This is a genomic window from Erwinia endophytica, assembly GCF_009295515.1.
Classification (GTDB): Bacteria; Pseudomonadota; Gammaproteobacteria; order Enterobacterales; family Enterobacteriaceae; genus Erwinia; species Erwinia endophytica.
Map to the genome: position 1 here is coordinate 230,230 of NZ_RQVV01000011.1, position 115,343 is coordinate 345,572.

Genomic DNA, 115,343 nt, shown 5'->3' on the forward strand with positions numbered 1-115,343 from the left:
ATTATGCGCGTGAAAAGCTGTCCTTGCTGCCGTAGTAACTGATTTTTAACCCTCTGATATGGATGTCATGGGGTATGTGAAACAACCCCACCCGCCAGGATGTCAGGTGGACGTTAAAATTGAAGAATCATAAGATTATCAATATGACTGAATCTTTTGCTCAACTCTTTGAAGAGTCCCTGAAAGAAATCGAAACCCGTCCGGGTTCCATTGTTCGTGGTGTTGTTGTCGCTATCGACAAAGATGTTGTTCTGGTTGATGCGGGTCTGAAGTCTGAGTCAGCTATCCCTGCAGAGCAATTCAAGAACGCGGCTGGCGAACTGGAAATCCAGGTTGGGGACGAAGTTGATGTCGCGCTGGACGCAGTTGAAGACGGCTTCGGTGAAACTCAGCTGTCCCGTGAGAAAGCTAAACGCCATGAAGCTTGGATCACGCTGGAAAAAGCTTACGAAGAGGCTGAAACTGTTACCGGTGTTATCAACGGCAAAGTCAAGGGCGGCTTCACAGTTGAGCTGAACGGCATTCGTGCGTTCCTGCCAGGTTCCCTGGTTGATGTCCGTCCAGTGCGTGATACTCTGCATCTGGAAGGCAAAGAGCTTGAATTTAAAGTAATCAAGCTGGATCAGAAACGTAACAACGTGGTGGTTTCACGTCGTGCGGTTATTGAGTCCGAAAATAGTGCTGAGCGCGATCAACTGCTGGAAAACCTGCAGGAAGGCATGGAAGTTAAAGGTATCGTTAAGAACCTTACCGACTACGGCGCATTTGTTGATCTGGGCGGCGTTGATGGCCTGCTGCATATTACTGACATGGCATGGAAACGCGTTAAGCATCCAAGCGAGATTGTCAATGTTGGTGATGAAATCACGGTTAAAGTGCTGAAATTTGACCGCGAGCGTACCCGTGTGTCTCTGGGTCTGAAACAGCTGGGCGAAGATCCATGGGTGGCTATCGCTAAGCGTTACCCAGAAGGTACCAAACTGACCGGTCGAGTGACCAACCTGACTGATTACGGCTGCTTCGTTGAAATCGAAGAAGGTGTTGAAGGTCTGGTGCACGTTTCCGAAATGGATTGGACCAACAAAAACATTCATCCATCTAAAGTGGTTAATGTTGGCGATGTTGTTGAAGTTATGGTTCTGGATATCGACGAAGAGCGTCGTCGTATCTCCCTGGGTCTGAAGCAGTGTAAATCTAACCCATGGCAGCAGTTCGCGGAAACTCACAACAAGGGTGATCGTGTTGAAGGTAAAATCAAGTCAATCACTGACTTCGGTATCTTCATCGGCCTGGACGGCGGTATCGACGGCCTGGTTCATCTGTCTGACATCTCCTGGAACGCAACCGGAGAAGAAGCAGTACGTGAATACAAGAAAGGCGACGAAATCGCGGCGGTGGTTCTGCAGGTTGACGCAGAACGCGAGCGTATCTCCCTGGGCGTTAAGCAACTGGCGGAAGATCCGTTCAACAACTACATCTCTCTGAACAAGAAAGGTGCTATTGTTAACGGTAAAGTAACGGCTGTTGACGCGAAAGGTGCAACAGTTGAGCTGGCTGATGGCGTTGAGGGTTACCTGCGCGCGTCTGAAGCTTCGCTGGATCGCGTTGAAGACGCCACGCTGGTACTGAATGTTGGTGACGATGTTGAAGCCAAATTCACTGGCGTTGACCGTAAAAATCGTGTTGTTAGCCTGTCTGTACGTGCGAAAGACCAGGCTGACGAGAAAGAAGCCATCAATACTGTTAACACCAAACAGGAAGAAGGCAATTTCTCTAACGCGATGGCTGAAGCATTCAAAGCAGCTAAAGGCGAGTAATTACGTTTGCATCAGGACGGCGTAAGCTGTCCTGATGAAATACCGTATTACTGTCAGGGCTTTTTCCTATAGGGATTAACCGGAGGATTTATGACCAAGTCAGAACTGATTGAAAGACTTGCTGGCCAGCACTCTCATATTCCGGCGAAAGTCGTTGAGGATGCGGTAAAAGAAATGCTGGAGCACATGGCGAGCACTTTGGCGCAAGGCGAACGTATTGAAATCCGGGGCTTTGGCAGCTTTTCTTTGCATTATCGAGCACCTCGCATTGGTCGTAACCCGAAAACGGGTGACAAGGTGGAGTTGGAAGGAAAGTACGTTCCACACTTCAAGCCAGGCAAAGAGTTACGTGATCGTGCAAATATCTACGGCTAAGGCTGACGTATTACAGTAAAAAACGACACAGTAGTGTCGTTTTTTTTTGTCTTGGGCATGGCAGGTGGTTGTCAGTTACTGACGAACGTACAGAAAAATAATTACTGGAATATTGCCCACATAACACTGTCCTGCCTGGTTAAGTATAATAAATACTTTGCGATCCTTCTCTGTCTTAACTGAACGTCCAGCTGTATTAAATCAAAGCATGTAGCACACTCCGATGGGTGGAAAAACAGGAGTGCTAACCATGCCTTACAGCCTGAGTCGGTTGGCGATGTGGACGATCGTCGCGACGCTGCCTCTCAACTTCCTTCCTCGCCTGCCAGATGCCAAATATGATCTACTGTGGGTGTTGATTGCCGCGCTCCTGGGCGGTGTTCGTTATCGGTTGCTGAATGAACTGGCGATTGTGCTGCTGCTCTTTCTCTGGGCTGTATCGCCAGCCCGCACGTTGCTGCAGCAAATTGACTTTCTGACGGCAAGGCCGCAGGAGGCAATAGTCAGAATTGAACAGTTACGGTCAGAGCGAATAAAACTCAGGATCCTGAGTGTCGCGGGAAGGGTCCTCTTTCCACCGATCTACGCCACGGTCAGCATGCCGGAACATCAGCAACCTTTTTGCGCCGGTCAGCGTTGGCGGATGAAACTCCGGCTAAGGGCCGTACACGCCCAGCTTAATGAAGGAAGTTTTGACTCTCAGAGATATGTGTTAGCCAACAGCATGCCACTGACGGGCAGGGTTTTGTCCCTACACCCCACTAAAGCCAGCTGTAACTGGCGCCAGCAGGTTATCAGCAGCAGTCAGAAAAATTATGGCGATTTGCCACGGCAGGCGATAATTACAGCACTGGCATTCGGAGATCGCGGGAATGTCAGTCGTGAAATGAATCAACTGCTGAGGGAAACCGGTACGGCCCACCTGATGGCTATTTCCGGGATGCATATCAGTCTGGCCGCCAGCCTGGGCTGGCTGGCGGCACGTTTACTGCAACTGTTCTTTCCCGCCGCCTGGATAGGGTATCGTTTTCCGTTATTGTTCAGTTTACTGTCGGCGATGGCTTACACCTGGCTTTCGGGGGGAAACCCGCCAGCTGTACGAGCGATACTGGCACTCAGCATGTGGAGTACGCTTCGGCTAAGCGGTAAATGTTGTAGCAACTGGCAGGTATGGGGATTCTGTATTGGCAGCATCCTTTTCTTCGATCCGTTGAGCATGCTGTCAGACAGCTTGTGGCTGTCGGCCATGGCAGTCGCTGGTTTGTTGTTTTGGTTTCACTGGTTTCCTCTGCCGAGGCGTTTTATGGGTAAGAAACGCTGGTTGATTTTACGGTTATTGCACTTGCAATTGGGGATGTTCCTGCTATTGATGCCATTGCAGATACTGATATTTCATGCCATCAGCGTCAGTGCTTTAGTGGCGAATCTTTGGGCGGTGCCGGTCGTGACTTTGCTGACTGTACCACTGATCCTCTGTGCCGTGGTATGCAATGCCCTGACGCCCGTCAGCGTGCTGCTCTGGTGGGCCGCTGATCGCTCCCTTGAGCTGGTGTTTATTCCTCTAAGGGCGTTACCTGCGGGCTGGGTTCACGTTAGTCAATCGGCGTTGTGGCTGAGTTTGCTGGCCTGGCTGATGGTCGTGGTCTGGCGGTTCTGTTGGTGGCGAAGTTCACCAATAACGGTGCTCAGCTTGTGTCTGGTGGTTGCATTATGGCGCATGAACGTCAGGACACCCGATTGGCGAGTGGATATGCTGGACGTCGGGCATGGTCTGGCTGTGGTGATATCTCGTCAGCAAAACGCCGTTATTTATGATACCGGGAATCGTTGGGAGGGTGGAGATGCGGCAACAAGTCAGATTCTGCCGTGGTTGAATTGGCAAGGGCTGAGTGTGCAGCAAATTATTCTCAGTCATGACCATCTTGACCATACAGGTGGGCTTGAAAGTCTGCATAAGGCATTTCCCCTGGCAACAATGCGCAGTGAGATGGGCCGGGAAGAGCATTTACCCTGCCATCGGGGGGTAAGTTGGCAGTGGCAGTCGTTAACGTTTCAGGTACTCTGGCCTGAGGTGGGGGCAAAACAGTCCGTCAATAACCAGTCTTGTGTGATTGTCGTTAGTGATGGTAAATGGCGGGTTCTGTTGACGGGGGATATTGAAGCCCGTGCAGAGCTTAAGATGGTGAGTCATTACCGTGACCAACTTGCAGCGGATGTGTTGCAGGTGCCCCATCATGGTAGCGGGACCTCGTCTTCGCCACCATTGCTCAGAGCCGTTACCGCTAAGGTGGCAATTGCGTCGGCAGCACGTTACAGCGCCTGGAAACTGCCAGCAGAACGCATTATCCGTCGCTATGCTGACAATCATTACCGCTGGTATGACACGGCGGCAGATGGGCAAATCAGCATAGCCTTTTTCCGCGATGGCTGGCAGGTTTATGGTTTAAGAGCGAAAATTTTGCCTCGTTGGTATCATCAGTGGTTTGGCGTCCCACGCTATTCCAGGTAGAATGAGCGGCTATTTCAATTGAACTGGTTAAATAATGCATCAGGATAAAGATCTCTCCACCTGGCAGACATTTCGTCGTCTTTGGCCGATGATCAAGCCCTTCAAGGCAGGACTGATTGTGGCTGCGGTCGCGCTGATACTCAATGCAGCGGGCGATACACTAATGCTGTCACTGCTGAAACCGTTACTGGATGATGGATTCGGCAAGGCGAACTCTTCGGTTCTGATTTGGATGCCGTTGGCCGTCATCGGCTTGATGTTAATACGCGGTGTCACCAGCTATATATCAAGTTACTGTATTTCTTGGGTTTCAGGAAATGTGGTGATGTCAATGCGTCGCCGATTGTTTAGCCATATGATGGGCATGCCCGTCGCCTTTTTCGATCAACAATCAACCGGGACCTTGTTGTCTCGTATCACTTATGATTCTGAACAGGTTGCTTCATCTTCTTCCAGTGCGTTGGTGACGGTGGTACGTGAAGGTGCCTCCATCATCGGCCTGTTCATTATGATGTTTTACTATAGCTGGCAGTTGTCGTTAATCTTGATTTTACTGGCGCCGATTGTGTCCTTCGCGATCCGCACGGTTTCCAGACGTTTTCGTAATATCAGTAAAAGCATGCAGAACACCATGGGGCAGGTGACCACCAGTGCGGAGCAAATGCTGAAAGGGCATAAAGAAGTATTGATTTTTGGCGGTCAGGAAATCGAGAGCCAGCGTTTTAATCGCGTCAGTAATCGCATGCGCCAGCAAGGAATGAAGCTGGTTTCCGCTTCTTCAATCTCTGATCCGATTATTCAGTTGATCGCTTCCCTGGCGCTGGCGTTTGTGCTTTATGCGGCGAGTTTCCCAAGTGTGATGGATACGCTGACAGCCGGGACGATTACTGTGGTCTTTTCCTCTATGATTGCGTTGATGCGTCCGTTGAAATCGTTGACTAACGTCAATGCTCAATTCCAGCGCGGAATGGCAGCCTGCCAGACTCTTTTCTCTATTCTTGACAGTGAGCAGGAAACCGATACCGGTACTCGCGTTATTGAGCGAGCTGAGGGTGATGTGGAATTCCGCAACGTGACCTTTACCTATCCAGGGCGTGAAGCACCAGCATTACATAATATCAACTTGTTGATACCCAAGGGTAAAACAGTGGCTCTGGTTGGTCGCTCCGGCTCTGGTAAATCGACTATCGCTAGTCTGATGACGCGTTTTTATGATATCCAGCAGGGTGAAATTCTGATAGATGGCCATGATCTGCGGGAGTACACCCTCAGTTCGCTGCGTAACCAGGTTGCTCTGGTATCGCAGAATGTCCACTTGTTCAATGATACGATTGCCAACAATATCGCCTATGCCCGCGGTGAACAGTACACCCGGAAAGATATTGAGAAAGCGGCGACCATGGCCCACGCGATGGACTTCATCAATAAGATGGAGAACGGTTTGGATACGGTGATTGGTGAGAACGGTGTGCTGCTTTCCGGTGGTCAGCGTCAGCGTATTGCTATTGCTCGTGCGTTGCTGCGTGATAGCCCGATTCTGATTCTGGATGAGGCGACGTCTGCACTGGATACTGAGTCAGAGCGCGCTATTCAGGCCGCATTGGATGAGTTGCAAAAAAATCGTACTTCACTGGTTATTGCTCACCGCCTTTCCACCATTGAGAAAGCCAATGAGATAGTGGTTGTTGAAGATGGCCATATTGTTGAGCGTGGCAGCCACGCTGACCTGTTGGAGCATAACGGTGTCTATGCTCAGCTACACAAAATGCAGTTCGGTCAATGATTGAGACGCTGTGGAGTGGGCGTTCGGTACTGTATGTGCTGCTGTTGCCGCTCAGCTGGTTATATGGTTTGGTCACTAATCTTATCCGCCTCAGTTACGTTCGTGGGTGGCGTAAGGCCTGGCGAGCACCAGTGCCGGTGGTTATTGTGGGTAACCTGACTGTCGGGGGCAACGGTAAAACACCGGTGGTCGTCTGGCTGGTTCAGGCACTGCAACAACGAGGTCTGCGTCCAGGGGTTGTTTCACGTGGCTATGGCGGGAAAGCTGATCATTATCCGTTGCTGCTTAACGACCAGACGTCCTCTCAGCAGGCTGGTGATGAGCCGGTATTGATTTATCAGCGTACTGGTGCGCCAGTGGCGGTTTCTCCTGTCAGAAAAGAGGCTGTTCAGGCATTGCTGTCAGGTGGTGATATAGATATTGTCATCACCGATGATGGGTTGCAGCATTATGCACTGGCGCGGGATTTCGAAATTGTGGTAGTGGATGGTCAGCGGCGTTTTGGCAATGGTTGGTGGTTGCCAGCTGGACCGATGCGTGAACGTGTATCGCGCCTGAAAAGTGTGGATGCGGTGATTACTAATGGCGGTAATGCGCGATCAGGCGAACTGCCAATGCAACTGCAACCGGGGCAGGCTGTAAATCTCAAAACACACGAAATGCGTCCGGTGAACACACTGGAAAATGTAGTGGCAATGGCGGGGATTGGTCACCCTCCGCGCTTCTTTGCTACGCTGCGTCAGCAGGGGATCGAGCCGGTCAGAGAAGTATCATTTGCCGATCATCAGGAGTACACCCAGCCACTGTTGGCTGCATTGGCGACTGAAGGGCACGTGTTGCTGATGACGGAAAAGGACGCGGTGAAAGCTCGCCATTTCGCAGCTGATAACTGGTGGTATCTACCGGTTGACGCACAGTTTCCCATGGCGGAAAGTGCCGCCTTGCTGGACCGCATTGTTGCCCTGCGGGCTAATTAGGCGCTAATCCATGGCATAAACGCGTTTTTGGCGTATTAAGGGGCGTGTATTCAATCCGTGAACATCATATAAACGCCCCGTTTTTATCAAAGGGATTCTGATGGCTAAGGTTGAGGTAAAATGTCCGTTTTGTAAGCAAACAGACCCAGTGAAAAAGCATGGACAGGGGAGTGCCGGGCATCAACGTTATCGCTGTCAGGCATGCAGCCGAAGCGTTCAACTTGAATATAAATACTGTTGCCTGCCAGCAGGGCATGAAGGATCAGACCCTTGATCTTGCCATGAATAATGCTGGCATCCGCGACACCGCACGAGCATTGTTAATGCCGTTGCGCGCACGCTAAAAAACTCTCGCCGAAAACCGTCACCTCTCTTCCACTGGATAATCTGCGCATTCAGCTCATTCAGCGCATTGGCGAAGTGGATGAAATGTGGTCATTTGTCGGCAATAAAAAGCTGTGGTAGGCATGGGAGCCTCGTCTAAAACGTATTGTTGTCCATGCTTTTGGTCACCGGAGCAAGAAAACACTCCGCACGTTACAGGGGGACTCAACATCAGCTGAAATGCATGACAGGATCATTGGTACGTTTATCGCGCGTGAGCATTATGTATCGTAATACTCATCACCATCTTGAATACATAACCAACTTGCGCAACCTGGAAGTTGTAACCGTCGCTAAGAACGGTGCCAACACGGTAGCGCTGACCACACTCAATGCCGGTAAGGAAAAAGAGGAAGGTATCACAGTCAGGCAGTGCAATGTTTGCTGGCCTGAACCGCTAATGCGATAAAACCAAAAACTGACTGGCTTGACGTCTTTATCGCGGTGGGTTTCCGGTATCGAGCTATGGTATTCTGATGGCCTGTTTGATCAGGCCCACAAGGGAGATATTATGGATCACCGTTTACTCGAAATCGTTGCTTGTCCTGTCTGCCACGGCAAGCTGTATTACATCAAAGACCAGCAGGAACTGATTTGTAAACCGGATGGTCTGGCTTATCCGGTACGCGACGGTATTCCTGTTCTGTTGGAGACGGAAGCGCGTTCATTGACGATGGAAGAGATCCATCCATGAGTTTTGTCGCAATCATTCCTGCCCGTTTTGCTTCCACGCGACTGCCAGGGAAGCCGCTGCTAGATATCCACGGCAAGCCGATGGTGGTTCATGTGATGGAGCGTGCACTGGAATCGGGGGCCGAAAGAGTGATCGTGGCGACTGATAATGAACAGGTGGCGCGTGCAGTACACGCTGCGGGCGGAGAAGTCTGCATGACCCGCGCTGACCATCATTCTGGTACGGAACGACTGGCTGAGGTTATTGAACGCTATCAGTTCCCGGATGATACGGTGATTGTTAATGTGCAGGGCGATGAGCCACTGATCCCGCCAGTGATTATTCGTCAGGTGGCTGATAATCTGGCAAAAAGCACGGCGGGGATGGCGACACTGGCGGTGCCGATAGTGTCGGCAGGAGAAGCTTTCAATCCGAATGCGGTGAAGGTGGTGAGGGATGCGCAGGGTTATGCTTTGTATTTTTCTCGCGCGACGATCCCATGGGATCGTGAACGCTTTGCCGCTTCGCGTGAGACGATTGGCGATCACTTCCTGCGCCACATTGGGATCTACGGCTATCGTGCGGGCTTTATTCGCCGTTACGTCAGTTGGGAACCCAGCCCGCTTGAGCAGATTGAGCTGTTGGAACAATTGCGCGTACTGTGGTACGGCGAGAAAATTCACGTGGATGTGGCAAAAGCGATCCCGAGCGTAGGTGTTGATACGCCAGAAGATTTGGCACGAGTACGAGACGCAATGCGGTAATTTTTCTGCCGGGCCACCCCACCTGTGGGTTCTGGTCTCAATGAGGTGAAGCTGGCAGGCCGAATGACACCACAAGAAAAGGGATCCCGATTAGCCTACATAGGTAAGTGATTCAGGTAACTGAATGCGTCAATGCGCCAGCGGCTTGAAGTATGATGAGTGTTACTTTGTGTGACTAAGGAACAGCAGATGGAACAACTTCGTTCAGAACTTTCGCTGGTGCTGGGCGAGACACTCAGTCGTCTTGATTGTATCAGTGAACAGCCTGATGCCAGCCTTTATTCACTTTATGATCAGCAAGGTCGCTCTTTGCCGTTGGTGGCAAAATACTATAACGCTAAAGGTATTGCCTCCCAGGAAGCCTACAAGTTGTCAATGCTGGCCCGCGACAGCACCATTCGCATACCGGCGGTCTATGGTCTGATCGTCAGTCAGCAGCAGCCAATGCATGAAGTTTTGCTGATTGAGCGGATGGGGGGGATGTCTGTGGAGGCGCCAACCCGTACGCCGCAGCGCTGGCTACAACTGCAGGAGCAGGTTGTCGGGGCGCTGCTGGCCTGGCACCGCATCGACAGCCATGGACTGGTCGGCAATGTCGACAGCACCCAGGAAAATCACTGGGTAGCCTGGTTTATGCAGCGTGTCGAAGTGTTATGGTCGACGCTGGGTTTTTTGCGGCCAGAGACGTTGAGCATGGAGGTGCGGCAGGTGCTGTTTCGCAGTCGTCAGAATCTGGCGCACTTGTTCGATGATTTTGACGATCCCTGTGTGTTGGTACATGGCAATCTTTCATTACGTAACATGTTAAAACAGACCCGCAGCGATGAATTGTTCGCCATGATCAATCCTGGCACCGTTTTGTGGGCTCCCCGTGAATACGAGCTTTTCCGTTTGTCTGAGGAAGGTCCAGCGGAAACATTGTTGTTTCACTATTTGCAGCAGGCTCCGGTTGCCGAAGGGTTTATCGCCCGTCGCTGGCTTTATATGTTGTGGGATGAAATAAGCCGACTGATCCAGACGGGGCAGTTTGATCGCTCCCGCGTTGATCGTGCTGCGGCATTACTGCTTCCCTGGCTCAACTGAAGGCAGGGTGATAGCCTGCCACCATCGGCCAAGCGCCTCGTAAATCGCCCGATCGCTGTGACTCAGCCACAAGGAGGATGGAATGGCTTTTTCCCACAGATTCAGCGGAGAGGTGATCGCCAGTTGATTCGCGGGAGCAGGCAATGGGTGCAGTCCTTGTTGTTGGAAGAAAATCATCGCCCGTGGCAGATGCGAAGCTGAGGTCACCAGCAGGAAAGGACGATTGCCGACGACCTGTGCCACGTAGTGGGCTTCCTGGCGGGTGTCGCGCGGCTGGCTGAGTGTGATGATGTCGTCTGCCGGCACCCCCAGCGATTGCGCCACACGGGAAGTGACCTCTGCTGAACTTAGCGGATTATTCTGGGTCGCCGCACCCGTAAAGACCATCTTAGCGCCAGGATTTTCCCGCCACAGGCGGATACCTTCAGCCAGTCTTGGCAGGCTGTTGTTGAGCATATTTGAGCTGGGCGCCCACTGTGGGTTCCACGTATAGCCGCCGCCGAGTACCACCACATAATCTACTTTCTGACTTCCCTGCCAGGTAGTATAGCGATTTTCTATTGGCTTCAGCAGGCCATCAGCGACAGGTTGCAGGCTAATCAGCATCAGGATAAGCCAGGCGCAGGAGAGGATGATTTTGCCGGTTTTCTGCCAGCGGCTGAACCAGAGGAATAAAAGTCCGCCTGCCATCATCAACAGCAGGAGAGGCAAGGGCAGTAACAGGCTACCGATCACTTTTTTAAGTACAAAAAGCATGAAAATGGACTCCTTTTGTTCGAAAAAACACCACCCGAAAGCGAAGCAGTGACTGAAAGGTTCATTCTCTGCCAGTGTATGCCAAAATAGACTGTAGATTCATCCATTGACCCGTCCGGAGCCTGACTATGCAGGATCGCAACTTTGATGATATCGCGGAAAAATTTTCGCAGAATATCTACGGTACCAGCAAAGGCCGCATTCGCCAGGCTATTGTTTGGCAAGAGCTGGACGCTATTTTAACGACATTGCCAGACCGTCCGTTACAGGTACTGGATGCGGGCGGCGGAGAAGGGCAAATCGCTTGTGGGCTTGCTGCCAGAGGGCATCAGATTTTTCTCTGTGATTTGTCCTTAGAGATGTTGCAGCGTGCGCGGCTTCATGCTGAAGAAAAAGGCGTGAGTGATCATATGCAATTTAAACAAATTAGCGCGCAACAGGTCGGTCAACATTTGGATAAGCGCGTCGATCTGGTATTGTTTCATGCTGTGCTTGAGTGGGTGGCTGAGCCTGAAGCGGTTTTGGCCGCGTTGTATGAGGTGCTGGCGCCAGGCGGCGTGCTTTCATTGATGTTTTACAACCTCAACGGCTTGATGATGCAAACCCTGATATTGGGCAACTTTGGCTATATGCAGGCTGACTTGCGTAAACGGAAGCGGAAGACACTGTCGCCGGACTACCCTCGTGAGCCGGAGCAGGTTTATCGCTGGTTGGAAGAGGTTGGGTTTACGCTGGAAGGTAAAGCCGGCATCCGTGTCTTTCATGATTATATGCGCGACAAGCACAAACAGACTGAACGCTTTGAGGAAGTTCTGGCGCTGGAAAAACGCTTCTGCCGCCAGGAGCCATTTTTAAGTTTAGGCCGTTATATCCACGTTACAGCACGGAAACCCATCGACAGGAAGAACTATGAGTGAATTTTCCCAGACGGTACCGGAACTGGTTGCCTGGGCGCGAAAAAATGACTTTTCCGTCACATTGCCTACCGAACGTCTGGCATTTTTGCTGGCAATTGCCACCCTAAACGGGGAACGCATGGATGGTGAGATGAGCGAAGGCGAACTGACCGATGCGTTCCGTCACGTGAGTGAAGGATTTGAGCAGACCAGCGAAACGGTCGTAGCTCGCGCCAACAACGCGATTAATGATATGGTGCGGCAGCGGTTGCTCAACCGCTTTACCAGTGAGCATGCGCAAGGCAATGCCATTTATCGTCTGACGCCGTTGGCTATCGGCATCACCGACTATTACATCCGTCAGCGTGAATTCTCTACGCTGCGACTTTCCATGCAGTTGTCTATCGTGGCTGGTGAGCTGAAGCGCGCGGCTGATGCGGCCGATGAAGATGGTGATGATTTCCATTGGCACCGTAATGTCTTCGCGCCGTTGAAATATTCCGTGGCGGAGATATTTGACAGCATCGATATCACCCAGCGCATCATGGATGAGCAGCAGCAGGCGGTGAAAGACGATATTGCGCAGTTGCTGAATAAAGACTGGCGTGCAGCGATTTCCAGCTGTGAGTTGTTGCTGAATGAAACCTCCGGCACGTTGCGTGAGCTGCAGGATACGCTGGAGGCTGCGGGCGATAAGTTACAGGCTAACTTGCTGCGTATCCAGGAGGCGACGATGAGCAGCCCGGATCTTGGCTTTATCGATAAGCTGGTGTTTGATTTGCAGAACAAACTGGATCGTATCATCAGTTGGGGCCAACAGGCGATTGATCTGTGGATCGGTTACGATCGCCACGTGCATAAATTTATCCGTACCGCTATCGATATGGATAAAAATCGGGTCTTTGCTCAGCGCTTGCGTCAGTCGGTACAAAACTACTTTGACAGTCCGTGGGCTTTAACTTATGCCAATGCGGATCGTCTGTTCGACCTCCGCGATGAAGAGTTGACGCTGCGCAATGAAGAAGTCACCGGAGAGCTGCCTTCCGAACTGGAATATGAAGAATTTAATGAAATTCGTGAACAGTTGGCGGCAATGATTGAAGAAGCGCTGGCAATCTATCAAGTGCAGAAAAAACCACTCAATCTGGCCGAGGTGATGCGTGAGTACCTGACACAGTATCCTCGCGCCCGTCATTTTGACGTGGCCAGAATTGTCGTCGATCAGGCTGTGCGTTTAGGCGTGGCCGAAGCAGATTTTTCCGGCCTGCCTGCAGAATGGCAGGTCATTAATGATTACGGAGCCAAGGTACAGGCGCATGTCATCGATAAATATTGAACAAATGATGCCAGTCAAACTGGCGCAAGCGCTGGCTAACTCCCTTTTCCCAGCCCTGGACAGTCAACTGCGTGCTGGTCGCCATGTGGGTATCGAAGAGCTGGATAATCATGCCTTCCTGATGGATTATCAGGAATATCTGGAAGAGTTCTATGCGCGATACAATGTTGAGTTGATCCGCGCACCGGAAGGTTTTTTCTATTTGCGTCCTCGCTCCACCACCTTGATCCCTCGTTCGGTGCTTTCTGAACTGGATATGATGGTTGGAAAAATCCTCTGTTATCTCTACCTTAGCCCGGAACGTCTGGCCAACGAGGGGATCTTCACCCAGCAGGAATTGTATGACGAACTGTTATCGCTGGCTGATGAAAGCAAATTGCTGAAGTTGGTTAACCAGCGTTCAACCGGTTCTGACCTTGACCGCCAGAAATTACAGGAAAAAATGCGCGCATCGTTAAACCGCCTGCGTCGTCTGGGGATGGTGTGGTTTATGGGAAACGACAACAGCAAGTTCCGTATTATGGAGTCAGTTTTTCGTTTTGGCGCGGATGTTCGTAGCGGTGATGATGCCCGTGAAGCCCAACTGAGAATGATCAGGGATGGTGAAGCCATGTCGATTGAAAGCGGGTTGGTTTTGTCCGACGACAGCGATGAGGACAGTAACGCGTCCGATAACGATAACGCGGAGAATGACAATGATTGAACGCGGAAAGTTTCGTTCCCTGACGCTGATTAACTGGAACGGTTTTTTTGCCCGGACCTTCGATCTTGATGAGTTGGTCACTACGCTATCAGGAGGAAACGGAGCGGGAAAATCCACCACCATGGCGGCCTTTATCACCGCGTTGATCCCCGATCTGACGTTGCTGCACTTTCGTAACACCACCGAAGCGGGCGCAACTTCCGGCTCACGGGATAAAGGATTGCACGGTAAGCTGCGTCCGGGAGTCTGTTATGCGGTGTTGGATGTGGTTAACTCACTGCATCAGCGAGTGATCGTGGGTGTTCGTTTGCAACAGGTTGCCGGCCGTGATCGTAAGGTGGACATCAAGCCGTTTAGTATTCACGGTTTACCGATGGCAATAAACCCGACCGAAGTGCTTACCGAGACGGTTAATGCCCGTCAGGCGCGCGTACTGCCTCTTAGCGAGCTTAAAGATAAGTTCGAGGCGATGGAGAGCGTACAGTTTAAGCAATTTAACTCGATCATCGATTATCACTCACTGATGTTCGATCAGGGGATTGTGGCGCGTCGTTTACGCTCAGCGGCTGATCGTAGCAAATATTACCGTCTGATTGAGGCCTCGTTGTATGGCGGGATCTCCAGTGCTATTACCCGTTCGCTGCGTGATTATCTGTTGCCGGAAAATAGCGGGGTGCGTAAGGCTTTCCAGGATATGGAAGCTGCGCTGCGTGAAAACCGCATGACGCTGGAGGCGATCCGCGTTACGCAGTCTGACCGCGATCTGTTCAAGCACTTGATTTCCGAAGCGACCAACTATGTGGCTGCCGATTATATGCGTCATGCCAATGAGCGGCGGATCCATCTCGATAGCGCCATGTTGCAGCGTAGCGAACTGTTTGGTAGCCGCCAGCAATTGGCGGCAGAGCAGTATCGCCATATTGAAATGGCACGTGAGCTTAGTGAGCTGAATGCTGCGGAAAGTTCTCTGGAAATTGATTATCAGAGCGCCAGCGACCACCTGAATCTGGTGCAAACGGCGGTACGTCAGCAGGAAAAAATCGAGCGCTACGAAGGTGATATCGATGAGCTGACCTACCGTCTGGAAGAGCAAAATGAGGTCGTGGCAGAAGCGCGGGCAGTACAGGATGAAAACGAAGCGCGTGCTGAAGCGGCTGAGTTGGAAGTCGATGAGCTGAAAAGCCAACTGGCGGATTACCAACAGGCTCTGGACGTACAGCAGACCCGGGCCATCCAGTATCAGCAGGCGCTTGCCGCTTTGCAACGGGCGCAACAAATTTGTCAGATCCATGATCTGAACGTGGAAAATGCTGAAAGCTGGCAGGAAACATTCCAGGCGAAAGAGCAGGAAGCCACCAACAATCTGCTGATGCTTGAGCAGAAAATGAGCGTCGCGGAGGCGGCTCATAGTCAGTTTGAGCAGGCTTTTGAACTGGTTACCCGCATCGCCGGGCCAGTCAGCCGTAGCGAAGCGTACCCGACCGGGCGAGCGTTGTTGCGTGATGCCAGCAACCAGCGCTATCACGCCGAACAGTTGCAATCGCTGCGCGGGCGTTTGTCTGAGATGGAGCAGCGTCTGCGCGAGCAGCAGGAGGCCGAACGCCTGCTGAATGAGTTCTGTAAACGCCATGGTCGGCAGTTTGATCCGCAAGAGCTGGAAGCGCTGCAACACGAACTGGAAGCGCGTATTGAACAGCTTTCTGAGAGCGTATCGGAAGCCGGTGAACGGCGGATGGAGATGCGCCAGGAACTGGAGCTGGTGCGTGAACGTATTGCCCGGCTGACCAAACAGGCTCCGCAGTGGCTGGCAGCACAGGAAATCCTCACCCAACTTGCTGAACAGACCGGGCAGTCGCTGGAAAACAGCCAGCAGGTTACGGCGTTCATGCAGCAGTTGCTGGAGCGCGAGCGCGAAACGACGGTTGAGCGCGACGACGTCGCCGCCCGTAAACGTGAGGTCGAAAAGCAAATTGAGCGTCTCAGTCAGCCTGGTGGAGCAGAAGATGCACGCCTGAATAACCTGGCTGAGCGTTTTGGCGGCGTGCTGCTGTCCGAAATTTATGATGATGTGACTATTGAAGATGCACCGTATTTCTCGGCGCTTTATGGGCCTGCACGGCATGGCATCGTGGTGCCGGATCTGTCACGGGTACGCGATCTACTGGATGGTCTGGAAGATTGTCCGGAAGATCTTTACCTGATTGAGGGGGACCCGCAATCTTTCGATGACAGCGTATTCAATGTAGAAGAACTGCAAAAAGCGGTGGTGGTGACAGGCGATCGTCAGTGGCGTTATTCCCGTTTCCCGAAAGTCCCTCTCTTTGGCCGCGCGGCCCGGGAAAACCAGCTTGAACGCCTGCATGCTGAAAGGGAAACGCTGGCTGAACGTTATGCCACATTGTCATTCGATGTACAGAAAACGCAACGTTTGCATCAGTCTTTCAGTCGCTTTATCGGTAGTCATCTGGGCGTGGCGTTTGAGCCAGACCCGGAAGCGCAAATCCGCACACTCAGTAGCCGTCGCAGCGAGCTGGAGCGTGCGTTAGCCGCGCATGAAAGCGAAAACCAGCAGCAGCGTCAGCAGTTTGAGCAGGCGAAAGAGGGGATCGCGCAACTGAACCGCCTGCTGCCTCGCATCAACTTGCTGATGGATGAAACCTTACAGGATCGCTATGACGAGATTCTGGAACGACTGGATGAAGCACAGGAGGCCTCACGTTTCCTGCAACAGCATGGCAACCAGTTGGAGAAACTGGAGCCATTAATTTCCGTGTTGCAGAGCGATCCGGAACAGTACGAACAACTCAAACTGGATTATCAGCAGGCGCAGCAAATTCAGCGCGATGCACGTCAGCAGGCTTTTGCGATTACAGAGGTGGTCCAGCGTCGTGCGCATTTCAGCTATGTTGATTCCGCCGGGATGCTGGATGGCAATAGCGATCTGAATGAAAAACTGCGTCAGCGTCTGGAGCAGGCTGAAGCCGAGCGAGCCCGTGCGCGTGAGCATCTTCGCGCACATCAGGCGCAACTGACTCAGTATTCTCAGGTTCTGGCCTCGCTGAAAAGTTCTTACGATGCCAAGCGAGATATGCTGAAAGAACTGCAGCAGGAAATGCAGGATATTGGCGTACAGGCCGATGCCAGTGCGGAAGAGCGTGCACGTCTGCGTCGTGATGAACTGTATTCCGCCTTAAGTAACAACCGCGCCCGCCGTAATCAACTGGAGAAACAGTTGACCTTCTGTGAGGCGGAAATGGATGCGCTGCAGAAAAAACTGAAGCGTGTGGAGCGTGATTATCATCAAAGCCGTGAACAGGTTGTCAGTGCCAAAGCGGGTTGGGTCGCGGTATTACGCATGGTGAAAGACAACGGCGTGGAGCGTCGATTACACCGCCGTGAGCTGGCTTATCTGGGCGGTGACGAACTGCGTTCGATGTCGGATAAGGCGCTGGGAGCTTTACGCCTGGCGGTAGCCGATAACGAACATCTGCGCGATGTGTTGCGTCTTTCCGAGGATCCTAAACGTCCTGAGCGCAAAATTCAGTTTTTTATCGCGGTGTATCAGCATCTGCGTGAGCGTATTCGTCAGGATATTATTCGTACTGATGATCCGGTCGACGCCATCGAACAGATGGAAATCGAGCTGGGCCGTCTGACAGAAGAACTGACAGCGCGTGAGCAGATGCTGGCGATCAGCGCGCGCAGCGTATCGAATATTATTCGCAAGACGATCCAGCGAGAGCAGAACCGTATCCGCCAGTTGAACCAGGGCTTGCAGAGCGTCAGCTTTGGTCAGGTGCATAGCGTTCGCCTGAATGTTAACGTGCGTGAGTCGCATGCGACACTGCTGGATGTCCTGTCTGAGCAGCACGAGCAGCATCAGGACCTGTTCAACAGTAATCGCCTGACCTTCTCTGAAGCGCTGGCGAAGTTGTATCAGCGTCTGAATCCGCAGGTCGATATGGGCCAGCGTACGCCGCAGACCATCGGTGAGGAGTTACTGGATTACCGTAACTACCTTGAAATGGAAGTGGAAGTTAATCGTGGTTCTGATGGTTGGTTGCGTGCGGAAAGCGGCGCGTTGTCAACAGGGGAAGCGATTGGTACCGGGATGTCGATTCTGGTGATGGTGGTACAGAGCTGGGAAGAAGAATCACGTCGCCTGCGCGGCAAAGATATCTCCCCTTGTCGTCTGCTGTTCCTTGATGAGGCGGCCCGTCTGGATGCAAAATCCATCGCGACATTGTTTGAACTTTGCGATCGTCTGGAAATGCAGTTGATTATTGCTGCGCCGGAAAATATCAGTCCGGAAAAAGGCACTACCTACAAGTTGGTTCGTAAGGTCATTAACAATACTGAGCACGTCCATGTCGTTGGGTTGCGCGGTTTTACCGCTGAGCCGTCAGCGGCTCATTCCGTCGTGCATGCAGAGAGCCCACAGGCTTCTTCCTGAGGATGACCATTGAAATAATGCGCTGCCAGATATAGAAAAAAACCTGCCAGCGCATTACTCTACTCTATGGTATTTGCAGCAGTTAGGACAAATGCCGTTTTCTTTTTCTATAATTATAAATAACAATGACTAATCCACCGATGGTCATCGTCTCTTTCGTCAGTTACAGGAGACACAGGATGTTGCTGACAAAATCATTTTTTGCAAGGTTAACACTGTCGGGTGCTTGCCTGACGCTGGCTTTTGGGGTGGTTTTTCCTGCCACGGTAAGTATTGCTCCAGTATCTGCAGCCGTGGCTTCCTCATTCACTGTGGCTCAGGCGAAGTCACGGCTGTTATCTGCCGTTCACACTGGTTATCGTCCTTTTTTCCTGAATGCGTTAGCGCCGTTGTATGCTTCGTCCGGGATGCAGCCGATGTGGCAGGATCGTCAGGCAGTACAACAATTTCAGCAGCAACTGGCCGAAGTGGCCATTTCTGGCGTGCAGCCGCAGTTTACCCAATGGGTTAAAATGCTCACCGATCCGTCGATAACCGGAATGGCCCGCGATGTGGTGCTGTCCGATGCCATGCTCGGTTACCTGCAATTTGTCTCGTCTGTCCCTGTGAAAGGTGAAACCTGGCTGTACAGTAGCGCGCCTTACAAACTTGAGGCACCGGCAATGTCAGTTATCGAACAGTGGCAACGCGCGGTACGGCAGGGCAACAGTAGCGTGTTCGTCGCATCGCTTGCGCCACAGCATCCACAATATTCCCTGATGCATCAGGCGTTGAAGACCTTGCTGGCAGACAATCGTCCCTGGCCGCAACTGATGGATAAACAATCGTTGCGTCCTGGTCAACTGAGTGAGGATATTCCAGCCCTGAGGGAAATATTACAGCGTACCGGGATGATGACGCCGGGTAATGATTCTCCCAGGCCCAATGATGATGCGGTCCCAACGGCCAGTGTGGCGGCTTCAGTTGTTGATAAGAATGTGGTGGTCAGTCCGTCAGCGACAACACTACCTGAAAACGGGCTGGTGACGACGCCACTGGCTGTTGGTCAGGTGCAGGGAACGGCAATGCCTGTCGCCTCACCTCACGTTTATGCAGAGGATTTAGTCGATGGTGTGAAGCGTTTTCAGCGCTGGCAAGGGTTGGAAGCGGATGGCGTGATTGGTCCGCGGACCCGTGAATGGTTGAATGCTTCACCACAGTTACGGGCTGCGTTGCTGGCGCTGAATATTCAGCGTCTGCGTTTATTGCCGGATGACATGCACAACGGCATTATGGTCAATATTCCTAACTATTCGCTGATCTATTACCTCAATGGTAATCAGATACTTAAGTCACGGGTGATTGTTGGTCGTCCTGATCGTAAAACGCCATTGATGCGTAGTGCGTTGAATAATGTGGTGCTCAATCCACCGTGGAATGTGCCAACCACACTGGTACGCCAGGATATTATTCCGAAAGTGAAACAGGATCCGAGCTATTTATATAAGCACAACTATACGTTGCTATCAGGCTGGAGCAGTGATGCGCAAGTGATTGACCCGTCGATGATCGACTGGCGGATGATCTCTGCTGCATCGTTTCCTTACCGTATCCGTCAGGCGCCAGGGGCGACGAACTCGCTGGGGCGCTATAAATTTAATATGCCCAGTTCGGATGCGATTTATCTGCACGATACGCCAAATCACAATCTGTTCCAGAAGGATATTCGTGCTCTGAGTTCGGGCTGCGTACGCGTTAACAAAGCGTCTGAGTTGGCCAACCTGCTGTTGCAGGATGCTGGCTGGAATAATACGCGGATTTCCAGCACGCTGAAGGAAGGGAATACCCGCTATGTGCCGATTCGGCATCGTATTCCCGTTAATCTCTACTATTTGACGGCATGGGTATCTGACGATGGGAAGGCGCAATATCGCACAGATATCTACAATTATGACATGACTGCCCGTTCCGGTGCGCAGCTGATGTCCGTCGCGGGCCAATTATTACTTTAGTCGCGTAATCGGGCAGGATTTGACTTCATCGTCATTGAAGTCTGTATGGTGGGCACGACAGGAGATTTGCTATTTGTCGTGCTCCATCACATTTCTTGAGTTGACTCCGCATTTTTCCCCAGGTATGGTCTCTGACGGTAACTTTTTTTCGCACCATTTTCAGACAATGCAACTGGGTAATACAGCTTAATGGATAAATTCGATTCCCACCGCCGTAAATGGCTGATTATGGGAGGCGCTGCATTGGGTTTAGCGCTACTTCCCGGACAGGCCTTTGCCTCATTTTCCACTTCCCGTCCTCGTGTGCTGACACTGAATAACCTGAATACCGGCGAAAGCTTGAAAACGGAATTTTTCAACGGTAAAAGTTATGATAAGGGTGAGTTGACACGTCTTAACCATTTTTTCCGTGATTACCGGGTGAACAAAATTAAGAGTATCGATCCTCACCTTTTCGATCAGCTTTACTGTTTGCAGACCCTGCTGGATAGCCGCAAACCGGTACAGCTGATTTCCGGTTACCGCTCGGTGGCAACCAATAATTCAATGCGCCAGAACAGAAGAGGGGTGGCGAAACACAGTTATCATACCCTGGGGCAGGCGATGGATTTCCATATTGAAGGCATTTCATTGAGTAACGTTCGCAAAGCCGCACTTGCCATGAAGGCGGGGGGAGTAGGATACTACCCGAGCAGCAACTTTGTGCATATTGATACCGGGCCCGCGCGGCACTGGCAATAAAATGAAACCCGTTCAGCAGTGTGCTGGTGGTAATGGAGCGTTATGGACTATCAAATTATTCCGGTAACCTCGTTCGCACAGAACTGCTCGTTAATTTGGTGTCCGGTAACTTTACAAGCTGCGGTGGTCGATCCGGGTGGGGATGCGGAAAAAATTCGGGCGGCTGTGGCAGAAAGCGGTGTTAACGTCACACAAATTTTGCTAACGCATGGTCATTTGGATCATGTGGGGGCAGCGACCGACCTGGCGACGTTTTATGGTGTTCCGGTGGTGGGGCCTCATCGGGCTGATGCTTTCTGGCTGGACAGCTTATCCGTGCAGAGTCAACTGTTCGGTCTGTCGGACTGTACGCCAGTGCAACCGGATCGTTGGCTGGAAGAGGGGGATACTGTTCAGCTAGGGGAAACCACGCTGGAGATCCTGCATTGTCCAGGTCATACGCCAGGGCATATCGTGTTCTTTGACCGGACGGATCGTTTGCTGGTATCGGGGGACGTGATTTTCAATGGGGGGGTAGGGCGTACTGACTTTCCGCAAGGCAGCCATACGGATTTGATCGCGGCCATCAAGCACAAGCTGTTGCCACTGGGAGATAACGTCACCTTTTTGCCGGGCCATGGTCCGATGTCAACGCTGGGACGTGAACGAATCTCTAATCCCTTTTTACAGTAATTGTCTGAAGTAAAAAAACAGCTTCCAGGTATGCCAATCGTTTAAGCGTACCTGAACTCTTCTGTCTGTAAGAGAGAGCCTGGGATCAGTTTCCTGCTTGCGGATTTTTGTTGCCAGCTAAAAACCACGTCTTGTGGACGTGGTTATCAATAGATTTTTGACCCTGCTTTTTAATACACGCCAGTGTGCTTTTACCACCCACCATCAGGAGGAATTACAGCACTGCGACGATGGCTTCGCACAGCGCCGACATATTGTCCGGCGTCATCCCCGCCACATTGACGCGACCAGAATTAACCGCATAGATGGCGAACTCCTCACGTAAGCGGATAACTTGCTCTTTGGTCAGGCCACTGAACGAGAACATGCCGTTCTGGCTGATAATAAAACGGAAGTCATCTTTCGCGCCTTTCTCCTGCAGAGTATTCACGAACAACTGACGCATACGATGAATACGCTGACGCATATCACTCAGTTCCTGTTCCCAGAGCGCCCGCAGCGCATCGTTACCCAGGATCGTCGCCACTATGGCAGCGCCGTGAGCCGGTGGGTTGGAATAGTTGGCGCGGATGGTGGCTTTGACCTGGCTGAAGGCAGTATCAGCAATACCTGACTCACTGGAGACCAGGGTGAATGCACCGACGCGTTCGTTATAGAGGCCAAAGTTCTTGGAATAAGAGCTGGCGACGAGCAGTTCCTGATGGTCGGCAGCAAAAATACGCAGGCCTTCAGCATCTTCTTCCAGACCCCGGGCAAATCCCTGATAGGCAAAATCGAACAGTGGCAACCAGCCGCTGTTTTTCGACAATTCGGCCAACTGCGACCATTGTTCCACGGAAGGATCGACACCGGTCGGGTTGTGGCAGCAGCCGTGGAACAACACAATATCGCCAGCTTTGGCTTCACGCAGTGCGTTCAGCATTCCATCGAAATCCAGCGAGTGATTGACCGCATCGTAATAACGGTATTCACAAACCTCCAGTCCGGCGGACTCAAAGACATTTTTATGATTTGGCCAACTTGGCTGACTGACCCAAATACGTTTGGCGTGGGTCTGAGTGGCGATGAAATCGGCAGCGACACGCAGGGCACCGGTGCCACCTGGCGTCTGCGCAGTCCGGGCACGTTTTGTGCTGATGATGGCATTCTCTTTACCAAACAGCAGTTCCTGGGTACAGGCGGCGAAGTCGGGCAGGCCATCAATGCTCAGGTAGTTTTTAGTGGTTTCATTTTCCAGCAGATATTGCTCAGCTTTTTTTACGCTGGTCAGCACCGGCGTTTTGCCGGTTTCATCTTTATACACGCCGATGCCGAGGTTGATTTTATTTGGGCGGTCATCAGCACGAAAAAGATCGGCTAAACCAAGAATGGGGTCTGCAGGGGCAGCGGCAATGCGTTCAAACATAGTCAAAGTCCGTTAGCGTATGAAGCGAAATGAGGACTCAGGGTACCGCCATGGCGCACAAATTGCCAACCGTTTGCACGAAAAAGAAGGCGCAAAATCGGGCATAAATCAAAGAAAATGAAAACGGGGCGTAAAGCCCCGATAACATGGTCAACAAAAACAATAAGTTATAATACAATCAATGGCTTATATGGTCAATAAACCCAGGGGAAACCGCCAAAAACAAGGTGATTTGGGCAAAAAGTGGACACTATAGCCAGTTAAATCCACGGGCCATTATCATTATCCCCGCGATACGCAAAAATACTTATGTGGAGTCTGGGCGCGTACCCGTGCAGCCTGGCGGCGCAGGAGGATCCGCGTTTTTGGGTTTCGTGTTGTTGAACCACATCATGATGGAACGCCGCACTGGCATTTACTCCTGTTTATGGCGCCGGAACATGTAGACGAGGCCAGCGATATTTTTTGCGCATATGCGCGACGTGATGACGCCGAAGAGCTGCTGACGGATGACGCGCGGGTAGCCCGTTTTCATGCCAAACCGATTGATAAATCACGCGGCAGTGCCACGAGATATATAGCGAAATATATCTCAAAAAATATTGATGGTTACGCGCTGGATGGCGAGATCGACGATGAGAGCGGTCAGCCGCTGAAAGAGACCGCCCGGCGAGTCAGCGCGTGGGCATCACGCTGGCGTATTCGCCAGTTCCAACAGATAGGCGGCGCGCCGGTCACCGTTTATCGCGAGTTACGCCGGTTACTCTTACACTGCACCCGGAAATTTCCCCGGCCCATATGGCCGCAGATGAGGGGGACTGGGCCGGATACACCAACGCACAGGGCGGACCACTGGTCACGCGCGACGCTATCCCGGTTCGCCTTAATTACGAAATAACCAAAAACGGCAACGCTTACGGCGATGATGTTACGCGGGTGGCGGGTATCTACGCACCGGCAGCGAGGCCGAATTCTCTTATTTATACCCGCGCCACCACTTACAAAATTGTTCCCGCTCTAAAAGCGATGGGGGTGATGTTGACCTTCAGGGCGCAGCCGCGCCCCCTTGGAGTTCTGTCAATAACTGTACGCCGACCGATCGCAGCGATCCGGCGGCGTCGCCATCAGACCCGGTCATAAACGACTGTGTCGGCTGTGATTTCGACAAGATGACGCGGCAGGAACGCCGTGAACTGGCGGACAGACTGAGGAAAACCATCAAAAAACGGTATAAAACGCGAGGACTGGAAACGCGATATCCGCCTGACAGCAGCCCTGTTGCCGTGAAACTGGCTGAGCAACTGACCCGGATTGGGATAGCGCCGGAACCGTGGGAGCTGGGTGCGCTGATTTCTGGTTCTGTGGTAGATTTTGGCGCGGGTCATACGTTCAAGATTACCGCCGGGCGACTGATTTATTTGGGATAACGAGTATCGATGGTGGTCATAAACTTAGAACGCAATAATGCAGCAGGTTCAGATCAGTTTATACATAATTTAATGGCTGATACATCATAAAGATAAAAAAGTATTGAATTATAAATATATAGGTATTAACTTCATACGAGTAAAAAAATCCAGCCAAATAGCTGTTCCATATAGTAGATTACTTAGTAATTAATAGTGATTATTTCATTATTAATCACTACGGCTTTGGAACCTTGATATCAGAGACTTTCGGAATGGAAAACGGATCCTCCTTATACTACAAAGGCTATGTAGGTATAGCAGTATTAGGAGAAGCTATTTAGAGCAAGTTAGTCATAACTAGGTGATGAATATCATGATATTAATTTTCATTCCTATTGACATATTCTTCTGGGTTTTATATTTAAATCCATAGAATGATGGATGGAAATTTACTGACGAAAATTTCTATCCATTTTCATGATGTTAAGTTCAATTAATTATCAATAAGGATGTTCCTATGAAATTGTCTGCATTACTGATCTCAAACTTTAAAGGCATAAAGGATGAAGTAAAAATACTCATCGACAACATTGTTGTGCTGGTGGGGCCTAATAACAGTTGTAAGTCCACTATTCTGGATGCATACGAAGCCTATGTTTCGATGGGGAAGTCATTAACACTTGACCACTATCATGGTCGAGAGGCTAATAAGCCGGTGGTAATTACTGGAATTTTTAATGATATAACTAAGGAGGATATTGACACTTTAGGGCAAGAATGGCACTTGCAGAACGATCCTGAGTTTGGTGACTGTGCAAAATTTCAAATCCGTTGGGAAACTCCAGATGAAGATGGTTTCAAGTATAGCTTTAGCAACAAAATAAATGATTGGAAGAAAGGCGGAGCTGGTGGATGGGACACATTACTGCAAAGTAGATTGCCAATTCCAGTACGATTAAATCCCAATGATAATTATGATGAACTAGAGAAGGTAGTAAAAGATTTAGCATCAAAAAATGCTGCTAAAAAGTTAAAAGATGATAAAAGTAAAATATCTGGAATTGTTGCGGAAATAGAAAAGCTTGCTAAAGAGGTCGATGAAGAATTATCTGGAGATATTGGGAAGTTAAGTGATAAAATAGAGTTGGAATTAAAAAAGTTATTTCTAGATGCTACTGTTAGCTTTGAAACTGGTGTTGGGAGATTTAAAGCAGAGGATGCGATTAGAGATGGTAGTAAGTTTATTGTTAAAACGAGTGATCATCCGTCACCCTTAGAGCATCAGGGGACAGGCATAAAAAGAGCTTTTTTATGGTCTGCAGTGAATGCGCTATGTAGCGAGGGAATGTATAAAAAAGGTAAAAAAATAATTGGAAATGAAGCTCCTAAAGTATTATTGATTGATGAGCCGGAAATAAATTTGCATCCATCCATAATTAGAGCTGCTAGAAAAGCTATTTATGCTTTAGCGGATCTGGATGGATGGCAAGTTATATGTACTACACACTCTCCAGTATTTATTGACCTTACGCAAGACCACACTACACTAATAAAAGTATCTAATAACCAGAAAGGAACTTTTTACTTCCAGACGGATAAAACACGTTTTAGTCCTGATGAGAAAGATAACTTAAAGATACTAAATCGATGCTGTCCTACAGTTAATGAATTCTTCTTTTACCCTAATTCAATATTAGTTGAGGGTGATACAGAATATCTGGCCTATCAGTATCTTATTGAAAGAAGTGGTCTTGAGGGAAGCTATTGTGTTATTAATTGTAGAGGAAAGGCAAATATTCCAACATTTATAAAAATATTTGATCAATTCAATGCGAATGCCATAGCGATTCATGATCTAGATACAAAACTTAGAAAGGATGGAGCACCGAATGGTATGTGGAAAATTAACTTAAATATAAGAGAACTGGCAGATGCAACAGGCGGGAGAGTTAGAACAGTTGTTCATAATCCTGACTTTGAAGGTTTTTATCTTCATAAATCACCATCAAAAGACAAGCCTTATAACTTATTTACTCATTTAATGTTAGCTGACTTTGAAACAAATGAAAAATATAGGGAATTAAGGGAATCTCTAAATGAAATTATTAATGGAACTCATAAAGGTTTATATACTACAAAAGCGGAGCTTGATGCAATGGCTTAACGATATGCGATATACAATATGTAGATAAATCATTCGCAGCGCTTTCAGGTAAGCGCTGTGGTGTATGTTAGATTTTCTCTCTTAGCTGATAGCCATACTTATCAGTTTTCTTACTACTGAATACGCCGCATTGGACGCTGAAAGCAGCACTGTCGCTTGACATTATTTGTTGGTATGTATAAAATTTTATACATAATTTAAAGGGAGAGGAAGATAAACGGATGGCAGATAAAGAACTCAGATGGCGTGGCTCTGCTTTATCTGACTTGCTGACTTTTCCCGTTGATGTCAGAAAACAGGCCGGTTTTGAGTTAAACAAGGTACAAAAAGGTAAGACCCCCGGTGATTTTAAGGTTATTAGTGACTGGGGCGCGGGAGTGACTGAAATCAGGCTCCGGGGAGAAGATGGTATCTTTCGCATGGTATATGTTGCGAAGTTTGAAGAGGCTGTTTATGTACTCCACAGCTTCCAGAAAAAGACCCAAAAAACCAGCCCTGGCGATGTGGTGATTATTAAGCAGCGTTATAAAGATCTGGAGCAGGAGCGGAGGAAAAAAAGTGACTGATAAAATTGAAACAGGAACCACCCACGTGACCAAAGCTGACGGGAATGTTTTTGCTGATCTCGGATTTGAACCGGAAGAAGCGACCCGGCTTCTTGCTCAGTCAAACGCCGAGATTGCAAGGGCTGATGAACTCAAAAAACAGCTTATGCAGGCGATCTCTGAATGGATACAGGAAAGCGGCTACAGGCAGCTGGATGCTGCAAACATCCTGCATGTTTCCCGCCCCCGGATTTCTGATCTGGTGAACCAGAAAACGGATAAATTTACACTGGATTCACTGGTTGGAATGCTGGGCAGTGCCGGTAAAACGGTGCGCCTGCAGGTAGAGTGATCTGTACTGCCAGTACGGAAAAACCCCGCTTTCGCGGGGTCTCTGTTATCGGGCCTGTAGCAAATCAAGGGCGATTTGTCGTTCTTCCGGCCGCAGCCGTTCAATCAGCGCCTTGATCAGTTTGTTACCATTCAGCCCGCTGAGGCCCCTCAGAATCGGCGATGTTGGCCAGAATGGCAGTCTGGCGGTCGGCGGTAATCTGACGGAGACAATCAGCGACATCCGTTCAAGTGTCGCACCGGTTCAGGAGCTGCTGGCGCCCTCTGTGCGCATCGGCAGCGCGGAAACCAATATCCTGGCCCTGATGGCTGACATCCTCGGTGTTATATTCAGCAACTGGCGGAGCAGACCGCCAGTCATACGTACAGTAATACCGGCGCACCGCAGAACAGCAGCGCCATTGCGGCGACCGTCAGTCTTAACGAAAAATATTCTCCTTCCATTGCCTGATTTCAATCACTATCCATCCTGACACCCTGTAATTTCCTCAGGGGGGTTTTATGTGCAAGTCATCTCTCTTTCTGCCTGAGATCACAATCTCCTGACAGAACCCCGCATGTGGAGTAAAAACCGGCATACGGAAACCCATCCCGGACGTAAACGGCGCTACACCGCACCCGCCTGCACTATTTGGATCTTAATTTTTTTGCAAAAGAAAAATGTGGCAAATGAATCCGCCAGACCGCGCCAGTGCGGGGCTTCCGTGCTATATGCGGTTTTGCAATCAGCGCAACGTTCTGCAAAACATTGCACAAAAGATCGTATTTTTTTGTTGAGCATAATTGCTGGATCTTCTGGTGCCTGAGGTAATGAAATGATTTTTAATAACGTTATATATTTCAATACGCTTTTTCTTATGAACTGATTTTTTACTGAAAAAAACAACCCATGGAAATGCCATTTAAAATTAGATATTCTTAATGTTAAATATTAGCTCCCTGCAAGGAAAAGGTATGGACGTAAAGCAAATTGCCCACGGGAAAATCATTGGGTAACAGGGAAGAACCTGTGCGTCGTTTGATTACTGTGGTTATAACTGACTTTTACCAAAAGCTGGACGATAACGGAAAAGAGGGCATAAATAATAAAATCGGATATGGGGCAGGTAGATTGGGTGGGAAAACGGGTGCGCAATTTATGCTTGCACATACAGCAGCAAGTTTGATGTTACGTAAATCAGTTTCGACCTATGCATGGCGTAAGTTTATCCGTTACGTGTAACTTTCTCCTTAAACATGCTTATGACGCAAGGGCTGATAGAGGAAGCTGCCGAAGCATCCAGGCAAATGCAGCGCAATTATCCTCAGACTTACTATAAGGTTTCGCGTGAAAACCTTGATATGGTTTACTTTCTCGTTGAGCCACAACTTGAACCATATCTTAAGTACATCAACAGTCATCCAATGATCTGCAAGGGAATTCAGAATGAACTCTGTAAAATCCTCCCTCACTAAGGTGGGTAAATTTGTTAGCTGGGGGCTTCTCATATTCTTGAAGCTACCATTACCGGAGTGTGCTCAATAGCGGCCTTTCTGTCACTGTTTCTGCTTGATGGTGGTGTGATGAAGTTAGTGGGATTCGTGGGATTTTTTATCCTTGGGTATTTACTCACACTGGGGCTGGGTTTGCTGAGAGGGGAGCGCTAGCATGTGGCAGGTTCAGATACACCGTTTTCCCGAAGCATGGTTACTGTGTGGATATTTTTTAAATCATATAGTTAAATAGATTGAAAACGGGGCGTACAGCCCCGTTTTGTGATAGTGCCATAATGGATATCACGGGTAATTAGAACTGATAAACCAGACCTACCGCGACGATATCATCGGTGTTCAGACCCAGTGGATTGTTGTTATTCAGCAGGTTGATTTTGTAGTCGACATAGGTAGACATGTTTTTGTTGAAGTAGTAAGTCGCGCCGACATCAACATATTTGTACAGGTCGGCATCGCCAACGTTTTCGATGTCTTTACCTTTAGACTGTACATAGCCCAGAGATGGACGCAGACCGAAGTCGAACTGATACTGAGCAACCAATTCAATGACCTGAGACTTGTTAGCGAAGCCAGTATTGCCAGCGGCGTCTTCAATATATGTCGCATTACGGGTTTCACTGTACAACGCCGCCAGGTAAACATTATTCGCATCATATTTCAGTGCGGTTGCCCATTGCTGAGCTTTGTCACCACGGCCATAAGCAGCCAGGTTCTGCTCGTTGGTACGGTCACCAGAGGCATAAGCACCTACGATGCTAATACCGATTGGAGAAGTATAAGAGGTTGACAGACCCCAGCCATCGCCGTTAGCGCGACGGATGTCACTACGGTCATTTTTACCCTGGTACTGGACTGCAAAGTCCCAGCCGTCAACCAGTCCAAAGAAGTTGCTGTTACGGTAGGTCGCCAGACCGCCAGAACGACCGGCCATGAAGTTATCAGAATACCCAGAGTCGCCACCAAACTCTGGCAGCATATCGGTCCAGCCGATAGCATCATAAACCACGCCGTAATTACGTCCGTAATCTAAAGAACCGTATTGCGCGAATTTCAGGCCAGCAAAACCCAGACGCGTTTTGTTACCATCCTGAGCGTCATCACCTTCAGAGTTGTTGGCCTGGACGTTGTATTCCCACTGACCGTAACCAGTCAGTTGATCATTGATCTGTGTTTCCCCTTTAAAGCCAAAACGAATATAGCTCTGATCGCCATCGTTATTTGCGTCATCAGAGAAATAGTGTAGAGCGTCAACTTTGCCATAGAGATCCAGCTTATTGCCGTCTTTGTTGTATACTTCCGCTGCATTGGCTGCACCAGCCGCCAGCAACGCTGGGATTACCAGTGCCAGAATATTGCGCTTCATCATCATTTTATTACCCTCATTGGAGTTATCTGGACACCTGCCACTGCCGTCAAAAATTCTTTACAGAACTTTGAAGAGAGTTTGGTGTCTTCCTGTGTCTGCACGCATCTTTCCATTCACCGGGCTGTTAATCTAGCTCGAAAATGCTACTAATATCTCATTTATGTTTTTTTTGGTAATTTTATATTACAAAATGTAATAAATGCGAAGCTTTGTGAACAATGTCATAATTTACATAAATAAAAAAGGCCAGCATGGCTGACCTTAAATATATATATGAATTTCTTATGTTTAATGCTAAAAATCAGAAACTGGCGTTACGTGGCGTACGAGGGAAAGCGATAACATCCCTTACATTTTGAATACCCGTGACATAGGCTATTAATCGTTCGAAACCTAATCCAAACCCGGAATGGGGTACCGTGCCATAGCGACGTAAATCGCGATACCAACTGTAATCTTCTTTATTCAGCCCCATTTCAGTCAGTCGGGCATCAAGCACGTCCAGTCGTTCTTCACGCTGTGAGCCACCGATGATTTCACCAATACCGGGGGCCAGCACATCCATTGCCGCGACGGTTTTGCCATCGTCGTTAAGGCGCATATAAAAGGCTTTAATATCCTTCGGATAGTTCTTCACCACCACGGGGGCTTTGAAGTGTTTTTCGGCCAGGTAACGCTCATGCTCGGAGGAAAGATCGATACCCCAGGAAACTGCATTTTCGAATTTTTCACCACACGCTTGCAGGATCTCAATGGCTTGTGTGTAATCCACCTGAGCAAAATCTGTGGTTACAAATTTTTTCAGGCGGGAAATCGCTTCTTTGTCTACGCGCTCAGCAAAGAAGGCCATATCATCGGCTCGTTCTTCCAGTACCGCTTTAAAGACGTACTTCAGCATCGCTTCGGCCAGGGCGGCATTGTCTTCCAGATCAGCGAAGGCCACTTCGGGTTCCAACATCCAGAATTCCGCAAGATGGCGGCTGGTATTGGAATTTTCAGCACGGAAGGTGGGACCGAAGGTGTAGATTTTTGAAATCGCACTGGCGTAAGTTTCACCGTTCAACTGTCCGGAAACAGTCAGGAAGGCTTCTTTACCAAAAAAGTCTTTATCAAAATCCACTTTTCCTTCCGGGGTACGCGGCAGGTTTTCCAAATCCAGCGTCGATACGCGGAACATTTCACCGGCGCCTTCTGTATCGGAGGCAGTGATCAGTGGGGTAGACACCCAAAAAAATCCCTGTTCATCAAAGAAGCGGTGCAATGCCTGGGCCAGCGTATGGCGAACGCGCGCGACGGCACCAATCAGGTTGGTACGTGGACGCAGGTGAGCCACTTCACGAAGATATTCAATACTGTGACGTTTGGCCGCCATGGGATAGGTATCAGGATCTTCAACCCAACCGACGACCTCAACGGTACTGGCCAGGATTTCATAATTTTGGCCTTCCCCCGGGGATTCAACCACTTTACCGGTAACCACTACCGAACAACCGGTGGTCAGGCGTAAGACTTCATTCTGATAATTATTCAGAGCATTATTGACGACAGCCTGAACGGGATTAAAGCAGGAACCGTCATATACGGTGATAAAGGAAATACCAGCTTTTGAATCTCTTCGGGTTCGTACCCAGCCGCGAACGGTGACTTCGCTGTCAACCGCGACCCGGCCGTGCAGTACATCCGCTACAGGCACAACGCTCATAAAAAGTCTCTCTATATTGAATCAGAATTAAGAAAAGTTACCCCATCTTTGAGGTATTGCTATGTTACTTGCCGACAAGCGAGACACAAGAAGAATTCGTGGTATTGCGGGAGAATTATTACGGGGTGGGGGGATAAAAAGTAGAGGGGGCGTTGGCGCGCCCCGCTCTTGTAAGCGACTAGCTGGCTTTTTTCACCAACGGCAAATCGAAAGCTTTGCGTAATGCACGGACGAACGCTTTGTCCTGACAGATGGTTTTTCCCGGGCTGTCGGAAAGTTTTGCCACGGGTTTGCCATTACATTCTACCAGTTTGATGACGATATTAAGGGGTTTGATCTGTGGAATATCACAGGTGAGACGGGTACCAATGCCAAAAATCACATCCGCACGTTGGCCAAAGTGGCGATACAGTTCTACCGCTTTATTCAGGTCCAGGTTATCGGAAAACACCAGCGTTTTACTCTGCGGATCGATTCCCAGTTTCAGGTAATGGGCGATCGCCTTTTCTCCCCATGCCACCGGATCGCCAGAGTCATGGCGCAGTCCCTGGTAACGGCTGGCAAAGTGCGGGCCAAAGTCGCGCAGGAATGCATCCATGGTGATACAGTCGGTCAGGGCAATTCCCAGACTGTATGGATATTCTTCCAGCCAGGCCTGCAGAGCGGCTCGCTGACTGTTAGCCAGCACCGGGCTTATCTGTTGATGGGCCTGGAACCATTCGTGTGCCTGGGTACCAACCGGAGCGATATGCAACCGACGGGCAAGATCATAGTTGCTTGAGCCAACCAGCCATGGGAATTCCTGTTGCAGTGTGCTGACAATCGCCATCTGTACATCGCGAGAGAAACGGCGGCGGGTACCAAAATCCATCAGCTTAAAGCGCGACATATCCAGACTGGCGGTCTGTCGTTCAAAGTCCGCCAGTTTATATCGCAGACGTTCAATGGCTTCTTCCGGCTGAACCTGGGGAGAACGGTGGCGATGAACTACTTCACTGATCAATGCCAGCAGCGGCACCTCCCACATGATCACTTCCAGCCAGGGCCCGGAAATACGGATATCCAGTTTGCCCTGGTTATTACGGACGCGAACCTGCGAGGGGTCATAGCGGAACTGAGCTAACCAATCCAGATAGTCCTGCTTAAAGAATGGGAGCCCCGCGAGGTAGTCGGATTCTTCTTTGCTGAGCGCCAGCGATTGCATTGAGGCAATCTGGCTAACAATTTCATCAGCGTAAATTCCCAGCAGGTCATCGCCTCTGCAGCGGAACTCCGCCACCACAGAAACCTGCTGGTAACGGTGGAACACCGCCTGTTGCATATGCAGCTTATAGGCGTCTGTATCCAACAATGTGGTCAGTATCGGGGAAGCATGTCGTGTCATGGTGCGTTTCAGCATCCTCTGGCGAAGAGCGTTACCCTGGTTCAAAAATGGATAAGACGCAGGAGTATAACGTGAATACTCATTTATTGAAGCTGATCACAACACAATTAAGTGGTTGGGGTCGAGGACAATCTGTGCGATTGTTAATGAAATGTATATTTTCAACGGAAGACCGGGGGCAAAGGTCATTCAGCGTGGCAACATTGCGCCAACAGGAATAGACTTGAAAAGTGAACTAATTATCGACGTGAGAAGGATTTATGACGCCATTGCCACAAGCCAAAAATCGCCATGATTATCGTGCGCCGGATTACACCATTACCGACATCGACCTGACATTCAATCTGGACGCCAGTACTACCCGGGTTACTGCGGTCAGCCGTATTAAGCGTTTAGGCGCTGCGGGTGCAGAATTGCGTCTTGATGGGGAAGATTTAACGCTGGTTTCTCTTGATATCGATGACCAGCCCTGGCCGCATTACCGGCTGGAAGAGGGGGCGCTAATCCTGGCGCAATTACCCGAGACGTTCACGATGAAAATCGTCAATGACATCCACCCGGATAAAAACACCGCGCTGGAAGGCCTGTATAAATCAGGTGAAGCGCTGTGTACCCAGTGTGAAGCGGAAGGTTTTCGTCATATCACCTGGTATCTTGATCGCCCTGATGTTTTGGCGCGCTTTACTACCACGATTATTGCTGAGCAAGCGCACTATCCTTATTTGTTGTCCAACGGTAACCGTATTGATGGCGGGCAGATGGCGGATGGTCGCCATTGGGTGAAGTGGCAAGATCCGTTCCCGAAACCGTGTTATTTGTTTGCGCTGGTGGCGGGCGATTTTGATGTGCTGCGCGACCGCTTTAAAACCCGCTCCGGTCGAGAGGTCGCGCTGGAGATTTTTGTTGATCGCGGCAATTTGGATCGTGCCGACTGGGCAATGACTTCGCTGAAAAACAGTATGAAGTGGGATGAAGAGCGTTTTGGCCTCGAATACGATCTGGATATTTTTATGATCGTCGCGGTGGATTTCTTCAACATGGGCGCGATGGAAAATAAAGGACTGAATGTTTTCAACTCGAAGTATGTGTTGGCGAAGGCTGAAACGGCCACGGATAAAGACTATCTGGGTATTGAAGCGGTTATCGGGCATGAATATTTCCACAACTGGACCGGTAACCGTGTGACTTGCCGCGACTGGTTCCAGTTGAGTCTGAAAGAAGGGCTGACGGTGTTCCGTGACCAGGAATTCAGTTCCGATCTTGGTTCGCGGGCGGTTAATCGTATTAATAACGTGCGCGTGATGCGCGGCGCGCAGTTCGCGGAAGATGCCAGCCCGATGGCGCATCCGATCCGTCCTGAACAGGTTATTGAGATGAATAATTTCTATACCCTGACGGTGTATGAAAAAGGATCCGAAGTCATCCGCATGATGCACACGCTGTTGGGCGAAGAAAACTTCCAGAAGGGGATGCAGCTCTATTTTGAGCGTCACGACGGCAGCGCGGCGACCTGCGATGATTTCGTGCAGGCGATGGAAGATGCTTCTAACGTCGATCTGTCGCAGTTCCGTCGTTGGTACAGTCAGTCTGGTACGCCTGTGCTGTCAGTGCATGATGATTATAATCCGGAGCGGGAACAGTATACCCTCCATGTGACGCAGATGACGCCACCTACCGCCGATCAGCAAGAGAAACTCCCGTTGCATATTCCACTGGATATTGAGCTGTATGATGGCGAAGGCAAGGTCATCCCGTTGCAGCACAATGGGCATCCGGTTCACCATGTGCTCAATGTCACGGAAGAGCGTCAGAGTTTCGTATTTGACAACGTCTACGCCAAACCAGTGCCGTCTTTATTACGCGAGTTCTCCGCACCGGTGAAGCTGGAATATAACTGGAGTGACGCACAGTTAACCTTCCTGATGCGCCATGCCCGTAATGACTTCTCTCGCTGGGATGCGGCACAAAGCCTGATGGCAACCTATATTAAGCTGAATGTCGCTCGTCAACAGCAGGGACAAGCGCTATCCCTGCCGTTGCATGTGGTCGATGCTTTCCGTGCGGTACTGCTGGAAGAGAACAGCGATCCCGCGTTGATGGCGTTGATCCTGTCGGTGCCGGGTGAAAACGAAATCGCTGAGCTGTTTGACATTATTGATCCGCAGGCGATCGCCGAGGTACGTGAATCACTGGTGCGCCTGTTGGCAAGTGAGCTGGCTGATGAATGGCAGGCAGTCTACCATGCTAATCATTCGGCTGATTACCGAGTTGAACATGCGGAGATTGGTCAGCGCGCGTTGAAAAACGTTTGCCTAGGTTATCTGGCTTTTGCTGACGCCGCACAGGCCGATAAACTGGTTAAAACCCAGTTCGGGCAGGCCAACAACATGACCGATTCGCTCGCGGCGATGGCGGCGGCCGTGGCGGCACAACTGCCATGTCGTGATGCCCTGCTGACCGCCTTTGACGAGCGTTGGCACCAGGATGGCCTGGTGATGGATAAGTGGTTTACCTTGCAGGCAACCAGCCCGGCGGCTGATGTGCTGAGCCGTGTACGCGCCTTGCTTAATCACCGTTCGTTCACCCTGAGCAACCCAAACCGTATCCGCTCGCTGATTGGCGCGTTTGCATCTGCTAATCCGTCGGCTTTCCATGCCGCTGATGGCAGCGGTTATCAGTTCCTTGTCGAAATACTGACCGATCTTAACACGCGCAATCCCCAGGTTGCCGCGCGGATGATTGAGCCGCTGATCCGTCTGAAACGTTATGACGCAGGACGTCAGGCGCTGATGCGAAAAGCGCTGGAACAGTTACAGGGGCTGGATAAATTGTCCGGGGACTTGTATGAGAAGATAACCAAGGCGCTGAATGCCTGAGTGATAGGGTCACGGAGTTAAAAAAGGAGGGAGACGAGATCAGTTTTCGTCTTCCCCTCCTTTTTTTCTAACGCTGCCCGTAACGTTTTTGTACTTCTACCGGAGAACGTTTCATTACCCGATCCAGCACTTCGGCTTCCAGTTCCGCCAGGTGCACCGAGCCTTTTCGCCGGGGACGGGGCAGATCGACCATTAAATCCAGCCCGATATTTCCCTCTTCAATCAATAATACGCGGTCAGCCATCACTACGGCTTCGCTGACATCGTGCGTCACCAACAGCACGGTAAAGTGATGTTGTTGCCACAGCGATTCAATCAAATCCTGCATTTCGATCCGGGTTAACGCATCCAACGCGCCCAGAGGTTCATCCAGTAATAGCAGGCCAGGACGATGGATCAGCGCACGAGCCAGCGCCACACGCTGTTTTTGTCCTCCCGACAGCGCCGCTGGCCACTCTTTGGCTCTTTCTGCCAGCCCCACGGCTTTCAGGGCCTCCATGGCAGCGTCTTTCCATGTCCGGCCTTTCAGTCCCAGTCCGACATTATCAATCACGCTTTTCCAGGGGAGCAGACGATCATCCTGAAACATCAGACGGGTATCCTCCTGGGCTTCGCTCAGGGGACCGTTACCCGCCAATAGTTCGCCTGAAGTGGTTTTTTCCAGCCCTGCCAGCAGGCGCAACAAGGTACTCTTTCCGCAACCGCTGCGACCGACTACCGCGACAAACTGGCCGGAAGGAATATGCAGGTTGATGTTGTTTAGTACGGTACGCCCTTTGTACTGTTTGCTGACGCCGTTGACGACCAGAGGCGTACCCGTATTGAGGCGCGCCGGTGACGGAGTGATTTCGCTCATACGTTTTCCTCTTTGAGTTGATAAGCCGGATGCCAGCGCAACCAGACGCGTTCCAGTAATTGCGCGCTGACGTCAGCCAGTTTACCGAGTAGGGCATAAAGAATGATGGCGACCACAACCACATCCGTTTGCAGAAATTCACGGGCATTCATGGCCAGATAGCCGATGCCGGAATTCGCTGAAATTGTTTCAGCCACGATCAGCGTCAGCCACATCAGTCCCAGCGCGAACCGCACACCGACCATGATGGATGGCAGCGCACCGGGCAGAATCACCTGAATAAACAAGCTCCAGCCGGAAAGACCATAGCTGCGGGCCATCTCCACCAGACCACGATCAATATTGCGGATACCATGATAGGTATTGAGGTAGATAGGGAACAGTGTCCCCAGCGCGACCAGGAATATTTTGGCCGACTCATCAATGCCGAACCATAAAATAACCAGTGGGATCAGTGCCAGATGCGGTATGTTACGCAACATTTGCACTGAGGTATCCAGCAGACGCTCGCCGAGGCGGGACATGCCGGTGATCAGACCAAGGATCAGGCCAACCGAGCCGCCGATTGTAAAGCCGACGGCGGCACGCCAACTGCTGATGGCCAGATGCTGCCAGAGTTCGCCGCTGACGCACAGACTCCAGAACGTCACCACAATAGCTTTAGGCGAGGGCAGGATCCGCGTTGAGAGCCAACCGGTTTGCGAAGCGATTTGCCAGACTACCACCAGGAGCACCGGTAGCGCCCACGGTAGCAACTGATTGCCAATGCGCTGTAATGGTTTGTTCATGGATGCCTCTTAACTCTGCGATACTTTTTGAGGAACGAAGTCATGTGCGACAGCTTCACCGTGGGCGGTGATGGCACTGGGCTGCGGGATCTTCGGCACTTCCAGATCCAGATGCGGGAACAGGAGTTCACCGACGCGGTACGCTTCTTCAAGATGTGGATAGCCGGAAAGAATAAAGGTATCAATACCCAGATCGGCATATTCCTGCATCCTTGCCGCTACGGTTTCGCCGTCGCCGACCAACGCGGTACCGGCACCACCACGCACCAGACCCACACCCGCCCACAGGTTCGGACTGATGACCAGCTTGTCACGGCGACCGCCGTGCAGCGCGGCCATCCGTTGCTGGCCGACAGAATCCGTTCGGGCCAGTGCTGCCTGGGCTTTGGCAATGGTGGCATCGTCAAGATGTGAAATCAGACGGTCAGCAGCACGCCAGGCCTCTTCACTGGTTTCCCGTACGATCACGTGCAGACGAATGCCAAATTTAACTTTACGCCCCTGCGCGGCTGCTTTTGCGCGAACCTGTTCAATTTTCTCTTTTACCTGTGCCGGGGGTTCACCCCAGGTCAGATAGACATCTACCTGTTCAGCGGCCAGATCCTGAGCGGATTCCGATGAACCGCCAAACCACAGGGGGGGACGGGGTTGTTGCACGGGTTTAAACATCAGACGCGCTCCGCGAACCTGCACATACTTCCCTTCATAATCGACAGTTTCACCTTCCAGCACCCGACGCCAGATACGGGTAAACTCAGCCGACTCGACGTAACGTTCACGGTGATCGAGAAATACGCCATCACCGGCCAGTTCTTCTGCATCGCCACCGGTGACCAGATTGAATAGCGTCCGACCATTGGAGAGACGATCCAGCGTAGCGGCCTGCCTTGCCGCCTGAGTTGGGGAGATGACGCCAGGGCGTAACGCCACCAGAAAACGCAGACGCTGAGTGACCGGGATCAGTGACGCCGCAACCAGCCACGCATCTTCACATGAGCGTCCAGTTGGAATGAGTACTCCGCCAAAGCCCAGGCGATCAGCGGCCTGAGCGATTTGCTGTAAGTAGCCATGATCGACCGGACGGGCGCCTTCAGCCGTGCCTAAATAGTGGCCGTCACCATGGGTGGGCAGAAACCAGAAAACGGAAAGGCTCATAATACAACTCCTCAAAGTGTGGACGGTGTGTCATGCCAGATACGGCTGGCAACATCGATTTTTACCGGCATCAAATGATTGGCATAAAACAGATCTGCGGTTTGTTGCTGCTGTTTCGCTGTTTTTTCACTGACCGGAGTGATAGTGGTCGGTGGGCGATGATCCAGATAACTGGCTATCACCGGTTTTGGCAGCCCCATCGCCAGGGAAAGTAGCGCGATACTGTTATTGCGGTCGCTGATGGTCAGGGCATCTGCCTGGCTGAATGTCTGCAAGACCTGAGTAATAAAGGCGCCATTGGCCTGGGTAAAAGGCCGGGTGGCGAGATAGAAAGAGCCGGTCTGATGCAACTGGCTACCATCGGTTAAGACCCGCACGCCTCCTTGCAGTAACGCGGCAGAATAATAAGGGTCCCAGATTGCCCAGGCATCCACATCGCCTTGTTGGAAGGCGGCACGAGCATCCGCAGGTGTCAGGTAAGCTGGCTGAATATCACTAAACTTCAGTCCCGCGTTCTGCAACGCTCGTAACAGCAGGTTGTGTGAACTGGAACCTTTCTGGAAGGCGACTTTGTGACCTTTGAGGTCCGCCACGGTTTTAATTGGACTGTTTTTGGCGACCAGAATCACTTCGGCTTTGGGCTGCGGCGGTTCGGAGCCGACATACAGCAGGTCTGCGCCGGCGGCCTGGGCAAAAATAGGTGGAATATCGCCTGTACTGCCCAAATCGATGCTGTTCACATTCAGCGCTTCAAGCATTTGCGGACCCGCTGGGAATTCAACCCATTTGATTTGGGTCTGTGGGAAGCGTTTTTCCAGCAAATGATGTGCGCGAGCCAATACCATACCGACAGAACCTTTCTGATAACCAATGCGGAAAATGTTGGGCGCGGCAGTCTCCGTAGCAAATGCGGTGCTGGTCAGAATACTGCTGAGGATCAGCGCCATAACTAAACGTGAAAACAGGTGCATGGTGTATTCCTCAAACCACGGCGGCGAGTGGCTGGCGTCGGCGGGCCAGCGCATGCCAGAAAGTATCCACTGATTCGGCAATACGCGCAGCCAGCACTGGCGAGAGCTCAGGCTGGCGATCATAATTCGTAATTTGCGGGTCCTCGGCAAAGACGCCGTGTAACACTTCCTGCGCTTTAAGTGCGTTCAACACTGGCTTCAGGGCGTAATCAACGGCCAGCATATGCGCGATCGTGCCGCCCGTCGCCAGTGGCAATACGACTTTATGTTCAAGCGCACGCTCAGGCAGTAGATCAAGAAGCGTTTTCAGCGCACCGGAGAAGGAGGCTTTATAAACCGGAGTGGCGATAATCAGCCCATCGGCGACGGCCAGATCTTCTTTCAGTGCCAACAGCGCGGGAGAATCGAAACGGGCATAAAGGAGATCTTCAGGATGAAAATTATGCAGATTCCACGGAATGACCTCGGCACCACGCTGTTCAAGGGCCTGCTGGCAAAGGCTGAGCAAGGCTGCGGAACGTGAAGGATAGCGAGGGCTCCCCGCCAGCGTAATAACGCGCATCACTACTCCTTATAACTAAAAGTTATTGATTAAGCTTATTTCTGGAAGAATAACGCTATCCTGACAGAGGGAACGGGGAGGCTTAAATGATTTTTCTGGCATAGATAAGTCAATTGCTGAATAAAGAACAGAATGGCCGGTAGATTGGGGCAAATCCCTTGATGAGGGTTTAAACAATTTACTTTCCGTTCAAAGGACTTTACCATTTTCCCTCGCGCCTGCAGCGTCACTGCGCCCGCCTGGTTTCGCCGGTGCTGTCCCACATAAGTATTGGACATAATAAAGATGGGGCAGATTGTTCACAGACGGATAACGCAGTTTTCAGGGTTTATATCGCAAGATATCGACTGTTAGTCCTTTCCCGGCCCGGGAACCTCGGGCATTCAGGAGCGATCATGTATAACCTGGTTCGTAAAGCGCTGTTTCAGCTTGATGCTGAGCGTGCGCATGAACTGACTCTTCAGCAGTTGCAGAGGGTGATCGGTACGCCGTTCATTCACCTGATCCGCCAATCCCTTCCTTTTAAGCCAGTTACCTGTATGGGGTTGACCTTTAAAAATGCCCTTGGTCTGGCTGCGGGGTTGGATAAAAATGGCGAGTGTATCGATGCTTTCGGCGCGATGGGTTTTGGTTTTATTGAAATTGGCACGGTGACGCCTCGTCCGCAGCCGGGCAATGATAAACCCAGACTCTTTCGCGTACTGGAAGCGGAGGGCATCATTAACCGGATGGGATTTAATAATCTCGGTGTGGATCGACTGGTTGAAAATGTCAAAAAATCTCAATTCGACGGTGTGACAGGGATTAATATTGGTAAAAATAAGGACACGCCGGTGGAGCAGGGCAAGGATGATTATTTAGCCTGCATGGATAAAATTTATCCCTACGCCGGTTATATTGCGATCAATATTTCCTCGCCTAACACGCCGGGATTACGGACATTACAATATGGTGAGGCGCTGGATGATCTTCTACTGGCGGTAAAAAACAGGCAGAAGGATCTTGCCACGATCCATAATAAATATGTTCCGCTGGCGGTAAAGATCGCGCCGGATCTTTCAGAAGAAGAATTGATCCAAATTGCCGACAGTTTAGTCCGCCATAATATTGATGGGGTGATAGCCACCAATACCACACTCGATCGTTCGCTGGTTAGCGGTTTAAAATATAGCAATGAGACGGGGGGATTAAGTGGCCGCCCTCTGCAGTCGCGCAGTACTGAAGTCATTCGCCGTTTGTCTCAGGAACTACAGGGACGCCTGCCCATTATTGGTGTTGGTGGAATTGATTCTCTGATTTCCGCACGAGAAAAAGTTGCCGCAGGAGCTTCTTTGGTACAAATATATTCTGGTTTTATTTACCAGGGTCCGCCATTGATTAAAGAAATCGTGACTCATCTCTAGGTCAATTCTGACTTAAATATGCCAGGGGCTTTATTTTCGCCTCTGGCTCGTTTATATTTTACTCTGTATTAAACATATTCAGTCTATTTAGAGATTGCGGGATTAATGTTGTAGGTTAACCAACCCGTTAACATCGATAATAGCGATTCTTCATTTATCATTACAGGACACATCATGAGGATTAAACCTGACGATAGCTGGCGCTGGTTTTTTGATGCCGAACATGATCGCATGATGCTGGATCTGGCCGACGGTATGCTATTTCGCTCACGTTTTTCGCGTAAGATGCTGACTCCAGATGCTTTTGATCCTTCAGGATTTTGTGTTGATGACGCGGCGCTATTCTTTACTTTTGAAGAGAAGTGCCGCCGCTGTGAATTAAATGCTGACCAGCGAGCAGAACTGGTACTCAATGCGCTGGTGGCCAGTCGCTTCCTTAAGCCACTGATGCCGAAAAGCTGGCATTTTGAGAGTCACGGTCAGGGAAACTGGCAGCCGACCGATGGTGAGCTGGTGTCGGTTCGCTTGTGTGAAAGCGGTGAAGAGGCGAGGTTGTTGGTGGTTGAGACAGGAGAAAGTGCCGCGCTTTGTCTACTGGCTCAACCGCAGTTGACGCTGGCCGGGCGAGCTATGCAACTGGGTGACGCGATCAAGGTGATGCATGATCGTTTGTTGCCGCACGCTCAGCAACAAAATCAGGCTTTCGCCCGGGCTGTCTGAAGGCTAGCCTCCGCTCAGCTGTAGATGGCTTGCTGGAACACAACTGCAACTGAGAATGGTGCCATCCTCTCGCACTGCGCCTTTCTTCAATGGACGCACCTCGCCGGAGAGCAGCTTAACCCGGCAACGGCCACAAATCCCGGCACGGCAGGAATAGGGGATGCGGTAATCCGCCATCTCCAGTTGTTCCAGTAGTACTTGTTGATTGTTACCCTTGAAAGTCTCACCCTGCCAACTGATTGCTATCTCCTCTTGCGCACGGGCATCCACCTCAAGAGGCTCTACCGACTTGCTGGCGCCGTAAGGGCGAGGCGGCTTGCTGGCAAGGATCTGCAACTCATCGCCCACTCGCAGTATCCCGCTGTTACGGGCGATCAAATTCATGCCGAAATCGATATCGCCGCTGTCATCCTGTGCGGTACGGAATGTCTGTAACGTACTCAGCGGTTCTCCTCTGGGATGCCTGCGTCCCCCTTCAGGACTGACAGTGGTGAAAATACAACGGCTACAGGGCTTTGGCACATCGAACAGGATCTCGCCAATCTGTACTGTTGACCAACTGTCTTCTGCCCAGGCTGCGGCTCCGGCCACCACCAGATTAGGGCGGAACTGCTCCAGTTTAATCCCGGCGGGACAGCGCTGACGCAGATCATAGAGCGAAGCTTCGTTAATCAGCAGGAAAGGAAAACCATCAGCAAATCCCAGTGGAATGTGCTCAAAGTGTTTAACCCGCCGCGTCATTTCATGGCCCACCCAGCGTAATTGTACCGGTCGGGGAAAGAAACTGCTCAGCCAGTCATTAATGGCAACAGGGGCTATCTGCGCGGTAAATTGATTTCCCCAGACTTCTGTCGGCGCCGCCTCTGGCTGGAAATCATCAAAACGCACCGTTGCTGAGCTGCCATCTGGCGCGGCAAGAAACAAACCATCCGGGATCACCGCCGGTGTGAACAGCACCATTTCTGAGTATTGACGCGCAGTTATAAAGGTACCATCCAGCTCAGTTATCATAAAAACCCGGTCAAACGCCAGTCCACTCTCCCGTGCCTGCGCATGAGAAACCTGGGTTCCACGCATTGATTTCACGGGATGAATAAACAGACGTGACAGACTAATCATCAAAGTCTCCGGGCTTAATAGCCAGTAAGTAAGGGACAAAAGGGCGGCGTCAGAGCAGAATACAATCGGAGCGCTGACGAAAAGAAGCTAACTTTATGACATGCGTCTGTGATTAGCTATAATGCGCAACAATTTTCTGAAGACGATAAGTGGCGTTATGAATTCTCTGTTTGCCAGTACGGCGCGTGGGCTCGAAGAGCTGTTAAAAAGTGAGCTGGAAGCGATGGGCGCTCAGGCCTGTCAGATAGTCCAGGGCGGCGTACATTACGAGGGTGACGATCGTCTGATGTACCAGAGCCTGATGTGGAGCCGTCTGGCTTCCCGTATTCTGCTGCCGCTGACAGAATGCGGCGTTTATAGTGACCTGGATCTGTATCTGGGCGTACAGGCTATCGACTGGCCGGCGATATTTAGCAGTGATAAAACCTTCGCCGTGCATTTCAGTGGTCTGAATGAAGTGATCCGTAACAGTCAGTACGGCGCGCTAAAGGTGAAGGACGCTATCGTTGACAGTTTTATCCGGAAAAATCTGCCGCGTCCGGATGTGGACCGCGAGCAGCCGGATATTCGGATCAACGTCTGGCTGAATAATGATCAGGCCAGCATCGCGCTGGACTTGAGTGGCGAAGGATTACATCAGCGCGGCTACCGTCAGCAGACCGGGGAGGCTCCGCTGAAAGAGAACCTGGCCGCAGCCATCGTTTTGCGCTCAGGCTGGCAGTCAGGTACGCCGCTGATCGATCCCATGTGTGGTTCGGGGACACTGTTGATCGAAGCTGCGATGATTACCACCGATCGTGCCCCGGGTCTGCATCGTCATCACTGGGGCTTTACCGCCTGGAACAAGTTTGACCCGATGCTGTGGCGTGAAGTGACCACTGAAGCGCAGGAACGTGCCCGTCGTGGTTTGCAAGAAACAACCTCGCGCTTTTATGGTTATGACCATGATTCTCGAGTCATTGACCGTGCCCGCGTCAACGCCCGCAAAGCCGGTCTGGCTGAGATTATCCGTTTTACCGCGCAGGATGTGCTGAAGCTGAGTAATCCGCTGTCGGACGGCGTCACCGGCACCGTGTTGAGTAATCCCCCTTATGGCGAGCGTCTGGAAAGCGAACCGGCGCTGATTGCGCTGTACAGCCAGCTTGGGCGTATTATGAAACAGCATTTCGGCGGCTGGAATTTGTCGCTGTTCAGTGCGTCTCCTGAATTGCTGAGTTGCCTGCAATTACGGGCTGACCGTCAGTTCAAGGCTAAAAACGGCCCGTTGGATTGTGTGCAGAAAAACTATCGGTTGGCGGTTAACGCGGCATCCGGTACTCAGGGTCAGATTGCGGAAGATTATGCCAACCGTCTGCGCAAGAACCTGAAAAAGCTGGAGAAATGGGCCCGCCAGGAAGGAATTGAATGCTACCGTCTGTACGATGCCGATTTGCCGGATTACAACGTTGCTGTTGACCGTTACGGCGAATGGATCGTGGTGCAGGAGTATGCCCCGCCGAAAATGATTGACGCGGGCAAGGCCCGCCAGCGCTTGTTTGATGTGATAGCTGCTACGTTGAGCGTCCTGAATCTGCCGGCTAACCGACTGGTGTTGAAAACCCGTGAGCGGCAGAAGGGCAAAAGTCAGTATCAGAAACTGGCTGAGAAGGGCGATTTCTTTGCCGTATCTGAATTTAATGCCAAATTGTGGGTTAACCTGACGGATTATTTGGATACCGGTTTGTTCCTTGATCACCGTATCGCCCGCAAAATGCTGGGGCAGATGAGTAAAGGGAAGGATTTTCTCAACCTGTTTGCCTATACCGGCAGCGCCAGCGTACATGCAGGTCTGGGAGGCGCGCGTACTACCACCACGGTGGATATGTCCCGCACTTATCTGGAGTGGGCAGAGCGTAACCTGCGGCTGAATGGGTTGACTGGGCGCCAGCATCGTTTGTTGCAGGCCGACTGTCTGAGCTGGTTGCGCGAGTCGAATGAGCAGTTCGACCTGATCTTTATCGATCCGCCTACCTTTTCTAACTCCAGACGGATGGAAGAGAGCTTCGATGTACAGCGCGATCACCTGCTGTTGATGAAAGATCTGAAAAGGCTGCTGCGTAAAGGCGGTACTATTATGTTTTCTAACAATAAACGCGGTTTCAAAATGGACCACGACGGGCTGACCAGCTTGAATCTTGCTGCGCAGGAAATCACCACCAAAACTCAGTCGCAGGATTTTGCCCGTAACCGTCAAATTCATAACTGCTGGCTGATTACTCACGCCAGTAAAGGATAAGTTTTATGTCATTGATCAGTATTCATGGGGCTTACCTGTCATTCAGCGATGCGCCGTTATTGGATAACACCGAACTGCATATCGAAGAAAATGAACGAGTTTGTCTGGTAGGCCGTAACGGCGCGGGTAAATCCACGCTGATGAAAATCATCAATCGTGAGTTACCGTTGGACGATGGTCGCATCATTTATGAGCAGGACCTGGTGGTGGCGCGCCTGCAACAGGATCCACCGCGTAATGTGGTGGGATCCGTTTATGACTTCGTGGCTGAGGGCGTGGAAGAGCAGGCTGAGTATCTGAAAGCCTATCATGCTATTTCTCATCAGGTGATGACGGATCCGAGCGATAAAAACCTGAATGAGATGGCGCGTCTGCAGGGCATTTTGGATCATCAGAATCTGTGGCAGTTGGAAACGCGCATTCAGGATGTTCTGAAACAGATTGGTCTGGATGGCGATGCGGCGCTCTCATCACTGTCGGGCGGGTGGTTGCGTAAAGCAGCATTGGGCAGGGCGCTGGTCAGTAATCCGCGAGTACTGATGCTGGATGAACCAACCAACCACCTGGACATTGAAACTATCGACTGGCTGGAAGGGTTTCTGAAAACGTTCCAGGGCAGCATCATCTTTATTTCCCATGACCGCTCGTTTATCCGCAATATGGCGACGCGTATTGTTGATCTTGACCGCGGTAAGCTGGTTTCCTGGCCAGGAAATTATGATCAGTATTTGCTGGGCAAAGAAGAAGCGCTGCGTGTGGAAGAGATGCAAAACGCAGAGTTCGATCGCAAGCTGGCGCAGGAAGAAGTGTGGATACGTCAAGGGATCAAAGCCCGTCGTACCCGCAATGAGGGACGCGTCCGTGCGCTGAAGGCTTTACGCCGGGAGCGTTCTGAGCGCCGGGAGGTGATGGGTAAAGCCAACATGCAGGTGGAAGAGGCCAGCCGCTCGGGCAAAATTGTCTTTGAGCTGGAAAACGTCAGCTATCGTATCGGCGAGAAACAACTGGTTCGTCACTTTACAGCTCAGGTTCAGCGTGGTGATAAGATTGCCCTGATTGGTCCGAACGGTTGTGGTAAAACCACGTTGTTGAAGTTGATGCTTGATCAATTGAAAGCGGACAGTGGCCGTGTTCATATTGGTACCAAGCTGGACGTCGCCTATTTTGATCAACACCGTGCTGAACTCGATCCCGACCGGACGGTAATGGATAATCTCGCTGAAGGTAAGCAGGAAGTGATGGTCAATGGGAAGCCACGTCATGTATTGGGCTATCTGCAGGAATTCCTGTTCCATCCCAAGCGGGCGATGACGCCAGTACGAGCCTTATCCGGGGGTGAACGTAATCGCCTGCTATTGGCTCGTTTGTTCCTGAAGCCAAGTAATTTATTGATCCTCGATGAACCGACCAACGATCTGGATGTAGAAACGTTGGAACTGCTGGAAGAATTGATTGACGGTTATCAGGGGACGGTACTGTTGGTCAGCCACGATCGTCAATTTGTTGATAACACCGTGACTGAATGCTGGATTTTCGACGGTAACGGTGAGATCGGGGCGTTTGTTGGCGGCTACCATGATGCGCAGTTGCAGCGTGCAGCTTATAAGCAGAATCGTTCAGTGGGAAAGGCCAGTGACAGTGCTGTTCGTCAGGAAAGTGTAAAAAGCGATCCGGCGAAGCGTCCAACTGGCAAGATAAGTTATAATCTGCAGCGCGAATTGGAGCAGTTGCCAGAGAAAATGGAGGCGTTGGAAGCTCAGCTTGCCTCGTTACAGGCTAAAGTAGCAGATGCTGACTTCTTCAGTCAGTCCCATGCGGTGACACAGCCGGTGTTGGATGCGATGGCGCAGGCAGAGCAAGATTTGGACGTCGCGTTTGAGCGCTGGGAATATCTGGAATCGCTGAAGAACGGTTAATATTGAGGTAATTTATGTGTTCATCGCACCAGGCCTGTCAATGGATGCTTTGCCCGCAGTGTGACTTGATGACACAGTTGCCGGACCTGAAGCCGGGCACAAAGGCCAATTGTCCGCGCTGTGAAACTACGCTGACAACGAATTGGCAAGAGCCGCAGAGGCGGCCTACCGGTTATGCGTTGGCGGCGTTATTTATGCTGGTTCTGGCTAACCTGTTCCCTTTTGTCAACATGCATGTCGCGGGATTAAGCAGTGAAATCACGCTGATGCGTATCCCTCAGGTGATGATATCTGAGAATTATAGTAGCCTGGCGACGTTGTTTCTGCTGTTTGTACAGGCGGTGCCCGCAGTCTGTATGGTGGTTATCCTGCTGTTGATCAATCCGGTCAGCTTGCCGTTGCCATTAAAGCGCAGTATGGCTCGGGTATTGTTTCAGCTTAAAAGTTGGGGAATGGCGGAAATCTTTCTCGCTGGGGTGCTGGTCAGTTTTGTGAAGCTGATGGCTTATGGTGACATCGGCATCGGTACCAGTTTTATTCCCTGGTGCCTCTTTTGCCTGTTGCAATTGCGAGCGTTCCAGTGTGTCGATCGTCGTTGGCTGTGGGGACATATTGCGCCGGTTCCGGCATTACCTGCCCGTCCTATCCCGGCAATCAGTGGTATTCAGCAAGGTATGCGTTCCTGCGGCTGTTGTACCGCTGTGTTGGCGGCAGACCAGTTTACCTGTCCACGCTGCGGTACGGGGGGCTATGTTCGTCGTCGTAATAGTCTGCAGTGGACGATGGCTCTATTGCTGACGTCCTTTCTGCTCTATATCCCGGCTAATCTGCTGCCTATTATGGTGACAGAAGCGCTGGGGAATAAGATTACCTCGACGATCATGGCGGGTGTGGTGCTCTTATGGAGCGATGGATCATACCCAGTGGCCCTGGTTATCTTTATCGCCAGTATTATGGTGCCCTCGCTGAAAATGCTGGCGATTGTCTGGCTGTGTTGGGATGCTAACGGTAAAAGCAAGCCGTATCAGGACAGTGAAAGGATGCATAAAATCTATGAAGTGGTGGAGTTTGTCGGTCGCTGGTCGATGATTGATGTCTTTGTTATTGCTGTGTTGTCTGCACTGGTACGAATGGGGCAGCTAATGAGTATTTATCCCGCAACCGGGGCGTTACTGTTTGCTGTGGTGGTCATTCTGACCATGTTTGCCGCCATGACATTCGACCCCCGTCTCACCTGGGATCGTGTCCGTGAAAAGAGTCTTGAGGAGCCGAGCATTGAAGGAAAATAATCACGGTGTGGCGACGGTTGATCAAATCAAACGCTGGTCACCCGTCTGGATCATTCCCATTATCACTGTGCTGATCGGTGCATGGATTCTGTTTTACCATTTTAGCCATCAAGGGCCAGAGGTGACGCTGATTACGACCAACGCGGAAGGTATTGTGGAGGGGAAAACCACCATAAAAAGCCGTAGTGTGGATGTTGGCGTAGTGGAAAGCGCGGTGTTGACTGACGATCTTCATCATGTGGAGGTCAAAGCGCGTCTGAATTCCGGTATGGAAAAGCTATTGAAGGGCGACAGTGCTTTTTGGGTCGTTAAACCCACCATTGGTCGTGGCGGTGTGAGTGGATTGGGAACCTTGCTTTCCGGCGCTTATATTGAACTGCAGCCAGGAAATAAAGGCGCTAAACCAGGACATTACAACCTACTGGACGCACCACCGCTCGCGCCACCTGATGCGAAAGGAATCAGGATTATATTGGACAGTAATCGGGCCGGTCAGTTAACCCCCGGTGATCCCGTACTGTTCCGGGGTTATCGAGTGGGGTCTGTGGAAACCAGTGACTTTGACGCCGATAAGCGCATGATGACTTATCAGCTGTTTATTACCTCGCCTTATGATCGGTTAGTCACCACCAATGTGCGTTTCTGGAAAGACAGCGGCATTGCCGTGAATATGTCGGCTTCGGGTATGCGTGTTGAGATGGGATCGCTCACCACGTTATTCAGCGGTGGTGTCAGCTTTGACGTACCGGACGGCTGGGGGCTGGGGCAGTTGGCACAGAATAAAGCTGAATACAAGTTATTCGACGATCAACGTAGTATTCAGGACTCATTGTACACCGTACATAAAGATTTCCTGCTGTTTTTTAATGATTCTATCCGCGGTCTGCAGGCAGGCGCACCGGTCGAGTTCCGGGGCATTCGCCTGGGAACGGTTGCTCAGGTTCCGTATCAATCGAAAGAGATAGCGCAGCATTTGAATAGCGACTATCGCATTCCTGTCCTGATCCGTATTGAACCTGATCGTTTTGACAGTATGCTGAATAAGGATTTCAATATCGATCGTCACCTGGAAGACGGCATTAAAGCTGGCTTGCGCGCATCGCTGAAATCAGCCAATTTGCTGACTGGTTCGTTGTACATCGACTTGGATTTCTATGACGATGCTAAACCGTATACCGGGCCGTCTGCCTTTGCTGGCTATACGTTGATACCGACCACAAATGGCGGTTTGGCGCAGATCCAGCAGAAGCTGGTGACGACACTGGATAAGATTAACAATCTGCCGTTGAATCCGATGATCGATCAGGCGACGGGAACCTTGAGAGAGAGCCAGAGTACACTGCGCGAACTGCAGAAAACGCTGGATAACATCAATCAGATAACCGGAAGCCAGTCGATGAAACAGTTGCCGCAGGATATGCAACAAACCCTACGTGAGCTGAATAGCAGCATGAAAGCTTTCCAACCTGGCTCGCCAGCGTATAACCGCATGGTGGGTAATATGCAGCGGCTTGATCAAGTATTGCGTGAGTTGCAGCCGGTACTGAAAACGCTGAATAGTAAGAGCAATGCATTGGTGTTTGAAGCGAAACCCGGACAGGATCCACAGCCGAAGAGGGCGAAACAATGATGAAATGGATACCCATTGTGCTGACGCTGGCGTTGACGGCCTGTAGCGGTAGTACCTCCAAAACGACTTACTATCAGCTCCCCGCGGCGGAGAAGAGTGCCGCGGCGGTGGTCAGTAGTACAGATACGTTACGTCCTGCTGTGTTTGTGCAGCAGGTCTCTGTTCCCGATTATCTGGCTGGCAACGGACTGGTTTATCAGAGTAGTGATGTGAAGTATGTCATTGCCAGTAACCACCTTTGGGCCAGTCCGCTTGATCAACAACTGCAGCAGACGCTGGTGGCGAATTTGAGTGCGGCGTTGCCGGGTTGGCTGGTTTCCGGTTCGCCATTAGGTGCCCAACAGGATACGCTGAACGTCAACGTGACCGGTTTCCAGGGACGTTATGATGGTCAGGTGGTGATCAGCGGTGACTGGGTACTGGAGCATCAGGGGCAGATTTTGAAACATTCCTTTGCCTTGACGTTGCCGCAGGCGGAGGATGGCTACGATGCGTTAGTGAGAACACTGGCTAAAGGATGGCAGCAGGAAGCGCAACAAATAGCTGATGCGATCCGCAGTAAAAATTAAAAGAAATTAATCTATAACGCTAACCCCTTGATTGTTGCAAAATCAGATTTTTGCGCGGTCATGGGGTTTTTTTTTGCTTTACAGCGGTTTATTTGTCTTTTTTCGGTTTTTTCAGGCGAGAATTTCCCCTCATTTTCTCATGGTAATATGACATTGGCGTGAAATTTGCGGATTGATTTCTGCTGCTGATGGCGCTAAAAATTAAAGTGTGGTTGCAAATAAAGCAATCACTGATTTCTTTCCACCAGATTCCACCTGACCTGAAGAGGGGATTGCAGGCATGATGAAGAGACAGAAACGAGATCGACTCGAACGGGCACATTCCAGAGGCTACCAGGCTGGTCTTACCGGACGCTCGAAAGAAATGTGTCCCTATCAAATGATAGACGCGAGGTCTCACTGGTTGGGAGGCTGGCGACAAGCCATGGAGGACAGGACGGTTAGTGTATAACCCGATTGTCCACGTCATATAACCTGAATACCCACGTTCGTAAAACGGGAACGATATGTTTGTGGAACGGGGAACTTCAGGTTTTAAAAGGAAGAACCTCCGCAGACGCGGAGGTTTCCGTTTTAGAAATGGGGCTAAAACGCAGCAGTATCTTTAAACAGGCCCACTTTCAGATCGGTCGCGGTATAGATAACCTGGCCGTCTACCAGCACTTCACCGTCAGCCACACCCATCACCAGCTTGCGATTAATCACACGCTTGAAGTGAATACGATAAGAAACTTTTTTCGCGGTGGGTAAAACCTGACCAGTGAATTTCACTTCACCCACGCCCAGAGCCCGGCCTTTACCTTCAGCACCTAACCAGCCAAGGTAGAAACCTACCAATTGCCACATGGCATCCAGCCCCAGACAACCCGGCATTACCGGGTCGCCGATAAAATGACAGTCAAAGAACCACAGATCTGGATGAATATCCAGTTCAGCTTCGACGAAACCTTTACCGTAGTTACCGCCGTCTTCGGTCATTTTCACTACGCGGTCCATCATCAACATGCTTCCAGAAGGTAACGGTGGACCTTCGGCGCCAAACAGTTCACCGCGACCAGAGGCAATGAGGTCTTCTTTTGTATAGGATTCGCGTTTATCTACCATGTTCTCAATAAGCCTTATTTTAATGAATCACCAAGGTTAGCTAACCAAAGTAAGCTGAACAAATCGATCAGCTCCGGTTGAACCAGTTAAACCAGCGCAGCAGCCACGGACGCTGACGCCCGTCATGCTGATTAATTTGTGCAATACGTTCCTGTATCGTTCGTCGCAGGCAAGGTGCATTTTCTTTTTCCCATTCTGCACCGGTGAGCAACGGCAGGGCTTCATCCACGTTGCTGACCGCCCAAATAGTGAATTTTCCTTCACGTACGGCATCTACCACTTCCTGCTGTAGCGAGAGATGACGCACGTTAGCGGTCGGGATAATTACCCCCTGGTTGCCAGTCAGATTACGTTGGTTACAGATATGGAAAAAGCCTTCAATTTTCTCATTCAAGCCGCCAACGGGTTGCACTCGGCCAAACTGATCAACCGAACCGGTCACGGCAATTTGCTGATTGACAGGTTGGCCCGACAGGGCGCTGATCAGCGCACAAAGCTCAGCAAGAGAGGCGCTGTCGCCATCCACTTCAGAGTACGACTGTTCGAAGACCAGCGAAGCGGAGAAGGGCAACTGCTGTTCCAGTTCCAGTTCTGAAATCAACCAGGCCTGCATGATCATCATACCTTTTGCATGGATATTGCCACCCAGTTCGGCTTTACGTTCCACATCTGTGAATTCGCCGTCACCGACATGTACCACACAGCTAATACGGGAAGGTTCACCAAATGCACGTGGATGACCAGGGAATTCAATCACCGAAAGGGCATTGATCTGACCGACCATTTCCCCTTCGGTTTCAATCAAAATTTGATCGAGCAGAATTTCATCGCGTACGCGTTCGGCCAGGAAACCCTCTCGCCACTCGCGAGTCTCAAGCGCACTTTGCAGATGTTCACCACCGAGGTTTTCATCCGGGCTGTACATCGCCGCATCCTGCAATTGGTGGGTAATCCATGCAGGACAAAGTGGCAGGGTATCCTGATCTCCGGTATAACGGACGGCTTCACGGATCAGCACTGGCCAAAAGTCATCAGCAATCGCTTTGATATTCTCGCTGTTGGCCAGAGTACGGATCCATTTAATCCACAGACCGAATGCTTCATTGTCAACAATTTGAATGTTTTCTTCAAATTCAGAATAAAGCGCCTTGCTGGCCAGCTCGGGCTCCATCTCCTGGAAGTCAGCCAACGCATCGCGCTCACCAGCCAGTACCAGGCGGAATTGTAACGGCATGGAGGGCACCGTTACCGGTAATGGTCGGGATTCATCCGGAGAATACCAGTCAAATTGCTGAGTAGTAAGAATTTTTCTGAGTCGCAACCACAATAAAGGTTGTGCCAGCAGGGTACGAAGGGAGAGGATCAACGTGCCGCCGTTGGCCTGATGGACTAACCCGGGTTGCAGTGTAAGGGTATTATTATACTGCCGGAGGCAGCCGAACAGCTGTTCGGCCTCAATCCAGTCCGCGTGCTGAATACCGCCGACACTGGCGAAATTGTCCTGCTCTGATTCCGCAGGGCGCCAGCTGATTGACATGCCGTCAATCAGGTAATGACCGCCATAGAGTTCCGTTTCATCCGTTGCTGCAATACCGCTCAGCACTTTCTGTAGCAAAGTCTGGTATTCAACGTCTTCAGCCATCTTTACCAGCATCAGAGGTAATTTAGCCGGTGTTTGCAGCAGTAAATTCAGTCCGTTAAACAGACGGGATTGTATTGCGGCAAAGCAACTGGAATCATCTTCAGGTAGCTGAGAAAAAAGAGGCTGAACGCTGCTGGTATCGGGCTGTAGGGCGCGCCATTCGAGTCGGTTGTTGGTCAAAGTTATCGTAATTTTCTGAAATGAGTAAAAGCGGCATTATACAAGATTTCAGCCTGTTAAGCACCGTAGACATGCACTTCGCTATGAGTAGATATTAGGGTTGTAGTGACAACTTCGTTTTCTATGCGGCAGCGCTAAAAAAAGCTGTTATTCTAAATAGGTTATAAGAACAGCGTGAGATTCCGATGAAATATCAGCAACTGGAAAATCTTGAAAGCGGATGGAAATGGAAATACCTGGTCAAAAAACACCGGGAAGGTGAAGCAATCACACGCTATCTGGAATTCAGTGCGGCACAGGCGGCGGTGGATGAACTGCTGGTGATGGAAAATCGCCCGGTTGACGTGCTGCAGTGGATCTCGCGTCATATTAATCCGGCGCTGGAAAACCGCATGAAGCAGACCATTCGAGCCCGGCGTAAGCGCCATTTCAATGCGGAACATCAGCATACCCGGAAAAAATCAATCGATCTGGAATATCTGGTATGGCAACGACTGGCGGGGTTAGCACAGCGTAGAGGTAGCACCTTATCGGAAACGATTGTTCAGTTGATCGAAGATGCGGAACACAAAGAAAAGTATGCCAGTCAGATGTCTTCACTGAAACAGGACCTGAGGGCGATTTTGGGTAAGCCGGATTGACAGAGGAATAGCAGGACGTTGAGATAAATTGTTATTGCCAGAATAGACATAAAAAATCAGGCCTGAACTATGTTTAGGCCTGATTGTCTTTTACCGGCTGGGATAGCTTAAGCTTCCCCAAACGACCGACATGATGCCGTGTCCGGTTTTATCAAAGGAGAAACTTAGCCCTGAGGCTGAGTTACAACGTCTTTGATACCTTTAACCTGAATTTCTACACGACGATCCGGTGACAGGCAATCGATCAGGGCTTTACGGCCTTTCACGCTGTCACAGGTGTTGCCGGTAACTGGGTTAGATTTACCCATACCGCGTGCAGAGATTTTGTTTGAAGGGATGCCTTTAGAAACAAGGTAGTCAACTACGGACTGAGCACGTTTCTCAGACAGTTTCTGGTTGTACTGCTCTGAGCCGATACGGTCAGTGAAGCCCAGAACCACTACGCTACCATCTTTAGGATCAAGAGAGCTCAACTGGGTGTACAGCTGATCCAGTGCTTGCTGTCCTTCTGGCTTCAATGTTGACTTGTTGAAGGTGAACAGAACGTCAGATTTCAGCGTGAAACGTTTGGTTTCAACAACTGGAGCTGGAGCTGGAGCAGGCGCCGGAGCTGCTGCTTCGTCCTGACCAAAGCGGTAAGAAACACCGACGCTCAGCATGCTGTTATCTGGACGCGCACCAACGGTGTTTGCATCACCGATGTTGCTAACCCACTGGTAGTCCAGACGGGTAGCCCAGTTTTTGGTCAACGCATATTCAACACCAATTGCTGCCAGTGGAGAAACACCGGTATCGTGATCGCTGATGCGACCAGTCGTTGGGTTAGTCTGCGTTGAATCTGCACGCCATACCATGCCGCCCAGACGAGTATAGATGTCCAGGTCGTCAATGATTGGGTAGCTTAATTTAGCAGCCAACTGAACGCCTTGTGCTTTAAATGCACCGTTAGTCGAACTACCTTTATTAGGCATACGACCCAACCAGTCATAACCCAGTTCGAAACCCAGGTATTGGTTAACCTGGTAGCCACCGAATGCACCAGCACCCAGTTGGCTTTCGTGAGTTGGACCGTTGTTGGTATTCTCGTAACCGTTACCATAGTAACCAGTGTCGTGGTACTGAGACCAGCCCAGTTTCGCACCGGTATACCAGGTGTTATCTTTAGGGGCGGCCTGCGCTACGGTAGCGAAGCCAGCCAGTGCCACTGCAATTGCGATAGCTGTCTTTTTCATTTTTTGCGCCTCGTTATCATCCAAATAGGCAATGAGCTTTTGTTCGCTCTTTGATTAATCCTTCGCTGGGTTATGACGCTCGATTATGACCCATCCCAAAAAGGGAGATTATTGAGCACCCTAGCGACGTAAAGTCTACAACGTACTGGCAAACTTACAAGCATGATGTGATGTACGCTAGAAAAAAAACAGGCATTCATACACAATTTTACACATTTAAGGACAAGTTATGCGCTGGGACAATGTGGTAAAAATGCCGCTAAACCATTGTCACGCCGCGCCATAACATAATCAGAAGGTTATCGTGCCCTGCCAGAAAAATCCCGATGAGATTAGTCCTATTTTTACTTAATGATACAAATTAGACTGAATTTTTAAGCCGCTAAAGGGTCTGCGCTGAGAAATATTGCTGGGGTCTGGACGCATAATCAATCCTAAAGCCTGGCCACAAGACGCTGCATTCTGCAACCTGTGACGATCATCCTCAGTTATCTCATCAGGTAACCAGCTCAACACCACACTGTAGTTTCCTGTCTGCAAAGCTTTAATCATTGCTTCGACGGTGGTTATCGCATCGGTTGATTGTACCTGCATCACTTTATCCAGCGGTAAACCAGACTGCTGTAGCCAACTGCGGCTCAGTCTTTGACGAGGGGTCAGCCATAGCTGCCAGCGAGACTGGGTACCCAGTTGCTGTAAAAGCGGCAGCAACAGCATCTGGGTCATACCTGATTGACTCTCACTGTAGATTAGTTCACTGATTAATCCAGATACTTTGGCTGTCTGCGGGGCAGAGTGGGATGAGATCGGATGAACATTAGCGTTAACAGATTGAGATTTCAGAAAATGAGTTTGCATAATGGCATGGCTCGCTGGTTACTGTATGTATATACAGTATATGGGCAGTGGGCAAAGATCAACCCTATTTTTTGGTAATGTCTCGCAAAAACGCAATGTAAGTGACCGTAACAGCAATTAGTAATTGAACCTATAACTGCGATTGCCTATTTTCCCAGTGCTGACAGGAAGTTTCAGGGACTTTTTCATCAGACTAATAAATAAGGAAAAAAATATGGATGGCTCAAATGGCTCAAAAAGCAGGATCGCCAGCACCAAAATCAAACTTGCAGCATTAGGCGAAATTAAATGCCGTAGCCAGTTTGGCGGTTACAGTCTTTCGGTGGATCATGCTGTCTTTGCGCTGGTCTCGGAGGGGGAACTGTATTTACGGGCCTGTGAGCAGGTCAATTCTTACCTGACAGAAAGGAAAATGGAGATCTTAACGTTAAATAAAAGAGGGATTCCGGTTGCGCTTAATTATTATCGGGTTGATGATCCTCTGTGGCAGGCGCCACAGCAGCTTTTGGCACTCTCTAAGTTGTGCCTGCAAGGGGCGCAACAGCAGAAAGCGAGCATCCACAAGGATCCCCGACTGAAAGATTTACCCAATCTTACTATGCGTCTGGAAGTCTTGCTGCGACACGTTGGGATAAGTACGGTGAGAATGCTGAAAGAGCAAGGGGCCAAACGTAGTTGGTTAAAATTACATGCCCGGAATAAAAATCTGGGGATCAATGTGTTGTTTGCTCTGGAAGGCGCCATCCTTGGCCAGCATTATGCGGCGTTACCGCCAGAGTTAAAAGCAGAATTGCGCCACTGGTACAGTGAAGCTCTGCAGATAAATCATTAAACAGGGTAACTGCATTTTACTCTGTAATAATCTGACATTTCAGTTGTGCAATTTCCGGTAATAATGCGATCAGCAAGCCGACCTGTTGTAGTACAAGAGGTTCTTTTGTTTCCGGGTCGGCTTCAATCACGTCAATGCGCTCTGAAAGGTTGTTCAGTAGCCGCAGGGCCTTTGATTCATCGACGATATCAATATGCAAGACATCATCAACATAGCAGACGGCATCATCCATTAATTGTAGCATTGGCTGGTGAGTTATTTTTTCGCGATGAGCGCCCAGCGCTGAAATGTAGCTCAGAAAAGAGTGATTAAGGCACAACAAGCGGAAAGCATCTTCCCGCAATGTGACACTGACATTTTTTTCGGCTGATAAATTTGACACCACCGAAGCAAGCTCCGCATCACCGTTGTGTGCATCTCTCCGGGCTATGCGATAGTCAAGACGGTTATCTTTCCCCTGGTGATATTGCACGAGGATAGCATCCAGATAGCGGCAGTTGGCATTCAGTGTCCGCTCTATCACTGAAGAGAGACGACGGAAACGCCAGTCAGGCCAGATAAAGGCCACCGCCATCCAGGCTATTCCACAGCCAATCAGCGTATCGACAATTCGTGGGATCGCTACTTCGAACCCTTCTCCCAGCAGGTTGAAACAGCACAGTACCAATAGTGTGATAAACATCGTGGCATTGGCGTAACGAGACTGGCGGAAAGCAAAAAACAGCACCCCGCTGATCACAATCATTAACAGTTGTCCTGCAACGGAGGGAATCAACCACAGTAGCGGCAGACCCATCACAATACCGGCCAGCGTACCGGCAATACGCAAGGCCAGTCGGCGTTTGGTGGCATTGTAGTTGGGCTGACAGACGAACAGGCTGGTCAACAGGATCCAGTAGCCGTGCTGCAGTCCGGTCAACTGAATAAAGACATAGCCGGTGCACAGCAGCAGAGACATGCGAACAGCGTGGCGGAACAACGCGGATTCTGGCGTAAGATGGCTGCTAATGCGTAGTCTGATGTCAGACCAGCCGGTCAGCCCTTCGTTGGAGAGCAACTGATCGCGGCCACTGTCGTTTTCTGCCAGGATTTGCTCTGATTCAATGGTGGCGAGTTGGGCATCAATAGCCTTCAGGTTATTCAGCAGGTAATTCATCGCTTTCAAATCACTGCTGCCCGGTTGGGTAGCGTTCAGACGTCCCAGTGCGGCGAAGATATGAGCAAAAGCTCGTTCGAAGCGGGTATCATGCAGGTAAGGTTCACGCATCAGGATACAGTCTGCCAGTTGCTGACAAGCTTTAGCTTGTAGTGACAGTAAACGTTGAAAACGGAACAGAATATCGCTGTAACGATATTCGCGGCGCAAAGTATGGTACTGGACATGAGAAGAACTGGCCCGCTCGTGAATATCCTGCGCAACGAAGTAATAATGAAGTGTGCGACGGGTGCCGCGTTGCCCACGGTCTCCACGCAAACGTGACTGGAGTGATATTTTGGTCTGGTTTAGCGTGGCGACCAGTTGACTGTTAGCCATCGCCACCTCAATCAGCGGAGTATTATCTTGCTCTTCGAGATCGGGATCGAATAAGCCAGCCTTTGCTTCAAGATAGACGGCGAGTCCTTCAAAGCTGCGGGCGATATTTTCCTGCAACGGACGGATCGGAAAGATAACGTGTCCGGTTAATGTCAGCAGGTTATACCAGATGGCACCGATCAGCAGCAGCAAAGGCTGGAGATACCACTGCGAAAACAGCCCTATCCCCAACAGAGTATAAATGGCGATCAGCAACGCACCAAAGGCGATGGTGGCGTAACGTTGTCCGAGCGCGCCAAGCAAAATAAAGCCCCAGGTCGACAGTGTCAGCCCAAGGGTAAACAACCAGGGATAAGGATAAAGAAGTTCGATAGAAATCGAGGCGATGCAGAAACAGACCAGGATTATCAGCAAATTGAGTAGTCTGCCGCTGAGTCGGTCATCAAGGTCGGTCAGTGCGGCAGCGACCACACCCAACGTTAAAGGGATGGTCCAGGTAATCTGCCCAAGCCACCAGGGGAGACCGGTGGTTCCCGCCAGCGTGAACAAGATTCGCAGGTTATATAACAGGGCAGAGTTATAGGCGTAGCGCCGTAGGCGGGGCGTCAGAGTTAAGCGCATCGGGGGTTCAGTTAAACTGACTGCGAGCGTTGGCTTCCCGGGCGGCTCTGGCCACTTCGACACTGACTACCCGGCGTCCTATTGGCCACAGCGCAATCGCTGCAATCTTTAAGTTAGCAATACCTGTCGGGATACCAATAATAGTGACGCACTGTACTATGCCGCTGATGATATGCATCACACATAGCCACCAGCCAAAAAATATCAGCCACAAAATATTTAACAGCGTACCGCCGGAGTTCATCAACACACTTTTGTTATCCGGGCGCAGTTCATCCACATGTATCGCTTCGTTGCCGTAGGGGAGTAGTGAGAGTTTTGTAATCTCCCAGCAGGAACGGGTTAATGGCAGGGTAAAGATGAAAATAATGCTGACCAGCGTCGCCACCAGCCAGGAAAATGTGGTGACAAAACCACCTAAAAAGAAATTAAGAATGTTTAAAACTGTACGCATCAGATAACTTTCCTCACAGTATGTGGTACGAGGCAGGTCAATTCGTTGATTGTACCGTGTTTTAAGGCTGGAGCGGTACAGTCTCGCCAGTTAAACTACATCCTGTGAAGATAGGCGCACCTGGGGAAGGTTATGGAACTGAAAGCAACGTCGCTGGGCAAGCATTTGGCGCAACATCCCTATAACCGGGTGAGGTTGCTGTCTGCTGGTGTCGAAGTCAGTGGCGAAAAGCATGAATACCTCATTCCATTTAATCAACTTTTAGCCATCAAATGTAAACGCGGTCTGGTCTGGGGGGAACTGGAATTTACGTTGCCGGATGAGAAGGTCGTTCGTTTGCATGGTACGGAATGGCAGGAGACGCAGCGTTTCTTTCATTACCTGAATCAGTCATGGCAACGCTGGAGCGAGGAAATGAGTATTGTTTCCGCGCAGGTTCTTGCTGAGCAGGTAGCGAAAATCAGTGAGTCTGAGCAGCAGGACAAATGGCTGAAGTGTAGCGATATTACAGGTTGGCGAGGGGCAATCCTTGAGGCATTCGCCTCTCAGCCACTGCCTGTGGTGCGGCTTGATGAGTTTGATAACTGCCGGGAAGCGTATCATTTTTGTCTGCAGTGGCTTGAAAATAGCGATGAACAGCGGCAAGCGCATAATGCGCAGTGGTCGGAAAAAATGCTGACGCAGTACGCTGACTTTTTTAATACCGTCGAAACCTCCCCGCTTAATCCGTCACAGGCGAAAGCCGTGGTTAATGGTGAAGAGAGTTTACTGGTGTTGGCGGGAGCCGGAAGTGGTAAAACGTCGGTGTTAGTTGCGCGAGCCGGCTGGTTGCTGATGCGCAAACAGGCGTCACCAGAGCAGATCCTGTTGTTGGCGTTTGGTCGTCAGGCGGCTGAAGAGATGAATGATCGTATCAGGCAACGGCTGAATACGGAGGGAATTCAGGCCCGGACATTCCACTCTCTTGCACTGAGTATTATTCAGCAGGGCAGCAACAAGTCACCATCCATCAGTAAACTAGAGACCGACACCACGTTGAGACATAAGCTGCTTATTGATGTCTGGCGACAGCAGTGTAGCGAAAAAAAGGCGCATGCCAATGGTTGGCGGCAATGGCTACAGGACGAGCTGATGTGGGAGCTTGATGACGGCAATTACTGGCTGGATGATCGTCTGGCACAGCGCCTGGCAAGTCGGCTTGAGCGCTGGCTGGGACTGATGCGCATGCATGGCGGTGCGCAAGCGGCGATGATTGAATCAGCGCCGGATGAAGTGCGTGATGTGTTTTCAAAACGAGTGAAATTAATGGCGCCGCTGATGAAAGCATGGAAAAGCGCACTGAAAGAAGAAGGTGCTGTGGATTTCTCCGGGCTGATTCATCAGGCGGTGAGTATTCTTGATAAAGGTCGCTTTATCACCCCATGGAAGCATATTCTGGTTGATGAGTTTCAGGATATCTCGCCACAGCGAGCCGCGCTACTGGCTGCTCTCAGAAGGCAAAATCGGCAGACATCGTTGTTTGCTGTAGGGGATGATTGGCAGGCAATTTACCGGTTTAGCGGTGCGGAGATGACCCTGACCACGGCATTCCATCATCACTTTGGCGAAGGGGATCGCTGTGTACTGGATACGACCTACCGTTTTAATGACCGGATCGGCGAAATTGCTAATAAGTTTGTGCAGAGTAATCCATATCAGTTGAAGAAACCGCTGAATAGCCTCGATAAAGGTAATAAAAAAGCCATTTCGTTGCTGCCGGAAACGCAGTTGGAAGCCTTATTGAACAAAATCAGTGGTTATGCGACAGCCGATGAGCGGATTTTGCTGTTGTCCCGTTACCATCATGTGCGCCCGGTCATGCTGGATAAAGCTAAAACACGCTGGCCTGGTCTGAAAATTGATTTTGCAACGATTCATGCCAGTAAGGGGCAGCAGGCAGATTATGTGATACTGCTGGGGTTGCAGAGTGGGAAAGATGGTTTCCCGGCGGTCGCCAGAGAATCGGTAATAGAACAGGCGTTGCTACCGCCGCCGGAAAATTTCGCTGATGCGGAAGAGCGTCGATTAGCCTACGTGGCAATCACTCGCGCCCGGCGGCAGGTCTGGATGCTTTACTCCCCTGAAAACCCGTCAGTATTCGTGGACGAGTTTAAGCGAATGGGTGTTCCGGTACTGCGTAAGCCGTAATCCATGCAGGTGTGAAGGAACTCGCTCACTCAGGTTGTTTCAGACGCTCCTGCAGATAGTGCTGGTAGTCTGGAATAATAATGTCCACTGGCTGTGAAAACAGCGGCGAATGGATAATGAAATCAGCGGTGGAACGGTTCGTCGCTACCGGGATATTCCAGACGGTCGCCAGGCGTAGCAGTGCTTTTACATCCGGATCATGCGGGACGGCGTTCAGCGGATCCCAGAAAAAAATCAGCACATCGATTTTCCCTTCCGAAATCAGCGCGCCTACTTGCTGATCACCTCCCATCGGACCGCTCAACATCGCGGTAACCGGCAGACCCGTGGCGCGCTGGATAAGGTTGCCAGTGGTACCTGTCGCATATAGTGTGTGGGCCTGTAACGCTTCTTTATGAGTGTCTACCCATTGCATCAATGATGATTTGCAGTGATCGTGTGCAACCAATGCTATCTGTTTTTTGCTCGAAATCTTGCGAGTAGTTTGATCCATTCTGTTATCCTGCTTCTGTGTCAAATAGGGTTTAGGGCACAGTGATAAAACCTGTCGAGTGTAGGCTGACGTCAGTAAGACATCAACTGGTGCGTAGCACTCTTAACAGCCCGCGCAGGCGTTGTCGTGTTGCGGTATCTACCTGTTGATACCACAGATACAGTATCCGGTGGCTTACGTGTTCTTCTCCGTTCGTGTCGCGGGTCTCGTTCAGGTCGTTGGCCGCAGCCGGAAAATGACTTGAGGAGGTGGGTTGCGCGAAGCGGGGGACGGAGGCGATGTTATTTTTCATGTTGTAAACCATCATCGCCTGTTCATAATTATCATCAGTGAGGGCGATCAGGTAATCTTGCTGATTGTCTACCAATTGGTGATGTTCATCGTACAGTTGAAATTCTGGATGCTGGTTAAATAGTGTTCCCTGCTGAATGCTCATTAACGTCGGTAGGGCAATCGTGATGGATTTTGTCTGTGCAGTAAACGTAGCGATCAATGGTGTGGAAACCCACTGCGAAGTCATTTGCGGATCGACTTGCAGGTTCTTTTCCACACGAAACAGTATTTGATGTTGACCATGATTAAGTTCAAGCCCGTCAGCACCTTTCAGTAGAGAGCCAGAAATCTTATGACCATCCAGGACTAACAGGTCAATTTCAGGTGCAAGTTTCAGGGTAGTTGCCTGAGCGAAGGTCGTAACCAGTAGTATGAACAGTCCTGTAATGACCAGAGGCAGCTTCATTACGTTCTCCAGATGAGCGGAACACCAAATGTATCAAAGTCTTTCAGTATGGCACTATATTAACATTTCAACATAGTTATTCATGCTATTATTTCCTGGTATTGCCGCAACGATGATTGTTGAACATTTTTTGTCCGGTGACCAGCATCTAATGCAAGGTATCTGATTGATAAGGAGTGGCCAGTGCAAGATCAAACGATTGCCGATGTTTTGACGTCTACTCACCATATCGCGCTGGTGGGGGCCAGTGAAAAACCGACCCGTGCAAGCTACGACGTAATGGCATACCTGCTGGCTCAGGGGTATAAAGTAACGCCTGTCAGCCCAAAACTGGCTGGGCAGACGTTACAAGGACAGTTGGTCTATGCGAAGCTGGAAGATATTCCCGAGCCAGTAGATATGGTGGACGTTTTTCGTAATGCCCAGGCAGCTTACGGCGTTGCCCAAGAGGCGATGGCTATCGGTGCCAAATATCTGTGGCTGCAGTTGGGGGTAATTAACGAGCAGGCCGCAGTACTGGCTGGTGATGCCGGATTAACTGTGGTGATGGATCGCTGTCCAAAAATCGAGATTCCACGGCTTGGGCTACAAAAAAGTTAAGAACCGTAATCGTACTGCGGTGTTCTTATTAATTTCTCAAGCGTGGGGCCTGAAGCTGTTCGCGGATGGACGCCGCCAGTTCGTCCATCGAAGGTTGTTCCGGATGCTCGCCGGGTAATTCCCAGGAAAGATGCGCTTCAGCCAGGTAGGTATGTACCGTTTCGCCGTCCCCATTTTCCATAACGACATGATACCAGGGAGCATTCAGCAGTGAATCGCTACCAATAGTGGCAACAATGTCCGGATTGTCTAAAGAGTACACCGGATCAACATCCACCACGACGCCAAGGAAACCGAGCAGTTTATGCCGTACCTGTTGACCGAGTCCAAATTTGCTGGCAATCATATTGTGACCTCCTGAGAAACTTGCCCTGCAACCAAAATGGGGACAAGGATTGAGTTTTCAAGTCACAAAACGCGGCAGGCAAAACCTTTCAGGTACAGACCTTCCGGATAACTGGCAAGCACGGGATGATCAGCTGCCTGACGGAACTGTTCTATAAATTGAACATCACGCCGCGCATCCAGCGCCGCATCGGCGATAATCTTCTGGAATAAATCTGTTGGCATCAAGCCGGAGCAGGAGAATGTCAGCAGCATTCCTCCGGGGTTAAGTAACTGTATGGCCAGCATATTAATGTCTTTATAGCCACGGCAGGCCGCGTTTAACTGATTTTTATTTTCGACAAACTTAGGTGGGTCCATTACGATCAAATCGAACGTTTCGCCATTATCGCGGTAGCGGCGCAGTAACTTAAAAACGTCATCTCGCAGGAATTCCGCTTTCGACACATCCAGCCCGTTTAACTCAACGTTCTGCCGTGCGACATCCAGTGCCGCCTGAGAAGTATCGACACTAATTACTTGTTTGCAATTGCCTAATAGAGCAGAAACAGCAAATCCCCCCGTATATGAGAAGCAGTTCAGCACACGAGCACCACTTGCATAGCGACGGGTAGCGAGGCGACTGTCACGCTGATCGAGATAGTAGCCAGTTTTGTGACCGGTTTGGATATCCACCAACAGTTGCATACCGTGTTCGGTAATCGGCAGCAATTCAGGCGGTGTTTCACCCAGCACTACGCCTTGAGTCAGTTCCAGACCTTCTTTTTTGCGCACTGACACATCAGAGCGATCGTAGATGGCGCAGTGTGGATAGCACTGTTGCAGGGCGGTAATTAACGTTGCCCGTTGGTACTCAGCTCCAGCGGAGAGCAGTTGCAATACCAGGAAGTTGCCGAAGCGGTCAATGGTTATCCCCGGCAGACCATCAGATTCACCGGCAATCAGGCGATAACTGTCTAAATTGTCACGCAACGCCAGCCAGTCACGCAGTTTCTGGGCTGTCTGCAGACGCTGAACGAAGAAGTCGGTGTCAATGGACTCATTCTGTTGCCAGCTCCAGACACGGGCGCGGATTTGTGATGCAGGGGACCAGGCAGCACTGGCCAGCCAGTTACCATTATAGTCACAGACGTCAATGGTTTCTCCCGACAGGGCTTTTCCTTCCATCCGGGCAATGGCACCGGAAAAAACCCATGGATGGCGGCGGAGCAAGGATTTCTCACGCCCTTTGGCAAGAATCAAACGAACAGTCATATTTGCTATGCTTACAGTCAGAAAATCAGGCGTTATTGTCCGGTGACCGCTGCAAAATTGCAATCAGCGTCTTTACAGGAGGGGAAATGGCAACTGTTTGTATCCGGGCCTGGGTTTACGGTTTGGTTCAGGGCGTGGGATTTCGCTACAGCACGATGAACGAAGCTAAAGCTCGTGGACTAAAAGGTTATGCCCGCAATCTGGATGATGGCAGCGTGGAGGTGATGGCTTATGGTGAAGCACGCGAGGTGGATGCATTACTGGACTGGCTGAAAGCAGGGGGGCCGCGTAGCGCCAGAGTGGATAAAGTGCTGGCAGAACCGTATCATCCACAGCAAGAACCCCAGGGGTTTACCACCAGGTAACCGCCAGTTTAGCGGCCACGTGAAATCCCGTTTATTACAGACATTTTGCCGGTTTAGGCAAACCGGCGATTTTAGTGGCTTGCTTAGCGGGACCTTTTGGGAACAGACGAAACAAATAGCGACTGTTGCCTTTTTCCTCACCATATTTTTTTGCCATCGCTTTGACCAACATACGCACGGCTGGTGAGGTATTAAACTCCAGGTAAAATTCACGTACAAAGCGCACCACTTCCCAGTGGGCTTCACTCAGAGTGATGCCTTCCTCCTCTGCCAGCAACAGGGCAATAGCCTCATGCCAGTCAGCGGTTGATTTCAAATAACCCTGTGCGTCGCGCTCAATCTTTTTACCGTCGAAGTACACCGTTTTACCTCTCACTTAATTAACGCTCTGCAGTTTACTCCAGGCTGGTGGCTTGACAAGTTTCTCTGTGGTAAAAAAAAGCCCCACGGGAGGGGCTCTATGTTGATCGGCGGATTTACTTTATCAATTATTGCGTGATGACATGCCAAGGATACTTAGCAGACTGACAAAGATATTATAAATTGAAATATACAGGCTGACAGTCGCGCGGATGTAGTTAGTCTCTCCACCATGGATGATGTTGCTGGTTTCCCACAGGATGGCACCAGAAGAGAACAACACGAACATTACGCTAATTGCCAGATGCAGGGCTGGAATATGCAGAAACAGGTTCGCAACAACAGCCACTAACAGTACGACAAAGCCAGCCATCATCATTCCACCCAGGAAAGACATATCCTTACGGGTAGTCAGTACATAAGCAGAACAACAGAAGAACACCAGTGCCGTGCCGCCGAGTGCCAGACCGATCACTTCCCCCATGCCAACTGACAACAGGCTGTTTAACATCGGCCCAAGGCAATACCCCAGGAATCCCGTAAAAGCAAAAGCTGCCAGCAGGCCGGCCGGACTATCTGCCAGACGATAAGTCAGGAACATCAGGCCGTAGAAGCCAGCCAGCATCAGAATAAAACCAGGAGCAGGCAGGGCGAAGACAGTACTCAGTGTTGCGGTTACTGCGGAAAAGGCCAGTGTTAACCCCAGCAAGAAATAGGTATTACGCAGCACCTTATGGCTGGTAATTAACGAACTTTGCCGTGTGTTTGTTAAAATGCGATCCATAAAAATACCTCTCAGGGTCACTAAGTTAACCGTGAGGATAAGGATTGTAACGGAGCGGGGGAAGACGTTTTACCCTTCTTTACGCGATAAACTGCTGTTTCTGTGAGCAGGGTGGCGATAATAACGGCAAGAAAACGCAAATAGGCTATTTTTAAGGCAATTGAATCAAAACCCACTTTACATCGCCAGAGAGGATGTTTATAGTGCGCGTCATTGCGGAGGGGTGGCCGAGTGGCTGAAGGCACCGGTCTTGAAAACCGGCGACGGGAAACCGTTCGAGAGTTCGAATCTCTCCTCCTCCGCCAACAAATTTTAAGGGGTTACCGAAAGGTAACCCCTTCTTGTTTTAGGGGGGTCGGTATATCCTGCGTTAATAGCCACCACACCAGCTAAATAATCAGGGCAACAAGCGCTAATAAACCTGTTATTGCCAGTGCAGGCTTCAGCTCAAGTCGTGAAAACAACGGTTCGGCGCTGGCGGCACCTAAAACTTCGCACATTGATGCTTCACTTCTCATCCTGCCGCCTCCAGCGAGTGTAGCGCTATTATGCAAAGCTATTTAGCGCGGCATCTGCCATCATGCCGGTGCTAAACAGAGACATTAACGTGTTAGCCGATTGCGGGTATTCTTTTCTTATCAGCGCAGGCATTAACGCCTGAATGATGCCCAATGCCCGCCCTGCTGGCTAAAGCTGTGCTCATCAACCCTGTAAGGGATGAACTAAAACCACGTAGTGAACAGGTGAGAAACAGGATAGAAAGCCCTGCTGTAATCCCCCGAATTACACCGAGTCTAGCGCAGCCAGCCCATCATTGCGACCGGCAGAGGGGTAAGCAGACTGAATTCAGTGGCTGACAACCCGGTTTCTTCACGCCAGGGAAAGATCATGAAAATGACATTATTGCAATTGATGGGAAAACGTTTCGTCATTTTTATGATAAAAGTCGCCGGCGGGGAGCCATTCATGTAATAAGTGCCTGCGCCACAATGCACACCGGGTACTGGGCCAGATAAAAAAGGATGAGAAATCTAACGAGATTACAGCGAGCCCAGAGCTTATTAACCTTCTGGATATAAAGGGAAAACTGATAACAACCAATGTCATAGGATGTCAGAAAGAGAGAGCGGAAAAGATACGAGCTCAACAGGGTGACTATTTATTTGCGGTAAAGGGAAATCAGGGACGATTAAATAAAACATTTTCTGATAATTTCCTGTTAAAAGAAATAAACAATTCAGGCTATGACAGTGACAGCACAGCGGAAAAGAGTCATGGCAGAGAAGAAACCCGCCTTCATATTGTCAGTGATGTTCCGGATAATGTGATTGATTTTACATTTGAATGGAAAGGCTTAAAGAAACGGTGTGTGGCAGTGGTATTTTTCCCAGAAATAAAAGAGAAAAAGAAAGAGCCAGAAATGCACGTTCGCTATTATATCCGTTCATCAGATTTAACGGCGGAGCGATTTGCCACAGCGATGAGGAACCACTGGCGTATAGAAAATAAATTACACGGGTGTCTTGATGTGGCAATGAACGAGGATAACGGCCGGATAAGAAGAGGTAGCGCACTATTCGACACATTACCCCTACTTTTAAGGAGGGGTAATGCAAGACCATATCGACTTCGTTGTCAGCCAATGGGGCAGGCGCAATGCCGGAACTGAATGTTTCTTCGATGAAAATCTTTGGCCGAATGCTGAGGTTGATAAAGCATCTGGGAAAAAAAACGAGCACAGGTGCTGAAGCCGTTTGGCTTTCGTGATGGTGAATTTGATGGGCTTGCCACTTTGCGCCGCTCCGGTACGCCTTATTGTCTTTCACCAACCCAACTGTATAAATCGTTGCTTGTGACTTCCGGGGCGATGACTCATTCGTCTTAATCATCTGGAACAGGAAGGTTTCATTGAACGTATCAGCGATCCTGACGACAAACGCAGCACATTGGTTAGCCTGACGTCTCGGGGGCAGCATCGCATTGAGCAAGCGTTGTTCGTTCACACTGCAACGCAAGACGCAATACTGGCCAATTTATCTGGAGCACAGCGGGAGCAGCTTGAAACGCTGCTAAGGTATTTGCTGTTGACATTTCCAGGTTGAAATGAGGAACGTGACATGACGTCCCCCTGGCACAGGGCGTTTTTCTTTCCGGAGTAATCTCATCAATGTGGCTGAACGTGTAACCAGTACCAGTCCTGACAAGGGCGTGGTAACCGGCATTTCTCTTGTAAGTATTTTTGGCGCGCTGGGGTACCCTTACTGCTATTGGAATATTCGCCGGGATGGCTATGTTTATCGCCCCACAGCGGATTTTCGGCCTGTTATTTGCCGTGGGAGTGGCGGATGCGCCTTTACTGCCAGCCTGCAGTTTATCGTGTTACTACATGATTAACTGACGGTTTTATCTCGTGGGGCCGGTTACCAAGGCCTGGAAACATTAAAGGACGATAATGCGTGTTATGGAGCACAAAATTTCGATGTAATGTCACTCTTGTAAAACGATTGGTATTTTCAGTTCTGCTGAGGATCATGAAAAGTCATTGATCGCTTTCGAAAAATTCGCATTCAGATAATTAGTTTTATTACCTCAGTCTGTAATGCGACCTTCCTGTCTTTTTACTCATTGTTGAATGAGTGTTTATAATTATGCGTTATAATTATCCTTTTTGATGTAACTCGAGGGATTATTATGCTTTATTTTAAAACTATTTATTTTAGAACGATGTTATGTTTGTTTTCCCAGATGTTTTTTATCCTGTCGATGCTCCTGGGGGGAGTATGGTTAGCGGTATTTTAGCAGGGCATCGGGTTCGATAGTGGTTACTACCGAGTGTTCAGATGGATATCGTTACGTCCTGTGAGTCGTTTATTTTAAAGTTGCATACCTTGCAACGAAATTTTTTTAGTAAGTAAAATATCCGTCATGTTATTTTTTTAATTTTCGCATTTTTTGTGAAAAGTATCTGTTGTAGGTCATGTTTAATAGCGCACCATTAAAATAGCACGGGATTTATAAATTGCCCTGATTGGTTATTTCTGTGAGTTATATTGAAAAATAAACATAAAAAAACCGATACACATTCTATAACAGTACTCCTGCTGTTTGTGATCTGCTATGTATTGGTCATGACGGGTATCATCACGGTAGTGATGAGTTATCATGATCTGTTCCACTTCTTATTGCATTAAGTTGTGCGGTATTCAAATGTCAGTCGCATGTCCTGAATAATCTACCGATAAAGCCGTGTTGAATAAACCAATTTTCTGACTCTTGTCAGAGTCATATATATTGTGGCAAAAAGTTCAATGATCTCGGTTCAGGGGGAAGATTCACCCGGGAATTAACCTACAGACTGAGCGTAACATCAAGATGCTGTGGTCAATGGCACAGATGACACCCGTCAGTGTCGTGATACCCGGACATTAAGAGATTATTCTCCTCCAGATATTGCCCGGGTATTGACCGGTGGGCAGACTGCGCCTTATTGACACATACGGTGGTCAACACACTGGTGGTCTGAAGGATGATGGGGACAAATTTCGAACAATATACTCAGAGATATACTGATGTTAATCATTTTCCCAGAGTTTAAAGCCGACGACGAGAAACCGTTTAAATCTTTGGTGTTTTAAATTATTTATAAAATTCAAATGGTTAATCAATGTCGGTCTGTGTTCCTTTCAATTTTTCCTGCTTTCTCGGGCTGTAGTCCAGTGTGATGATGAGAGCATTCCTAAAACATCTTGTTTCTTTTCAATCTATTGATGTGTCTAAACGGCAAAGACGATATTCTGTTATATTCTCAACACGAATGATAAGACCATGCCCAGCCTCTTTTCCCTGGAGTGATGCTGCGAGTATGATTTGCGGTGTTGTGAACTTTTTTCAGCGGCATCGATTTTTCCCGGTTGGGTGATTTACCCTTGAATCAATGGAAAACACACATGATTACAAAGATGAGTCTCTGCGCGCTAGCGATCTGCTCAGCAGTGAGTGGAATATCAGCTTATGCGGCTGATGGCAATTACCAGCTTGAACAAGTGTTGATGATGAGTCGTCATAACCTCCGGGCACCGCTGGCCGACAATGGCAGTGTACTGGCCCAGTCCACAAAAAAAGCCTGGCCGCAATGGGATGTGCCAGGGGGACAACTGACAACCAGGGGCGGCATACTTGAAGTCTATATGGGGCGCTATACCCGTGAGTGGCTGGCACAACAGGGACTTGTGGCGAGTGGAGAATGTCCGGCCAGTGATGATATCTATGCCTATGCTAATAGCCTGCAGCGTACAGTCGCCACAGCCCAATACTTTGTTACTGGCGCGTTCCCTGGTTGTGATATCCAGGTTTCCCATCAAGATGGAATGGGGACCATGGATCCGGTGTTTAATCCGGTGATTATTGATGGCAGTGAAGCTTTCAACAAACAGGCGTTGGACGCGATGAACAGTGCGAGCGAGAAGCTGGAACTCAAGCCAGCTTTTCAGCGTCTTGAAAAAATTATCGATTACAAAAACTCCCCGGCTTGCGATGGTAAGAAGCAATGTGATCTTTCCAGTGACAAGCAAAATAAATTTTCAGCAGAGAATGGCAAAGAGCCCAGTGTTTCTGGCCCGCTGAAGGTGGGTAATTCGCTGGTTGATGCTTTCACCCTGCAATATTACCAGGGTTTTCCACTCGACCAGGTAGCCTGGGGGCAGATTAGAACGCCTGAGCAGTGGAAAGAACTGTCGGCGATCAAAAACGCCTATCAGGATACTCTTTTTACCTCGCCTGCAGTAGCCCGTGATGTTGCTGCTCCGTTGGTTGACTATATCCGCAGTATGCTGGTAGACGAAGATAAGGCTAACGCGCCGAAAGTGACTCTGATGGTTGGGCATGACTCCAATATCGCTTCGCTGCTGACTGCGCTGGACTTTAAACCTTACACGTTGCCAGAACAGAACGAGCGTACGCCGATTGGCGGTATGATTCAGTTTCAACGCTGGCACGATAAGAAAAACAATCAGGAACTGATGAAGGTGGAATACGTTTATCAGACCACTGAACAGTTGCGTAATGTTACACCGCTGTCACTGGAGACGCCGCCCAGGCGTGTGACACTGGAAATGAATGGCTGCAAGATTGATGCTAATGGTTTCTGTCCGTGGAACCAGTTCACGCAGGTTCTGAATAACGCGCTTCAGGGGACGCCAATGGCTGTTTCTCAGCCAGAGCCTCAGCCTGCGGTTGAGGTTCCGGCTGCACCATCTGCTGCTGTTGCTGTCCCAACCGCCGATAAAATTGCTGCTGATAAAGCGGCTGCCGATCAGGCGGCTGCCGATAAAGCCGCTCAGGCAAAAGCCTCAGCGGAGAAAGCGGCGGAAGATAAAGCGGCGGCAGATAAAGCGGCAAAAGAGAAGGCTGCTGCTGATAAAGCCGCTGCTGATCAAGCGGCGAAAGTGAAAGCCGAAGCAGATAAAGCTGAAAAAGCCAAAACGGGGCAATCAGTACCACAACCGCAATCAACACAACCTCAGCCGCCAGCGGTTGAGAAAGCTTCCTGACTGTTTTTGACGGCAAAGAAGGTGACATCATAATATCGATCGTTTAGCCGTACCTGAACGCTTGCTGACAATGAGTGACCATCCGGGATCAGGCCTTTGATCCCGGCTTTTGCCGTCATGCCTTCTGTTAAACATGTTTTCGCTCTACGACTTTACTGCGCCCTATCAGTTCGTCTTTATCGGTTTTTTTGAAGACACGAAGTCGCACGGCATCGTTATTTTGCGGTTTCCAATCTCCAGTGTGGTTGTCGTCAGACTGATAATCTATGCTTAATAATGTGGTGGGGAGTGTAGGCTCTCGATTAAGTCTTGGTAGCTGGCCGAATGCTTTCCGCAATAATGCCGTTTGACGGCTTAATGATTCGGAGGTAAGAAATGGCAGAACATCGTGGTGGATCTGGAAATTTCGCTGAAGACCGTAAAAGAGCATCAGAAGCAGGTCGAAAAGGCGGTCAGGCCAGTGGTGGAAACTTCAAAAACGACCCTCAACGAGCTGCGCTGGCTGGCGAAAAAGGGGGGCGTCGCAGCCGTGGTCATCGGGCTAAAACGGATTAAACGGTAAGGTAATCTCATCTCCTGAACCGCCGGGCCAGCCCTGGCGGTCATATTCAGACTTGACTCATACGCTATCACCGTACACTGGCGTCAAATTTCGCTTCGCGTTTGCTGTGCCCATCTTCCTGCTCTGGGTGGGGTTATTCACCTTTGCCGTTCAGCAATGAGGATTGTGTCTGTGAGCGGACTGACGTTGAAGAAAAAAATGCGAAGGCGGAGCTGCCTTCGCCGGAAGACGGAGAGTTCGATTAGCTGTCCTGACGGGCTATATCTCTCATAGCGTCGGTACGACGATGACGGAGAATCGCGTTGAGAATAATTGCGCCAAACGTCGCCGTACCGATACCGCCTATGGTAAAACCGCCGACTCGCAATGCGAAGTCTCCCGCACCCAGTACCAGCGTGACGGCAACCATAATCAGGTTGTTGTTTTGCCCAAGATCCACATGGTTCTGTACCAGGATACGCGCTCCTGCTACCGCAATCAGTCCGAAGACCACAATGGAGGCTCCACCGATCACCGGACCAGGGATGGTGTGAATCAGCGCGCCGAATTTTGGCGAAAAGCCCAGAATGATGGCGATTGCTGCAGCGGCCACAAACACCAGCGTGGAATAAACTTTTGTCACCGCCATCACGCCGATATTCTCAGCATAAGTGGTGACACCGCTTCCCCCAACACTACCCGATAACATGGTTGCCAGGCCGTCACCGATAAACGCTCGCCCCATATAGGGGTCGAGATTATTGCCGGTCATCCCGGCCACAGCTTTAATATGTCCGAGGTTTTCCGCGACCAGGATAATCGCGACCGGCGCAATCATAATCATCGCGTGGCTGTTAAACACCGGAGTGGTCGTAGGGGGGAGGCCGAACCAGGGGGCATGGGCGATCAGGCTGAAATCAACGGGTTTGCCCAGGCCAAGTCCATTGGTCAGCAAGGCATAAATCGCCCAGGCTGCAATCAGGCCGACGAGGAGCAGCAGACGCTGCACCATACCGCGGGTAAATACGGCGACCAGACCAATACAAACCACCGTCATCACGGCTATCCAGCTATCAAACATTGAGCCGGAAACGCCACGTACCGCGATGGGGGCGAGATTCAGACCAATTGCCATGACCACTGCACCTGTTACCGCGGGTGGCATTAGTTTTTCAATCCAGCGGGTTCCCGCCTTTAGCACCACCAGTCCGATAAAGGCGTAAACCAGACCACAGGCGATAATTCCCCCCAGCGCCACATCGAGGTGTGGGTTGAGCCCCTGGCCATTAAAACCAGTGACGGCGATGACCACGCCGACAAATGACGCACTGGAGCCAAGATAGCTGGGAACACGACCACCGGTTATCAGGAAAAATAGCAATGTACCGATACCGGACATCAATATCGACAGATTAGGATCGAGCCCCATCAACAGAGGCATCAGTACGGTGGCGCCAAACATTGCCACCGCATGTTGCAGACCCATGATCATTGTTTGTCCCAGCGGTAACGTCGCATCAGGTGCAACGACCCCTTGCGCCGTTGCTGACTGTTTACGCCATTGAGGAAACCAGGAACTTGCCATCGTCTATCTCCCAGGAAGTGAATAAAGCAGTGACCGTCAGGACGGTGTGATCAGGCTTCCTGCCGCATTACATGATGATAGCCACGATCAAAATAGATCAGACCGTGGGGACGCTCATTACAAATTAAGGCTTGTGCTTCACAAAGCAGCATGTCATGGGTGCCAATGCTGACAATCTTCGTGACTTTGCAGTCGAAAGAAGCCACCGCACCCGTCAGAATCGGTGAGCCGGTAACCAATTGTGCCCAGTCGGCCGCAATAAATCGCTCAGCCATTGGCGTTTTACCGCCAAACAGATTGGAAAGCGATTCATGGCCAGCCGCCAGGGTATTGATGCACAATTGTTGATTGGTTTTGAACACCTCATAAACCGACGCGGAACGGTTCAGGCACACCAGTAACGTGGGTGGAGTATCGGTAACGCTACACACCGCAGTTGCGGTGAAACCAGCGCGGCCCGCCGGGCCATCAGTGGTGATGATATTGACCGCTGCACCAAGGCGGGCCATCGCGTTACGGAAATCTTGTTTTTCAACGCCGTTAACCGTTGCTACGGTTGTCAGGGTTTCCATCGACATTGTCTTCCCCTTACTCAAAGGTACAGGCATCGGCGAACGGCAGTCTTGGCAACCGATCATCGACTTTATCTGGACAGCCATAGCCAATGTTAATCAGCAGGTTGCTTTTCCAGACGTTCTCGGCAAAGAAAGTCGCATCCACCGCTGCGCGATCGAAACCGGACATTGGGCCGGTATCCAGCCCCATGGTCCGACAGGCATAGATCAGATAAGCCGCTTGCATTGAGCTGTTACGAAACGCCGTTTCCTCGGCTAATGCCGGGCTGCTGGTAAACCGGGTTTCCAAAGCAAAGGTATTCAGGGCTTCTGCCATAATGGCTCCGGTGGGAGGGTGACTGGCAGAGCGGAGGCCAGCCAGTTCAGTAAAAGTTGATTAAAGGTGCTGCTGTCCGTCACGCTCATAGCATGTCCGCCCCAGGGCATTTTTTGTAACGTGGCGTTGGGCAGTACCTGGCTCAGGGTTTCCGAACAAGTCCAGGGGACCAGCAAATCATCCTGCGCGCAAATAACCAAAACAGGCTGAGTAATCGACGGTGCCTGCTGGGTAAAATCACACTGCATCAATGCATTCAAACGACGCAGCAAATTTTCCATCCCTTGGAAATGGGCTGTATGTTGTACGTCTTCCGCTTCAATGCGTGCCTGATTTTCTGCCAGCCAGTCTGCTGGATAGAGGAATAATGGTTGCGCCCGTACATACGCTTCCACTCCCACGTTAAGCAACAACGCCTGGCGGACAGTGAAACAGCGTTGGGTATGCGGATTAAGGCGCAGCCAGCCGTTGACGATCACCAGCCCTGTTAGCCGTTCGGGATAATCCAACGCCATCTGCATCGCCACCATTCCCCCCAGCGCATGACCGATAACCGTATATTGTGCAATGCCGAGATCTGCCAGCGCGGTGGCCAGTTCGGCGGCCATATCACGCATGCTATAACCGTCAGGCAGGGTATCCGGGCTGCGTCCGGTACCACGCTGGTCGTAGAGCACCACGCGGTACTGTTTGCGTAAATCGTCGAGTTGCGGCAGCCAGAAAGAGGCTGAGCCTCCCAGACCGGCGGACAGGACCAGTGTTTGGGCTTCGGGGTGTTGCAAACCTGACAGCTCAATATGCATACGGTTCTCCGTTATTTGCCTATGTGAGCGACGCTGGCGATTTCCACCAGGGCATCAGGTTTCACCAGTCCACACTGGATACAGAACCGTGCGGGTTTTTCACCGGGAAAATACTCGGCATAGACGGCGTTTACGGCCGCGTAGTGACTCCAGTCGGTGACGAAAATGGCGTTAAAAGTAACGTCATCCAGGGTACCTCCGGCGGTTTCGATCACGCTTTTAATCGTTTCCAGTACATGGCGGGTCTGCGCCGCCGCATCGCCAACATGTACCACATTATTGTCTTTATCAAACGGCAATGTACCGGAGACATAGACCACGCCATCAGCCAGTGTACCTGGCACAAAGGGGGCAATCGGGACGCTGGTTCCTGGTGGGGTAATGATCGTTTTTGGCATTGAATTATCTCCTGTCAGCAGATAGGCCGTTTTTATGCTGTTTGCTGTAATGTTGCGCTTTCTGCCTGCAGGGCAGAACAGAATGTCGACACATCCGACACCCAACCAAAGAAAGTTTCAATATTGAAAATCGCCGCTTGTTGGGCAAATGGCGGACCCGCCTGGTAAGTGGCGTCTTCCAGCACGATGCCGAAATATTCCAGGAAGAAACCATCGCGCAGGGTGGATTCCACACAAACATTGGTGGCGATACCGGTGAAGACCAGATGACGGATGCCACGGCTACGCAACATGCTGTCGAGTGGGGTATTGAAGAAGCCGCTGTAACGCGGTTTCGGCAGCACAATATCACCGGGTTGTGGTTGTAACTGATCGACAAGATCATAGTCCCAACCGCCTTTCGCCAGTAGCTTGCCTTCCAGTTCTGGCCGGGTCCGCATGGTTTTCAGCGCGTTTGATTTATGCCAGTTTGGCGAACCCGGGCCACCGGCTTCAACATATTGGCTGTCCCAGCCATTTTGAAACCAGATAATCTGAATACCGGCTTCGCGCGCAGCTTTTACGGCAAGATTAATTTTATCGATGACCGGGCGGGTGGCTGATACGTCAAATCCCGCTAAATCCAGATAACCACCGGTCGTGGCGTAGGCATTCTGCATATCAACCACGATTAACGCGGTCTGTTCGGGAGGAAAAGCGATTGCCTCCGGGCGGGCAGCCAATTTTACGTTGTTTTTGCTGGATGCCGTGGTGCAGATGACGGTTTCTTTACTGCTCATTATGCAACCTCCTTTGCGGCTTCGATGGTATCGATACGGCACTTCATTAGTGGCTGAATACGTTCGCCGAAATTCTCAATTCCTTGCAGGAAGTCATCAAAAGTCAGCAGTACACCGTGGGTGCCTTCGACTGTGGCAACGTCATCCAGCATGCGGGCAACATTGGCATAAGAGCCGACCAGCGTGCCCATATTGATATTGACTGCTGATGTTGGGTCAGCCATCTGGCGCACATTGGTATCACTACCGGAATGCTTGTCCTGCTGGCTTTGTGTGGTCAACCAGGACAAGGCTTCTTCATCCGCTCCAGCTTTGTAATACTCCCATTTGGCACGGGCGGCTTCGTCGGTTTCATCGGCGATGATCATAAACAGCACGTAAGAGCCAACGTCGCGACCCGCCTTCTCGGCCGCGCTTTTCATCCGGGCGGCGGTGGGGGCGAAAGCGGTTGGCGTATTGACGCCTTTGCCGAAGCAGAAGTTGTAGTCCGCGTGTTTTGCGGAGAAAGCCATGCCCGCATCACTTTGTCCGGCACAGATAACCTTCATCGGCTTTTGTGGCAGTGGACTGAGTCGGCAGTCGTTCATGGTGAAGAATTCACCTTTCAGGTCAGATTTACCGGTACCCCACAGATCGCGCAGTACAGTGACATATTCAGTCAGGTAGTCGTAGCGGCGGGAAAAATATTCATCGCCAGGCCAGAGCCCCATCTGGTCGTATTCGGGTTTTTGCCAGCCGGTCACCAGATTTACGCCAAAACGGCCGTTGGAAATGGAATCCACTGTCGCGGCCATACGGGCAACGATTGCCGGAGGAAGGGTGAGGGTGGCGGCGGTTGCATAAATTTCGATGCGTGAAGTGACGGCAGCCAGTCCAGCCATCAGAGTGAAGGACTCCAGATTATGATCCCAGAATTCCGTTTTTCCGCCAAAACCGCGCAGCTTAATCATCGACAGGGCGAAATCGAAATGATAATGCTCGGCTTTCAGCACAATGGCTTTGTTCAGTTCAAAAGTCGGTTTGTATTGCGGCGCGTGCGTGGATATTAGCCAGCCGTTGTTGCCGATTGGGATAAATACACCAATTTTCATAGGGATACCTTATTTTTAATCAGGGTTATCTTTTCTGTGTAACGGTGCATCCTGCGGATCCTTTGAAGCGACGCTCAAAGGAATGATTGCAAAGGTTATGCCATGTTATAAGAATTGCTTTATATTCAGTTTGTTGAGAGTATTTGGTTAAATTGGTGTTGAGCATTTGGTCTAAAATAGACCATTTGGTAAAAATACAGTGCACGAAAAGCAGGCAGACATGGTCAATAAAAGTGCACCAGTTGGTACGGGAAGGTTTGATATACTCCCCGTTACCCACATGGATCATGGAGTCACGGTGAATTCATCTGATAAAATAGTGAAAATACCGACCCGTCGTTCACGGGCGGTAGCCGCAAAGCGTGTCGCGATTCTGACGGCGGCGCTGGAGTTGTTTTCCCTTTATGGCGTCCATGGGACCAGCCTGGATAAGGTTGCTGAGGGAGCGGACGTTTCAAAAACCAATCTGTTATATTATTTTCCCTCAAAGGAAGCGCTTTACATTGCGGTACTCAAGGACATTCTTGAGGTATGGCTGACGCCGTTGCGGGCGTTGCGTGAGGATCAGCACCCCCTGGAGGCAATCAGGGATTACATTCGCCTGAAACTGGAAGTTTCGCGAGATCACCCTCAGGCTTCAAGGTTGTTCTGCATGGAAATGCTACAAGGGGCACCGTTGCTGAAAAGGGAACTGGAAGGCGATTTGAGAGCGCTGGTCGATGAAAAATCGGCGGTTATTGCCGGTTGGATCAGGGACGGAAAACTGGTCGCGGTGGAACCTCACCACTTGATCTTTATGTTGTGGGCGACGACTCAGCATTACGCTGACTTTGCCAGCCAGATTGAGGCAGTTACTGGCCAGACGCTGAGTGATGAAAGCTTTTTCAATCAAACAGTGGAAAATGTACAGCGGATAGTCATTGAAGGGATACGTGTGCGTTGATAAAAAACGGGCCATGCAGGCCCGTTTTCAGTGTTAGAGGGCCGCTTTTCTTTGGCGTAACCACCAGCCGGCTCCCAGCATAATAAACCACAGTGGCGTGACCACCAGCGCCTGGCGGGTATCCACTTCCAGCGATAGTAATACCAGCACAAAAACAAAGAACGCGATACATACCCAGCACATAAATTTACCCAGCGGCATCTTATAAGTTGACTCCTTGTGCAACTGTGGGTGTTTTTTGCGATAGGCCAGATAGGAACAAAGGATGATCGTCCAGACAAACATAAACAGAATGGCGGATACAGTGGTCACCAGCGTGAAGACTTTCATCACATTCGGGATCAGGTAAATCAGCGCGACACCGGCCAGCAGGCACAGGCAGGAGAAGAACAGGCCGGTGGTGGGGACAGCCCGGGAAGAAAGCATTCCGAAGCGACGATGAGCCACACCTTGCTGCGCTAAGCCATACAACATACGGCTGGTGGAAAAAATACCGCTGTTGGCGGAGGAGGCTGCTGATGTCAGTACCACAAAATTAACAATACTGGCAGCGGCTGGCAGGCCAATCAGCACAAACATTTCAACGAATGGGCTATGGTCGGGCACGACCTGGTTCCACGGTGTTACGGCCATGATCACCAGTAGCGCGGACACGTAAAAAATAATAATTCGCAGTGGGATGGCATTAATGGCTCGCGGCAGAACTTTTTTGGGATCGTGTGTTTCTGCTGCGGTCGTACCGACCAATTCAATACCAACAAACGCAAACACCGCAATCTGGAAGCCAGCAAAAAAGCCGCTTAATCCTTTCGGGAACATGCCGCCATGCTGCCAGATATTGCTGATGGCGGCATTTCCGCCGCCTGGAGCAGGGTAGTGCAGGACGATCAAGACGATACCGGTGGCAATCAGCGCCACGATGGCGACTATCTTGATAATCGCAAACCAGAACTCCATTTCACCGAACAGTCTCACCGTGGCAATATTCAGTGACAGGAAAACCACGACGCACAGCAGGGCGCTCATCCAGATCGAGAAATCCGGCCACCACAACTGGAAATAAGCGCTAATGGCGACGACATCGGCGATCCCCGTGACGACCCAGCAGAACCAGTAGGTCCAGCCAGTAAAGTAGCCTGCCCAGGGGCCAAGTAAATCAGCAGCAAAATCGCTGAAGGATTTATATTCGAGGTTCGACAGCAGCAGTTCGCCCATCGCGCGCATCACGAAAAACAGCATAAAACCGATGATCATATAGACAAAAATAATCGATGGTCCGGCAAGGCTGATGGTTTTGCCTGAGCCCATAAATAGCCCTGTCCCGATCGCGCCACCAATAGCGATCAACTGGATATGGCGGTTATGTAGATTACGGCGGAGTTCGTTTGGAATATCTCCGTCCAGAGATGTTTCTTTTTTTGGGTCAACCATAACGGTGTTCAATCCTTAAAAGTAGTGATGTTGTGCCAGCTCTTCGGGCTGTTATTAAATTTGGCAAAAATGCCTGTTTGCAGGCATAAGATAGTGTAATAAAGCCATAAACAGCTAACCCTTTTTCACCCGTTGCAGGGATATCCACTCCAAATGTGTAAAAATGCTGCAATGCTTTTATTGCAAAAGGGCAGACAGGCTGTTCAGTATGGTGGAATCTTGTTATGGAGGCTAAAGGGTAAGAGTGCCCGCGCTGGCGACGATATTGATGCGGGGGGTAACGCCGGGATTAGGGAGAAATAGCCCCTTTTGAAGGAAATAGCTTACTGTTTTTGCCGCTGACCGGTCATTATTTTCATTCGGGACAGGGAATACCGGACGTTGGCATGTCGCGCTAAAATGCGAGTTTGATTCCCCTCTGCAAGAGAAATTTGTTGGCGGGCCAGGCAAAGACGAATCCGGTGAACAATGCCAGCTGTATCATAAACCAGAAGTGCAGTTCCAGTGGTTCAATCTGGCCGTGCAAAATGAAGCGAAACGCCAGCGCCATATAGAGAAACGCCCCGAGCTGAAACATGAATAGCGAAAAAATATCACTTTTGATTGCCCGCCAGAGTGCCCGTAATACCGAAATACCTTCAACCTGCCGCAGCGCAAAAAACTGCAGCAGTACGCTGAGAAGGAATGACAGAAGCAATGAAATAAGAGCGAAAGCCAGTACAACAGAATGAAAAGGAATATAGTCCATTTGTGAAATTATCGAGGCTGAAATTATATCCCCCAGCACACAACCAGCTGCACAGTGGCTGGTAGCAGAGAAAAGCTGGTTCAGGCCTGGTGACCGGACGTTTTTTTGGCTTACCCATGAAGAAACAGGACGGCGTTGACGGGCGAAGTACCACCAGGCCAGCCACCCGAAAAAAGGCATATACAGACCGGTCAGCGGCCAGACCAGGTTCATGATCCAGACGGATTGGGGAGTGCGAATAAGATCTTTCAGGATCATCAATGAAGTACAGATTCCCAGTAAAATGAACAACATTGCCAGTCTGTCTAACATCTTTATTTCCTTATCGAGATAATGAGCAAATGAAAGAGAGGTTTGATTTATATTACTAATTCAGATAGTTAGATTATGTATCAGAGAAAATAAATTGCCAGGTTGTGAGAAGGGTATTTTTGTTATCGCACAGAGCCAGGTGGGCATAATCATAACCGAACATTAATTAACCACTTAAGATGCTTTTACAGACTTATTAAACAATTTCTTAAAACTCAAACATTCATTAATTTCATATAAAATTATTAATTATCAGTATGTTACTTTTTCTTTTGTGCCCATGAATTCCATAACGTTATGGTACTTTTCGTGCAAAAAAGAGTGACGAAATCCGAGCGCTAGACAAGGTAAATCTATTGAATTACCATGAGAATAATCCCATTATGATCTGGTGATGTTCACGTCTGTAATTTTGGTGTTTTTTCTGAGCATGACGGGGCTTGAACGACAGGGAGGTTTTTTGCAAAATATCCAACCTGAAAATTATTCAGCACAATTTTTATGAGGGAGTAAAGGGAAAAGAGAGGCATTGCTTGTTGTTATACCGTTCAGAGAGAATGATAACCGCTATTAATTTTTTGCTCATGCTCATTCATTTTTTCCCCCGTTAACGATCAATATCATCATGATGAGGTATTGTACTCTTTTTTCGAGAGGTGTTAATAACTACGGATGACTATTTCACTGTTATACCGCTATTACTTGTAAAAGATATTTCGATGTCGATGTTTAACATGGCATTACGTCGGGAAAAGCTTGAAATGCTCATGTGCGCTGCCGCCGCGCAAAACCTGGCGGGAATATCCCTGAACCTTTTTGTGTTCGAAAATACCGTTAAAAAATATACCTAAGAGGTTCAATGTAACGAACAATCCCCTGGTGGCTTTCAACGCAGCGGTAATCGCTTTATTCTGAGTGTGTTACGACGTTCAGAACCGGTCGCTTTCGATTGTTAACAGGTTGTCTATTCTGTTATCCAGGATAACAACCCTGTTTAATCTGTGAGGAATGCTATCAGGAGGGAACAGGAGAATAATGATGAAAATTATCCAGGCCAGGCTAAAGGATATGCCATCCTCTTTGTTGGCAGAATTGGGAAGTTATCGTTACGGTATCTTTGCGCGAGGTGAAGGATGGTCTATTCCACCTCGCTTAAGTACGCCGGGTCAGGAATATGACCGCTTTGACCGCTCGGATGTTGTCTGGTTGATTGCCTGGGATAGACAGCAAGGGATCTGTGGTTGTGCCCGTCTGATGCCGTGGGAAGATCCTGCGCAGAAAGCCATTGGAAACGAGGTTGTCAATAGTCGCCAGACGGCAGGCACAGTACTTCCTGTCTGGGAAATGTCACGTTTTTCGGCCCGACTGGATATTGATCCAGAGTTGCCGTTGAGTATTCTTTGGCACTGTGTGCAACTGGCGGAGCAATCGGGTATTGCGTCTCTCTACAGTACCGCTACGCCGATGTTGGTACAGATATTCGAACAGTATTCGTTGGCTTACGAACCACTCACTGCTGGTATCATCCGATCGGAAGATAATCTCTTTGCTGTGTGTATTCCGGTTAAGCAGCCTAATTTGGCAAACAGATACCGCGGCGCACGCCGTTTCAGTCCGGAAGAAGTGCTGCCGGCGTTGGGTGTTTCCAGCAGTTGGAATGCCCGTGGACGTTAACTGGATAATGTTATCCAAAGCATGATTAACAGCCTCAAGGCAAAGCGGCAGTACGCTACCCCGGCAGTTACTGCCAGAGATAATTTTATAAAATATCAGAGTGAAACAGATAAATGAAATAGGGGAGAATTGCCCACATGCCGAAGACAATGATGGGCGTGCAACGCCTTAATCCTGCGGCCACTGTCGACGGTACAATGGGCAATCAGAACAAAGGTCGGGAAAAGTGGCAGCAGTCTTGCGATATAATAACGGCGTTTTTTTGACAAAATACCGGTAAGAAGCACAACCAGCGCACCGGATATCGCGTTGAATAGTAAGCCTGTTGTTCCGTCCTGCGTCAGGTTAAAACCTTAACTTGTTGACCCATGGGCCTAAAAATAATAAGCGAGTGTGAATTACTGGCGGTAGGCCTGTTTGATTTGGCTGATAGTGCTGGTGAATACGTCTGCTTGCTGACGATCAGTCAACTGGGCAATATATTTCTCCATATTGATGATGACTTTTCCGGCATCAGCCTGTCCCATCCCCTTGAGCATAAATGTCACTAATGCTTTCATGCAGGCCATTTCCTCGGCCAGAGTTTGCGTTTCTTTGCTGGTTGAAAAGTCAGTATTGCTCATGTTTTTTCCTTATTTTCCGTCATTAACTCGATGAGCACTGTCGCGTACGCGGTTGATTTAGTGTCATCTGTAAGCAGTATATCACATAACTTTATATCCAGATGGCTGTCCTGGTATGGTCATCCCCCCGAAAACCGGTGTGTTCATCGTAGAATTTTCTCGTAATCTGAACTGAGGCGATTTTTATGAAAAAATCACGTTTTACTGACAGCCAGATCATGACCATTTTGAAGCAGACAGAAGCCGGAGCAGCGGTTTCTGAGCGGTGCCGGGAGCAGGGTATGAGCAAGGCCAGTTTCTATAAATGGAAATGGCGTTCACGCTTTGGTGGTATGGAGGCGCGTCAATGATGGCTCGCCTCAAAGAGCTGGAAGAGGAAAACCGCCGCTTGAAAAAGATGTATGCGAAAGAACGGCTTAAAGCTGAAATCCTCCAGGAGGCAATGACAAAAAAGGGGGAAAGCCATCGTAGCGCAGAATGATGGCAAAAAACGCCGTTGAAAGCAGAAAAATCAGTATTCGTTTTGCCTGTCACATATTTGTTGTCAGTGAAACCTGTTATCACTGTATGCCCCGGCTCAGCAGAGAAAACTGGCAAATTGCTGACTGGCTGATGCGCATCACCGACAGCCAGAAGAACTGGGGTTTGGTACCTGTATCTGCGCAATGTTAAAGGTTTCGCCTGGAACCACAAGCGGATTTACCGTATCTACTGCGAACTGTCGCTAAACATGCGGATAAAGCCTAAACAACGGCTGAAAAGAGAGAAACCGGAAATACTGTCAGTCCCTGCCAGCAGCAACATCAGCTGGTCAATGGATTTTATGCATGATCAGCTATCAGACGGGCGCTCTGTTCATTTGCTGAATGTGATTGATGATTTTAATCGCGAGGCACTGGCCATTGAGGTGGATTTTTCTCTGCCTTCAGTCCGGGTCATTCGCACGCTGGAGCAACTGATGGCGTGGAAAGGAAAACCGGCAGCAATTCGCTGTGATAACGGCCCGGAATATACCCGCGGAATATTTTTGTCATGGGCAGAGTCGCATAATATAACGCTTAATTTTATTCAGCCGGGCAATCCTCAGCAAAATGCTTATATCGAACGCTATAACCGTACAGTACGTTATGACTGGCGGGGGCAGCGTCTGTTTACCTCACTGGACGAGCTACAGCTTTATGCAACACCGTGGCAATGGTTTTATAATCACGAAAGACCTAATATGGCACTGAACGGTTATACACCGATGCAGCATATGGCCTGATTCTACTTAAGTCCTCCGTTAAAAATGGGGGGATTACCGTATGAGGCGCAGGATAAGGTTTTTCTGTAAGACAATGACATTTTTTTCTATTCTAACACCGCAAAAAAAGAGGTAAAATCATTCTTCTAATACCATTCTGAACGTCCCTGGTATTACCCATTTGGAGAGACCGGTTTGATAAGCGTTCTTCTTGTTGATGACCATGAACTGGTGCGCGCAGGCATTCGCCGCATACTGGAAGACATCAAAGGTTTTCAGGTTGTTGGTGAAGCTAACTGTGGCGAAGACGCGGTGAAATGGTGCCGGGTCAATCGTGTGGACGTAGTGCTGATGGATATGAATATGCCGGGCATTGGCGGGCTGGAAGCGACGCGTAAGATCGTGCGTTACAGCCCGGATATCAAAATAATCATGCTGACTATCCATACCGAAAATCCTCTGCCTGCACGAGTTATGCAGGCGGGTGCGTCTGGTTATCTGAGCAAAGGTGCGGCACCACAAGAGGTGGTAAACGCTATTCGTCAGGTTAATGCCGGTCAGCGCTATATCGCTTCTGATATCGCTCAGCAAATGGCGCTCAGCCAGATTGAACCACAGAAAACTGACTCGCCTTTTGGCTGTTTGTCGGAGCGTGAATTGCAGATTATGCTGATGATCACGAAAGGGCAGAAAGTGGCGGAAATTTCCGAACAACTTAATCTGAGCCCAAAAACAGTTAATAGTTACCGTTACCGCATGTTCAATAAACTTAACATCAGTGGTGACGTTGAGTTAACGCACCTGGCCATTCGTCATGGTCTGTTCAATGCGGAGTCGTTAAGCAGTAGTGAATGATGTTTTCGATGCCAGGTCTTTCCTTAAATCGGTGACCAGCCAGCCAGGTGTCTATCGCATGTATGATGTGAGCGGTACGGTCATTTACGTCGGCAAAGCCAAAGATCTCAAAAAACGCCTTTCCAGCTATTTTCGTGGCAATTCTGGCAACCGTAAAACGGAAGCGCTGGTGGGCAGTATTCACCAGATTGACGTGACAGTGACGCATACCGAAACGGAAGCGCTGTTGCTGGAGCACAACTATATCAAGCTGTATCAGCCGCGCTATAATGTGCTGTTGCGTGATGATAAATCCTACCCGTACATTTTTCTCAGTGCAGATGCGCATCCCCGGCTTGCCAGCCATCGTGGCGCTAAACATGCGAAAGGTGAATATTTCGGGCCTTTCCCCAATGGCTATGCTGTGCGTGAAACACTGTCTTTGTTGCAAAAAATCTTTCCGGTTCGTCAATGTGAAAACAGCGTTTACCGCAATCGCTCGCGTCCCTGTCTGCAATATCAAATAGGCCGCTGTCTGGGGCCTTGTGTGACGGGATTGGTTAGCGAGGAAGACTATGCGCAGCAGGTTGACTACGTTCGCCTGTTTCTTTCCGGTAAAGATGATCAGGTCCTTAACCAGCTGGTTGTCAGTATGGAGTCGGCCAGCCAGGCCCTGAAATTTGAAGAGGCCGCCCGCTTGCGTGATCAGATTCAGGCGGTCAGACGGGTGACTGAACGTCAGTTTGTCTCCAACAATGGTGACGATCTGGATGTTATTGGGGTGGCGTTTGATGCTGGAATGGCCTGCCTGCATGTGTTGTTTATTCGTCAGGGGAAAGTACTGGGAAGTCGCAGCTATTTCCCAAAAATACCGGGAGGAACCGAACTGGCTGAAGTGGTGCAGACTTTTGTCGGACAATTTTATCTGCAAGGCAGCCAGGCGCGTACGCTACCTACTGATATTCTGCTTGATTTTACCTTGCCGGAAAAAAGCCTGCTGGCTGAGTCGCTGACCGAAATAGCCGGTCGGGTCGTCACTATTCAGAGCAAACCACGCGGTGATCGGGCGCGTTATCTGAAACTCGCCCGGACCAATGCCAGTACTGCGTTGGTCAGTCGTTTATCGCAACAGTCCACCATCCATCAACGGCTGCAGGCATTGGCTGAGCTGCTTAATCTGCCGACAATTAATCGTATGGAGTGTTTCGATATCAGCCATACGATGGGCGAGCAAACCGTGGCCTCTTGTGTGGTATTTGACAGTCATGGGCCGCTGCGTTCGGAATACCGCCGATACAATATTACCGGCATTACGCCGGGAGACGATTATGCGGCGATGAATCAGGTATTACGCCGTCGTTATGGCAAGGCGCTCGAAGAGAGCAAAATTCCTGATGTTATCCTGATCGACGGTGGTAAAGGCCAACTGGGACAGGCAAAAAAAGTCTTTGCCGAACTGGAAGTCGACTGGGATAAAGCGCGGCCAATTTTGTTGGGAGTGGCGAAAGGCACTGATCGTAAAGCCGGCCTGGAAACGCTGTTCTTCGCGCCGGAAGGGGAGGGATTTTCACTGCCCCCAGACTCTCCTGCTTTGCATGTTATCCAGCATATTCGTGATGACTCTCACAATCACGCAATAACAGGACATCGTAATAAACGGGCGAAAGTGAAGAATACCAGCGCGCTGGAAAGCATCGAAGGGATTGGACCAAAAAGACGTCAGATGCTTCTCAAATACATGGGCGGGCTGCAACCGCTGATGAATGCCTCTGTAGAAGAAATAGCGAAAGTGCCCGGTATTTCCCAGCTTCTTGCGGAGAAAATCTTTTATTCTCTGAAACACTAAACATTGCAACGCCTCCGGCATTGTAGGAACATAAGGACAAATTCTACTCTGCCCAGACAGTTAGTATACCTATGCATTTTAACATTCCGACGTTACTTACCCTGTTTCGTGTCGTTTTGATTCCGTTCTTTGTGCTGGCATTCTATCTGCCATTTCAATGGGCTCCCCTTGTTTGCGCACTGATCTTTATCTTTGCGGCTATCACTGACTGGTTTGATGGCTACCTGGCGCGTCGCTGGAAGCAGACCACGCGTTTTGGTGCTTTTCTTGACCCGGTGGCTGATAAAGTCATGGTGGCGATGGCATTGGTACTGGTGGCTGAATATTTTCACTCCTGGTGGATAACCCTGCCAGCGGCAACGATGATTGCACGTGAAATTATTATTTCTGCACTGCGGGAGTGGATGGCTGAGATTGGTAAACGCAGCAGTGTAGCGGTTTCGTGGATTGGTAAGGTAAAAACTACAGCACAGATGCTGGCTCTTTTTGCGCTGCTGTGGCGTCCTGACCGTATCGTTGAGGGGATTGGCGTGGTAGCGTTGTATATCGCGGCAATACTGACTTTTTGGTCAATGTTCCAGTATTTGAACACAGCACGCGGCGATTTGTTTGAGCGATGATCGATACGATTTAAAAAGCAGCAAACAGAAGGAAAGTGGAGATAATTGTGTTGACTCATTTCTCCAGCTCAGTAGAATGCAACGCATCGGAAGGCAGCTGGATTGCCAGAAGATAAATAAATCAGCAACTTCAATGAAGTTGTGCTGATAAAAGCGGGAATAGCTCAGTTGGTAGAGCACGACCTTGCCAAGGTCGGGGTCGCGAGTTCGAGTCTCGTTTCCCGCTCCATATTTTGTCATCAGATTCGTTCTGGTGGTGCAGCAAGATTAAGGCGCGTTGGCAGAGTGGCCATGCAGCGGATTGCAAATCCGTGGACCTCGGTTCGACTCCGGGACGCGCCTCCACTTTATACCCCATGCCCGGGTGGTGAAATCGGTAGACACAAGGGATTTAAAATCCCTCGGCCATTAGGCTGTGCGGGTTCAAGTCCCGCCCCGGGCACCATCACGAATTCACCAATAAAAAGAACAAGTTAGCCAATAATATTGTGCCGCCGTCAAGGCGGTTTTTTTGTGTCTGACATGCCGTTTCAGAATATCCCTTCATAATATTCTTTCCCTGTTACTGACCTCCTGGCACTGGAACAACACTAATTTTTCTGTTGTAGACGGGCCGTCTGCTCCATGTTTTTATGACCTGAAATCGCCTGCTTTTCATACAGATTACCGGACAGGTCAGAAATCCCTTTAGCTTTCAGATCGTGGAAAGTAAAGTTAAAATCCAGCTCAGGAAATTTCGCCTTTGCTTCCTGTTTTGTTTTCATCCAGCGACTGTTAAACCCGTCCCGCGTATATATCGATCCGCTTTCCTGGTGAATCACGTAAATGCTACTCATGCCCTTTTTGAGTGGAAGTGCGGCTGCTTGCTGTATGGTTTTTTCCAGCCGTGGAGTCCAGGCTTTTATCTGTGCAACACTCGTTTTACTCTTCTTGATCAGTATCCCTTCCTCCATGAACTGGCTTTTCTTCATTTCCAGTACGTCAGCCTGTCGGGTGCAGCAGAGATAAGCCAGTTCCATTGCAATTTGCACAACGGGCGGCGCTATGCTGTAAAGTGCCTGATACTCAGCATTAGTAATATAACGATCCCTCGCTACCTCTCTGAATTGTTTCACGCCCTTTGTGGGATTTCCCCTGACCATTCCTCGTTTCATATCCCCAGCGGAAAACACGCGACATAGAGGCTTTCTCTCTGTTCGCCTGGGTGCGACTTTTTAATCCGCGTTTATCCATGTACTTACGGACGTGCTCAGGCTTGATGCTGTCAGCCGGCATTTTGGCAAAGACAGAGAGAACCTTTTGTGCCACTACACAGTGGGTGATTTGTGATTTTTAGCGAGTGAGCAGATCGTACCATTCGGACTGAGTTCCCTTCAGGCTATCTGCCAGTCAACACGCTTATTTAATCCTCACTGAGGTGAACGGCGGCTACACCCAGAGAACGTTGAAAATCAGCATACGGCCAGAGGTAGGGGCATAAAGCAGGAACTTCGCGGCGGATGAGATAAACTCTTGCAATTCGCGAAGAAATCACTTTATTGCTAATATCATTATCACTTGTGACCGTCCAGGAGGATACCAACCCTGTCCCTCTGCGATATCTGTCGGTAAATCTGTAGTAACCCGCTGTTGTTTAGGAATGATTAGTCTTTATCAGAGTATCTTTGATCGTGAATAAAAATCACACATCTGAAAGAGAGGTTTTCATGAAAAATGACTTTCCCCAGCCATCTGCAAGACGACAGGTGTTGAAACAAGCTATGGCCGTTTCAGCTCTTACGTTGACGGGTATTGCCGGGTTATCTGTTCCGACAGTCTCTTTTGCGGCGTCTTTGTCCAAAGAAGAACGTGATAAAATGACGCCTGATGATGTTATTGAGCGCTTTAAACAAGGTAATTTGCGCTTCAGAGAGAATCGACCAGTTAAGCATGACTATATCGAACAAAAGCGTAGCAGTGCCTCCGGCCAGTTTCCGGCGGCTGTTATTTTGGGGTGTATAGACTCCCGAGCACCGGCAGAAATAATCCTTGATGCGGGTATTGGGGAAACGTTTAATTCACGAGTAGCCGGTAACATCAGCAATAACGACATGCTTGGAAGCATGGAGTTTGCATGTGCAGTTGCTGGCGCGAAACTGGTTCTTGTAATGGGGCACACGGCTTGCGGAGCGGTAAAAGGCGCTATTGATAATGCGGAACTGGGGAATCTCACCGGACTGCTTGATAAAATAAAACCGGCAATTGAAAAAACAGAATACTCAGGAGAACGTAAGGGAAGTAATTACGATTTTGTTGATGCCGTTGCCCGAACAAATGTGGAACTCACTGTCAAGGATATTCGAAGTAACAGCCCTGTACTGAAAGATCTTGAAGATAAAGGTAAAATTAAAATTGTTGGTAGTATGTATCACCTTGTTGGTGGAAAAGTCGATTTTTTTGAGGTTCCGAAATAATCGGTGATGATCACAAGATAGTAGTCATCTCTGGTGGGGTCAAACTGCCTGTTTTTCTCGCACCGGCTTCAATATTGTCGAGACAGCAGGCAGTTATTTTTTTGGCTCTCGATGTCAGGGCCACTTAGAGCCTGATTATAGTGGCGGACTTATCACCGTGACTGTGGCGGTCTGTTTCAAAACCTGAATCTCATTAAAAGCCGGGTCTGTCGGAGAGGGAAAATATGCAGACTTTACCGGCTGGAGAGGGTTTGAGCAGGATCTCAGCATGATATTGTTGATGGTCAGGATAACCCAACAACGAATAACATGGAGACGACTCGTTAGTTGAACCTTGTATTATTTGGTGGAGATAAAAGGAACGCTGCCGCCAGGTATCATGGTTTTCGGTAATTTTCCATCCCATTGTTCAGCGGTGGTCAGGCGGATAAGTTCGGGATTTTTTCTCAGTGCCTCACCTCTAAGACGGATAACTTCAGCCTCTGCCGCGCCCTTTAACTTAATTGAATTAGCTTCTGCTTTTGCAGCAACCAGTTGGCTATCCGCTTGTGCTTGTGCTTGTGTTACAGCAATTTGTGCTTCAATTTTCGCAGTTTCCAGATTTTGTTTATGTGTGGCAATAGCCACTTCTGCTTTCATCCTGTCCTCAATCGAATTTTCATAGTCAGCGGAAAAACTGATGTTTTCAATCTGAAAACTGTCGATGACTACCGGGCCTGTAATGATGGTACCCAAGGCTTCTTGAACATCCTGAACCATTTTTTGTCGATTTTGTACTGCACTGATTGCGGTATATTGACCAAAAACAATTTCAACCTGAGCGGGAATTTTCCTGGCAATTAATCGCTCTTTCATGCCATCCAGCGTCAGATAGGAAGTATAAAGACGCCTGATCTCCGATGAAGGAACGTGGAAATTCACCGATACCGAGATTGTTGCGGGTTGCTGATCCCGACTGTAAGACTGAATCTTTTCAAAGACCATGGTATGTTTCTGAATCGAGATTTTTTCGATTTTTTCGATGAAAGGGATTTTAAACCCAAGACCCGGTTCGGTAGTTTTTACAAACTTACCATAACGTAACAATACCCCTCGTTCTCCTTCATCAATGGTATAACATGAACATAAGATAAGAATGAGTACGATGAATGATAATGCCGGGATTATAATTTTTTTTTGGTTTCTGTTTAACATGAAAAAACTCCATTTTTCATCATAATGGACAGCGTTTGTCATAAATTAAAGTATATACAGAGTAAACAGTTTAGTTCAATTAAATGCTATTACCTCTCCAGTTATTCATTGTAAATGAAGATTTCTGCTTGAACTTATCTGACGTTCGATTTGCGGAATCATTGGGTTAAATGTTGTTTGTTTTTTCCTGAAATATCAGCATTGGAATATTATAAATTGTCTTGACTCATTACATTGTTAAGATTTAATTTTAGCATCTAAAATGCCAACCAGAATGTATTGGCTTTAATATACGGAGTTAAAAAATGAACAAGACCACTGGATATACCATTGTCGGTTCGGCAATAATCCTTGGTTTATCTTTGATTTATGCTGCTATGGTAGAGCAGGGGTTGGTTTTGCAACCTGCTGGATCTCTCCAGAAAGGGCAGGTTATTACAACGCCTTCTGGTCATGTTAATCTGGGGGTGGTTTATTCTGAAAATAAGATGGTTGATGTTGTCCTGAGTATAAAAACAAAATCTGGCGATGTTGTTGATTTGTTATCGTTAACAGGAATAAATCCTTATGATTATGAGTCATTAATAATAAGTTCATTGAAAGAAAGTATAGCCAGTGATAAACCCGGATATAAGGTGTTGTATGATATGAACGGTTCGATCGACAATGTAACATTGGCCACTGATGGAACATTAATTGTGAGGACGTATATAAAATATGCATCAGAATATCAGCCAGATTATAATTTTTACATTGCAACAAGAAAATATAATGTTCCTGCTGGTGAATATGTAAAGGAATTTACCTTAAAAAAAGTTAATAGATTGGTCACTAACAGTAAGAAGTATTACAATAAGAATCTGCTGTTGGATGGTGATTATGATTATAAAAAGAGTGGAGAAACAATAAATTGATATTGTTAATATGAACAATACACTAAAAGATCCAGGCGGTATGATAATAAAATAATATTTTTATCAATCCAATGTGGGTCTTATCAGGAGAAAACCCGCCAGGTTTCATCTCCCTATATGGGGAAGACATCCCCGGTTTTTTGTTATTACAGATACAGATTGTTTTTTTATTGTAATCGGATAGTAAGTGAACGATGGATGTCCCTGGTGACTCGGCTAAACAGGCCATTTTATGGCGGAAATACATGTAAAAATAAGTCAATTCAGCTGGATGGATTTATTTTGTTAATGCTGGTGCCTCTGGGTTCAAAAAATTTTTATCTTTTGACACAAAATCTGGCTATCGTCAGCAGCGGAAGGATGCTCAGGTTTCGTGTGATAAACAAAATGACGCAACTCTTCTAATGCCGGGAAGTACCCGAAGGGGGGTGTGAAAGGTTTTAACCAAACTTCATTTTCCTGGTCCAAAAAAAGAGTGGTTTTTATTTTTTTTTTGCTTTTCAGCCCGAGTTCCCTCTTCCTGACGACTATCATCCATGATTATAATTGCGGTATGATTTTAGTTAGATCTCTAATTATCAGGTTTCTATACTTTGAATTCCCAGGAACTTAATTTTTCTCGTTTACTCCAGCTGACGGCGCATGCGTGGCGGCAGGCGATTGATCGCCGAATGAAAGATAGTGGCCTCAGTGTGAGCAGTTGGCTGGCAGTCGCCACCATTGCACTTCAGGATGCGCCAATGAACCAGAAAGAGCTGGCGCAGTTATTGGGGCTGGAAGATGCCAGCGTGGTGCCATTGATTGACAGACTGGTCAGGCTGCAACTGGTTGAACGCGTGCAGCCAAAAGAAGATCGCCGCAAGCGCCTTTTGTATGTTACGCCTCAGGGCAAGGCGCTTTACCTCAAACTTAAAGTTGAGGCGGATACCCTGCGTAATGAACTTCTGGCTGATATTGACCGCGACGAGCTGGCGATAGCCCAGCGTGTGCTGCAGAGGCTGTTGCAAGCCATTGAGGCGAAATAACGTGCCAGATAACCGCCCCGATCCTTTTGCTCCGCGTGAATGGGCCCCTGGTGAAAAGCCGACGCTCCCAGGTTCGCCCTCAACACCGTTGCATCCCACTCATAAACGTATTGCTTTTGGCATTATTGGTTTGCTGATTTCTATTACTGGCGCCCTGAGTAACGCGTTGGTCACTGCCAACCTGAGCAATTTGCAGGGGGTTTTCGGTGCTTACAGTAACGAAATTGCCTGGCTTCCTGCAGTCTATGTGATGGGCAATATCTCCATTAACTTGCTATTGGTAAAATTCCGTCAGCAGTTTGGTTTACGTGTCTTCACCGAAGCCTTCCTTGTTTTGTACGTTATTGTCTCGTTTTTCCATCTGCTGGTGAATGACCTCAGTTCAGCTATTGTCGTGCGAGCCGCTCACGGGATGGTGGCGGCAGCGCTGAGCTCGCTGGGGATTTATTATCAGATTCAGGCGTGGCCGGCGAAACACCGGATGAAGGCAATGGCCATCGGTCTGGGGGCTTCGCAGTTGGCGATCCCGCTGGCTCGCCTGTTCTCCACCGGGCTGCTGCAACTGAATGAGTGGCGTGGGTTGTATATATTCGAACTGGGGCTGGCGATGATTTGCCTTGGTGCGGTGCTGATATTGAAGCTACCGCCAGGAGAGCGGATCAACGTTTTCGAGAAAAAAGATTTCCTCACTTTTATGTTGATGGCACCGGGTATGGCGTTGTTCTGTGGGGTGCTGTCGCTGGGCCGTGTCGAATGGTGGACCAGTACGCCGTGGTTGGGCATTTGTCTGGCCATTGGTCTGGTTCTGGTCATTGCAGCGGTAGTACTGGAGCACAACCGTAGCAACCCGTTGATCAATACTCGCTGGTTACGGACCGGCTCAATTCTCCGGCTGGGCATTGTCATGATCATGTTGCGTGTCACGTTGGCTGAGCAAAACACTGGCGCGATTGGTTATCTGCAACAGGTTGGGCTACTGAATGATCAGATGCAGGAACTGGCTTTGGCGATACTTGCAGGGGTGATCGCCGGGATAATTACCAGTGCGCTGACCATTAATGTGAAGCATCTTAGTTGGCCGATTGTTGTGTCGCTGATACTGATTATGATCGCGTCATTAATGGATGCGCAGTCCAGTCCGCTGACTCGTGCTAACAACATGTATTTCAGTCAGTTTTTATTGGGTTTCAGCAGCGCATTCTTTATCGCTCCAGCTTTGTTACTGAATATTGGCAGTGTGGTGACTCAGCCAAAAAACCTGGTCAGCCTGGTGGTGTTGTTCGGGATGAGCCAGAACCTTGGTGGGCTGATGGGGTCGGCGCTATTGGGAACCTTCCAGACCTGGCGCGAAAAATATCACTCCAGCTTACTGGGCGACCAGCTTACCTATCTTAATACCCATGTCACCGACCGGCTGACTCAGTACTCAAATTTATTCAATAGCTATGTTGGGGACAGTGTGTTGCGCAGTGCGCAGAGTACGGTGCAGTTGCAGACTGTGGCGACGCAGCAGGCGAATGTGCTGGCCTATAACGACACTTATCTTCTCACCGCCGGTATGGCGTTTGTCACACTTATCTGGGTGCTCTGGCGTTTGTCTCGTCAACGTTATCTCAACTGGCAGCAAGCGAAGCGTGACGCTGAGGCAGCGCAACGGGCAATGCAACAATCTACAACGTCGATTAGTACGGGGAAATAATGAGTCAGCAGGAACAGAATCAGTTCGCTGAACGCGAAAGAAACAACCGGTTGCGGATTTTATCGATCGCCTTTGGGGCAGGGATTGCGGTCGTCGGCGTATTGGTTATCCTTTATGCTTGGCAGTTGCCGCCATTCACCAGCCAGATCCAGTCGACGGAAAATGCCTATGTGCGCGGTCAGGTGACCTTCATCAGCCCGCAAGTCAATGGCTATATCACCGCGGTCAACGTGCTGGATTTTCAGCCGGTACATCAGGGAGATGTACTGATGACCATTGATGACCGTATTTATAAACAACGCGTGCATCAGGCACAGGCGCAGTTGGCGATGAAGAAAGCCGCGCTGGAGAATAATATTCAGCAGCGCCGTAGCGCCCAGGCGGTGATTGAGCGTAACCAGGCTGCGCTGGCGAATGCCAAAGCCCAGGCGGTAAAGAGCGGTCTGGACTTAAAGCGAGTGGAGGATTTGACGTCTGATGGTTCACTCTCTGTTCGTGAGCGAGATGCGTCGCGTGCCAGCAATAGTCAAACCATCGCCGATGTACAGCAGGCTAAAGCCACACTGGAGGTTTCCCGCCAGGATCTGCAGAGCGTCATTGTTAACCAGGACTCGTTGGAAGCGGATGTCGCCAGTGCCGAAGCCGCACTGGAGCTGGCGCAGATTGACCTGGATAACACCCGGATAATCGCGCCACGAGACGGTCAACTGGGGCAGATTGCGGTACGGCAGGGGGCATATGTCACCGCCGGTACCCGCCTGACGTCGCTGGTTCCGCAACAGATGTGGGTAGTGGCGAATATGAAAGAAACCCAGATGGCCCGCATCAGAGAGGGGTTGCCGGTTAACTTTACGGTTGATGCCCTCAATGGCGAACGTTTTCAGGGCGTGGTGGAGTATATATCGCCCGCGGCCGGTTCTGAATTCAGTGTTATTTCTCCGGACAATGCTACCGGTAACTTTGTGAAAATTGCCCAACGGATCCCGGTAAGAATTAAAATTACCAGTGATAACGTCGCTCATCTGCGCCCCGGTATGTCAGTTGAAGTGAATATTGATACGACTGCAAAACCGGAAAACAGGGAGACGAAGTAATGCACTGGAGGATTTCACTGCTGGTTGTGACGCTGGCGGCAACCTTGTCAGGCTGTGCCACCAATGTGGAAAAAGCCCCGACATCATTGCCTGTTCCACCGCAGTGGCGTAACCAGGTCGGGCCATCTTCCCCCGTTGAAGCAGCATGGTGGCGGGCTTTCGGTGATGAAAACTTGAACCGGCTGGTGGAACAGGCATTACGTAATAACCTCGATATCCTGACGGCACGCGCGCGAGTCGATCAGTATCGTGCTCAGCTACGTGCCGATCAGGGTGATAATTTCCCGACGCTTGATGCCGGGGTCGCGGCATCACATGCCAGATCATTATCTGCCGTTACGGGCCAGCCTTATGAATATGCAGTGTTTCAGGGCCAGTTGCAGGCCAGCTACAATGTTGATCTATGGGGGGCGCGTAGTAGCAGTATCAATGCGGCAAAGGCTTCACTGGAGGCCGTCAAGGCCGCTTCATCTGCTGCGGAGCTGACAGTTGCCAGCTCAGTGGCCTCGGGATATATGACATTGCTTTCTCTGGATGAGCAGTTGCGTGTCACACAGGCCACGCTGGCCACACGAGAGAATTCGCTTAATCTCGCCCAGCGGCAGTATACCACTGGGTATACCTCGAAACTGGAATGGGTACAGTCACAGTCGGAGTACCAGACGACCAAAGCACAGATTCCCGTTTTGCAGCATCAGATTGCTCAGCAGGAGAACGCTCTGAGTATTCTGGTTGGTATGAATCCGAGAGAGATAGCCCGATCAAGTCGTTTTGAATACGTCGTGCCGCAGCATTTGCCGTCGGTGTTGCCGTCAGAGCTGTTGCAGCGTCGTCCTGATATTGTGCAGGCCGAGCGGTTGCTGTTAGCAGCTGATGAGACGCTGGCTTCATCACGCGCCAAACTGCTCCCCTCCCTGAACCTGACGGCGACGGGGACTATGCAGAGTTCGGTCCTGCATCAGTTGGTGGATAACCCTTTCCGTTTGTGGAGCATTGGTGGCAGTGTATTAGCCCCGATCTTCAACCGGGAGGCGCTCACGGCACAGGTTGATATGTCGATGGCTTCACGTAATCAGGCGTTGTACAGCTATGAAAAAGTGGTGCGGAATGCCTTCAGTGAAGTGAATGACGACCTGGATGCGATAGCACGTTATAAAGAACAACTGGTAGAGCTGCAAAAACAGCAGCAAGTGGTCAGCGAAGCGTTACGTATTGCCCGCAATCGTTATCAGAATGGCTATGCATCCTATCTGGATGAGCTGGATGCTCAACGCACCTTGTTCAGCACTCAATTGAGTGTTGTCCAGGTGAAGAACAACCTGCTACTGGCGCAGATCGATCTTTATCGTGCCCTGGGGGGAGGCTGGAACCCGCAGTAGTTTTTCTGTTCGCAGTAGCGGAGAGATGCCGCTACTGCCGCTGAGGACAGGGTGTCTGACTCGCACTAATAATGATGGACATCATGACCGATACCCGCCACGAGCCACCTGAAACAAAAGCGGCATACTCGTTGTTGAATGATGCTCACAGGCTGTCGCGGTGCTTGCAGTCATCCCTGTTACTCTTATAATTTCTGAGCTGATCATTACTTTATTGATGATGTAACGCGTTTTCCGCGTATTTCACGGTAATGAGCTTAATGGAGAATGGCCCCGTATGGATATGAGAGAAGATCGGCTGTTGGCCCTGGTGGGCTTGTTGATTGCCGGACTGATCACTGTGGTGGTGTTATTTACGTTAACCTGGCTGTCCGATGTTCGTCGGATTCCAGCTCAACCCAGTAGCCAGCAAACCTGCTTACCCGAGAATTATCACCCTTCATGACGTGTGTTTTCAGTCTGATTTGCTGACTGAGAATCTCCAGTGCGAGCGTTCATAAGACGAAACGGCCCCGTTGTGGAAGGGGCTGTCTCGTCTTTCTGTCTGACTAATTTTTAACGCTGTGGTTTGCCAGAAAACAGAAAGCGCAGTAATGGGACCCGCAGGTGGAATTCATAGAGAATAAATGCGATGCCGAAGACGAACACCAATCCCGTCAGGAAGCCCAGCGTGTTATTACTGATTTCCGGCACAAAGAAAATACCGTACAGGATGGTCAGCGGATGATGCACCAGATAAATAAACAATGAGGCATTCACCAGATAAGTCACCCGCGGGGAGTGGGAGTTGAGCAGGCGGTGCCCTAATGAGAACGCCACATTGACCATCCACAACCCCATCATCATTGATACGACGGCATCAATTTCATAGAGCCAGCCGTCGCCCCTGTTGTAAGTCTGGTTAGCGACATAAGCGACAAAGGCCAGAGCAGAACCGATAAACGTCCAGGGAACCGGCTTCACGAACAGTCCTTTAATCGCCGGGTATTTCCACGCCATGGCGCCGAGGATAAAAAATGGCAGGTAAAACAATGACTGCATTACACCATAATTAAACAGGCCATTACCCAATAGCTGAGGCGCAACAATAAACAACAGACGACGAACTGTCCCCCAGGCAAGACTGCAGAGCAGAATGGCAATACTGAGCCTGGTCCAGTTCAGGTCAGAATATTCTGTTTTTGCTGTTTTACTCTCTCGCAACCATTTGAACATCCAGACCCCGGCAAGGGTGAGTACGATCAGAACCAGTAAAAACCACAGATGTGAAATTAAATCCCAGGTCAGCGCATTGAATTTGTCATAAAGCGACAGGCTACTCCAGTTACCTATTTTGGTGGTCCAGGCCTTAATCAGAAAAAACTGAGGCAGTGTTAGCAAGGGAATGGCGGCGAGCATCGGGATACCGATCCGCTCCAGACGCACTTTCACCCAGTGTTGACGGCTGTAGCGCAAGAACAACATGTAGGAAAAATAACCGGAGATAACGAAGAAAACCTGCATGCGAAACGCATGGATAAAGTCGTTTAAAAGTGTCAGCCATTCAGAAGGAACCGGGCTGTTCACCGACCATGATTGAGTTGAATAAATCAGTGAGACGTGAAATGGAACGCCTAAAAGCATCAGATAGGCCCTGATTGAATCAAAAAAATACTCTCTTTGCTGTGTTTTTTTAGTCATATTCATCCAATATTCAAAATGTTGCAGCGTTAACTCGCCTGGAATACGCTAAAGTTTAACACTTACTGTAGTGCAGAAATCACCGGTATACTATCAGGTGAATCTGTATCCGCTAAGCGCTTGAGAACAGGGCGCTAAAAGCGAGCAACAGAAGGAACTATCATGTTGTTGCGCTGTCGGAAAGCTGAATTATCCATTAAGATGGATGGGATTGTTTGAGCACCCGAAAGGGGGGGATGTGCTGATTAAAATGAATAATAAGTCAAAACTGATGAAATTACGCTGGCTTGGCGTAACAGTTTTGTTGTCAATGTATGCCAGCTCAAGCTGGGCTTTCGGCATTGATGACGTTGCAAAACAAGCTAAAATTTTAGCCGGGAAAGGGTATGAAGTGCCGAAAAGCAATTTACCCTCTCAATTGCGCGATATGAAATATGCTGACTATCAACAGATTCAGTTCAATCGAGATAAAGCCTGGTGGAGCAAGCTGAAGACCCCATTCAAGCTGGAGTTCTACCATCAGGGCATGTACTTCGATATGCCGGTGAAAATTAACGAAGTCACCGCATCAACGGTCCGGGAGATTAAATACTCACCGGACTATTTTAATTTCGGTAATGTAAAGCACGATGCTGAAACGGTAAAAAAACTTGGTTTTGCCGGATTTAAAGTGCTGTATCCGCTGAACAGTAAACATAAGAAAGACGATGAAATTGCCAGTTTTCTCGGTGCCAGCTACTTCCGTGTGATTGGTGCCGGGCAGGTGTATGGCCTTTCTGCTCGCGGCCTGGCCATCGACACAGCGTTGCCGTCCGGTGAAGAGTTCCCTCGCTTTAAAGAGTTCTGGATCGAACGACCAAAACCAGCGGACAGGCATCTGGTTATCTATGCGTTGCTGGATTCGCCCCGTGCGACCGGCGCCTATCGCTTCCTGATAACTCCGGGTAAAGAGTCCACTGTGGACGTGCAGGCGAAGGTTTATCTACGTGATAAAGTTGGCAAGTTGGGCGTTGCTCCGCTGACCAGTATGTTCCTGTTTGGTGCGAACCAGCCTTCGCCGCAGATTAATTACCGTCCGGCGCTGCATGACTCCAATGGCCTGTCGATTCATACCGGTAGCGGTGAATGGATTTGGCGTCCGCTGAACAATCCGAAACGTCTGGCGGTCAGCACCTTCACTGTTGAGAATCCGAAAGGCTTTGGCTTACTGCAGCGGGGACGTGATTTTGCCCAGTACCAGGATTTGGATGATCGTTACGATCTGCGACCAAGTGGCTGGGTTGAACCACTGGGCGACTGGGGTAAAGGTCACGTAGAACTGGTTGAGATCCCGACAGCGGATGAAACCAACGACAATATCGTTGCCTTCTGGACACCAGAAAAACTTCCTGCTCCGGGCCAGGAAATGAATGTTAAATATCGTCTGCACTTCACCCGTGACGAAAGTCAACTGCATTCGCCGGAAATGGCTTTCGTGAAAGATACGCTGCGTTCAACGGGCGACGTGAAACAGTCCAATCTGGTTCGCCAGCCTGACGGCACGGTAGCTTTCATTGTTGACTTTACCGGCCAGGAAATGAGCAAGCTGCCGGAAAATACGCCAGTAACACCACAAGTCAGTATCGGCAACAACGGTGAACTGGTGGAAAACAGCGTGCGTTACAACCCGGTCACCAAAGGCTGGCGTCTGATTATCCGTCTGCGCGTAAAAGATGCCAAACAGCCAACCGAAATGCGTGCGGCGTTGGTTAATGGTGATAAGACACTGACAGAAACCTGGAGCTATCAGTTGCCTGCCAATGAATAAGTCTACTGCTATACCCACTGAATATATCGATGCGTTGCCTCTTGCAGCTGCGCGGAAAGAGGCATTGCTTGAAACGCTGTCTGCACAACCTGCTGACGCCTTCAGCCAACTGCATCAGACCCTGGGCGAAGATGGCCCCGTTGAGGCTCGTCCTGACGATGTAGCGTTGAAGTCAGTAAAATCACGTATCGAGATGACATGGCCAGACTCTGTGGGGAAAGGCGAACAGTTTGATAAAGATAAACTGGATCGCACCACATTGAAGGCGATGCCTCCTCATTCCCGTTCATCCATGTATCCGGAAGCCTGGCGCACCAATCCCCTGGGGAGAGCCTGGGATTCTCTGCGTGGTCGTCAGTCTAAGCCTCGTTACCGCAATGCTGAAGAGCAGCATGTGGAAGAGAAGTGGCGTAATGTTGGCTCCATTCGTCGCTATATTCTGCTGATCCTGACAATTGCGCAGACGGTGGTGGCGACCTGGTATATGAAAACCATTCTGCCTTACCAGGGCTGGGCGTTAATCGACCCGATGGAAATGCTCGATCAGAATTGGCAGTTGTCGGTTTTGCAGATCCTGCCTTACGTACTGCAGACGGGAATATTATTCCTGTTTGCGGTGCTGTTCTGTTGGGTCTCTGCCGGTTTCTGGACTGCGCTGATGGGGTTCCTGCAATTACTGATAGGTAAAGATAAGTACAGTATCTCCTATGGACTGAAGGGGGATGAACCGATCAATCCGGCGCACCGTACTGCGCTGATTATGCCTATCTGTAACGAAGATGTGGAACGCGTTTTCGCTGGTTTGCGGGCGACGTGGGAGTCGGTGGTCAGAACAGGTGAACAACAGCATTTTGATGTTTATATCCTGAGCGACAGTTACAACCCCGATATCGCGATGGCGGAACAGAAAGCCTGGATGGAGCTGGTGCGTGATGTTGGTGGGGAAGGGCGAATTTTTTATCGTCGCCGCCGCCGCCGCGTGAAGCGTAAAAGCGGTAATATCGATGACTTCTGCCGCCGTTGGGGCAGCCAGTATAGCTATATGGTGGTGCTGGATGCAGACAGCGTGATGAGTGGCGAGTGTCTGACGGGGCTGGTGCGAATGATGGAAGCCAACCCGAACGCCGGTATTATCCAGTCTTCACCAAAAGCTTCGGGGATGGATACGCTCTATGCACGTTGCCAGCAGTTCGCCACCCGCGTTTATGGCCCGTTGTTTACCGCTGGTTTGCACTTTTGGCAGTTGGGTGAATCTCATTACTGGGGACACAACGCTATTATCCGTGTGAAGCCGTTTATCGAACATTGCGCACTGGCGCCGCTGCCGGGTGCCGGATCATTCGCTGGTTCGATTCTGTCGCATGATTTTGTGGAAGCGGCGTTGATGCGCCGTGCCGGTTGGGGCGTGTGGATCGCCTATGATTTACCGGGTTCCTATGAGGAATTGCCGCCAAACCTGCTGGATGAACTGAAGCGTGACCGCCGCTGGTGCCACGGTAACCTGATGAATTTTCGTCTGTTCCTGGTAAAAGGCATGCACCCGGTTCATCGCGCGGTGTTCCTGACCGGCGTTATGTCCTATTTGTCGGCGCCGTTATGGTTTATGTTCCTTGCATTGTCTACGGCGTTGCAGGTGGTGCATACACTGATGGAACCGCAGTACTTCCTGCAGCCGCGACAGTTGTTCCCGGTATGGCCGCAATGGCGTCCTGAACTGGCTATTGCATTGTTCTCCACCACGATGGTGCTGCTGTTCCTGCCCAAATTGCTCAGTATTATTCTGATTTGGTTCAAGGGCGCTAAGCCATATGGCGGAGTGGTGCGTGTGACCGTATCTCTGTTCCTTGAGATGTTGTTCTCCGTGCTGTTGGCGCCGGTGCGCATGCTGTTCCATACCGTGTTTGTGGTCAGCGCGTTCCTCGGCTGGGAAGTGGTGTGGAATTCACCACAGCGTGATGATGATGCGACGCCATGGAGCGAGGCATTTAAACGCCATGGTTCGCAAATGGCGCTGGGTATTGTCTGGGCTGCGGGTATGGGATGGCTTGATCTGAACTTCCTGTGGTGGCTGGCGCCAATTGTTTTCTCGTTGATCCTGTCTCCTTTCGTGTCGGTTTATTCCAGCCGGTCGACAGCAGGCATTGCCTCGAAACACGCTAAGCTGTTCCTGATCCCGGAAGAGTCTGACCCACCGCAAGAACTGTTGGATACCGACAACTATCTGGAGCTGAACCGCTCAAGAGCGCTGGAAGATGGCTTTATGCATGCCTTGTTCCACCCGTCGTTTAATGCGCTCGCCAGCGCGATGGCGACCTCACGCCATCTGCGCAGTGAAGTACTGGAGTTTGCCCGTGAGCGTCAGGTTGACCAGGCGCTGAGTGAATCCCCTGCTAAACTGGATCGCGATCGTCGTTTGGCGTTGCTCAGTGACCCGGTGATACTGTCGCGGATACACTACCGTTTATGGCAGCATACTGATAAGTATCACGACTGGTTCGAGAGCTATCGGTCACTGAAGATTAACCCAGAGGCGATTCAGACTGTGAAGCCTTAATTAACTCAGGACGCTAAAAAACCGGGCATGATGTCCCGGTTTTTTTATTGCTGCAATCCATCATTTTACAGATATTTTGCGTTTTAGCCGCAACCTGGCGCAAACTATTACTGTATGATAACGCGCTTTTTATTCAGTTTAATGGTTAACAGATGATGGCAACAATAACGCGAGGACTGCTGCTGGGGTTTTGTATGATGGTCCTGAGTGGCTGTGGTAGCATCATCAGTCGCACGGTGCCGGGACAAGGGCATGGCAACCAGTTTTATCCTGGCGTGCAGTGGGATATTCGTGACACGCCCTGGCGTTTTTTGACCATTATCGACCTGCCGTTGTCGCTGGTGGTGGATACACTGCTGCTGCCGGTCGATGCGCATCACGGTCCTTATGAATAAAGGGCATCAGAGGTAGTTATCCGCGTCGGGATTGTCATCTTCCCACTCTTCTTCCGCCGCTTCGTTTTCTTCCATGTCGGCTGGTGGTTCCAACTGGAATTCGCCCTCATCCCATTCATACAGGGTATTTTCTGGTAGCCATTCCTGACGCAACTCAACCTCGTCGAAATCACCGTCAAAGATGGCCTGCGCTGCTTCACCGCTACGCAATGACAGGCATTCGCCTTCCTCTCCTTCATCGGCAAAAAACTCTGCCTGCCACAGGGTGTCGCCATCCTGCATGATATATTTTTGCAGGTTAAACTGATTCACTGACGCTTCATCTTCTTCCATTTCCGGATTTGCAGCCAGGAATTCTTCCCGTGCGGCGTCTATCGCCTCTTCCAGCGTTATATACATTGACATGGTATTATCCCCTTATCCTGTCGTTGCTGATAAAGTAAAAATAGATACGAGAAAAGATATAGATGCAATTGATTATTCTGTCAAAAATTGTTTAAAAGCAATATGTTATTGCTATATCTGACATGATGGTGCCAGGATGATCCGGCAATGTGATGTTATTCGTTTATGGTTAACAGAATACCGATTTCCAGATGGATCAGATTAGACCGGCAGTAGACAAAGGACGCTTGCCACGTTGTTGAAATATAAACAGTTCATACTCAGCCAGTCGCGGGCTGATATCAACGTAATGCCATTCTACTTATCATCCAGTTCTTCCCGATACGCGTGACGATTGCGCAGACTCAGCCATGAATAGAGCGCATTAAACGCCACCACGCTGGCGGTTACCACAAATACCGCGCGGTATCCCCAGTGTGCTGATACCAGCGCCCCGATCAGTGGGCCGGTCACATTGCCAATATCACGAAAAGACTGATTATAGCTGAAGACCCGACCTGCAACCTGGTTGCTGGCATTATAGATAAGCAATGTTTGCACCGCGGGCAGTAGTGCACCATCAGCGGCACCCAGCAGGAAACGCAGGATCCCCAACTGTAGCGGGTTTTGTACCAACGACATTGGCAGTAACAACAAGACTGAGACTAGCAACATGGCGATCAGAATTCGCTCAGGACCGATACGATCGCCGAGCTTGCCCAGTCGGGGGGCGCTGATTAGGGCGGCCACACCGGGAACTGAAGCGATCAGCCCACTGACAAAGGCAAGATTCTGAATATCACCGGCGAGATCCCTGACGTACAGTGTCAGGATCGGGGCAATTGACCCGGTAGCCACCTGAATAATCAGTGTGGTCACAAACAGTGAAAGCACCAATTTGGGTTTTTTCAGCGAGGTGAACACCTGGCGAGCATGCAACATGTCCTTTTTTTTCACGGGCATAAATTGTTCACGAATGGCCAGCAAGGTCATGATAAAACAGACGAACAGCACCGTGGCCGTAATAAAAAACACGGGTCGCAGGCCAAAGTTGTCGGCGAGAATCCCGCCGATCAACGGACCAATCAGGGCGCCGCTTACTGCGCCAGTCGAGAGCCAGCCTAAGGCCCAGCCGCTTTTATTTCGTGGTACCTGAGTGGCAATCAGGGCATTGGCATTTGGTACAAAGCCCCCTAACAGGCCGAGTAGCGCACGTAGCACCAGAAACTGCCAGATCGAGTTTGCCATCCCCATTAACAGCATGACGATCGACATCCCCAACGCCGAACGCAGTAGCATAATTTTTCTGCCTTTACGGTCCGCCAGTCCCCCCCAAAAGGGTGAAGCGATTGCCGAGAACAGGAAAGTGATACTGAACACCAGCCCAGACCACAGATTAAGCGATTCAGGATGGGTTACGCCAAGCAATTCAACATACAGCGGTAGAAAGGGCATCACCAGACTAAAAGCGACGCCGGTAAGAAAACAGCCGCACCAGGCGACAAAGAGATTTTTTTGCCAGTTGACAGCGGAGAGTGGAACGTCAGTGGTAGCCATGCGTGCTGAGGGACCCGTAGAGTAAGACTTATTATTAGCAGGCTAATTATGCGCTTTAAATAACCAACATAACAACAAGGTAGGCAGAAAAAACAGGAGAGTGAAGAGGCGTTGATGCCAGAGTGGAAAAGAGCGGGAGCCAGTGAAAGCGTAGATACAGCCGGTATTGAGAATGGTGGCGGAAGACAGGGCTGCCCGCCACGGGTATTAATAGAGTGACGGTTCACCCTCTGGGCGACTTTTGAAACGACGATGCAGCCACATATACTGTTCTGGTGCCATCAGTACACCATGCTCAATGATTTTATTCATTCTGGCAGCGGTAGCGGCCTCGTCATCCAGTGGAATGGCCTGTTCTTCAGGCAGGATAACCATCTCATAGCCTTTACCGTGCGGCAGACGACGCGGTACGAAAGGGATCACCGCCGGTTGACCGCTGCGGATCAGCAGGTAGCTGCCTTTGGTTGACGCGGCTTTCTCAACCGCGAAGAAGGGGACAAACACACTACTTTTCGGACCATAGTCATGGTCTGGCGCGTACCAGATGATGTCGCCATTTTTAAGGGCGCGGATCATGCCTTTTAAATCTTTACGATCCAGCATGCTTTTATTGGAACGCATCCGGCCCCTGGTCTGTAACCAGTCCAACAGGGGATTATCATTTGGGCGATAAACGCCAATGCCTGGATTATGGATACCGAATATTCGTGCGCCCAACTCCAGGGTCAGAAAGTGTATGCCGATTAACAGCACCCCTTTACCATCCTGATGAGCTTTAGCGATATGTTCCAGACCACTGACATGGAACCATTTAATAATACGCCAGTCTGGCCAGAACCAGGCCATACCCGTTTCGATCAATCCCATGCCGACAGATTCAAAATTTCGTACCACCATGGCTTCGCGCTCGGCATCCGGCATATCTGGAAAGCAGAGTTCCAGATTGCGCCGGGCCACGTCGACACGACTTTTAAGGAAACGCATCGACAGACGGCCCAGACTGCATCCCAGATGGTACAGCACAGGATAAGGCAGTAGAACAAGCAGATACAGCAAGCCAATACCCAACCAGGTAAACCAATAACGGGGATGCAACAATGCTCTAGAAAATTGAGGCAACTGAGTCATAAGTTTCCAGATCGTAAAAAAGGGGCACGACTATGGTGCCCGTGATTTATTATTTATAGCCCATTGTGCCATTTTTTAGCGACAAACTGAAATATTACGCTGTCTTTAGGCGCGTTTATACCCGCATCTTTCAAGCTATGGGGTACGTTACTCGTCAGCCTTTCTTCGGTGTGAAAAGGCCCTTTACTGCGGATGGTTCGCTGCGCCAGTATTGTTCCGGGGCATGTACCGTTGCGCCCAGATTTGCCGCCGCATGCCATGGCCAGCGTGGATTGTAGAGCATTCCTCGTGCCAGCGCGACCAGGTCTGCCTGCTGTTCTGTCAGTATTGCTTCAGCCTGTTCCGGTTCGGTTATCAGGCCAACGGCGATAACGGGGATCGTGACCGCTTTTTTAATCTCAGCCGCAAAAGGCACCTGATAGCCTGGTCCCACACTGATTTTCTGTTGTGGCGACAGGCCGCCGCTGGAGACGTGAATGTAAGCGCAACCTGCTTCAGCCAGCGTTTTGCTTAACGCGACCGACTGTTCAAGATCCCAGCCGCCCGCCACCCAATCCGTTGCTGAAATCCGCACGCCTACCGGCTTATGGGCAGGAAAAACGCGACGTACTTCACGGAAAATGTCCAGCGTCAGGCGTTGCCGGTTCTCCAGCGAACCGCCGTATTCGTCGTCGCGCAGGTTAGATAAAGGTGAGAGGAATTCATGCAACAGGTAGCCATGTGCCGCGTGGATCTCAATCAGGTCGATCCCCAGTCGGTCAGCACGGATCGCGCTGTCGATAAAGGCCTGCTTAATTTCTTCGATTCTCTCTTTGGTCAAAGCAAGGGGGTGACGGTCTGTGTCATTAAAAGGGATAGCTGAAGGCGCTGAGGGTTGCCAGCCACCTTCTTCAGGCTGCAAGAAGCCGCCGCCATGCCAGGGGGCTTCAGTGGAGGCCTTGCGCCCGGCATGTGCCAGTTGAATACCGAGCGGCATCGCCGAATATTTGCGCACGTCCTTGAGTACATCGCCCAGCGCCTGCTCGGTCGTGTCATTCCACAATCCCAAATCTTCTGGTGTGATCCTGCCAGCCGCTTCTACGGCGGTTGCCTCAATGATCAGCAGACCCGCGCCAGAAAGCGCCAGATTGCCCAAATGAATACGATGCCAGGCGGTTGCTTTACCATGATCAGCGGAATATTGGCACATTGGAGCGATCACGATGCGGTTTTCAAGGGGGAGTTTGCCCAGGGTTATCGGGCTGAACAATCGACTCATACAATATCTCCGGTGTTAGTCAAATTGACACGTAACAGGCTAACTATAGGCGTATTCTTCAGGTATGATAGCGCCCGCAAAATTTCTCTTATGAACCCAGGAAAGTACACCATGCCAGTGTTACACAACCTTGTTTCCAATCAAGAGCTGAAAGCGCGGATGTTGGCTGAGACCGAACCGCGTACTACCGTCTCTTTTTACAAGTATTTCACCATCGCTGATCCCCTGGCTTTTCGCGATGTGCTCTATTTGCAACTGACTAAACTGAATGTTTTTGGCCGTATCTATGTCGCTACTGAAGGGATCAATGCGCAAATCAGTGTACCTGCCAGCCGCTATGAAGAGATGAAGGCGATGTTGTATGCCTTCGATCCGGCACTCGACAATCTGCGGATGAATATTGCGCTGGATGATGATGGCAAATCCTTCTGGGTGCTGCGTCTGAAAGTGCGGGAGCGGATTGTGGCTGATGGCATTAACGACGAAACTTTCGACCCCAGCGATGTCGGCGGTTATCTGAAAGCAGACGAAGTGAATGCCATGCTCGACGATCCACATGCGGTATTTGTGGATATGCGTAACCACTATGAGTATGAAGTGGGACATTTTGACAACGCGCTTGAGATCCCGGCAGACACTTTCCGTGAGCAGTTGCCAATGGCCGTTGATATGTTGCAGGAAAACAAAGACAAAAAAATTGTGATGTACTGTACCGGCGGTATTCGCTGTGAAAAAGCCAGTGCCTGGATGCGTCACAATGGCTTTAACAACGTTTATCACATTGAAGGCGGTATCATCGAATACGCACGTCGGGCGCGTGAACAGGGATTACCGGTGCGCTTTAAAGGTAAAAATTTTGTCTTTGATGAGCGAATGGGGGAGCGCATCTCCGATGATGTGATTGCTCAGTGCCATCAGTGCGGTGCGCCTTGTGATACACACGTTAATTGCAAGAATGATGGTTGCCATCTGTTGTTTATTCAGTGCGCTGAGTGCGCAGAAAAATACCATCACTGTTGCAGTCCGGTATGTATGGAGGAATTGGCGCTGCCTCCTGAAGAACAGCGCGCCCGTCGTGCAGGACGCGAGAATGGCAATAAAATTTTCAACAAATCGCGTGGCCTGTTGAATATGACGCTAAAAATTCCAATGCCGGAAAAGTAAGTCATAGGGGTAGGTACTGAGACGCTGCGATTCATTTCGTGAAACATTTGGCGGCAATCAGAAAAAACTTAATTCCGATTTAATCTTAAAGGACGGCTTCATTTGAGCCGTCTTTTTTAATTCAGAAGCGGGAAATGGAAAAGGGCGATAAATCAAATTCTGTTGGTTTTCCCTGAGCAAAGTGAGCGGCGATTTCGCCTAATACCGTAGAAAATTTAAAACCATGTCCACTTAATCCGGTAATTAACAGCCGATCTGGTGACCCCGGAAAGGTATCAATAATAAAATCCTCATCCACTGTATTATCATAAGTGCAGGATTCTCCGTTCAGGCACACGCCAACTCCCGGTAAAAAGTGACGCAAAAATGCGAACAGTTCGCTGCCATCGTCGACCACTGCGCCAAAGGGTTTACGCTGTTCCGGTGAGTTAATCGTTTGCCCGCCATTGTGCTTACCAATTTTTATCGCATTGTTATTTGCCGGGAAGCCGTAAAAATGATTGCCATCTGACATTTCAACCGTGAAAGCTGGAAACTGGTTATTTTCACTATAACGACCATCAGCCTGATGCCATGCAAAAACTTTTCTTACGGGTGTTATTGGTAGTGTCGGAAACAGTGTTTTTACCCATGTGCCGGCACTGAGCAGCAATTTGCGGGCACGGAAGGTGCCCTCTGCCGTATTCACCCGTTGCAACCCATCGTGTTCTTCTATTGATGTTACTGCGCAATTGAACAGTTGCGCACAACCCGCTTGTTTGGCGAGACGAATGAGTTGGCGAATAGCTATTTCGGATTTAAGGTAGCCGGAATCAGGCTCGAAAATACCGACATACCCATCAGGAACAACAAGTTGTGGCCAGCGCTGGGTGATCTCTTCACCACGCAATGCTTCCACTGGCAAGTTATATTCGGCGGCGCTCTGACGTACGTTTTGAATAAATTGGGAGGATTCCGGCGCCAGATTAATGACCCCACAGCGTTGCATAATGCGCTCACCGCACTGTGCTTCCAGTTCATCCCATAGTTGTTGCGCCCGCAGCACCATAGGCACATAACGTGAACCTTCTCCATAAGCGTGGCGGATGAGGCGGGATTCTCCGTGATGACTGCCATGATGATGAGGAGGATGAGCGCGGTCAATCATCAGCACTTTCAGACCCGCTTGTGTGGCGTACCAGCCAGCGGCAGCGCCGATGGAGCCACTGCCCACCACGATTAAGTCATAAATCATCTGCCTCCGACTCCTTTGTTGATCAGGCAATCTGAGCAGGATAGCAAAATGTCGCGGGAATGAAAAAGGCACCCCGGAGGGTGCCTTGCAGGTAACACGTTGGGACTTAGTGCTTTTTGTAATCGCGGTCCTGATATTCTGTTGCTTCGATCTTCGCAATACCCGCTTCGAGGATAGAAATAAACTGCCTGGCGACGTCAGTGGTTAACCAGTATGTTTGGCCAACCTCTGCTTCATCGACCTGTTGCTCGTTTGAGGTGAGCGAATGTAGACGTATCATCATCGCATCGTAACTGTCTACGGTACTAATGTCCCACCCGATGAGGGGATGTGTCTGGATAACATCTTTGTTTCTGTCCATTATAACCCCCTTTATTACTCGTATTAGTGATGACAACGAAGTGATTTATCGAGGTTCAATGCGGTCTTTTTTTCATAGAGCAGGGGAATTATAACAGGATTTTAAATTTGTGCAGAATGAAATTTTTATCGCGGAAAATGAATGTTTAATTGCGGTTTATTTGTATGAAAACTGATATTAACGTCGCAGGAAAAAAACATCAGAAAGAGAGAGGGGGCGCTGATTCAGGTGAATGATTAATCATTCACGGGAGATTTCCAGTACAACAGGACCAGGTTGTTGATCGGCAATCGCCCCCTGTCATTGATAAAATCTTCGATAAAATCTTCTGGTTTATTCAGAGTTTTCTGTATTCACCATCACCTCTTATTCAGTTTTAGCATGTTGCTTAACCATGTGAAACCTGTTTAGCAGAGGAGAATTCAGCGTGTTTCCCGGCGGGAAAAACAAAAAAGCCGGATGGCGAAACCCGGCAAACAACGGAAAAAATAGAAGGGCAGGGGATATCAGTCAGTAATAAACCAGTCGTCCGCGCTTTCCCAGGTTTCCTGAAGAATTTCAGTCACGCGATTTTTAGCTTCATGGTTGCCGCCCATCACTGTCAGGTTGTTGGCACCAGCATAGCGGACAGAAACGCTGTGGGGGGACTCAGGAAACTGTTTATTGATTCGTTTACCCAGTTCCACAGCCAGCGCATCAATGGCGCCAGACGGGAGAACAGTGGTTTTTGCTACAGTGACTTCAACACGCATAAAAGCCTCCGGTTAATTTACTGTAAATATATACAGTAAATTAGTCAGGGGCAATATTTTTCGTGGGCTTGATCGTAGATTAACGTTCAACACGCCAGTTCAATGTTTCACCAGCAAGGAACGGCACCAGTGACTGGTCACCTGACGAGACACTTTCTGGCACCGTCCACGGTTTACGCACCAGTTTCACGGTACCTTCATTCAGCGGCAACCCATAGAAATTCGGGCCGTTTTCAGAGCAGAAGGCTTCAAAATGCTGTAGCGCGTTCATCTCTTCAAACACCGTGGCGTAGGCTGGCAGCGAAGAAGGGGCATTAAATACTCCGGCACAGCCACAACTGGCTTCTTTACGGCACCGCAGGTGAGGGGCCGTATCCGTTCCCAGGAAGAAACGAGGGCTACCACTGGCGACGGCTTTACGCAACGCTTGCTGATGAATATTGCGTTTAAGGATTGGCAGGCAGTATAAGTGTGGGCGCACCCCGCCAACCAGCATGTGATTACGGTTAAACATCAGATGCTGAGGGGTGATGGTCGCGCCAAGGAAACGATTGCCTTCCTGTACATAGTCAGCGGCTTCTTTGGTGGTGATATGCTCAAACACCACTTTCAGTTCCGGATACTGTTTACGTAGCGGTTCCATGACCGTTTCGATAAAGCGCGCTTCACGATCAAAAATATCGATATGCGCGTCAGTTACTTCACCGTGGACCAGCAGCGGCATACCTATTTTCTGCATGCGTTCCAGCACGCTCGCAATGGCGGCAATGTTAGTCACGCCATGGCTGGAGTTGGTGGTGGCATGTGCCGGGTAGAGTTTGGCGGCAGTGAAAATATTGCCGTTAAAACCCTTTTCCACTTCATCCGGATCCAGTGAATCAGTCAGGTAGCAGGTCATCAATGGGGTAAAGTTATGAGCGGCCGGGATGGCGGCCAAAATACGCTCACGGTAGGCAATGGCTGCGGCCACGCTGGTAACGGGTGGAACCAGATTAGGCATCACGACAGCCCGACCAGAGACCTCGCTGGTGAAAGGCAGCACGGTCTTGAGCATTTCATCATCACGCAGATGGATATGCCAGTCGTCAGGGCGACGGATCAGCAGTTCCTCGGGTTTTGCAGTCATAACAGGCTCCGGCAGAAGTGAAATCGATGTGGCTGATTTGGCCGGGTTCCAAGCATAAGGATAAAGCCGGGTATTTGCACCTGCTTTATTGCCGGTGGTGGAAAATAGTCGATGAAGAGGGCGTTCCCGGCGGTGTGACAAACCAGGAACGCGGTCAGAGCGTGTCGTTTAGTCAGTAAAGGGGATG

The 115,343-nt window shown here is 49.8% G+C and carries 101 protein-coding genes, 4 tRNA genes and 9 pseudogenes (2 of these 114 only partly in view); 64 read left to right on the forward strand and 50 right to left on the reverse strand.

Features of this window, described 5'->3' with window-relative positions; genetic code table 11:
* The 11 genes and pseudogenes from cmk to EH228_RS03470 form a co-directional block, all read left to right on the forward strand.
* Positions 1-35, forward strand: partial view of a (d)CMP kinase gene (gene cmk, locus EH228_RS03420; protein ID WP_152320286.1) — the final stretch only. Its footprint begins 652 nt before the window's first position; 35 of the gene's 687 nt are visible here — the last part of the coding sequence; its start codon lies off the left edge, out of view; its stop codon occupies positions 33-35.
* A 108-nt stretch (positions 36-143) separates the two neighbouring features.
* Positions 144-1,817: a 30S ribosomal protein S1 gene (rpsA, locus tag EH228_RS03425; RefSeq protein ID WP_152320287.1), complete on the forward strand. Its 1,674-nt coding sequence runs from the start codon at positions 144-146 to the stop codon at positions 1,815-1,817.
* Positions 1,818-1,907: 90 nt separating this feature from the next.
* The gene (ihfB, locus tag EH228_RS03430; protein WP_152320288.1) at positions 1,908-2,192 is read left to right on the forward strand and encodes an integration host factor subunit beta; all 285 of its coding nucleotides are present in this window, start codon (positions 1,908-1,910) and stop codon (positions 2,190-2,192) included.
* Positions 2,193-2,442: 250 nt separating this feature from the next.
* Positions 2,443-4,701: a ComEC family protein gene (locus EH228_RS03435; RefSeq protein WP_152320289.1), complete on the forward strand. Its 2,259-nt coding sequence runs from the start codon at positions 2,443-2,445 to the stop codon at positions 4,699-4,701.
* 34 nt (positions 4,702-4,735) lie between these two features.
* Complete coding sequence (gene msbA / locus EH228_RS03440; RefSeq protein ID WP_152320290.1) at positions 4,736-6,484, forward strand: lipid A ABC transporter ATP-binding protein/permease MsbA; 1,749 nt, start codon at positions 4,736-4,738, stop codon at positions 6,482-6,484.
* Positions 6,481-7,461 carry a tetraacyldisaccharide 4'-kinase gene (gene lpxK, locus EH228_RS03445; protein WP_152320291.1) on the forward strand — a complete coding sequence of 327 codons (981 nt, stop codon included), beginning with the start codon at positions 6,481-6,483 and terminating at the stop codon, positions 7,459-7,461. Before msbA ends, lpxK begins: the two co-directional genes overlap by 4 nt.
* Before the next feature lie 100 nt (positions 7,462-7,561).
* A pseudogene (locus EH228_RS03450) lies at positions 7,562-8,079 on the forward strand (IS1 family transposase).
* Positions 8,080-8,122: 43 nt separating this feature from the next.
* Positions 8,123-8,218, forward strand: a pseudogene (locus EH228_RS03455) (IS6 family transposase); the annotation flags it as partial.
* Between the two features lie 138 nt (positions 8,219-8,356).
* Positions 8,357-8,539: a Trm112 family protein gene (locus tag EH228_RS03460; protein WP_013201533.1), complete on the forward strand. Its 183-nt coding sequence runs from the start codon at positions 8,357-8,359 to the stop codon at positions 8,537-8,539.
* A complete protein-coding gene (gene kdsB / locus EH228_RS03465) occupies positions 8,536-9,282 on the forward strand; it encodes a 3-deoxy-manno-octulosonate cytidylyltransferase (protein WP_152320292.1) in 747 nt (248 codons plus the stop codon). Before EH228_RS03460 ends, kdsB begins: the two co-directional genes overlap by 4 nt.
* A 189-nt stretch (positions 9,283-9,471) precedes the next feature.
* The gene (locus EH228_RS03470; protein WP_152320293.1) at positions 9,472-10,365 is read left to right on the forward strand and encodes a YcbJ family phosphotransferase; all 894 of its coding nucleotides are present in this window, start codon (positions 9,472-9,474) and stop codon (positions 10,363-10,365) included.
* Here the strand turns inward: EH228_RS03470 and elyC are convergent.
* The gene (elyC, locus tag EH228_RS03475; protein WP_152320294.1) at positions 10,342-11,121 is read right to left on the reverse strand and encodes an envelope biogenesis factor ElyC; all 780 of its coding nucleotides are present in this window, start codon (positions 11,119-11,121) and stop codon (positions 10,342-10,344) included. The genes EH228_RS03470 and elyC overlap by 24 nt on opposite strands.
* A 128-nt stretch (positions 11,122-11,249) precedes the next feature.
* Here elyC and cmoM point away from each other — a divergent pair, with 128 nt between their 5' ends.
* From cmoM to EH228_RS03510, 7 genes are all read left to right on the forward strand, one after another.
* Positions 11,250-12,038: a tRNA uridine 5-oxyacetic acid(34) methyltransferase CmoM gene (gene cmoM, locus EH228_RS03480; protein WP_152320295.1), complete on the forward strand. Its 789-nt coding sequence runs from the start codon at positions 11,250-11,252 to the stop codon at positions 12,036-12,038.
* Positions 12,031-13,353 carry a chromosome partition protein MukF gene (mukF, locus tag EH228_RS03485; RefSeq protein ID WP_152320296.1) on the forward strand — a complete coding sequence of 441 codons (1,323 nt, stop codon included), beginning with the start codon at positions 12,031-12,033 and terminating at the stop codon, positions 13,351-13,353. Before cmoM ends, mukF begins: the two co-directional genes overlap by 8 nt.
* A complete protein-coding gene (mukE, locus tag EH228_RS03490) occupies positions 13,334-14,056 on the forward strand; it encodes a chromosome partition protein MukE (RefSeq protein WP_152320297.1) in 723 nt (240 codons plus the stop codon). The genes mukF and mukE overlap by 20 nt, the downstream gene beginning before the upstream one ends.
* Entirely contained in the window at positions 14,049-18,509 is a 4,461-nt protein-coding gene (mukB, locus tag EH228_RS03495; RefSeq protein ID WP_152320298.1) for a chromosome partition protein MukB, read from the forward strand. The genes mukE and mukB overlap by 8 nt, the downstream gene beginning before the upstream one ends.
* A gap of 179 nt (positions 18,510-18,688) precedes the next feature.
* Positions 18,689-20,500, forward strand: coding sequence for a L,D-transpeptidase (gene ldtD / locus EH228_RS03500; RefSeq protein WP_152320299.1), 1,812 nt, complete (start codon positions 18,689-18,691; stop codon positions 20,498-20,500).
* Between the two features lie 189 nt (positions 20,501-20,689).
* Positions 20,690-21,241, forward strand: a complete 552-nt coding sequence (mepK, locus tag EH228_RS03505; protein ID WP_152320300.1) for a peptidoglycan L,D-endopeptidase MepK — start codon at positions 20,690-20,692, stop codon at positions 21,239-21,241.
* A 42-nt stretch (positions 21,242-21,283) separates the two neighbouring features.
* The gene (locus EH228_RS03510; RefSeq protein ID WP_152320301.1) at positions 21,284-21,913 is read left to right on the forward strand and encodes an MBL fold metallo-hydrolase; all 630 of its coding nucleotides are present in this window, start codon (positions 21,284-21,286) and stop codon (positions 21,911-21,913) included.
* A 214-nt stretch (positions 21,914-22,127) separates the two neighbouring features.
* Here the strand turns inward: EH228_RS03510 and EH228_RS03515 are convergent, their stop codons facing one another.
* Positions 22,128-23,318 carry an amino acid aminotransferase gene (locus EH228_RS03515; protein ID WP_152320302.1) on the reverse strand — a complete coding sequence of 397 codons (1,191 nt, stop codon included), beginning with the start codon at positions 23,316-23,318 and terminating at the stop codon, positions 22,128-22,130.
* 346 nt (positions 23,319-23,664) lie between these two features.
* Between EH228_RS03515 and EH228_RS03520 the strand changes: the two are divergent.
* The 5 genes and pseudogenes from EH228_RS03520 to EH228_RS03535 all read left to right on the forward strand — a co-directional run.
* Positions 23,665-24,216, forward strand: a pseudogene (locus EH228_RS03520) (replication endonuclease); the annotation flags it as partial.
* A 271-nt stretch (positions 24,217-24,487) separates the two neighbouring features.
* On the forward strand, positions 24,488-24,745 hold the full coding sequence (locus EH228_RS20405; RefSeq protein WP_240116221.1) for a hypothetical protein: 258 nt from the start codon (positions 24,488-24,490) through the stop codon (positions 24,743-24,745).
* A 499-nt stretch (positions 24,746-25,244) separates the two neighbouring features.
* Entirely contained in the window at positions 25,245-26,891 is a 1,647-nt protein-coding gene (locus EH228_RS03525) for an ATP-dependent nuclease (RefSeq protein WP_152320303.1), read from the forward strand.
* 221 nt (positions 26,892-27,112) lie between these two features.
* Complete coding sequence (locus EH228_RS03530; protein WP_152320304.1) at positions 27,113-27,457, forward strand: type II toxin-antitoxin system RelE/ParE family toxin; 345 nt, start codon at positions 27,113-27,115, stop codon at positions 27,455-27,457.
* Positions 27,450-27,788 (forward strand): helix-turn-helix domain-containing protein, encoded by a 339-nt coding sequence (locus tag EH228_RS03535; protein WP_152320305.1) that lies wholly within the window; start codon positions 27,450-27,452, stop codon positions 27,786-27,788. The genes EH228_RS03530 and EH228_RS03535 overlap by 8 nt, the downstream gene beginning before the upstream one ends.
* 45 nt (positions 27,789-27,833) lie before the next feature.
* On the opposite strand, the pseudogene EH228_RS03540 reads toward EH228_RS03535, so the two are convergent.
* Both EH228_RS03540 and EH228_RS03550 read right to left on the reverse strand, forming a co-directional pair.
* A pseudogene (locus tag EH228_RS03540) lies at positions 27,834-27,929 on the reverse strand (ogr/Delta-like zinc finger family protein); the annotation flags it as partial.
* A gap of 465 nt (positions 27,930-28,394) precedes the next feature.
* Entirely contained in the window at positions 28,395-28,631 is a 237-nt protein-coding gene (locus tag EH228_RS03550) for a hypothetical protein (protein WP_152320306.1), read from the reverse strand.
* A 165-nt stretch (positions 28,632-28,796) separates the two neighbouring features.
* Here EH228_RS03550 and EH228_RS03555 point away from each other — a divergent pair, with 165 nt between their 5' ends.
* Positions 28,797-29,009, forward strand: coding sequence for a hypothetical protein (locus tag EH228_RS03555; protein WP_152320307.1), 213 nt, complete (start codon positions 28,797-28,799; stop codon positions 29,007-29,009).
* Positions 29,010-29,573: 564 nt separating this feature from the next.
* On the opposite strand, the gene ompF is transcribed toward EH228_RS03555, so the two are convergent.
* The 3 genes from ompF to pncB all read right to left on the reverse strand — a co-directional run bounded on the left by ompF (position 29,574) and on the right by pncB (position 33,733).
* The gene (ompF, locus tag EH228_RS03565) at positions 29,574-30,647 is read right to left on the reverse strand and encodes a porin OmpF (protein ID WP_275065352.1); all 1,074 of its coding nucleotides are present in this window, start codon (positions 30,645-30,647) and stop codon (positions 29,574-29,576) included.
* A gap of 301 nt (positions 30,648-30,948) precedes the next feature.
* The gene (gene asnS / locus EH228_RS03570; protein WP_152320309.1) at positions 30,949-32,349 is read right to left on the reverse strand and encodes an asparagine--tRNA ligase; all 1,401 of its coding nucleotides are present in this window, start codon (positions 32,347-32,349) and stop codon (positions 30,949-30,951) included.
* 178 nt (positions 32,350-32,527) lie between these two features.
* Positions 32,528-33,733, reverse strand: coding sequence for a nicotinate phosphoribosyltransferase (gene pncB, locus EH228_RS03575; RefSeq protein WP_152320310.1), 1,206 nt, complete (start codon positions 33,731-33,733; stop codon positions 32,528-32,530).
* A 260-nt stretch (positions 33,734-33,993) separates the two neighbouring features.
* Between pncB and pepN the strand changes: the two genes are divergently transcribed.
* Positions 33,994-36,609, forward strand: coding sequence for an aminopeptidase N (pepN, locus tag EH228_RS03580; protein ID WP_152320311.1), 2,616 nt, complete (start codon positions 33,994-33,996; stop codon positions 36,607-36,609).
* 67 nt (positions 36,610-36,676) lie between these two features.
* On the opposite strand, the gene ssuB is transcribed toward pepN, so the two are convergent.
* The 5 genes from ssuB to ssuE are packed head-to-tail and all read right to left on the reverse strand — an operon-like array spanning position 36,677 to position 40,941.
* Positions 36,677-37,465: an aliphatic sulfonates ABC transporter ATP-binding protein gene (ssuB, locus tag EH228_RS03585; protein WP_152320312.1), complete on the reverse strand. Its 789-nt coding sequence runs from the start codon at positions 37,463-37,465 to the stop codon at positions 36,677-36,679.
* A complete protein-coding gene (ssuC, locus tag EH228_RS03590) occupies positions 37,462-38,253 on the reverse strand; it encodes an aliphatic sulfonate ABC transporter permease SsuC (RefSeq protein WP_152320313.1) in 792 nt (263 codons plus the stop codon). Before ssuC ends, ssuB begins: the two co-directional genes overlap by 4 nt.
* 9 nt (positions 38,254-38,262) lie before the next feature.
* Positions 38,263-39,408 carry an FMNH2-dependent alkanesulfonate monooxygenase gene (ssuD, locus tag EH228_RS03595; RefSeq protein ID WP_152320314.1) on the reverse strand — a complete coding sequence of 382 codons (1,146 nt, stop codon included), beginning with the start codon at positions 39,406-39,408 and terminating at the stop codon, positions 38,263-38,265.
* An 11-nt stretch (positions 39,409-39,419) separates the two neighbouring features.
* Positions 39,420-40,379 (reverse strand): sulfonate ABC transporter substrate-binding protein, encoded by a 960-nt coding sequence (locus EH228_RS03600; RefSeq protein WP_152320315.1) that lies wholly within the window; start codon positions 40,377-40,379, stop codon positions 39,420-39,422.
* 10 nt (positions 40,380-40,389) lie between these two features.
* Positions 40,390-40,941 carry an NADPH-dependent FMN reductase gene (gene ssuE / locus EH228_RS03605; protein ID WP_152320316.1) on the reverse strand — a complete coding sequence of 184 codons (552 nt, stop codon included), beginning with the start codon at positions 40,939-40,941 and terminating at the stop codon, positions 40,390-40,392.
* Between the two features lie 392 nt (positions 40,942-41,333).
* Here ssuE and pyrD point away from each other — a divergent pair, with 392 nt between their 5' ends.
* Both pyrD and EH228_RS03615 read left to right on the forward strand, forming a co-directional pair.
* Positions 41,334-42,344, forward strand: coding sequence for a quinone-dependent dihydroorotate dehydrogenase (gene pyrD, locus EH228_RS03610; protein ID WP_152320448.1), 1,011 nt, complete (start codon positions 41,334-41,336; stop codon positions 42,342-42,344).
* 174 nt (positions 42,345-42,518) lie between these two features.
* The gene (locus EH228_RS03615; RefSeq protein WP_152320317.1) at positions 42,519-43,064 is read left to right on the forward strand and encodes a cell division protein ZapC; all 546 of its coding nucleotides are present in this window, start codon (positions 42,519-42,521) and stop codon (positions 43,062-43,064) included.
* A gap of 3 nt (positions 43,065-43,067) precedes the next feature.
* Here the strand turns inward: EH228_RS03615 and EH228_RS03620 are convergent, their stop codons facing one another.
* On the reverse strand, positions 43,068-44,183 hold the full coding sequence (locus EH228_RS03620; RefSeq protein ID WP_152320318.1) for a YcbX family protein: 1,116 nt from the start codon (positions 44,181-44,183) through the stop codon (positions 43,068-43,070).
* A gap of 157 nt (positions 44,184-44,340) precedes the next feature.
* Here EH228_RS03620 and rlmKL point away from each other — a divergent pair, with 157 nt between their 5' ends.
* The 6 genes from rlmKL to rmf all read left to right on the forward strand — a co-directional run bounded on the left by rlmKL (position 44,341) and on the right by rmf (position 52,313).
* A complete protein-coding gene (rlmKL, locus tag EH228_RS03625) occupies positions 44,341-46,458 on the forward strand; it encodes a bifunctional 23S rRNA (guanine(2069)-N(7))-methyltransferase RlmK/23S rRNA (guanine(2445)-N(2))-methyltransferase RlmL (protein WP_152320319.1) in 2,118 nt (705 codons plus the stop codon).
* 5 nt (positions 46,459-46,463) lie between these two features.
* On the forward strand, positions 46,464-48,374 hold the full coding sequence (locus tag EH228_RS03630) for an ABC transporter ATP-binding protein (protein WP_152320320.1): 1,911 nt from the start codon (positions 46,464-46,466) through the stop codon (positions 48,372-48,374).
* Positions 48,375-48,388: 14 nt separating this feature from the next.
* The gene (pqiA, locus tag EH228_RS03635) at positions 48,389-49,663 is read left to right on the forward strand and encodes a membrane integrity-associated transporter subunit PqiA (RefSeq protein WP_152320321.1); all 1,275 of its coding nucleotides are present in this window, start codon (positions 48,389-48,391) and stop codon (positions 49,661-49,663) included.
* Positions 49,650-51,293, forward strand: coding sequence for an intermembrane transport protein PqiB (gene pqiB / locus EH228_RS03640; protein WP_152320322.1), 1,644 nt, complete (start codon positions 49,650-49,652; stop codon positions 51,291-51,293). The genes pqiA and pqiB overlap by 14 nt, the downstream gene beginning before the upstream one ends.
* The gene (pqiC, locus tag EH228_RS03645; RefSeq protein ID WP_152320323.1) at positions 51,290-51,862 is read left to right on the forward strand and encodes a membrane integrity-associated transporter subunit PqiC; all 573 of its coding nucleotides are present in this window, start codon (positions 51,290-51,292) and stop codon (positions 51,860-51,862) included. Before pqiB ends, pqiC begins: the two co-directional genes overlap by 4 nt.
* Positions 51,863-52,145: 283 nt before the next feature.
* The gene (gene rmf / locus EH228_RS03650; protein WP_152320449.1) at positions 52,146-52,313 is read left to right on the forward strand and encodes a ribosome modulation factor; all 168 of its coding nucleotides are present in this window, start codon (positions 52,146-52,148) and stop codon (positions 52,311-52,313) included.
* Positions 52,314-52,447: 134 nt separating this feature from the next.
* On the opposite strand, the gene fabA is transcribed toward rmf, so the two are convergent.
* The gene (fabA, locus tag EH228_RS03655) at positions 52,448-52,966 is read right to left on the reverse strand and encodes a bifunctional 3-hydroxydecanoyl-ACP dehydratase/trans-2-decenoyl-ACP isomerase (RefSeq protein WP_152320324.1); all 519 of its coding nucleotides are present in this window, start codon (positions 52,964-52,966) and stop codon (positions 52,448-52,450) included.
* 67 nt (positions 52,967-53,033) lie between these two features.
* Complete coding sequence (locus EH228_RS03660; RefSeq protein WP_152320325.1) at positions 53,034-54,788, reverse strand: AAA family ATPase; 1,755 nt, start codon at positions 54,786-54,788, stop codon at positions 53,034-53,036.
* A 185-nt stretch (positions 54,789-54,973) separates the two neighbouring features.
* On the opposite strand from EH228_RS03660, the gene matP reads away from it, so the two are divergent.
* On the forward strand, positions 54,974-55,429 hold the full coding sequence (gene matP, locus EH228_RS03665) for a macrodomain Ter protein MatP (RefSeq protein WP_152320326.1): 456 nt from the start codon (positions 54,974-54,976) through the stop codon (positions 55,427-55,429).
* A gap of 164 nt (positions 55,430-55,593) precedes the next feature.
* Here matP and ompA read toward each other — a convergent pair whose 3' ends face one another.
* Together ompA and sulA are read right to left on the reverse strand one after the other, a co-directional pair.
* Positions 55,594-56,661, reverse strand: a complete 1,068-nt coding sequence (gene ompA, locus EH228_RS03670; RefSeq protein ID WP_152320327.1) for a porin OmpA — start codon at positions 56,659-56,661, stop codon at positions 55,594-55,596.
* Between the two features lie 348 nt (positions 56,662-57,009).
* Positions 57,010-57,519 carry an SOS-induced cell division inhibitor SulA gene (gene sulA / locus EH228_RS03675; RefSeq protein ID WP_152320328.1) on the reverse strand — a complete coding sequence of 170 codons (510 nt, stop codon included), beginning with the start codon at positions 57,517-57,519 and terminating at the stop codon, positions 57,010-57,012.
* Positions 57,520-57,733: 214 nt separating this feature from the next.
* On the opposite strand from sulA, the gene EH228_RS03680 reads away from it, so the two are divergent.
* On the forward strand, positions 57,734-58,351 hold the full coding sequence (locus tag EH228_RS03680) for a TfoX/Sxy family DNA transformation protein (RefSeq protein ID WP_152320329.1): 618 nt from the start codon (positions 57,734-57,736) through the stop codon (positions 58,349-58,351).
* A gap of 16 nt (positions 58,352-58,367) precedes the next feature.
* Here EH228_RS03680 and yccS read toward each other — a convergent pair whose 3' ends face one another.
* Together yccS and EH228_RS03690 are read right to left on the reverse strand one after the other, a co-directional pair.
* Positions 58,368-60,506, reverse strand: coding sequence for a YccS family putative transporter (gene yccS / locus EH228_RS03685; RefSeq protein WP_152320330.1), 2,139 nt, complete (start codon positions 60,504-60,506; stop codon positions 58,368-58,370).
* Between the two features lie 7 nt (positions 60,507-60,513).
* Positions 60,514-60,960 (reverse strand): YccF domain-containing protein, encoded by a 447-nt coding sequence (locus EH228_RS03690; protein WP_152320331.1) that lies wholly within the window; start codon positions 60,958-60,960, stop codon positions 60,514-60,516.
* Between the two features lie 132 nt (positions 60,961-61,092).
* Here EH228_RS03690 and helD point away from each other — a divergent pair, with 132 nt between their 5' ends.
* Entirely contained in the window at positions 61,093-63,147 is a 2,055-nt protein-coding gene (gene helD, locus EH228_RS03695; RefSeq protein ID WP_152320332.1) for a DNA helicase IV, read from the forward strand.
* Between the two features lie 25 nt (positions 63,148-63,172).
* Here helD and EH228_RS03700 read toward each other — a convergent pair whose 3' ends face one another.
* Positions 63,173-63,640 carry a methylglyoxal synthase gene (locus EH228_RS03700; protein WP_152320333.1) on the reverse strand — a complete coding sequence of 156 codons (468 nt, stop codon included), beginning with the start codon at positions 63,638-63,640 and terminating at the stop codon, positions 63,173-63,175.
* Positions 63,641-63,722: 82 nt separating this feature from the next.
* Positions 63,723-64,379: a YccT family protein gene (locus EH228_RS03705; protein WP_152320334.1), complete on the reverse strand. Its 657-nt coding sequence runs from the start codon at positions 64,377-64,379 to the stop codon at positions 63,723-63,725.
* Between the two features lie 183 nt (positions 64,380-64,562).
* Between EH228_RS03705 and EH228_RS03710 the strand changes: the two genes are divergently transcribed.
* Complete coding sequence (locus tag EH228_RS03710; protein ID WP_152320335.1) at positions 64,563-64,979, forward strand: CoA-binding protein; 417 nt, start codon at positions 64,563-64,565, stop codon at positions 64,977-64,979.
* Positions 64,980-65,007: 28 nt separating this feature from the next.
* On the opposite strand, the gene hspQ is transcribed toward EH228_RS03710, so the two are convergent.
* Together hspQ and rlmI are read right to left on the reverse strand one after the other, a co-directional pair.
* Complete coding sequence (gene hspQ / locus EH228_RS03715; RefSeq protein ID WP_152320336.1) at positions 65,008-65,325, reverse strand: heat shock protein HspQ; 318 nt, start codon at positions 65,323-65,325, stop codon at positions 65,008-65,010.
* Between the two features lie 62 nt (positions 65,326-65,387).
* The gene (gene rlmI, locus EH228_RS03720; RefSeq protein ID WP_152320337.1) at positions 65,388-66,578 is read right to left on the reverse strand and encodes a 23S rRNA (cytosine(1962)-C(5))-methyltransferase RlmI; all 1,191 of its coding nucleotides are present in this window, start codon (positions 66,576-66,578) and stop codon (positions 65,388-65,390) included.
* Between the two features lie 86 nt (positions 66,579-66,664).
* Here rlmI and yccX point away from each other — a divergent pair, with 86 nt between their 5' ends.
* Positions 66,665-66,943, forward strand: a complete 279-nt coding sequence (gene yccX, locus EH228_RS03725) for an acylphosphatase (RefSeq protein WP_152320338.1) — start codon at positions 66,665-66,667, stop codon at positions 66,941-66,943.
* A gap of 34 nt (positions 66,944-66,977) precedes the next feature.
* Here yccX and tusE read toward each other — a convergent pair whose 3' ends face one another.
* Both tusE and yccA read right to left on the reverse strand, forming a co-directional pair.
* Positions 66,978-67,304, reverse strand: coding sequence for a sulfurtransferase TusE (gene tusE, locus EH228_RS03730; RefSeq protein WP_152320450.1), 327 nt, complete (start codon positions 67,302-67,304; stop codon positions 66,978-66,980).
* A gap of 123 nt (positions 67,305-67,427) precedes the next feature.
* Positions 67,428-68,087, reverse strand: a complete 660-nt coding sequence (gene yccA, locus EH228_RS03735) for an FtsH protease modulator YccA (RefSeq protein ID WP_152320339.1) — start codon at positions 68,085-68,087, stop codon at positions 67,428-67,430.
* A 217-nt stretch (positions 68,088-68,304) separates the two neighbouring features.
* Here yccA and EH228_RS03740 point away from each other — a divergent pair.
* A tRNA-Ser gene (locus tag EH228_RS03740) sits at positions 68,305-68,392 on the forward strand.
* A gap of 84 nt (positions 68,393-68,476) precedes the next feature.
* Here the strand turns inward: EH228_RS03740 and EH228_RS20695 are convergent.
* A complete protein-coding gene (locus EH228_RS20695; RefSeq protein ID WP_338030636.1) occupies positions 68,477-68,605 on the reverse strand; it encodes a hypothetical protein in 129 nt (42 codons plus the stop codon).
* Positions 68,606-68,977: 372 nt separating this feature from the next.
* Between EH228_RS20695 and EH228_RS03750 the strand changes: the two are divergent.
* The 3 genes and pseudogenes from EH228_RS03750 to agp all read left to right on the forward strand — a co-directional run.
* Positions 68,978-69,660, forward strand: a pseudogene (locus tag EH228_RS03750) (ISAs1 family transposase); the annotation flags it as partial.
* A 37-nt stretch (positions 69,661-69,697) separates the two neighbouring features.
* Positions 69,698-70,189, forward strand: a pseudogene (locus tag EH228_RS20415) (MarR family winged helix-turn-helix transcriptional regulator).
* Between the two features lie 1,845 nt (positions 70,190-72,034).
* Positions 72,035-73,636 (forward strand): bifunctional glucose-1-phosphatase/inositol phosphatase, encoded by a 1,602-nt coding sequence (gene agp, locus EH228_RS03760; protein WP_152320340.1) that lies wholly within the window; start codon positions 72,035-72,037, stop codon positions 73,634-73,636.
* Here agp and EH228_RS20315 read toward each other — a convergent pair.
* The gene (locus tag EH228_RS20315) at positions 73,606-73,755 is read right to left on the reverse strand and encodes a hypothetical protein (protein ID WP_204902646.1); all 150 of its coding nucleotides are present in this window, start codon (positions 73,753-73,755) and stop codon (positions 73,606-73,608) included. The genes agp and EH228_RS20315 overlap by 31 nt on opposite strands.
* Positions 73,756-74,011: 256 nt before the next feature.
* On the opposite strand from EH228_RS20315, the gene EH228_RS03765 reads away from it, so the two are divergent.
* Complete coding sequence (locus EH228_RS03765; protein WP_152320341.1) at positions 74,012-74,191, forward strand: con-10 family general stress protein; 180 nt, start codon at positions 74,012-74,014, stop codon at positions 74,189-74,191.
* A 248-nt stretch (positions 74,192-74,439) separates the two neighbouring features.
* Here the strand turns inward: EH228_RS03765 and rutG are convergent, their stop codons facing one another.
* Genes rutG through rutA form a run of 7 tightly spaced genes read right to left on the reverse strand, consistent with a single transcriptional unit; the run spans position 74,440 to position 79,724 of the window.
* Positions 74,440-75,762: a pyrimidine utilization transport protein G gene (rutG, locus tag EH228_RS03770; protein WP_152320342.1), complete on the reverse strand. Its 1,323-nt coding sequence runs from the start codon at positions 75,760-75,762 to the stop codon at positions 74,440-74,442.
* Between the two features lie 50 nt (positions 75,763-75,812).
* The gene (rutF, locus tag EH228_RS03775) at positions 75,813-76,334 is read right to left on the reverse strand and encodes an NADH-dependent FMN reductase RutF (protein WP_420841447.1); all 522 of its coding nucleotides are present in this window, start codon (positions 76,332-76,334) and stop codon (positions 75,813-75,815) included.
* Positions 76,335-76,350: 16 nt separating this feature from the next.
* Positions 76,351-76,653: a nitroreductase family protein gene (locus EH228_RS03780; RefSeq protein WP_420841445.1), complete on the reverse strand. Its 303-nt coding sequence runs from the start codon at positions 76,651-76,653 to the stop codon at positions 76,351-76,353.
* Positions 76,638-77,456 carry a pyrimidine utilization protein D gene (rutD, locus tag EH228_RS03785; RefSeq protein WP_152320344.1) on the reverse strand — a complete coding sequence of 273 codons (819 nt, stop codon included), beginning with the start codon at positions 77,454-77,456 and terminating at the stop codon, positions 76,638-76,640. The genes EH228_RS03780 and rutD overlap by 16 nt, the downstream gene beginning before the upstream one ends.
* A gap of 11 nt (positions 77,457-77,467) precedes the next feature.
* Positions 77,468-77,854, reverse strand: coding sequence for a pyrimidine utilization protein C (rutC, locus tag EH228_RS03790; RefSeq protein WP_152320345.1), 387 nt, complete (start codon positions 77,852-77,854; stop codon positions 77,468-77,470).
* A 32-nt stretch (positions 77,855-77,886) separates the two neighbouring features.
* Positions 77,887-78,633, reverse strand: coding sequence for a pyrimidine utilization protein B (rutB, locus tag EH228_RS03795; RefSeq protein WP_152320346.1), 747 nt, complete (start codon positions 78,631-78,633; stop codon positions 77,887-77,889).
* Entirely contained in the window at positions 78,633-79,724 is a 1,092-nt protein-coding gene (rutA, locus tag EH228_RS03800; protein WP_152320347.1) for a pyrimidine utilization protein A, read from the reverse strand. Before rutA ends, rutB begins: the two co-directional genes overlap by 1 nt.
* 280 nt (positions 79,725-80,004) lie before the next feature.
* Here rutA and rutR point away from each other — a divergent pair, with 280 nt between their 5' ends.
* Entirely contained in the window at positions 80,005-80,667 is a 663-nt protein-coding gene (rutR, locus tag EH228_RS03805; protein ID WP_152320348.1) for an HTH-type transcriptional regulator RutR, read from the forward strand.
* 33 nt (positions 80,668-80,700) lie between these two features.
* On the opposite strand, the gene cycA is transcribed toward rutR, so the two are convergent.
* The gene (gene cycA, locus EH228_RS03810; RefSeq protein ID WP_152320349.1) at positions 80,701-82,098 is read right to left on the reverse strand and encodes a D-serine/D-alanine/glycine transporter; all 1,398 of its coding nucleotides are present in this window, start codon (positions 82,096-82,098) and stop codon (positions 80,701-80,703) included.
* A gap of 394 nt (positions 82,099-82,492) precedes the next feature.
* Positions 82,493-83,158 (reverse strand): DUF4396 domain-containing protein, encoded by a 666-nt coding sequence (locus EH228_RS03815; RefSeq protein WP_152320350.1) that lies wholly within the window; start codon positions 83,156-83,158, stop codon positions 82,493-82,495.
* A gap of 1,038 nt (positions 83,159-84,196) precedes the next feature.
* On the opposite strand from EH228_RS03815, the gene EH228_RS03820 reads away from it, so the two are divergent.
* Positions 84,197-84,832, forward strand: a complete 636-nt coding sequence (locus tag EH228_RS03820) for an autoinducer synthase (protein WP_152320451.1) — start codon at positions 84,197-84,199, stop codon at positions 84,830-84,832.
* On the opposite strand, the pseudogene EH228_RS03825 reads toward EH228_RS03820, so the two are convergent.
* Both EH228_RS03825 and EH228_RS03830 read right to left on the reverse strand, forming a co-directional pair.
* Positions 84,829-85,176: pseudogene (locus tag EH228_RS03825) on the reverse strand (GlpM family protein). The gene EH228_RS03820 and the pseudogene EH228_RS03825 sit on opposite strands and share 4 nt — an antisense overlap.
* A gap of 54 nt (positions 85,177-85,230) precedes the next feature.
* Positions 85,231-85,455 carry a DUF2594 family protein gene (locus EH228_RS03830; RefSeq protein ID WP_152320351.1) on the reverse strand — a complete coding sequence of 75 codons (225 nt, stop codon included), beginning with the start codon at positions 85,453-85,455 and terminating at the stop codon, positions 85,231-85,233.
* A 185-nt stretch (positions 85,456-85,640) separates the two neighbouring features.
* Here EH228_RS03830 and EH228_RS03835 point away from each other — a divergent pair.
* The 7 genes and pseudogenes from EH228_RS03835 to EH228_RS03865 all read left to right on the forward strand — a co-directional run bounded on the left by EH228_RS03835 (position 85,641) and on the right by EH228_RS03865 (position 90,443).
* Positions 85,641-86,719, forward strand: a pseudogene (locus tag EH228_RS03835) (IS3 family transposase).
* 174 nt (positions 86,720-86,893) lie between these two features.
* Complete coding sequence (gene uvrY, locus EH228_RS03840) at positions 86,894-87,553, forward strand: UvrY/SirA/GacA family response regulator transcription factor (protein WP_152320352.1); 660 nt, start codon at positions 86,894-86,896, stop codon at positions 87,551-87,553.
* A complete protein-coding gene (gene uvrC, locus EH228_RS03845; RefSeq protein ID WP_152320353.1) occupies positions 87,546-89,378 on the forward strand; it encodes an excinuclease ABC subunit UvrC in 1,833 nt (610 codons plus the stop codon). The genes uvrY and uvrC overlap by 8 nt, the downstream gene beginning before the upstream one ends.
* 71 nt (positions 89,379-89,449) lie before the next feature.
* Complete coding sequence (pgsA, locus tag EH228_RS03850; RefSeq protein WP_152320354.1) at positions 89,450-89,998, forward strand: CDP-diacylglycerol--glycerol-3-phosphate 3-phosphatidyltransferase; 549 nt, start codon at positions 89,450-89,452, stop codon at positions 89,996-89,998.
* Positions 89,999-90,151: 153 nt separating this feature from the next.
* A tRNA-Gly gene (locus EH228_RS03855) sits at positions 90,152-90,227 on the forward strand.
* A gap of 42 nt (positions 90,228-90,269) precedes the next feature.
* A tRNA-Cys gene (locus tag EH228_RS03860) sits at positions 90,270-90,343 on the forward strand.
* A 13-nt stretch (positions 90,344-90,356) separates the two neighbouring features.
* Positions 90,357-90,443, forward strand: a tRNA-Leu gene (locus EH228_RS03865).
* 117 nt (positions 90,444-90,560) lie between these two features.
* Here the strand turns inward: EH228_RS03865 and EH228_RS03870 are convergent.
* Positions 90,561-91,297: pseudogene (locus EH228_RS03870) on the reverse strand (tyrosine-type recombinase/integrase); the annotation flags it as partial.
* Between the two features lie 407 nt (positions 91,298-91,704).
* Here EH228_RS03870 and EH228_RS03875 point away from each other — a divergent pair.
* On the forward strand, positions 91,705-92,451 hold the full coding sequence (locus tag EH228_RS03875) for a carbonic anhydrase (RefSeq protein WP_152320355.1): 747 nt from the start codon (positions 91,705-91,707) through the stop codon (positions 92,449-92,451).
* 339 nt (positions 92,452-92,790) lie between these two features.
* On the opposite strand, the gene EH228_RS03880 is transcribed toward EH228_RS03875, so the two are convergent.
* Positions 92,791-93,645: a prohibitin family protein gene (locus EH228_RS03880; RefSeq protein ID WP_152320356.1), complete on the reverse strand. Its 855-nt coding sequence runs from the start codon at positions 93,643-93,645 to the stop codon at positions 92,791-92,793.
* Positions 93,646-93,950: 305 nt separating this feature from the next.
* On the opposite strand from EH228_RS03880, the gene EH228_RS03885 reads away from it, so the two are divergent.
* From EH228_RS03885 to EH228_RS20125, 6 genes are all read left to right on the forward strand, one after another.
* On the forward strand, positions 93,951-94,559 hold the full coding sequence (locus tag EH228_RS03885; RefSeq protein WP_152320357.1) for a hypothetical protein: 609 nt from the start codon (positions 93,951-93,953) through the stop codon (positions 94,557-94,559).
* A gap of 593 nt (positions 94,560-95,152) precedes the next feature.
* Complete coding sequence (locus tag EH228_RS03890; protein ID WP_152320358.1) at positions 95,153-95,584, forward strand: MarR family winged helix-turn-helix transcriptional regulator; 432 nt, start codon at positions 95,153-95,155, stop codon at positions 95,582-95,584.
* A 1-nt stretch (position 95,585) separates the two neighbouring features.
* Positions 95,586-97,283 (forward strand): MFS transporter, encoded by a 1,698-nt coding sequence (locus EH228_RS03895; RefSeq protein WP_152320359.1) that lies wholly within the window; start codon positions 95,586-95,588, stop codon positions 97,281-97,283.
* The gene (locus EH228_RS03900) at positions 97,283-98,377 is read left to right on the forward strand and encodes an HlyD family secretion protein (RefSeq protein WP_152320360.1); all 1,095 of its coding nucleotides are present in this window, start codon (positions 97,283-97,285) and stop codon (positions 98,375-98,377) included. Before EH228_RS03895 ends, EH228_RS03900 begins: the two co-directional genes overlap by 1 nt.
* Positions 98,377-99,756 carry an efflux transporter outer membrane subunit gene (locus EH228_RS03905; RefSeq protein ID WP_152320361.1) on the forward strand — a complete coding sequence of 460 codons (1,380 nt, stop codon included), beginning with the start codon at positions 98,377-98,379 and terminating at the stop codon, positions 99,754-99,756. Before EH228_RS03900 ends, EH228_RS03905 begins: the two co-directional genes overlap by 1 nt.
* A 277-nt stretch (positions 99,757-100,033) precedes the next feature.
* Entirely contained in the window at positions 100,034-100,201 is a 168-nt protein-coding gene (locus EH228_RS20125) for a hypothetical protein (protein WP_193323258.1), read from the forward strand.
* 110 nt (positions 100,202-100,311) lie between these two features.
* On the opposite strand, the gene mdoC is transcribed toward EH228_RS20125, so the two are convergent.
* On the reverse strand, positions 100,312-101,436 hold the full coding sequence (gene mdoC / locus EH228_RS03910; protein ID WP_152320362.1) for a glucans biosynthesis protein MdoC: 1,125 nt from the start codon (positions 101,434-101,436) through the stop codon (positions 100,312-100,314).
* 268 nt (positions 101,437-101,704) lie between these two features.
* Here mdoC and EH228_RS03915 point away from each other — a divergent pair, with 268 nt between their 5' ends.
* The 3 genes from EH228_RS03915 (at position 101,705) to EH228_RS03925 (ending at position 106,192) form a co-directional block, all read left to right on the forward strand.
* A complete protein-coding gene (locus tag EH228_RS03915) occupies positions 101,705-103,243 on the forward strand; it encodes a glucan biosynthesis protein G (RefSeq protein WP_193323264.1) in 1,539 nt (512 codons plus the stop codon).
* Positions 103,236-105,797 (forward strand): glucans biosynthesis glucosyltransferase MdoH, encoded by a 2,562-nt coding sequence (gene mdoH, locus EH228_RS03920; protein WP_152320363.1) that lies wholly within the window; start codon positions 103,236-103,238, stop codon positions 105,795-105,797. Before EH228_RS03915 ends, mdoH begins: the two co-directional genes overlap by 8 nt.
* A gap of 152 nt (positions 105,798-105,949) precedes the next feature.
* Positions 105,950-106,192, forward strand: a complete 243-nt coding sequence (locus EH228_RS03925) for a YceK/YidQ family lipoprotein (RefSeq protein WP_152320364.1) — start codon at positions 105,950-105,952, stop codon at positions 106,190-106,192.
* Positions 106,193-106,198: 6 nt separating this feature from the next.
* Here EH228_RS03925 and EH228_RS03930 read toward each other — a convergent pair whose 3' ends face one another.
* From EH228_RS03930 to EH228_RS03945, 4 genes are all read right to left on the reverse strand, one after another.
* Positions 106,199-106,597, reverse strand: coding sequence for a MysB family protein (locus EH228_RS03930; protein ID WP_152320365.1), 399 nt, complete (start codon positions 106,595-106,597; stop codon positions 106,199-106,201).
* Positions 106,598-106,894: 297 nt separating this feature from the next.
* The gene (gene mdtG, locus EH228_RS03935) at positions 106,895-108,133 is read right to left on the reverse strand and encodes a multidrug efflux MFS transporter MdtG (RefSeq protein ID WP_152320366.1); all 1,239 of its coding nucleotides are present in this window, start codon (positions 108,131-108,133) and stop codon (positions 106,895-106,897) included.
* Between the two features lie 207 nt (positions 108,134-108,340).
* Positions 108,341-109,261: a Kdo(2)-lipid IV(A) acyltransferase gene (locus EH228_RS03940; RefSeq protein WP_152320367.1), complete on the reverse strand. Its 921-nt coding sequence runs from the start codon at positions 109,259-109,261 to the stop codon at positions 108,341-108,343.
* A 154-nt stretch (positions 109,262-109,415) separates the two neighbouring features.
* The gene (locus tag EH228_RS03945; protein WP_152320368.1) at positions 109,416-110,519 is read right to left on the reverse strand and encodes an NADH:flavin oxidoreductase/NADH oxidase; all 1,104 of its coding nucleotides are present in this window, start codon (positions 110,517-110,519) and stop codon (positions 109,416-109,418) included.
* Positions 110,520-110,630: 111 nt separating this feature from the next.
* Between EH228_RS03945 and trhO the strand changes: the two genes are divergently transcribed.
* On the forward strand, positions 110,631-111,683 hold the full coding sequence (gene trhO / locus EH228_RS03950; RefSeq protein WP_152320369.1) for an oxygen-dependent tRNA uridine(34) hydroxylase TrhO: 1,053 nt from the start codon (positions 110,631-110,633) through the stop codon (positions 111,681-111,683).
* 121 nt (positions 111,684-111,804) lie between these two features.
* Here the strand turns inward: trhO and solA are convergent, their stop codons facing one another.
* From solA to pyrC, 4 genes are all read right to left on the reverse strand, one after another.
* Positions 111,805-112,917, reverse strand: coding sequence for an N-methyl-L-tryptophan oxidase (solA, locus tag EH228_RS03955; protein ID WP_152320370.1), 1,113 nt, complete (start codon positions 112,915-112,917; stop codon positions 111,805-111,807).
* A 106-nt stretch (positions 112,918-113,023) separates the two neighbouring features.
* Positions 113,024-113,278: a biofilm formation regulator BssS gene (gene bssS, locus EH228_RS03960; RefSeq protein ID WP_152320371.1), complete on the reverse strand. Its 255-nt coding sequence runs from the start codon at positions 113,276-113,278 to the stop codon at positions 113,024-113,026.
* A gap of 506 nt (positions 113,279-113,784) precedes the next feature.
* Positions 113,785-114,030: a DNA damage-inducible protein I gene (gene dinI / locus EH228_RS03965; RefSeq protein WP_152320372.1), complete on the reverse strand. Its 246-nt coding sequence runs from the start codon at positions 114,028-114,030 to the stop codon at positions 113,785-113,787.
* A 79-nt stretch (positions 114,031-114,109) separates the two neighbouring features.
* A complete protein-coding gene (pyrC, locus tag EH228_RS03970) occupies positions 114,110-115,156 on the reverse strand; it encodes a dihydroorotase (RefSeq protein ID WP_152320373.1) in 1,047 nt (348 codons plus the stop codon).
* 26 nt (positions 115,157-115,182) lie between these two features.
* Here pyrC and EH228_RS20130 point away from each other — a divergent pair, with 26 nt between their 5' ends.
* Positions 115,183-115,335 carry a hypothetical protein gene (locus tag EH228_RS20130; protein WP_193323259.1) on the forward strand — a complete coding sequence of 51 codons (153 nt, stop codon included), beginning with the start codon at positions 115,183-115,185 and terminating at the stop codon, positions 115,333-115,335.
* Here EH228_RS20130 and EH228_RS03975 read toward each other — a convergent pair.
* Positions 115,325-115,343: the final stretch of a lipoprotein gene (locus EH228_RS03975; protein WP_152320374.1), read on the reverse strand. It continues 545 nt past the right edge of the window; the window shows 19 of its 564 coding nt (coding positions 546-564); the start codon falls outside the window, past its right edge; it ends in the stop codon at positions 115,325-115,327. The genes EH228_RS20130 and EH228_RS03975 overlap by 11 nt on opposite strands.

What these genes read in the sequence shown, in the direction of transcription:
- EH228_RS03525 (WP_152320303.1), top strand. Translation starts at nt 25,245, where the DNA reads ATGAAATTGTCTGCATTACTGATCTCAAACTTTAAAGGCATAAAGGAT.
- rmf (WP_152320449.1), top strand. Translation starts at nt 52,146, where the DNA reads ATGAAGAGACAGAAACGAGATCGACTCGAACGGGCACATTCCAGAGGC.
- EH228_RS03765 (WP_152320341.1), top strand. Translation starts at nt 74,012, where the DNA reads ATGGCAGAACATCGTGGTGGATCTGGAAATTTCGCTGAAGACCGTAAA.
- EH228_RS20695 (WP_338030636.1), bottom strand. Translation starts at nt 68,605, where the DNA reads ATGAGAAGTGAAGCATCAATGTGCGAAGTTTTAGGTGCCGCCAGCGCC.
- EH228_RS03925 (WP_152320364.1), top strand. Translation starts at nt 105,950, where the DNA reads ATGATGGCAACAATAACGCGAGGACTGCTGCTGGGGTTTTGTATGATG.
- mdtG (WP_152320366.1), bottom strand. Translation starts at nt 108,133, where the DNA reads ATGGCTACCACTGACGTTCCACTCTCCGCTGTCAACTGGCAAAAAAAT.
- cycA (WP_152320349.1), bottom strand. Translation starts at nt 82,098, where the DNA reads ATGGTTGACCCAAAAAAAGAAACATCTCTGGACGGAGATATTCCAAAC.
- rutD (WP_152320344.1), bottom strand. Translation starts at nt 77,456, where the DNA reads ATGCATATTGAGCTGTCAGGTTTGCAACACCCCGAAGCCCAAACACTG.
- rutA (WP_152320347.1), bottom strand. Translation starts at nt 79,724, where the DNA reads ATGAAAATTGGTGTATTTATCCCAATCGGCAACAACGGCTGGCTAATA.
- EH228_RS03470 (WP_152320293.1), top strand. Translation starts at nt 9,472, where the DNA reads ATGGAACAACTTCGTTCAGAACTTTCGCTGGTGCTGGGCGAGACACTC.
- fabA (WP_152320324.1), bottom strand. Translation starts at nt 52,966, where the DNA reads ATGGTAGATAAACGCGAATCCTATACAAAAGAAGACCTCATTGCCTCT.
- EH228_RS03905 (WP_152320361.1), top strand. Translation starts at nt 98,377, where the DNA reads ATGCACTGGAGGATTTCACTGCTGGTTGTGACGCTGGCGGCAACCTTG.
- helD (WP_152320332.1), top strand. Translation starts at nt 61,093, where the DNA reads ATGGAACTGAAAGCAACGTCGCTGGGCAAGCATTTGGCGCAACATCCC.
- EH228_RS03875 (WP_152320355.1), top strand. Translation starts at nt 91,705, where the DNA reads ATGAAAAATGACTTTCCCCAGCCATCTGCAAGACGACAGGTGTTGAAA.
- rutR (WP_152320348.1), top strand. Translation starts at nt 80,005, where the DNA reads ATGGATCATGGAGTCACGGTGAATTCATCTGATAAAATAGTGAAAATA.
- ssuD (WP_152320314.1), bottom strand. Translation starts at nt 39,408, where the DNA reads ATGAGCCTTTCCGTTTTCTGGTTTCTGCCCACCCATGGTGACGGCCAC.
- sulA (WP_152320328.1), bottom strand. Translation starts at nt 57,519, where the DNA reads ATGCAAACTCATTTTCTGAAATCTCAATCTGTTAACGCTAATGTTCAT.
- EH228_RS03690 (WP_152320331.1), bottom strand. Translation starts at nt 60,960, where the DNA reads ATGCGTACAGTTTTAAACATTCTTAATTTCTTTTTAGGTGGTTTTGTC.
- yccA (WP_152320339.1), bottom strand. Translation starts at nt 68,087, where the DNA reads ATGGATCGCATTTTAACAAACACACGGCAAAGTTCGTTAATTACCAGC.
- EH228_RS03815 (WP_152320350.1), bottom strand. Translation starts at nt 83,158, where the DNA reads ATGTTAGACAGACTGGCAATGTTGTTCATTTTACTGGGAATCTGTACT.
- mdoC (WP_152320362.1), bottom strand. Translation starts at nt 101,436, where the DNA reads ATGACTAAAAAAACACAGCAAAGAGAGTATTTTTTTGATTCAATCAGG.
- EH228_RS03705 (WP_152320334.1), bottom strand. Translation starts at nt 64,379, where the DNA reads ATGAAGCTGCCTCTGGTCATTACAGGACTGTTCATACTACTGGTTACG.
- mukE (WP_152320297.1), top strand. Translation starts at nt 13,334, where the DNA reads ATGTCATCGATAAATATTGAACAAATGATGCCAGTCAAACTGGCGCAA.
- EH228_RS03460 (WP_013201533.1), top strand. Translation starts at nt 8,357, where the DNA reads ATGGATCACCGTTTACTCGAAATCGTTGCTTGTCCTGTCTGCCACGGC.
- pncB (WP_152320310.1), bottom strand. Translation starts at nt 33,733, where the DNA reads ATGACACGACATGCTTCCCCGATACTGACCACATTGTTGGATACAGAC.
- asnS (WP_152320309.1), bottom strand. Translation starts at nt 32,349, where the DNA reads ATGAGCGTTGTGCCTGTAGCGGATGTACTGCACGGCCGGGTCGCGGTT.
- EH228_RS20315 (WP_204902646.1), bottom strand. Translation starts at nt 73,755, where the DNA reads ATGACGGCAAAAGCCGGGATCAAAGGCCTGATCCCGGATGGTCACTCA.
- agp (WP_152320340.1), top strand. Translation starts at nt 72,035, where the DNA reads ATGATTACAAAGATGAGTCTCTGCGCGCTAGCGATCTGCTCAGCAGTG.
- EH228_RS03530 (WP_152320304.1), top strand. Translation starts at nt 27,113, where the DNA reads ATGGCAGATAAAGAACTCAGATGGCGTGGCTCTGCTTTATCTGACTTG.
- EH228_RS03930 (WP_152320365.1), bottom strand. Translation starts at nt 106,597, where the DNA reads ATGTCAATGTATATAACGCTGGAAGAGGCGATAGACGCCGCACGGGAA.
- EH228_RS03830 (WP_152320351.1), bottom strand. Translation starts at nt 85,455, where the DNA reads ATGAGCAATACTGACTTTTCAACCAGCAAAGAAACGCAAACTCTGGCC.
- mukF (WP_152320296.1), top strand. Translation starts at nt 12,031, where the DNA reads ATGAGTGAATTTTCCCAGACGGTACCGGAACTGGTTGCCTGGGCGCGA.
- rutB (WP_152320346.1), bottom strand. Translation starts at nt 78,633, where the DNA reads ATGAGCAGTAAAGAAACCGTCATCTGCACCACGGCATCCAGCAAAAAC.
- yccX (WP_152320338.1), top strand. Translation starts at nt 66,665, where the DNA reads ATGGCAACTGTTTGTATCCGGGCCTGGGTTTACGGTTTGGTTCAGGGC.
- mepK (WP_152320300.1), top strand. Translation starts at nt 20,690, where the DNA reads ATGGATAAATTCGATTCCCACCGCCGTAAATGGCTGATTATGGGAGGC.
- rlmI (WP_152320337.1), bottom strand. Translation starts at nt 66,578, where the DNA reads ATGACTGTTCGTTTGATTCTTGCCAAAGGGCGTGAGAAATCCTTGCTC.
- ssuE (WP_152320316.1), bottom strand. Translation starts at nt 40,941, where the DNA reads ATGCGCGTTATTACGCTGGCGGGGAGCCCTCGCTATCCTTCACGTTCC.
- mukB (WP_152320298.1), top strand. Translation starts at nt 14,049, where the DNA reads ATGATTGAACGCGGAAAGTTTCGTTCCCTGACGCTGATTAACTGGAAC.
- rutG (WP_152320342.1), bottom strand. Translation starts at nt 75,762, where the DNA reads ATGGCAAGTTCCTGGTTTCCTCAATGGCGTAAACAGTCAGCAACGGCG.
- pqiA (WP_152320321.1), top strand. Translation starts at nt 48,389, where the DNA reads ATGTGTTCATCGCACCAGGCCTGTCAATGGATGCTTTGCCCGCAGTGT.
- pyrC (WP_152320373.1), bottom strand. Translation starts at nt 115,156, where the DNA reads ATGACTGCAAAACCCGAGGAACTGCTGATCCGTCGCCCTGACGACTGG.
- EH228_RS03940 (WP_152320367.1), bottom strand. Translation starts at nt 109,261, where the DNA reads ATGACTCAGTTGCCTCAATTTTCTAGAGCATTGTTGCATCCCCGTTAT.
- EH228_RS03510 (WP_152320301.1), top strand. Translation starts at nt 21,284, where the DNA reads ATGGACTATCAAATTATTCCGGTAACCTCGTTCGCACAGAACTGCTCG.
- elyC (WP_152320294.1), bottom strand. Translation starts at nt 11,121, where the DNA reads ATGCTTTTTGTACTTAAAAAAGTGATCGGTAGCCTGTTACTGCCCTTG.
- EH228_RS03515 (WP_152320302.1), bottom strand. Translation starts at nt 23,318, where the DNA reads ATGTTTGAACGCATTGCCGCTGCCCCTGCAGACCCCATTCTTGGTTTA.
- EH228_RS20125 (WP_193323258.1), top strand. Translation starts at nt 100,034, where the DNA reads ATGGATATGAGAGAAGATCGGCTGTTGGCCCTGGTGGGCTTGTTGATT.
- rutC (WP_152320345.1), bottom strand. Translation starts at nt 77,854, where the DNA reads ATGCCAAAAACGATCATTACCCCACCAGGAACCAGCGTCCCGATTGCC.
- hspQ (WP_152320336.1), bottom strand. Translation starts at nt 65,325, where the DNA reads ATGATTGCCAGCAAATTTGGACTCGGTCAACAGGTACGGCATAAACTG.
- bssS (WP_152320371.1), bottom strand. Translation starts at nt 113,278, where the DNA reads ATGGACAGAAACAAAGATGTTATCCAGACACATCCCCTCATCGGGTGG.
- EH228_RS03880 (WP_152320356.1), bottom strand. Translation starts at nt 93,645, where the DNA reads ATGTTAAACAGAAACCAAAAAAAAATTATAATCCCGGCATTATCATTC.
- lpxK (WP_152320291.1), top strand. Translation starts at nt 6,481, where the DNA reads ATGATTGAGACGCTGTGGAGTGGGCGTTCGGTACTGTATGTGCTGCTG.
- yccS (WP_152320330.1), bottom strand. Translation starts at nt 60,506, where the DNA reads ATGCGCTTAACTCTGACGCCCCGCCTACGGCGCTACGCCTATAACTCT.
- EH228_RS03615 (WP_152320317.1), top strand. Translation starts at nt 42,519, where the DNA reads ATGAGGATTAAACCTGACGATAGCTGGCGCTGGTTTTTTGATGCCGAA.
- cmoM (WP_152320295.1), top strand. Translation starts at nt 11,250, where the DNA reads ATGCAGGATCGCAACTTTGATGATATCGCGGAAAAATTTTCGCAGAAT.
- kdsB (WP_152320292.1), top strand. Translation starts at nt 8,536, where the DNA reads ATGAGTTTTGTCGCAATCATTCCTGCCCGTTTTGCTTCCACGCGACTG.
- rlmKL (WP_152320319.1), top strand. Translation starts at nt 44,341, where the DNA reads ATGAATTCTCTGTTTGCCAGTACGGCGCGTGGGCTCGAAGAGCTGTTA.
- EH228_RS20130 (WP_193323259.1), top strand. Translation starts at nt 115,183, where the DNA reads ATGTGGCTGATTTGGCCGGGTTCCAAGCATAAGGATAAAGCCGGGTAT.
- pepN (WP_152320311.1), top strand. Translation starts at nt 33,994, where the DNA reads ATGACGCCATTGCCACAAGCCAAAAATCGCCATGATTATCGTGCGCCG.
- ssuC (WP_152320313.1), bottom strand. Translation starts at nt 38,253, where the DNA reads ATGAACAAACCATTACAGCGCATTGGCAATCAGTTGCTACCGTGGGCG.
- EH228_RS03945 (WP_152320368.1), bottom strand. Translation starts at nt 110,519, where the DNA reads ATGAGTCGATTGTTCAGCCCGATAACCCTGGGCAAACTCCCCCTTGAA.
- EH228_RS03900 (WP_152320360.1), top strand. Translation starts at nt 97,283, where the DNA reads ATGAGTCAGCAGGAACAGAATCAGTTCGCTGAACGCGAAAGAAACAAC.
- mdoH (WP_152320363.1), top strand. Translation starts at nt 103,236, where the DNA reads ATGAATAAGTCTACTGCTATACCCACTGAATATATCGATGCGTTGCCT.
- pgsA (WP_152320354.1), top strand. Translation starts at nt 89,450, where the DNA reads ATGCATTTTAACATTCCGACGTTACTTACCCTGTTTCGTGTCGTTTTG.
- ompF (WP_275065352.1), bottom strand. Translation starts at nt 30,647, where the DNA reads ATGATGAAGCGCAATATTCTGGCACTGGTAATCCCAGCGTTGCTGGCG.
- solA (WP_152320370.1), bottom strand. Translation starts at nt 112,917, where the DNA reads ATGATTTATGACTTAATCGTGGTGGGCAGTGGCTCCATCGGCGCTGCC.
- EH228_RS03885 (WP_152320357.1), top strand. Translation starts at nt 93,951, where the DNA reads ATGAACAAGACCACTGGATATACCATTGTCGGTTCGGCAATAATCCTT.
- EH228_RS03630 (WP_152320320.1), top strand. Translation starts at nt 46,464, where the DNA reads ATGTCATTGATCAGTATTCATGGGGCTTACCTGTCATTCAGCGATGCG.
- EH228_RS03600 (WP_152320315.1), bottom strand. Translation starts at nt 40,379, where the DNA reads ATGCACCTGTTTTCACGTTTAGTTATGGCGCTGATCCTCAGCAGTATT.
- EH228_RS03700 (WP_152320333.1), bottom strand. Translation starts at nt 63,640, where the DNA reads ATGGATCAAACTACTCGCAAGATTTCGAGCAAAAAACAGATAGCATTG.
- ompA (WP_152320327.1), bottom strand. Translation starts at nt 56,661, where the DNA reads ATGAAAAAGACAGCTATCGCAATTGCAGTGGCACTGGCTGGCTTCGCT.
- matP (WP_152320326.1), top strand. Translation starts at nt 54,974, where the DNA reads ATGAAATATCAGCAACTGGAAAATCTTGAAAGCGGATGGAAATGGAAA.
- trhO (WP_152320369.1), top strand. Translation starts at nt 110,631, where the DNA reads ATGCCAGTGTTACACAACCTTGTTTCCAATCAAGAGCTGAAAGCGCGG.
- ldtD (WP_152320299.1), top strand. Translation starts at nt 18,689, where the DNA reads ATGTTGCTGACAAAATCATTTTTTGCAAGGTTAACACTGTCGGGTGCT.
- dinI (WP_152320372.1), bottom strand. Translation starts at nt 114,030, where the DNA reads ATGCGTGTTGAAGTCACTGTAGCAAAAACCACTGTTCTCCCGTCTGGC.
- pqiC (WP_152320323.1), top strand. Translation starts at nt 51,290, where the DNA reads ATGATGAAATGGATACCCATTGTGCTGACGCTGGCGTTGACGGCCTGT.
- ihfB (WP_152320288.1), top strand. Translation starts at nt 1,908, where the DNA reads ATGACCAAGTCAGAACTGATTGAAAGACTTGCTGGCCAGCACTCTCAT.
- EH228_RS20405 (WP_240116221.1), top strand. Translation starts at nt 24,488, where the DNA reads ATGACGCGGCAGGAACGCCGTGAACTGGCGGACAGACTGAGGAAAACC.
- msbA (WP_152320290.1), top strand. Translation starts at nt 4,736, where the DNA reads ATGCATCAGGATAAAGATCTCTCCACCTGGCAGACATTTCGTCGTCTT.
- ssuB (WP_152320312.1), bottom strand. Translation starts at nt 37,465, where the DNA reads ATGAGCGAAATCACTCCGTCACCGGCGCGCCTCAATACGGGTACGCCT.
- rpsA (WP_152320287.1), top strand. Translation starts at nt 144, where the DNA reads ATGACTGAATCTTTTGCTCAACTCTTTGAAGAGTCCCTGAAAGAAATC.
- EH228_RS03435 (WP_152320289.1), top strand. Translation starts at nt 2,443, where the DNA reads ATGCCTTACAGCCTGAGTCGGTTGGCGATGTGGACGATCGTCGCGACG.
- EH228_RS03780 (WP_420841445.1), bottom strand. Translation starts at nt 76,653, where the DNA reads ATGGCAGAAGCCCTGAATACCTTTGCTTTGGAAACCCGGTTTACCAGC.
- EH228_RS03680 (WP_152320329.1), top strand. Translation starts at nt 57,734, where the DNA reads ATGGATGGCTCAAATGGCTCAAAAAGCAGGATCGCCAGCACCAAAATC.
- EH228_RS03620 (WP_152320318.1), bottom strand. Translation starts at nt 44,183, where the DNA reads ATGATTAGTCTGTCACGTCTGTTTATTCATCCCGTGAAATCAATGCGT.
- rutF (WP_420841447.1), bottom strand. Translation starts at nt 76,334, where the DNA reads ATGGAAACCCTGACAACCGTAGCAACGGTTAACGGCGTTGAAAAACAA.
- EH228_RS03820 (WP_152320451.1), top strand. Translation starts at nt 84,197, where the DNA reads ATGAAAATTATCCAGGCCAGGCTAAAGGATATGCCATCCTCTTTGTTG.